The organism is Streptomyces sp. NBC_00076, from assembly GCF_045041235.1.
Taxonomy (GTDB): domain Bacteria; phylum Actinomycetota; class Actinomycetes; order Streptomycetales; family Streptomycetaceae; genus Streptomyces.
Map to the genome: position 1 here is coordinate 6,103,566 of NZ_CP108242.1, position 114,688 is coordinate 6,218,253.

103 protein-coding genes (2 of these 103 only partly in view) are annotated in these 114,688 nt (G+C 69.9%); 72 read left to right on the forward strand and 31 right to left on the reverse strand.

Features of this window, described 5'->3' with window-relative positions; genetic code table 11:
* Together OHA64_RS27870 and OHA64_RS27875 are read left to right on the forward strand one after the other, a co-directional pair.
* Nucleotides 1-223, forward strand: partial view of an SAM-dependent methyltransferase gene (locus OHA64_RS27870; RefSeq protein ID WP_405617509.1) — the final stretch only. Its footprint begins 680 nt before the window's first position; only the last 223 of its 903 coding nucleotides appear in the window; the start codon falls outside the window, past its left edge; its stop codon occupies nt 221-223.
* 99 nt (nt 224-322) lie between these two features.
* Nucleotides 323-1,582 carry a PLP-dependent aminotransferase family protein gene (locus OHA64_RS27875; RefSeq protein WP_405617511.1) on the forward strand — a complete coding sequence of 420 codons (1,260 nt, stop codon included), beginning with the start codon at nt 323-325 and terminating at the stop codon, nt 1,580-1,582.
* On the opposite strand, the gene OHA64_RS27880 is transcribed toward OHA64_RS27875, so the two are convergent.
* The gene (locus tag OHA64_RS27880) at nt 1,552-2,361 is read right to left on the reverse strand and encodes a DUF4253 domain-containing protein (protein ID WP_405617513.1); all 810 of its coding nucleotides are present in this window, start codon (nt 2,359-2,361) and stop codon (nt 1,552-1,554) included. The genes OHA64_RS27875 and OHA64_RS27880 overlap by 31 nt on opposite strands.
* A gap of 148 nt (nt 2,362-2,509) precedes the next feature.
* A complete protein-coding gene (gene argS / locus OHA64_RS27885; RefSeq protein WP_405617515.1) occupies nt 2,510-4,267 on the reverse strand; it encodes an arginine--tRNA ligase in 1,758 nt (585 codons plus the stop codon).
* Between the two features lie 158 nt (nt 4,268-4,425).
* On the opposite strand from argS, the gene lysS reads away from it, so the two are divergent.
* Nucleotides 4,426-6,222 carry a lysine--tRNA ligase gene (lysS, locus tag OHA64_RS27890; protein ID WP_405617518.1) on the forward strand — a complete coding sequence of 599 codons (1,797 nt, stop codon included), beginning with the start codon at nt 4,426-4,428 and terminating at the stop codon, nt 6,220-6,222.
* A 114-nt stretch (nt 6,223-6,336) separates the two neighbouring features.
* Here lysS and OHA64_RS27895 read toward each other — a convergent pair whose 3' ends face one another.
* From OHA64_RS27895 to OHA64_RS27905, 3 genes are all read right to left on the reverse strand, one after another.
* On the reverse strand, nt 6,337-7,740 hold the full coding sequence (locus OHA64_RS27895) for a DUF2637 domain-containing protein (RefSeq protein WP_405617520.1): 1,404 nt from the start codon (nt 7,738-7,740) through the stop codon (nt 6,337-6,339).
* A gap of 183 nt (nt 7,741-7,923) precedes the next feature.
* Nucleotides 7,924-8,865 (reverse strand): DUF3558 family protein, encoded by a 942-nt coding sequence (locus tag OHA64_RS27900; protein WP_405617522.1) that lies wholly within the window; start codon nt 8,863-8,865, stop codon nt 7,924-7,926.
* Between the two features lie 133 nt (nt 8,866-8,998).
* Complete coding sequence (locus OHA64_RS27905) at nt 8,999-9,913, reverse strand: DUF3558 domain-containing protein (RefSeq protein WP_405617524.1); 915 nt, start codon at nt 9,911-9,913, stop codon at nt 8,999-9,001.
* A gap of 215 nt (nt 9,914-10,128) precedes the next feature.
* Between OHA64_RS27905 and OHA64_RS27910 the strand changes: the two genes are divergently transcribed.
* Nucleotides 10,129-11,322: an RtcB family protein gene (locus tag OHA64_RS27910; protein WP_405617526.1), complete on the forward strand. Its 1,194-nt coding sequence runs from the start codon at nt 10,129-10,131 to the stop codon at nt 11,320-11,322.
* Nucleotides 11,323-11,486: 164 nt separating this feature from the next.
* Here the strand turns inward: OHA64_RS27910 and OHA64_RS27915 are convergent, their stop codons facing one another.
* Entirely contained in the window at nt 11,487-12,263 is a 777-nt protein-coding gene (locus OHA64_RS27915) for an SDR family NAD(P)-dependent oxidoreductase (protein WP_405617528.1), read from the reverse strand.
* 152 nt (nt 12,264-12,415) lie between these two features.
* Here OHA64_RS27915 and OHA64_RS27920 point away from each other — a divergent pair, with 152 nt between their 5' ends.
* Together OHA64_RS27920 and OHA64_RS27925 are read left to right on the forward strand one after the other, a co-directional pair.
* Nucleotides 12,416-12,850, forward strand: coding sequence for an ester cyclase (locus OHA64_RS27920; RefSeq protein WP_405617530.1), 435 nt, complete (start codon nt 12,416-12,418; stop codon nt 12,848-12,850).
* A 67-nt stretch (nt 12,851-12,917) separates the two neighbouring features.
* The gene (locus OHA64_RS27925) at nt 12,918-13,406 is read left to right on the forward strand and encodes a MarR family winged helix-turn-helix transcriptional regulator (protein ID WP_405617532.1); all 489 of its coding nucleotides are present in this window, start codon (nt 12,918-12,920) and stop codon (nt 13,404-13,406) included.
* A gap of 30 nt (nt 13,407-13,436) precedes the next feature.
* On the opposite strand, the gene OHA64_RS27930 is transcribed toward OHA64_RS27925, so the two are convergent.
* The 3 genes from OHA64_RS27930 to OHA64_RS27940 form a co-directional block, all read right to left on the reverse strand.
* Nucleotides 13,437-13,784 carry a DoxX family protein gene (locus tag OHA64_RS27930; RefSeq protein ID WP_405624140.1) on the reverse strand — a complete coding sequence of 116 codons (348 nt, stop codon included), beginning with the start codon at nt 13,782-13,784 and terminating at the stop codon, nt 13,437-13,439.
* A 138-nt stretch (nt 13,785-13,922) separates the two neighbouring features.
* Nucleotides 13,923-15,308, reverse strand: coding sequence for an MFS transporter (locus OHA64_RS27935; protein ID WP_405617534.1), 1,386 nt, complete (start codon nt 15,306-15,308; stop codon nt 13,923-13,925).
* 93 nt (nt 15,309-15,401) lie between these two features.
* Complete coding sequence (locus tag OHA64_RS27940) at nt 15,402-16,205, reverse strand: DUF6597 domain-containing transcriptional factor (RefSeq protein WP_405617536.1); 804 nt, start codon at nt 16,203-16,205, stop codon at nt 15,402-15,404.
* A 199-nt stretch (nt 16,206-16,404) separates the two neighbouring features.
* Between OHA64_RS27940 and OHA64_RS27945 the strand changes: the two genes are divergently transcribed.
* The 7 genes from OHA64_RS27945 (at nt 16,405) to OHA64_RS27975 (ending at nt 24,433) form a co-directional block, all read left to right on the forward strand.
* Nucleotides 16,405-17,496 carry an LLM class flavin-dependent oxidoreductase gene (locus OHA64_RS27945; protein WP_405617538.1) on the forward strand — a complete coding sequence of 364 codons (1,092 nt, stop codon included), beginning with the start codon at nt 16,405-16,407 and terminating at the stop codon, nt 17,494-17,496.
* Nucleotides 17,493-18,254 (forward strand): FMN reductase, encoded by a 762-nt coding sequence (locus OHA64_RS27950; RefSeq protein WP_405617540.1) that lies wholly within the window; start codon nt 17,493-17,495, stop codon nt 18,252-18,254. Before OHA64_RS27945 ends, OHA64_RS27950 begins: the two co-directional genes overlap by 4 nt.
* Before the next feature lie 112 nt (nt 18,255-18,366).
* Nucleotides 18,367-19,068, forward strand: a complete 702-nt coding sequence (locus OHA64_RS27955) for a response regulator transcription factor (RefSeq protein WP_405624141.1) — start codon at nt 18,367-18,369, stop codon at nt 19,066-19,068.
* Nucleotides 19,069-20,499, forward strand: coding sequence for an ATP-binding protein (locus OHA64_RS27960; protein WP_405617542.1), 1,431 nt, complete (start codon nt 19,069-19,071; stop codon nt 20,497-20,499). It begins immediately after the preceding gene.
* 202 nt (nt 20,500-20,701) lie between these two features.
* Complete coding sequence (locus OHA64_RS27965) at nt 20,702-22,069, forward strand: MFS transporter (protein WP_405617544.1); 1,368 nt, start codon at nt 20,702-20,704, stop codon at nt 22,067-22,069.
* Nucleotides 22,066-23,475: an alpha/beta hydrolase family protein gene (locus tag OHA64_RS27970; protein ID WP_405617546.1), complete on the forward strand. Its 1,410-nt coding sequence runs from the start codon at nt 22,066-22,068 to the stop codon at nt 23,473-23,475. The genes OHA64_RS27965 and OHA64_RS27970 overlap by 4 nt, the downstream gene beginning before the upstream one ends.
* 52 nt (nt 23,476-23,527) lie before the next feature.
* Complete coding sequence (locus tag OHA64_RS27975; RefSeq protein ID WP_405617548.1) at nt 23,528-24,433, forward strand: PaaX family transcriptional regulator C-terminal domain-containing protein; 906 nt, start codon at nt 23,528-23,530, stop codon at nt 24,431-24,433.
* Nucleotides 24,434-24,482: 49 nt separating this feature from the next.
* Here the strand turns inward: OHA64_RS27975 and OHA64_RS27980 are convergent, their stop codons facing one another.
* The 3 genes from OHA64_RS27980 to OHA64_RS27990 all read right to left on the reverse strand — a co-directional run bounded on the left by OHA64_RS27980 (nt 24,483) and on the right by OHA64_RS27990 (nt 26,314).
* Nucleotides 24,483-25,016, reverse strand: a complete 534-nt coding sequence (locus OHA64_RS27980) for a DUF4396 domain-containing protein (protein ID WP_405617550.1) — start codon at nt 25,014-25,016, stop codon at nt 24,483-24,485.
* A 71-nt stretch (nt 25,017-25,087) separates the two neighbouring features.
* Complete coding sequence (locus OHA64_RS27985) at nt 25,088-25,420, reverse strand: heavy-metal-associated domain-containing protein (protein WP_405617552.1); 333 nt, start codon at nt 25,418-25,420, stop codon at nt 25,088-25,090.
* 183 nt (nt 25,421-25,603) lie between these two features.
* On the reverse strand, nt 25,604-26,314 hold the full coding sequence (locus tag OHA64_RS27990) for a TetR/AcrR family transcriptional regulator (RefSeq protein ID WP_405617554.1): 711 nt from the start codon (nt 26,312-26,314) through the stop codon (nt 25,604-25,606).
* 150 nt (nt 26,315-26,464) lie between these two features.
* Here OHA64_RS27990 and OHA64_RS27995 point away from each other — a divergent pair, with 150 nt between their 5' ends.
* Nucleotides 26,465-27,892: an MFS transporter gene (locus OHA64_RS27995; protein WP_405617556.1), complete on the forward strand. Its 1,428-nt coding sequence runs from the start codon at nt 26,465-26,467 to the stop codon at nt 27,890-27,892.
* Between the two features lie 114 nt (nt 27,893-28,006).
* Here OHA64_RS27995 and OHA64_RS28000 read toward each other — a convergent pair whose 3' ends face one another.
* The 3 genes from OHA64_RS28000 to OHA64_RS28010 all read right to left on the reverse strand — a co-directional run bounded on the left by OHA64_RS28000 (nt 28,007) and on the right by OHA64_RS28010 (nt 30,289).
* Complete coding sequence (locus OHA64_RS28000; protein ID WP_405617558.1) at nt 28,007-28,687, reverse strand: DUF305 domain-containing protein; 681 nt, start codon at nt 28,685-28,687, stop codon at nt 28,007-28,009.
* Between the two features lie 89 nt (nt 28,688-28,776).
* A complete protein-coding gene (locus OHA64_RS28005) occupies nt 28,777-29,172 on the reverse strand; it encodes a DUF6153 family protein (protein ID WP_405617560.1) in 396 nt (131 codons plus the stop codon).
* A gap of 181 nt (nt 29,173-29,353) precedes the next feature.
* Nucleotides 29,354-30,289 carry an aminoglycoside phosphotransferase family protein gene (locus tag OHA64_RS28010; RefSeq protein WP_405617562.1) on the reverse strand — a complete coding sequence of 312 codons (936 nt, stop codon included), beginning with the start codon at nt 30,287-30,289 and terminating at the stop codon, nt 29,354-29,356.
* An 89-nt stretch (nt 30,290-30,378) separates the two neighbouring features.
* On the opposite strand from OHA64_RS28010, the gene OHA64_RS28015 reads away from it, so the two are divergent.
* Complete coding sequence (locus tag OHA64_RS28015) at nt 30,379-30,903, forward strand: hypothetical protein (protein ID WP_405617564.1); 525 nt, start codon at nt 30,379-30,381, stop codon at nt 30,901-30,903.
* Between the two features lie 255 nt (nt 30,904-31,158).
* A complete protein-coding gene (locus tag OHA64_RS28020) occupies nt 31,159-31,965 on the forward strand; it encodes a nucleotidyltransferase (protein ID WP_405617566.1) in 807 nt (268 codons plus the stop codon).
* Between the two features lie 375 nt (nt 31,966-32,340).
* Here OHA64_RS28020 and OHA64_RS28025 read toward each other — a convergent pair whose 3' ends face one another.
* Entirely contained in the window at nt 32,341-34,512 is a 2,172-nt protein-coding gene (locus OHA64_RS28025) for a glycogen debranching N-terminal domain-containing protein (protein WP_405617568.1), read from the reverse strand.
* Nucleotides 34,513-34,723: 211 nt separating this feature from the next.
* Between OHA64_RS28025 and OHA64_RS28030 the strand changes: the two genes are divergently transcribed.
* The 5 genes from OHA64_RS28030 (at nt 34,724) to OHA64_RS28050 (ending at nt 41,244) form a co-directional block, all read left to right on the forward strand.
* Nucleotides 34,724-35,749: a LacI family DNA-binding transcriptional regulator gene (locus OHA64_RS28030; protein ID WP_405617570.1), complete on the forward strand. Its 1,026-nt coding sequence runs from the start codon at nt 34,724-34,726 to the stop codon at nt 35,747-35,749.
* Between the two features lie 157 nt (nt 35,750-35,906).
* Nucleotides 35,907-37,151: an extracellular solute-binding protein gene (locus OHA64_RS28035; protein WP_405617572.1), complete on the forward strand. Its 1,245-nt coding sequence runs from the start codon at nt 35,907-35,909 to the stop codon at nt 37,149-37,151.
* A 51-nt stretch (nt 37,152-37,202) separates the two neighbouring features.
* On the forward strand, nt 37,203-38,468 hold the full coding sequence (locus tag OHA64_RS28040; protein ID WP_405617574.1) for a carbohydrate ABC transporter permease: 1,266 nt from the start codon (nt 37,203-37,205) through the stop codon (nt 38,466-38,468).
* 112 nt (nt 38,469-38,580) lie between these two features.
* Nucleotides 38,581-39,498, forward strand: coding sequence for a carbohydrate ABC transporter permease (locus OHA64_RS28045; protein WP_405617576.1), 918 nt, complete (start codon nt 38,581-38,583; stop codon nt 39,496-39,498).
* A gap of 93 nt (nt 39,499-39,591) precedes the next feature.
* Nucleotides 39,592-41,244 carry a glycoside hydrolase family 13 protein gene (locus OHA64_RS28050; protein ID WP_405617578.1) on the forward strand — a complete coding sequence of 551 codons (1,653 nt, stop codon included), beginning with the start codon at nt 39,592-39,594 and terminating at the stop codon, nt 41,242-41,244.
* A gap of 291 nt (nt 41,245-41,535) precedes the next feature.
* Here OHA64_RS28050 and OHA64_RS28055 read toward each other — a convergent pair whose 3' ends face one another.
* Entirely contained in the window at nt 41,536-42,180 is a 645-nt protein-coding gene (locus OHA64_RS28055; RefSeq protein WP_405617580.1) for a hypothetical protein, read from the reverse strand.
* A 318-nt stretch (nt 42,181-42,498) separates the two neighbouring features.
* On the opposite strand from OHA64_RS28055, the gene hemL reads away from it, so the two are divergent.
* The 7 genes from hemL to ccsB all read left to right on the forward strand — a co-directional run bounded on the left by hemL (nt 42,499) and on the right by ccsB (nt 50,272).
* Complete coding sequence (hemL, locus tag OHA64_RS28060) at nt 42,499-43,815, forward strand: glutamate-1-semialdehyde 2,1-aminomutase (RefSeq protein ID WP_405617582.1); 1,317 nt, start codon at nt 42,499-42,501, stop codon at nt 43,813-43,815.
* Between the two features lie 56 nt (nt 43,816-43,871).
* Nucleotides 43,872-44,537: a histidine phosphatase family protein gene (locus OHA64_RS28065; RefSeq protein ID WP_405624142.1), complete on the forward strand. Its 666-nt coding sequence runs from the start codon at nt 43,872-43,874 to the stop codon at nt 44,535-44,537.
* Between the two features lie 104 nt (nt 44,538-44,641).
* A complete protein-coding gene (locus OHA64_RS28070; RefSeq protein WP_405617584.1) occupies nt 44,642-45,925 on the forward strand; it encodes a hypothetical protein in 1,284 nt (427 codons plus the stop codon).
* 66 nt (nt 45,926-45,991) lie between these two features.
* On the forward strand, nt 45,992-46,642 hold the full coding sequence (locus OHA64_RS28075) for a TlpA family protein disulfide reductase (protein ID WP_405617586.1): 651 nt from the start codon (nt 45,992-45,994) through the stop codon (nt 46,640-46,642).
* 1 nt (nt 46,643) lies between these two features.
* Nucleotides 46,644-47,414, forward strand: coding sequence for a cytochrome c biogenesis CcdA family protein (locus OHA64_RS28080; protein WP_405617588.1), 771 nt, complete (start codon nt 46,644-46,646; stop codon nt 47,412-47,414).
* A gap of 3 nt (nt 47,415-47,417) precedes the next feature.
* A complete protein-coding gene (locus OHA64_RS28085) occupies nt 47,418-49,178 on the forward strand; it encodes a cytochrome c biogenesis protein ResB (protein WP_405617590.1) in 1,761 nt (586 codons plus the stop codon).
* On the forward strand, nt 49,175-50,272 hold the full coding sequence (gene ccsB, locus OHA64_RS28090) for a c-type cytochrome biogenesis protein CcsB (RefSeq protein WP_405617592.1): 1,098 nt from the start codon (nt 49,175-49,177) through the stop codon (nt 50,270-50,272). The genes OHA64_RS28085 and ccsB overlap by 4 nt, the downstream gene beginning before the upstream one ends.
* A gap of 88 nt (nt 50,273-50,360) precedes the next feature.
* Here the strand turns inward: ccsB and OHA64_RS28095 are convergent, their stop codons facing one another.
* Together OHA64_RS28095 and OHA64_RS28100 are read right to left on the reverse strand one after the other, a co-directional pair.
* Complete coding sequence (locus tag OHA64_RS28095) at nt 50,361-51,326, reverse strand: isopenicillin N synthase family dioxygenase (protein ID WP_405617594.1); 966 nt, start codon at nt 51,324-51,326, stop codon at nt 50,361-50,363.
* On the reverse strand, nt 51,319-51,777 hold the full coding sequence (locus tag OHA64_RS28100; RefSeq protein WP_405617596.1) for a nucleoside deaminase: 459 nt from the start codon (nt 51,775-51,777) through the stop codon (nt 51,319-51,321). Before OHA64_RS28100 ends, OHA64_RS28095 begins: the two co-directional genes overlap by 8 nt.
* 100 nt (nt 51,778-51,877) lie before the next feature.
* Here OHA64_RS28100 and OHA64_RS28105 point away from each other — a divergent pair, with 100 nt between their 5' ends.
* Nucleotides 51,878-53,143 (forward strand): PucR family transcriptional regulator, encoded by a 1,266-nt coding sequence (locus OHA64_RS28105; protein WP_405617598.1) that lies wholly within the window; start codon nt 51,878-51,880, stop codon nt 53,141-53,143.
* Between the two features lie 15 nt (nt 53,144-53,158).
* Here the strand turns inward: OHA64_RS28105 and OHA64_RS28110 are convergent, their stop codons facing one another.
* A complete protein-coding gene (locus OHA64_RS28110) occupies nt 53,159-54,079 on the reverse strand; it encodes a transglutaminase-like domain-containing protein (protein WP_405617600.1) in 921 nt (306 codons plus the stop codon).
* Between the two features lie 139 nt (nt 54,080-54,218).
* Between OHA64_RS28110 and OHA64_RS28115 the strand changes: the two genes are divergently transcribed.
* Nucleotides 54,219-54,986 (forward strand): CDP-alcohol phosphatidyltransferase family protein, encoded by a 768-nt coding sequence (locus OHA64_RS28115; RefSeq protein ID WP_405617602.1) that lies wholly within the window; start codon nt 54,219-54,221, stop codon nt 54,984-54,986.
* Here OHA64_RS28115 and OHA64_RS28120 read toward each other — a convergent pair.
* Nucleotides 54,925-55,677, reverse strand: a complete 753-nt coding sequence (locus tag OHA64_RS28120) for a MerR family transcriptional regulator (protein ID WP_405617604.1) — start codon at nt 55,675-55,677, stop codon at nt 54,925-54,927. The two genes, OHA64_RS28115 and OHA64_RS28120, sit on opposite strands and share 62 nt — an antisense overlap.
* A 93-nt stretch (nt 55,678-55,770) precedes the next feature.
* On the opposite strand from OHA64_RS28120, the gene uvrA reads away from it, so the two are divergent.
* A complete protein-coding gene (gene uvrA / locus OHA64_RS28125; protein WP_405617606.1) occupies nt 55,771-58,263 on the forward strand; it encodes an excinuclease ABC subunit UvrA in 2,493 nt (830 codons plus the stop codon).
* 33 nt (nt 58,264-58,296) lie between these two features.
* Here uvrA and OHA64_RS28130 read toward each other — a convergent pair whose 3' ends face one another.
* Nucleotides 58,297-58,917: a hypothetical protein gene (locus OHA64_RS28130; protein ID WP_405617608.1), complete on the reverse strand. Its 621-nt coding sequence runs from the start codon at nt 58,915-58,917 to the stop codon at nt 58,297-58,299.
* A 112-nt stretch (nt 58,918-59,029) separates the two neighbouring features.
* Here OHA64_RS28130 and OHA64_RS28135 point away from each other — a divergent pair, with 112 nt between their 5' ends.
* The 3 genes from OHA64_RS28135 to OHA64_RS28145 all read left to right on the forward strand — a co-directional run bounded on the left by OHA64_RS28135 (nt 59,030) and on the right by OHA64_RS28145 (nt 62,158).
* Entirely contained in the window at nt 59,030-59,980 is a 951-nt protein-coding gene (locus OHA64_RS28135) for a Scr1 family TA system antitoxin-like transcriptional regulator (protein WP_405617610.1), read from the forward strand.
* Nucleotides 59,937-60,056: a DUF397 domain-containing protein gene (locus tag OHA64_RS28140; RefSeq protein ID WP_405624144.1), complete on the forward strand. Its 120-nt coding sequence runs from the start codon at nt 59,937-59,939 to the stop codon at nt 60,054-60,056. Before OHA64_RS28135 ends, OHA64_RS28140 begins: the two co-directional genes overlap by 44 nt.
* 89 nt (nt 60,057-60,145) lie before the next feature.
* Nucleotides 60,146-62,158, forward strand: a complete 2,013-nt coding sequence (locus OHA64_RS28145) for a protein kinase domain-containing protein (protein WP_405617613.1) — start codon at nt 60,146-60,148, stop codon at nt 62,156-62,158.
* Nucleotides 62,159-62,176: 18 nt separating this feature from the next.
* On the opposite strand, the gene OHA64_RS28150 is transcribed toward OHA64_RS28145, so the two are convergent.
* Nucleotides 62,177-63,574, reverse strand: a complete 1,398-nt coding sequence (locus OHA64_RS28150; RefSeq protein ID WP_405617616.1) for a purine-cytosine permease family protein — start codon at nt 63,572-63,574, stop codon at nt 62,177-62,179.
* A 118-nt stretch (nt 63,575-63,692) separates the two neighbouring features.
* A complete protein-coding gene (locus OHA64_RS28155) occupies nt 63,693-64,067 on the reverse strand; it encodes a PLD nuclease N-terminal domain-containing protein (RefSeq protein ID WP_405617618.1) in 375 nt (124 codons plus the stop codon).
* A gap of 87 nt (nt 64,068-64,154) precedes the next feature.
* Here OHA64_RS28155 and OHA64_RS28160 point away from each other — a divergent pair, with 87 nt between their 5' ends.
* From OHA64_RS28160 to OHA64_RS28225, 14 genes are all read left to right on the forward strand, one after another.
* Nucleotides 64,155-65,612, forward strand: a complete 1,458-nt coding sequence (locus tag OHA64_RS28160) for a menaquinone biosynthesis decarboxylase (protein WP_405617620.1) — start codon at nt 64,155-64,157, stop codon at nt 65,610-65,612.
* Nucleotides 65,609-66,511, forward strand: a complete 903-nt coding sequence (gene mqnP, locus OHA64_RS28165) for a menaquinone biosynthesis prenyltransferase MqnP (RefSeq protein ID WP_405617622.1) — start codon at nt 65,609-65,611, stop codon at nt 66,509-66,511. The genes OHA64_RS28160 and mqnP overlap by 4 nt, the downstream gene beginning before the upstream one ends.
* A gap of 333 nt (nt 66,512-66,844) precedes the next feature.
* Nucleotides 66,845-68,152: an enolase C-terminal domain-like protein gene (locus OHA64_RS28170; RefSeq protein WP_405617624.1), complete on the forward strand. Its 1,308-nt coding sequence runs from the start codon at nt 66,845-66,847 to the stop codon at nt 68,150-68,152.
* 512 nt (nt 68,153-68,664) lie between these two features.
* Nucleotides 68,665-69,624, forward strand: a complete 960-nt coding sequence (locus OHA64_RS28175; protein ID WP_405617626.1) for an ABC transporter permease — start codon at nt 68,665-68,667, stop codon at nt 69,622-69,624.
* Complete coding sequence (locus tag OHA64_RS28180; protein WP_405617628.1) at nt 69,621-70,625, forward strand: carbohydrate ABC transporter permease; 1,005 nt, start codon at nt 69,621-69,623, stop codon at nt 70,623-70,625. The genes OHA64_RS28175 and OHA64_RS28180 overlap by 4 nt, the downstream gene beginning before the upstream one ends.
* Before the next feature lie 74 nt (nt 70,626-70,699).
* Nucleotides 70,700-72,364: an ABC transporter substrate-binding protein gene (locus OHA64_RS28185; RefSeq protein ID WP_405617630.1), complete on the forward strand. Its 1,665-nt coding sequence runs from the start codon at nt 70,700-70,702 to the stop codon at nt 72,362-72,364.
* Nucleotides 72,365-72,477: 113 nt separating this feature from the next.
* Nucleotides 72,478-74,931, forward strand: coding sequence for a glycosyl hydrolase family 95 catalytic domain-containing protein (locus tag OHA64_RS28190; protein ID WP_405617632.1), 2,454 nt, complete (start codon nt 72,478-72,480; stop codon nt 74,929-74,931).
* Between the two features lie 140 nt (nt 74,932-75,071).
* Nucleotides 75,072-75,719 carry a UbiX family flavin prenyltransferase gene (locus OHA64_RS28195; RefSeq protein WP_405624145.1) on the forward strand — a complete coding sequence of 216 codons (648 nt, stop codon included), beginning with the start codon at nt 75,072-75,074 and terminating at the stop codon, nt 75,717-75,719.
* 139 nt (nt 75,720-75,858) lie between these two features.
* The gene (locus tag OHA64_RS28200; RefSeq protein WP_405617634.1) at nt 75,859-76,317 is read left to right on the forward strand and encodes an Lrp/AsnC family transcriptional regulator; all 459 of its coding nucleotides are present in this window, start codon (nt 75,859-75,861) and stop codon (nt 76,315-76,317) included.
* Nucleotides 76,318-76,402: 85 nt separating this feature from the next.
* On the forward strand, nt 76,403-77,566 hold the full coding sequence (gene mqnE, locus OHA64_RS28205; protein ID WP_405617636.1) for an aminofutalosine synthase MqnE: 1,164 nt from the start codon (nt 76,403-76,405) through the stop codon (nt 77,564-77,566).
* A gap of 28 nt (nt 77,567-77,594) precedes the next feature.
* On the forward strand, nt 77,595-78,248 hold the full coding sequence (locus OHA64_RS28210; RefSeq protein ID WP_405617638.1) for a UdgX family uracil-DNA binding protein: 654 nt from the start codon (nt 77,595-77,597) through the stop codon (nt 78,246-78,248).
* Nucleotides 78,249-78,368: 120 nt separating this feature from the next.
* Nucleotides 78,369-78,893, forward strand: coding sequence for a GNAT family N-acetyltransferase (locus tag OHA64_RS28215; protein WP_405617640.1), 525 nt, complete (start codon nt 78,369-78,371; stop codon nt 78,891-78,893).
* Nucleotides 78,894-78,999: 106 nt separating this feature from the next.
* Nucleotides 79,000-79,299 (forward strand): DUF4229 domain-containing protein, encoded by a 300-nt coding sequence (locus OHA64_RS28220; protein ID WP_405617642.1) that lies wholly within the window; start codon nt 79,000-79,002, stop codon nt 79,297-79,299.
* Between the two features lie 40 nt (nt 79,300-79,339).
* On the forward strand, nt 79,340-80,002 hold the full coding sequence (locus OHA64_RS28225; protein ID WP_405617644.1) for a TetR/AcrR family transcriptional regulator: 663 nt from the start codon (nt 79,340-79,342) through the stop codon (nt 80,000-80,002).
* Here the strand turns inward: OHA64_RS28225 and OHA64_RS28230 are convergent.
* Together OHA64_RS28230 and OHA64_RS28235 are read right to left on the reverse strand one after the other, a co-directional pair.
* Nucleotides 79,984-80,901, reverse strand: coding sequence for a MaoC family dehydratase (locus tag OHA64_RS28230; RefSeq protein WP_405617647.1), 918 nt, complete (start codon nt 80,899-80,901; stop codon nt 79,984-79,986). The genes OHA64_RS28225 and OHA64_RS28230 overlap by 19 nt on opposite strands.
* Complete coding sequence (locus OHA64_RS28235; RefSeq protein ID WP_405617649.1) at nt 80,901-82,196, reverse strand: 3-oxoacyl-ACP reductase; 1,296 nt, start codon at nt 82,194-82,196, stop codon at nt 80,901-80,903. Before OHA64_RS28235 ends, OHA64_RS28230 begins: the two co-directional genes overlap by 1 nt.
* A 98-nt stretch (nt 82,197-82,294) precedes the next feature.
* Here OHA64_RS28235 and OHA64_RS28240 point away from each other — a divergent pair, with 98 nt between their 5' ends.
* Together OHA64_RS28240 and OHA64_RS28245 are read left to right on the forward strand one after the other, a co-directional pair.
* Complete coding sequence (locus OHA64_RS28240) at nt 82,295-83,581, forward strand: acetyl-CoA C-acetyltransferase (RefSeq protein WP_405617651.1); 1,287 nt, start codon at nt 82,295-82,297, stop codon at nt 83,579-83,581.
* Between the two features lie 254 nt (nt 83,582-83,835).
* Nucleotides 83,836-85,749: an AMP-dependent synthetase/ligase gene (locus OHA64_RS28245; RefSeq protein ID WP_405617653.1), complete on the forward strand. Its 1,914-nt coding sequence runs from the start codon at nt 83,836-83,838 to the stop codon at nt 85,747-85,749.
* 149 nt (nt 85,750-85,898) lie between these two features.
* Here OHA64_RS28245 and OHA64_RS28250 read toward each other — a convergent pair whose 3' ends face one another.
* Nucleotides 85,899-86,102: a cold-shock protein gene (locus OHA64_RS28250; RefSeq protein WP_003992177.1), complete on the reverse strand. Its 204-nt coding sequence runs from the start codon at nt 86,100-86,102 to the stop codon at nt 85,899-85,901.
* A gap of 289 nt (nt 86,103-86,391) precedes the next feature.
* On the opposite strand from OHA64_RS28250, the gene OHA64_RS28255 reads away from it, so the two are divergent.
* The 4 genes from OHA64_RS28255 to OHA64_RS28270 all read left to right on the forward strand — a co-directional run bounded on the left by OHA64_RS28255 (nt 86,392) and on the right by OHA64_RS28270 (nt 89,937).
* Nucleotides 86,392-87,240: a menaquinone biosynthetic enzyme MqnA/MqnD family protein gene (locus tag OHA64_RS28255; protein WP_405617655.1), complete on the forward strand. Its 849-nt coding sequence runs from the start codon at nt 86,392-86,394 to the stop codon at nt 87,238-87,240.
* A 188-nt stretch (nt 87,241-87,428) separates the two neighbouring features.
* Complete coding sequence (locus tag OHA64_RS28260; protein ID WP_405617657.1) at nt 87,429-88,169, forward strand: prepilin peptidase; 741 nt, start codon at nt 87,429-87,431, stop codon at nt 88,167-88,169.
* Between the two features lie 101 nt (nt 88,170-88,270).
* A complete protein-coding gene (gene mqnC, locus OHA64_RS28265) occupies nt 88,271-89,470 on the forward strand; it encodes a cyclic dehypoxanthinyl futalosine synthase (protein WP_405617659.1) in 1,200 nt (399 codons plus the stop codon).
* Nucleotides 89,471-89,487: 17 nt separating this feature from the next.
* Complete coding sequence (locus OHA64_RS28270) at nt 89,488-89,937, forward strand: imidazolonepropionase-like domain-containing protein (protein WP_405617661.1); 450 nt, start codon at nt 89,488-89,490, stop codon at nt 89,935-89,937.
* A gap of 62 nt (nt 89,938-89,999) precedes the next feature.
* On the opposite strand, the gene OHA64_RS28275 is transcribed toward OHA64_RS28270, so the two are convergent.
* Nucleotides 90,000-91,052 carry a hydrolase gene (locus OHA64_RS28275; protein ID WP_405617663.1) on the reverse strand — a complete coding sequence of 351 codons (1,053 nt, stop codon included), beginning with the start codon at nt 91,050-91,052 and terminating at the stop codon, nt 90,000-90,002.
* A 307-nt stretch (nt 91,053-91,359) separates the two neighbouring features.
* Between OHA64_RS28275 and OHA64_RS28280 the strand changes: the two genes are divergently transcribed.
* Genes OHA64_RS28280 through OHA64_RS28295 form a run of 4 tightly spaced genes read left to right on the forward strand, consistent with a single transcriptional unit; the run spans nt 91,360 to nt 96,265 of the window.
* Entirely contained in the window at nt 91,360-91,773 is a 414-nt protein-coding gene (locus OHA64_RS28280; RefSeq protein ID WP_405617665.1) for a hypothetical protein, read from the forward strand.
* Nucleotides 91,774-91,791: 18 nt separating this feature from the next.
* On the forward strand, nt 91,792-94,092 hold the full coding sequence (locus OHA64_RS28285) for a bifunctional polysaccharide deacetylase/glycosyltransferase family 2 protein (RefSeq protein WP_405617667.1): 2,301 nt from the start codon (nt 91,792-91,794) through the stop codon (nt 94,090-94,092).
* The gene (locus OHA64_RS28290; protein WP_405617669.1) at nt 94,092-95,528 is read left to right on the forward strand and encodes an acyltransferase; all 1,437 of its coding nucleotides are present in this window, start codon (nt 94,092-94,094) and stop codon (nt 95,526-95,528) included. The genes OHA64_RS28285 and OHA64_RS28290 overlap by 1 nt, the downstream gene beginning before the upstream one ends.
* Before the next feature lie 35 nt (nt 95,529-95,563).
* Nucleotides 95,564-96,265 (forward strand): demethylmenaquinone methyltransferase, encoded by a 702-nt coding sequence (locus OHA64_RS28295; RefSeq protein ID WP_405617671.1) that lies wholly within the window; start codon nt 95,564-95,566, stop codon nt 96,263-96,265.
* A gap of 85 nt (nt 96,266-96,350) precedes the next feature.
* On the opposite strand, the gene OHA64_RS28300 is transcribed toward OHA64_RS28295, so the two are convergent.
* A complete protein-coding gene (locus OHA64_RS28300; protein WP_405617673.1) occupies nt 96,351-96,680 on the reverse strand; it encodes a PASTA domain-containing protein in 330 nt (109 codons plus the stop codon).
* A 151-nt stretch (nt 96,681-96,831) separates the two neighbouring features.
* On the reverse strand, nt 96,832-97,338 hold the full coding sequence (locus tag OHA64_RS28305) for a GNAT family N-acetyltransferase (protein ID WP_405617675.1): 507 nt from the start codon (nt 97,336-97,338) through the stop codon (nt 96,832-96,834).
* Between the two features lie 97 nt (nt 97,339-97,435).
* Between OHA64_RS28305 and OHA64_RS28310 the strand changes: the two genes are divergently transcribed.
* A complete protein-coding gene (locus tag OHA64_RS28310; RefSeq protein WP_405617677.1) occupies nt 97,436-98,719 on the forward strand; it encodes a geranylgeranyl reductase family protein in 1,284 nt (427 codons plus the stop codon).
* A gap of 499 nt (nt 98,720-99,218) precedes the next feature.
* Here the strand turns inward: OHA64_RS28310 and OHA64_RS28315 are convergent, their stop codons facing one another.
* Nucleotides 99,219-100,040: a C40 family peptidase gene (locus OHA64_RS28315; protein WP_405617679.1), complete on the reverse strand. Its 822-nt coding sequence runs from the start codon at nt 100,038-100,040 to the stop codon at nt 99,219-99,221.
* A 766-nt stretch (nt 100,041-100,806) separates the two neighbouring features.
* Here OHA64_RS28315 and OHA64_RS28320 point away from each other — a divergent pair.
* The 13 genes in view from OHA64_RS28320 to OHA64_RS28380 are tightly spaced (at most 14 nt apart) and all read left to right on the forward strand, a layout consistent with a single transcriptional unit that may run on beyond the window.
* Entirely contained in the window at nt 100,807-101,166 is a 360-nt protein-coding gene (locus OHA64_RS28320) for an NADH-quinone oxidoreductase subunit A (protein WP_007383963.1), read from the forward strand.
* Nucleotides 101,167-101,179: 13 nt separating this feature from the next.
* The gene (locus OHA64_RS28325; RefSeq protein ID WP_301983200.1) at nt 101,180-101,734 is read left to right on the forward strand and encodes an NADH-quinone oxidoreductase subunit B family protein; all 555 of its coding nucleotides are present in this window, start codon (nt 101,180-101,182) and stop codon (nt 101,732-101,734) included.
* Nucleotides 101,731-102,486, forward strand: coding sequence for an NADH-quinone oxidoreductase subunit C (locus tag OHA64_RS28330; protein WP_405617682.1), 756 nt, complete (start codon nt 101,731-101,733; stop codon nt 102,484-102,486). Before OHA64_RS28325 ends, OHA64_RS28330 begins: the two co-directional genes overlap by 4 nt.
* Nucleotides 102,483-103,805: an NADH-quinone oxidoreductase subunit D gene (locus tag OHA64_RS28335; RefSeq protein WP_405617684.1), complete on the forward strand. Its 1,323-nt coding sequence runs from the start codon at nt 102,483-102,485 to the stop codon at nt 103,803-103,805. Before OHA64_RS28330 ends, OHA64_RS28335 begins: the two co-directional genes overlap by 4 nt.
* On the forward strand, nt 103,802-104,674 hold the full coding sequence (gene nuoE, locus OHA64_RS28340) for an NADH-quinone oxidoreductase subunit NuoE (RefSeq protein ID WP_405617686.1): 873 nt from the start codon (nt 103,802-103,804) through the stop codon (nt 104,672-104,674). Before OHA64_RS28335 ends, nuoE begins: the two co-directional genes overlap by 4 nt.
* The gene (nuoF, locus tag OHA64_RS28345; RefSeq protein ID WP_405617688.1) at nt 104,671-106,020 is read left to right on the forward strand and encodes an NADH-quinone oxidoreductase subunit NuoF; all 1,350 of its coding nucleotides are present in this window, start codon (nt 104,671-104,673) and stop codon (nt 106,018-106,020) included. Before nuoE ends, nuoF begins: the two co-directional genes overlap by 4 nt.
* Complete coding sequence (locus tag OHA64_RS28350; RefSeq protein ID WP_405617690.1) at nt 106,017-108,521, forward strand: NADH-quinone oxidoreductase subunit G; 2,505 nt, start codon at nt 106,017-106,019, stop codon at nt 108,519-108,521. The genes nuoF and OHA64_RS28350 overlap by 4 nt, the downstream gene beginning before the upstream one ends.
* On the forward strand, nt 108,518-109,882 hold the full coding sequence (gene nuoH, locus OHA64_RS28355; protein WP_405617692.1) for an NADH-quinone oxidoreductase subunit NuoH: 1,365 nt from the start codon (nt 108,518-108,520) through the stop codon (nt 109,880-109,882). Before OHA64_RS28350 ends, nuoH begins: the two co-directional genes overlap by 4 nt.
* The gene (nuoI, locus tag OHA64_RS28360; protein ID WP_405617695.1) at nt 109,875-110,525 is read left to right on the forward strand and encodes an NADH-quinone oxidoreductase subunit NuoI; all 651 of its coding nucleotides are present in this window, start codon (nt 109,875-109,877) and stop codon (nt 110,523-110,525) included. Before nuoH ends, nuoI begins: the two co-directional genes overlap by 8 nt.
* Complete coding sequence (locus OHA64_RS28365; RefSeq protein ID WP_405617697.1) at nt 110,522-111,364, forward strand: NADH-quinone oxidoreductase subunit J; 843 nt, start codon at nt 110,522-110,524, stop codon at nt 111,362-111,364. Before nuoI ends, OHA64_RS28365 begins: the two co-directional genes overlap by 4 nt.
* Nucleotides 111,361-111,660, forward strand: coding sequence for an NADH-quinone oxidoreductase subunit NuoK (gene nuoK / locus OHA64_RS28370; protein ID WP_004927567.1), 300 nt, complete (start codon nt 111,361-111,363; stop codon nt 111,658-111,660). The genes OHA64_RS28365 and nuoK overlap by 4 nt, the downstream gene beginning before the upstream one ends.
* A gap of 14 nt (nt 111,661-111,674) precedes the next feature.
* Nucleotides 111,675-113,648 carry an NADH-quinone oxidoreductase subunit L gene (gene nuoL / locus OHA64_RS28375; RefSeq protein WP_405617700.1) on the forward strand — a complete coding sequence of 658 codons (1,974 nt, stop codon included), beginning with the start codon at nt 111,675-111,677 and terminating at the stop codon, nt 113,646-113,648.
* 5 nt (nt 113,649-113,653) lie between these two features.
* Nucleotides 113,654-114,688, forward strand: partial view of an NADH-quinone oxidoreductase subunit M gene (locus OHA64_RS28380; protein ID WP_405617702.1) — the 5' portion only. 537 nt of this gene lie beyond the right edge of the window; the window shows 1,035 of its 1,572 coding nt (coding positions 1-1,035); the start codon lies at nt 113,654-113,656; the stop codon falls past the right edge of the window.

Consider the following 114,688-nt stretch of genomic DNA (forward strand, 5'->3'; position numbering starts at 1 on the left):
GGAGGTCGAGCGGTTCTTCACCGCCAACTCCCTGGAACTCGCCGAGCCGGGTGTCGTCCCCGCCCACCACTGGCGGCCGGACAACGCGGCCCCCGTGCCCGAGCAGGCGGAGGCCGCCTACCTGGCCTCACTCGACGCGATCGAAAGGGTCCGCTACGCCGACATCAACGACGTCACGGACGCGGACATCAACGTGTACGCGGCGGTCGCGAAGAAGGCCTGAGGGCCGGGGGCGTCCGTATCGTGGAAAGCTGCTTGTAGGGGGCATGTAGGTCTTTAGGCTCGCGGGCACGAGTCGTCCCGCAGCCGAAGGAGCCGTGTCATGACGGTCACCGATCCCGCGCCCACCTCCGCCCCCGTGCCGTCCCTCGCCGCCCGGGCCCGGACGATCGGTGGTTCGCCGGTACGGGACATCCTTGCCGTCACCGCCCGCCCCGAGGTGATCAACTTCGCGGGTGGGCTGCCGGCGCCGGAGCTGTTCGACCAGGAGGGCATCGCGGCCGCGTTCCGCGACGTGCTCGCCGAGGCGCCCGCGCGGGCCCTGCAGTACTCCACCACGGAGGGCGAGCCGGCACTGCGGACCGCGCTCGCCGCCCGTACGTCGGCGCGCGGGCTGCCCGCCGACGCCGACGACGTGCTGGTCACGACCGGGTCGCAGCAGGCGCTGTCCCTCCTCGCCACCGTCCTCCTGGAACCCGGGGACACCGTCCTCGTCGAAAGCCCCTGCTATCTGGCGGCGCTCCAGGCCTTCGGCTTCGCGGGCGCGCGGATCGTGGCGGTGCCGGGGGACGCGGAGGGGCTCGATCCGGCGGCACTGGAGGAGCTGGTCGTGCGGGAGCGGCCCAAGCTGCTCTACACCGTGCCCACCTTCCAGAACCCGACCGGGCGGACGCTGTCGGCCGAGCGCCGGGCCGCCGTCGCGTCCGTCGCCGCGCGGCGGGGGCTGTGGGTCGTGGAGGACGATCCGTACGGCGAGCTGCGCTTCGAGGGTGAGCGGGTGCCGTGGATCGCCTCGCACGAGGAGGCCCGCGACCGGGTCGTCCTGCTCGGTTCCTTCTCCAAGGTGATGGCGCCGGGACTGCGGCTGGGCTGGCTGCGGGCGCCGGGTGCGCTGCGGCGGGCCTGCGCGGTCGCCAAGCAGGCCGCCGATCTGCACACCCCCACCGTCAACCAGCTCGCCGCGGCACGGTACCTGGCCGACCGAGACCTGGACGCCCACGTCGAACGGGTCGCCGGGGTCTACCGGGAGCGCCGGGACGCGATGCTCGCGGGGCTGGGGGAGGCGCTGCCGGAGGGCTCCCACTGGACCCGCCCCGAGGGCGGCATGTTCCTCTGGGCCCGGCTGCCGGCGTCGTACGACACCACGGCCCTGCTGCCGCGCGTGGTGCGGCACGACGTGGCCTATGTGCCGGGCGCCCCCTTCTACGCCGGTGAGCCCGACCGCTCCACCCTGCGTCTGTGCTTCGTGACGCAGACGCCTCAGGAGATCGGGGAGGGGTTGCGGAGGCTGGGAGAGGGGCTGGGGACAGTCCCCGGTCGGAGCACGGCGGGTCAGTCCCACCAGAAGTGCCAACTCGGCTGATTGAGGATCCGGCGCTCGGCGTACTCGCGCGGGGTCGGGTCGCCGTCCTGCCAGAAGTTGTCCGGGCAGAACGCGAAGTGCTCGGCGGCGAGTGCCTCCGCGTCGGCGACGTTCGAGGGCGGGCCGGCGACGGAGACCAGCAGGTGGTCGAAGCCGAGCGCCACGACCCGTATGCCGAAGCGGTCCTCCCAGGAGCGGAGCACCGCGCACAGGCGGCCGACGTCGCCCTCGTGGTTGGCGGGGCCCATCCAGCCGATCACGGCCGGGATGTCGGCGCTGCGGCGGGCCGGGACCAGGGCGAGCCGGGGATCCTTGAGGGCGCCCTCGCCCGCGAGGAGGGAGTCCGCGACGTCCGCCGCCACGGTGTCCGGATCGGCCTCGGAAGCGGGTACGGAGGTGGGCGCGGAGTGGTCGGCCTCCTGACCGGGCCACTCGTCCGCCTCCGCCGCGCACTCGTTCCACAGGTCGACCAGTACCTCCTCGGGGTCGTGATCCCCCGGGTACGAGGTGTCTCCCGGCGCCAACTCCCACTCCTCCGGGCCGCCGTGGCCGCCGCCGACATCGATGACGAGGGGCAGCAGACCGGTCATCCGTCGCGCCGGCTCCAGCGCGGCCCAACCGCCGGGCACGGCCCGCTCGTCCGCGCACCACAGCAACGGCTCGTGCCACGGGCCCTCGTCGGTCGTGTCGACCAGTCTCCCGGCGGGGAGCTCGAGCCCGAGGGACGCGCCGCGCGGGTCGTCCGCCAGCTTCGGCAAGGGGTTGGGAAGAGTCGCCATGTCGGTGACTTTAGGGGCAGCCACTGACAACGGCGTCGAGGAGATCCTGGGGCCGGGCAGCGCACCTGGCGCGCGGCACCAACACGCTGCGGCCCGCCCTCCCTTCGCGGGAGAGGACGGGCCGCGCGTGTCGCTACCACTGTGTGGCTCAGAGCCGCTCCGGGGTCCTGATGCCCAGCAGCGCCATGCCCTGGTGCAGGGTGCGGGCCGTGAGGTCGCACAGGAACAGACGGTTCTCGACGTGAGCCGGGGTGTCGGCCTTGAGGACCGGGCACTTGTCGTAGAACGACGTGTACAGCGACGCCAGCTGGAACAGGTACGCGGCCAGTTTGTGCGGTGCGTACTCCGCGGCCGCCTCGAAGACCGTGTCCCCGAACGCGTCCAGATGCAGACCCAACGCCCGCTCAGCCGGAGCGAGTTCGAGCTCGGGGCGGGCGGCCGGCTTCGTCTCGCCCGCCTTGCGCAGGATCGACTGGATCCGGGCGTACGCGTACTGCAGGTACACGCTCGTGTCGCCGTTCAGCGACACCATCTGGTCGAGGTCGAACTTGTAGTCCCGGTTCGCCGACGTCGACAGGTCCGCGTACTTCACGGCACCGATGCCGACCTGAGCGGCCCGCTCCTGGATCTCGTCCTCCGTGAGGTCCTGCGCCTTCTCCCGTACGACCTCGGCGGCCCGCTGCACCGCCTCGTCCAGCAGGTCCTCGAGCCGTACGGTCTCGCCCTCACGCGTCTTGAACGGCTTGCCGTCCGCGCCGAGCACCGTGCCGTAGCCCATGTTGTGCGCGGCGACGTCGTCGCTCAGCCAGCCGGCCCGCCGAGCCGTCTCGAAGACCATCTTGAAGTGCAGGGACTGGCGCACGTCCACCACGTAGAGCAGCGTCGACGCGTGCAGGTCGAAGACACGGTTGCGGATCGCGGAGAGGTCGGAGGCCGCGTAGCCGAAGCCGCCGTCCGCCTTCTGCACGATCAGCGGCACCGGCTGGTCGTCCTTGCCGCGGATCTCGTCGAAGAAGACGACGAGCGCGCCCTCGGAGCGCACCGCGACACCGGACTCCTCCAGCAGCCGCGCCGTCTGCGCCATCATGTCGTTGTACGCGGACTCCCCGACGATCTCCTCGTCGCGGATCTCCATGTCGAGCTTCTCGAAGACGGAGTAGAAGTAGACCTTCGACTCGTCCACGAACCGCTGCCACAGGTCCAGCGTCTCCTTGTCACCCGACTGAAGGTCGACGACCCTCTTGCGCGCCCGCTCCTTGAACTCCTCGTCGGAGTCGAAGACCACGCGCGACGCCTTGTACACCCGGTTCAGATTGCTCATCGCCTGATCGCCGTCGACGTCGGCCGCCGGGGCCAGCTCGCCGGGGTTCTCGATCAGGTACTGGATGAGCATGCCGAACTGGGTGCCCCAGTCGCCGATGTGGTGCCGGCCGATCGTCTTCTCGCCGGTGAAGTCGAGCATGCCGCGCAGGGCGTCGCCGATGACCGCCGACCGCAGGTGACCGACGTGCATCTCCTTCGCCACGTTCGGCTGGGCGTAGTCGATGACTGTGGTGCCCGCGTTCTCCTTCAGCGGCACACCGAGGCGCTCGCCGTCCGCGTACCGCGCGGCCAGGATCTCCGTGATCGCCCTGTCCGAGAGCGTGATGTTCAGGAAACCGGGCCCGGAGACCTCGATGTCCTTGATCAGGTCACCGGTGACCACCTCGGAGACGACCTCGGTCGCGAGCTCCCGCGGGTTCGCCTTCGCCTTCTTGGCGAGAGCCAGGATCCCGTTGGCCTGGAAATCAGCCCGGTCGCTTCGGCGCAGCAGCGGGTCGGCGGAACCGGCCTCCGGCAGGGCAGCCGAGAGAGCCGTCGCGAGGTGCTGCTGGACGGAATCGCTGAGGGACGTGACCGGGGCCATAGGAGTGGGTGCCGTTCTCCTCGTGGGAATAGGTGGGCCCGCCCAGTATCCCACGGGGCGTAAAGCGGTTTTCCTGGGCGCGAGGTGGTCTGGGAGAATGGAGCGTCGGCCGTGCGAACGTTCCGGCTGCCCGTGTGAAACCTTCAGAAAAAGAGGACGTGCCGATCGTGGCTCAGAGCACCGAGACCACCGACTGGGTCTCCCGTTTCGCGGATGAGGTCATCGAGGAGTCGGAGCGTCGGGCCTCGGGCAAAGCGGCATCACCCGCTGCCGCTCCGGTGGTCGTCGTCGCCTCCGGGCTGTCCCCGTCCGGGCCCATCCACCTGGGGAACCTGCGCGAGGTCATGACCCCGCATCTCGTCGCCGACGAGATCCGGCGGCGCGGCTACCAGGTGCGCCACCTGATCTCGTGGGACGACTACGACCGGTACCGCAAGGTGCCCGCCGGAGTCACCGGCGTCGACGAGTCCTGGGCCGAGCACATCGGCAAGCCGCTCACCTCCGTCCCGGCCCCCCAAGGCTCCGCCCACCCGAACTGGGCCGAGCACTTCAAGGCCGCGATGGTCGAGTCGCTCGCCGAACTGGGCGTCGAGTTCGACGGGATCAGCCAGACCGCGCAGTACACCTCCGGGGTCTACCGCGAGCAGATCCTGCACGCGATCAAGCACCGCGGCGACATCGACGCGATCCTCGACCAGTACCGCACCAAGAAGGCCCCCGCCAAGAAGCAGCAGCAGAAGCCGGTCGACGAGGCCGAACTCGAGGCCGCCGAGGGCTCCGGCGCGGCCGGAGAGGACGACGGCAGCTCGGGCGCCGCCGGGTACTTCCCGTACAAGCCGTACTGCGGGAACTGCGAGAAGGACCTCACCACGGTCACCTCCTACGACGACGACACCACCGAGCTGACGTACACCTGCGCCGCCTGCGGCTTCTCCGAGACGGTCCGGCTGAACGAGTTCAACCGCGGCAAGCTGGTCTGGAAGGTCGACTGGCCGATGCGATGGGCCTACGAGGGCGTCGTCTTCGAGCCGTCCGGCGTCGACCACTCCTCCCCGGGGTCCTCCTTCCAGGTCGGCGGGCAGATCGTCGGGATCTTCGGCGGCAAGCAGCCGATCGGGCCGATGTACGCCTTCGTGGGCATCTCCGGGATGGCCAAGATGTCGTCCTCCCGCGGCGGCGTGCCCACCCCCGCCGACGCGCTGAAGATCATGGAACCGCAGATCCTGCGCTGGCTGTACGCCCGCCGCCGGCCCAACCAGTCCTTCAAGATCGCCTTCGACCAGGAGATCCAGCGTCTCTACGACGAGTGGGACAAGCTGGACGCCAAGGTCGCTGGGGGCACCTCCCAGGCTCTCGGCTCTGGGGGAGGCTCGGCCCTCCCGGCGGACATCGCCGCGCACTCGCGTGCCGTGCGGACCGCCACCGGCGCGCTGCCGCACACCCCCCGGCCGATGCCGTACCGGACCCTCGCGTCAGTCGCCGACATCACCGCCGGCCACGCGGACCAGGCCCTGCGCATCCTCAGCGAACTCGACCCCGCCAACCCGCTCACCTCCCTCGACGAGGTCCGGCCCCGCCTCGACAAGGCCGAGACGTGGACCAACACGCAGGTGCCCGCGGACCAGCGGACCATCGTGCGCGACGAGCCCGACCACGACCTGCTGAAGTCCCTCGACGAGCCGTCCCAGCAGTCGCTGCGGCTCCTGCTCGACGGGCTGGCCGAACACTGGTCCCTCGACGGGCTCAGCCACCTCGTCTACGGCGTGCCCAAGGTGCAGGCCGGGTTCCCGGCCGACGCCACCCCCAAGGAACTGCCGCCGGAGATCAAGACCGCCCAGCGGTCGTTCTTCGCGCTGCTGTACCACCTGCTGGTCGGCCGGGACACGGGGCCGCGACTGCCCACGCTGCTGCTGGCGGTGGGTCAGGAGCGGGTGCGGGTCCTGCTAGGGCAGTAGGCCGCCTCGTGACGACGTAGGCCGCTTCGTTACGACGATGGGGGCGCCCGGTGTTCGCCGGGCGCCCCCATCGTCGTCCGTACGCGGTGCCGCAACGACTACAGGCGGTGTCACTCAGGCGATGTGGTCGTCCTCCAGCTCCACGGTGTGGCGGTTCTGGAAGCGCAGCACCATGCGCTTGGCCTCGGCGTCCGGGACGGGCGTGCCGAACGTCGCCTCGACGTTGTCGCCGAACTGGCGCGGGGACGGATAACCGCCGTTGATCGACTGTTTGAAGACCTGGTAGAACGACTCCTCGTCCGGCTCGGCGACCGGAGTGCCGCCGCCCTCACCGAGCTCACGGGTGCGATTCGGGCCCACCGGGATCGGGAAGGTGCCGGTCTCCTCCGGGGAGGGCTCCTGGGTCTCAGGCTCCTCCTCGAACTGCTCGCGGTACTCGTCCGCCCGCTGCTGCTCCTCGTACCACCGGGCGTACTGCTCCGAAGGGTCGTAGGTCGGGTCGTAGCCGCCCTGGTAGCGGACTTCGTGCGGGGACTGGAACCAGGGGCTCTGGTCGGACTGGGGGCCGGGCTGCGGGCCGGGCTGCGGCTGGGCCTCTTGTGTGTACTCGGGCTCGGGCGTGGACGCGGACACGGGCTGGTCGCCGGGCCGGTTCGCCTGGGGAGTACCGCCGAGCTCCAACCGCTGCTCGCCGGAAGGCGTGGCCGCTCGCTGCGCATCGGGAGCCGCCCCGGCGGCACGTTGGCCCCCGGCAGCTCCGGCAGCTCCGGCAGCTCCGGCAGCTCCGGCAGCTCCGGCTGCCCCGGTCACCGCGGGGACCTCGGGCTGCCGGGGTGCGGGCGGGAGGAGGGCCGGTTCGATTCCCGCCGCCGCCAGGCCCGCCGGAGCCGTCTCCGCCAGCGGCACGCCGTAGCGCGCCAGCCGCAGCGGCATCAGGCTCTCCACCGGCGCCTTCCTGCGCCACGCCCGGCCGAAACGGGAGCGGAGGCGGGCCCGGTAGACCAGACGCTCCTGCTCCAGCTTGATGACCTGCTCGTACGAACGCAGCTCCCACAGCTTCATCCGGCGCCACAACAGGAACGTGGGGCCCGGGGAGAGCAGCCAGCGAGTGAGGCGGACGCCTTCCATGTGCTTGTCGGCGGTGATGTCGGCTATGCGGCCGATCGCGTGCCGGGCCGCCTCCACGGAGACCACGAACAGGATCGGGATCACCGCGTGCATCCCCACACCCAGCGGATCCGGCCAGGCCGCCGCGCCGTTGAATGCGATCGTCGCCGCCGTCAGCAGCCAGGCGGTCTGGCGCAGCAGCGGGAAGGGGATACGGATCCAGGTCAGAAGCAGATCGAGGGCCAGCAGGACGCAGATGCCCGCGTCGATGCCGATCGGGAACACATAGGAGAAGTTCCCGAAGCCCTTCTGGATGGCCAACTCGCGGACAGCCGCGTACGAACCGGCGAAGCCGATGCCGGCGATGATCACGGCGCCGGACACGACCACACCGATGAGAATGCGGTGCATCCGAGTCAGCTGGACTGGCGCGGCCACCCGTAGTCCCCTCCCATTGCGTGTTGTTGCGCGCAACAGAGTGGCACATGTGTGCGTCGGACGCGTCTTCGGTACGTCAGGAGCCCGGTCCCCGTAGGAGGCCGGGCTCCGTCAGACGGACGCCGTGAGCTGCGCGTTGGCGTCCAGGTGTGACAGTCAGCTCTTCTTCGCCGCTGAATTGGACGGGGAGGCGCTCTTCGAGGGCGACTTCGACGCGGCCTCCGAGGGCGACGACGAGGACTTCGACGCGGCCTGAGACGGGGACGCGCTCTTCGACGCCGACGGCGAGCTGCTCCCCGTGCCCTCGCCACCGTCGTTCGTCTTGCCCGCGCCGTTCGCCTCCGCCACCGCGGCCACCGTCTCCTTGGCCGCCTTCTCGGCGAGCTTCGTCAGGGTGGCGGCGCTCGGCGTCTTCTCACCGGCGAGGCCCGCGCCGTTGTAGTCGACGGTGATGACGACGTTCTCGACGCGCGTGACGACCGTCTGCTGTTTGAAGGAGCCTTCCTTCTTCTTCAGGTCGTACGTCACCGTCGTCGCCTGGTCGCCCGTCCCGGCGAGCGGCTCGGACTTGGCCTTCTTCGCGCCGTCCACCGACTGGGCGTCCTGGATCTGCTTCGCGTAGTACGCCTGCGCCTGCTTGTCGCCGGTGCCGCGCGAGGTGTCCGACTCGAAGCGCAGCATCGAGATGTTCAGCCAGCGGAACTGGGAGCCCTTGACGCCGTTGTTGTCGAGGCTGTTCCAGGAACAGCCGGCCCGGGTCGCCGTGTCACCGGAGGAGCCCTCCTTGCCGGACTTCGTCCCCTTCGGCACGAGGTCGTCCAGGGTCTTCTTCGACACCACCGCACAGGGCTTCGGGAGCGCGCTGTACGCCGCCGCCTGCACCGTCGGTGACGAGCTCGCGGACGCCGTCGCCTCCGGGCCGCCCGAACTGCCGGTCTTGCCGGCGGCGTCGTCGGAGCCGGAGTCCGAGGAGCAGCCGGCGGCGATCAGCATCGCGGGGACCACTGCCGCGCAGACAAGGACGCGGTTGCGGCTCGTCGCCCGCCGCTCGCGCTGGTCTCGCTCGTCCCGCCGGTCTCGCTGTGCTGGTCGCTGCATGGTTCCTTCACTCATGACGCTCGTGGTTCCTGCCGTCTGATCGGGTCCGAGGAGCCACCGTACGCGGTGAGGAACCTGTGTGGCCTTCGTTCGGTTGCTTTGTGCGTGCGGGTGAGAGGTCTGTGAAGGGGCGTCAGTCGGCCAGGGCGTCGGCCAGTTGCGCGGCCAGTTTCTGGGCGTTGTCCTGCATTTCCTTGCTGTCGGGAGCCACCCCGAGAGTCGCCGACTGCTCCTCGTACGCGATCGTCACGATGACGTTCGACGTGCGGAACGCCACAGTCACCGTGCGCTGCTGGGCCGTCGAACCGGAACTGCTCAACGCGTCGTCCAAGAACGCCTCGTCGCCGAGATCGTCGAGGAGACGGGGCTGGACATCGGTCGGCGGGACGGAGGACGAGGAGGTGGGGGACGAGGGCGCCGAGGAGGCAGGGGAAGCAGGGGAGCCGGAGGAACGCGAAGAAGGCGAAGAAGGCGAGGAAGGCGAAGAAGGTGACGAGGGCGCTGAGGCGGAGCCGGTCGGGGTGGCCGTGGGGCTGCCGGTGCTCGCGCCGCTCGGGTCCCCGCTGCCCTCGTCCGACGTGGCACTGGAACTGGCCGGCTCCGGCAGGTCGGCCGCGACCACCATCTTCGCGAACAGCTCCTGCGCCTCGCTGTCGTCGCTCACGGTGTTGTCGTACGACACCACGCGCTCCAGGTCGACGAGCAGATGGTCGGTGGCGTCCCGCTGCTCCACCTTCCAACGGCAGCCCACCTTGCGGTCGGTGTCGAAGGTGAGGGTCGGCTCGCCCGCGTACGCCTTGTCCCGCTGATCCTCGTCGGTGATCTGCCGGATGCCCGGCAGGAGCGAGTCGAGGGTGCTCCGGCCCGCCGCACCGCAGGGTTCGGGGAGGGTGCGGTACCGGCCCGGCTCGGCGGCGGGGGACGCGGTGCCGGCGCTGCCGGGGTTCGCGTCGTCCGTCGTGCCACCGTCGTCCGAGCTTCCGGTGCAGCCGGCCAGCAGGGCCGCGAGGAGTGCGGCGACGCCGGTTACGTACGCCTTCCGCTGCACGGTCAGGCTCCTCTCGACGGTGTCTGTGGGCGGGTGCGCGCACTGGGGAACTCAGTGTCCCCGCTGGTTAATCGCTTGCCGCACGGGGGCGCCCCCTGGAGACAATGTCTATCGCACGCATGGCCGTGGACGCCGGTCCGTTGTCCCTTTCGTTGACCTTGGCGCCGGTTTTGCTGTTCAGGGCTTCTGTTGTTTTCCGGGGGAATGAGGAAGAAATGTCGTACGTGGAAATGCCGGGCGCGAAGGTCCCGATACGCATGTGGACCGACCCGTCGACGGTCGAGGAGGGCGCACTCCAGCAACTGCGCAACGTGGCGACCCTGCCGTGGATCAAGGGCCTGGCGGTCATGCCGGACGTCCACTACGGGAAGGGAGCGACGGTCGGTTCCGTCATCGCGATGCGGGGGGCCGTGTGTCCCGCCGCGGTGGGGGTGGACATCGGGTGCGGAATGTCGGCGGTGAAGACCTCGCTGACGGCCAATGACCTGCCCGGGGATCTGTCCCGGCTGCGGTCGAAGGTCGAGCAGGCGATCCCGGTGGGGCGTGGGATGCACGACACCGCCGTGGAGCCCGGCCGGTTCCACGGGTTGGCCACCGCGGGGTGGGACGACTTCTGGGGGCGGTTCGAGGGGGTGGCGGATGCGGTGAAGTTCCGTGAGGAGCGGGCCACCAAGCAGATGGGAACGCTCGGCGGAGGCAACCACTTTGTCGAAATCTGCACGGATACGACCGATTCTGTCTGGCTGATGCTCCACTCCGGTTCCCGGAACATCGGCAAGGAACTGGCCGAGTTCCACATCGGCGTCGCCCAGAAGCTCCCGCACAACCAGGGCCTGGTCGACCGTGACCTCGCGGTCTTCGTCGCGGACACTCCGCAGATGGCGGCGTACCGTAACGACCTGTTCTGGGCGCAGGAGTACGCGAAGTACAACCGCACGATCATGATGGCGCTTCTGAAGGACGTGGTCCGCAAGGAGTTCAAGAAGGCGAAGCCGACCTTCGAGCCGGAGATCAGCGCGCACCACAACTACGTGGCCGAGGAGCGCTACGACGGGATGGACCTGCTCGTGACCCGCAAGGGTGCGATCCGGGCCGGTTCCGGCGAGTACGGGATCATCCCCGGTTCCATGGGCACCGGTTCGTACATCGTGAAGGGCCTCGGCAACGCGAAGTCCTTCAACTCGGCCTCGCACGGCGCGGGTCGGCGGATGAGCCGCACCGCGGCGAAGCGCCGGTTCTCGACGAAGGACCTGGAGGAGCAGACACGGGGCGTCGAGTGCCGTAAGGACTCCGGCGTCGTGGACGAGATCCCGGGCGCCTACAAGCCGATCGAGCAGGTCATCGACCAGCAGCGGGACCTGGTGGAGGTCGTGGCGAAGCTGAAGCAGGTCGTCTGCGTGAAGGGTTGACGCGCAGGACGTGCGGCAGCGTCACTTCGGGGCGTGTGTCACCGCGTAGATCATGACGAAGGCCACGATGTGGATGCCGAAGAGGAAGTGCGTCAGCTACATCCGCATGTGGCGTTCGTTCTTCTCCTCCCGCAGGCGCTGCTGTTCCCGGTCGGCGTCCGTCATCACAGGTCCCGGTGGACCTTCGTGTTGGATGCCTGGGCGCGGGGGCGGAGGACGAGGAGGTCGACGTTCACGTGGCTGGGGCGGGTGACCGCCCAGGTGATCGTGTCCGCCACGTCGTCCGCCGTGAGCGGTTCGGCGACGCCCTCGTAGACCTTCTCCGCCCTCTCCTGGTCGCCGCCGAAGCGGGTGAGGGCGAACTCGTCCGTCCTGACCATGCCGGGGGCGATCTCGATGACGCGGACCGGGCGGCCGACGATCTCCAGGCGCAGGGTCTCGGCGAGGACGTGGGCGCCGTGCTTGGCGGCGACGTAGCCGGCGCCGCCCTCGTACGTGCCGTGGCCGGCCGTGGAGGAGACGACGACGATCGTGCCGTCGCCGCTCGCGTCCAGCTTGGGGAGCAGGGCCTGGGTGAGGTTGAGGGTGCCGATGACGTTGGTCTCGTACATCGTGCGCCAGTCGGCCGGGTCGCCGGTGGCCACCGGGTCGGCGCCGAGGGCTCCGCCCGCGTTGTTGACCAGCACGCCGATCGTCTGGAACGCGGAGGCGAACTCGTCCACCGCCGCGCGGTCCGTGACGTCCAGCGGGTACGCGGTCGCCTGGTGGCCCGCCGCGAGGATCTCCTTCGCCAGGGCCTCGATACGGTCCTTGCGGCGGGCGGTGAGGACGACGCGGTAGCCGGCCGCGGCCAGCTGTCGGGCCGTGGCGGCGCCGATTCCGCTGCTCGCACCCGTGACGACGGCGATGCGGGAGGCGGCGGACGGGGCGGCGGTGGCCATGGGTGCTCCTCGGGCGGGGTCGGAAACCTGTTCGGCCAGGATAGGCAGGCCCGGCGACCGGGCGGTCCGGCATCTCGTTCTCCGGTCTGCTCGGGCGGGGGCGCGGTGGGAGAATTGATGTGGTGATCCTCTGACTTCGCTGGAGGTGGATCATGGGACAGGCACGTGAAGTGATGGACCGGCTCACGGACGCGTTGACCGCGCAGCAGGACATCAAGGTCGTCGGGGAGCTGTATGCCGAGGACGCGGTCGCCTTCACCCCCGACGAGGGGGAGATCCACGGGCGCGACCACATCGTCGAGTACTGGCGGCAGATGACGGAGGCGGTCCCCGAGGCCACGTTCGAGACGCTGCACTCGTACGAGGTCGGCGACACGGCCATCGACGAGGGATTCTTCGGCGGGAGGAACACCGGGCCGCTGCAGTTGCCCACCGGGGAGACCCTCCCGGCTACCCAGAAGGAGCTCAGGATCCGCGGGGTGGACATCGCCACCGTGAAGGACGGCCGGATCGTGGACTACCGGCTCTACTTCGACGAGATGGAGTTCCTGGGGCAGCTGGGGCTGCTGCCCGACGAGCCGTCCTGAGCCGACTCCGCCTCACGTCCGCATGCGACGTACGATCTCTGCGCGGCGCAGAGGAGAGGCGGACGGGATGGTCGGCGAGGCGACGGCGGGCAAGGCGCGCGAGCGGCTGATGGCGGAGCTGTCCACCGTCTCCCGCCGTTACATGGCGTCGTACGCCCTCTTCAACCAGGCCGTCGCCGATCACCTCGGGCTGCACCCCACCGACCTGCAGTGCCTGAACCTGCTCACCCTCGAGGGCGGGCCGGTCACGACCGGCCGGATCGCCGAGCTGACGGGGCTGACGACCGGCTCGGCGACTCGGCTGGTGGACCGGCTGGAGCGCGCGGGGTACGTCGTGCGGGAGCGGGACGCGGCCGACCGGCGGAAGGTGCTGGTGGTGACCGTGCCGGAGAAGGTCGCCGAGTTCGGGCGGATGTGGGACCGGCTGGGCGGCGGCTGGGTGGAGCTCTTCGACGATCTGGACGACTCTCAACTCGGGCTGCTCGTCGACCACATGAGGCGTACGACGGAGTTCAGCGCGGCTCAGGTGGCCCGGCTGCGGGCGGGCGAGGCGTGAACGCCTGCGGTGACCGGACCCGGAACCGGGTCACGCCAGGGCGCCCAGCGTCATCGCGGCGACCACCGGGGCGGCGTACACCAGCGGGAACGGGATGTGCGAGTACCACCGCGCCCGCGCAACGGTGACGACCGCCCCGGCGAAGTACAGCACCAGGCCGATCCCGGCCGCGATCCCGATGGCCGGCACGAGCAGGCCGACCAGTAGACCCACGGCCCCGGCGACCTTCGCCGCCCCGAGCCGGGGCCACCACGAGCTCGGCACGTGGTAGTCGGTCAGGGCCTTGGTGATCCACTCGGCCCGGGTGAGGACGACGATCCCCGAGTAGCCCGCCATGGCGGCGGCCAGCAGGGTGACGACGGTGTGGGCGACGGACATGGTGTGCTCCTCGTCGGTGGGCTGCGGTGCGTTCACCGGGTTGACGGGGAGCGGGACGGAAGTGTGACGGGGCGGCCGAGCTTCTTCTCGTCGCTCTCGTCGTTCTCGCCGGCGGCCGCACCCGGGGCCCGGCATGCCTCAGTGGTGGTGGTCCGCCTGCGCCTCCCGCGGCAGCAGGCGTACGAGGGGCAGGCACAGGGCCGTGGCCGCGGCGACCACGACGAGGCTCACGGTCATCGCGTGGGCCTGACCGCCGTCGGTCGAGTGGAAGTACACCGTGGTGACGGTGGCCGCGCCGATCGCGTTGGCGACCTGCTGCACCGCGTTGAGGGAGCCGCTCGCGCTCCCCGCCTCCTCGGGGGCGATGTCGCCGATCGTGACGTCGTAGACCGTGCCGAAGCAGGTGCCCATGCCGACGCCGATCAGGAGCACGGGCGGGACGAGGGCCCAACTGCCGACGGCCGTGCCGGAGTCGAGGACCAGAAGGGCCAGGTATCCGCAGCCCGCGAGGACGATCAGTAGTCCGGCGACGACGAGCCGGCGGCCGTAGGAGTGGATGAGGCGGTAGCAGGCGATGGAAGCGATGACGATCCCGAGGGAGAGGGGGATCAGCCCGAGCGCGGTGTCGGCGGGGGAGCGGCCGAGGCCGTGCTGGAAGAAGAGGGAGAGGACGTAGAGGAGACCGGCGGTCGCGGCGAAGGCGACGATGCCGAGGATCAGGCCCGAGGTGAAGCCGCGGTTGCGGAGCAGCGACGGCTGGACGAGCGGGTGGGCGGCGGTGCGCTGGCGGTGGCAGAAGCCGGCGAACAGGGCGAGTCCGAGGAGCAGCAGGGCGAACGCGCGGGGCGTCCAGCCGTGGTCCGAGCCGTCGATGAGGCCGCCGAGCAGGCCGAGCAGTGCGCCGCCGAGCAATGCCGATCCGGGGCCGTCGACCGACACGGACGGATCGCCGGTGTCACGCGGCAGCAGGCGTGCGGCGGCGAGCAGGGCGGCACCGCCCAGGACCAGGTTGATCAGGAACATGGGGCGCCATCCGAGCCCCGCGAGGTCGGCGTCGACGAGGAACCCGGCGAGGATCGGGCCGCCGACGGCCGACAGGCCCATCACCGGCCCGAACAGGCTGAACGCCTTGCCGATCTGGTCGCGCGGCCAGGTGGCGCCCAGGATGCCGAAGCCCTGCGGGATGACGAGCGCGGCGAAGGCGCCCTGGACGAGGCGGGCGACGACCAGCGCCGGCGGGGTCGGGGCGAGCCCGCAGGCCAAAGACGCGGCGACGAAGCCGGTCAGGCCGAACAGGAACATCCGGCGGCGCCCGTATCTGTCGCCGAGCCGTCCGCCGGGCACGAGCAGCACGCCGAGCGCGAGCGCGTAGGAGGCGCCGAGCCACTGGACCAGGCTCGCGCCGCCGCCGAGATCCTCGGTGATGGTCGGGGCGGCGATGTTGGTGATCGTGGCGTCGAGGAGGTCCAGCACGTCGGCGGCGAGGACCACGGCGAGGATCGCCCAGCGGGTGCGGGCGGACATCCACTTTTCATCTTTGTCATGCAGTATCTGCGTCACGCAGATAAATGTCGGACACGGAGGGTTGAGGGTCAAGCGCATTTTGATGCCGGGAGGTCAGTGCACGGCTTGCGCGTACGCCGTCGGCGGTACGCCCACCGTCGTCGTGAAGTCGCGCACCAGGTGGGCCTGGTCGGCGTATCCGAGGTCGGCGGCGAGGGCGGCCCAGTCCACCGCCTTGTCCGTCTCCGCCCGCTCCAGTGCCTCGTGGATGCGGTAGCGCAGGATGACCCACTTGGGGCCGACGCCGACGTACGCGGCGAACAGGCGCTGCAACAGTCGTACGGACACGCCCTCGGCGCGGGCGAAGTCGGCGACGCGGCGGATCGTGCGGTCGGTCCGGATGCGGTCGACGAGGGTCATCGCCAGGTCGGCCTGCGGGTCGGGGTGCGGGCCCAGCGTCAGCAGGAACGCGTCGAGGGCCGCTGCCCGAGCGGCGTCGTCGTCCGGGGCGAGGATCGTGGCCGGGTCGGTGTCGGCGTACACCTCGGGCTGCCGGATCCGCTGGCCCGTCCACTCCGTCACCGCCCGCTCCGGAGCGAAGGGCCGGAAGCCGCCCGGCCTGAACTTGACGCCGCACACCCGGCCCCGTCCCTCCAGCTTCTGCGCGAACAGGCCGTGCTGGACGCCGGAGACCTCGGCGAAGGGCTCCTGGTCCGGGAACCGCTGGAAGACGATGTTGACGGCCGGGTGCGGGACCACATGGGAGACGTACGGCTCGGAGAGGTTCCAGTCGATCAGCCAGTACTGCTCGACGTATCGGCGCAGGGGTTCGGCGGGCTCGACGCGGCGGAAGTCCACGTGCGCGAAGAGTTCCGTGGCGTCGACGATGCCTCGGGTGTCACGGCGTACGGGGGCCATGAGGGGATCGTAGGACGGGGTACTGACATCGGGCACGGGGTCGATGCGCGGGCCCATGGGTGCAGTCCGTCGGGAATCGTCGGAATGAGACGGGGGATACGCCGGGGGGTGCCCGGGGGGTGCGGCGGGGAATACGCGTGGCCGGGGGATCGTTGCAGGGCTATAGTTGAACGGTCAACAACTTGGAGGTTGAGCGACCATGCAGTTCGGGATCTTCAGCGTCGGCGACGTCACGCCGGACCCGACCACGGGCCGTACGCCGAGCGAGCACGAGCGCATCAAGGCCATGGTCGCCATCGCGCTGAAGGCCGAGGAGGTCGGGCTCGACGTCTTCGCGACCGGCGAGCACCACAACCCGCCGTTCGTGCCGTCGTCCCCGACGACCATGCTCGGCTACGTGGCCGCGCGGACGGAGAAGCTGGTCCTGTCCACCTCCACCACCCTCATCACCACCAACGACCCGGTGAAGATCGCCGAGGACTTCGCGATGCTCCAGCACCTGGCGGACGGCCGGGTGGACCTGATGATGGGGCGCGGCAACACCGGGCCGGTGTATCCGTGGTTCGGGCAGGACATCCGGCAGGGCATCAACCTCGCCGTCGAGAACTACGCCCTGCTGCGTCGGCTGTGGCGCGAGGACGTCGTGAACTGGGAGGGGAAGTTCCGTACCCCGTTGCAGGGCTTCACGTCCACGCCCCGCCCGCTGGACGGCGTGCCGCCGTTCGTCTGGCACGGCTCGATCCGCTCGCCGGAGATCGCCGAGCAGGCCGCGTACTACGGCGACGGCTTCTTCCACAACAACATCTTCTGGCCGGCCGACCACACCAAGCGGATGGTCGAGCTCTACCGCAGCCGGTACGCCCACTACGGGCACGGCACGCCCGAGCAGGCGATCGTCGGCCTCGGCGGCCAGGTGTTCATGCGGAGGAACTCCCAGGACGCGGTGCGCGAGTTCCGGCCGTACTTCGACGTCGCCCCCGTCTACGGGCACGGGCCGTCGCTGGAGGAGTTCACCGAGCAGACCCCGCTGACCGTGGGCTCCCCGGAGCAGGTCATCGAGAAGACCCTGGCCTTCCGCGAGTACGCCGGTGACTACCAGCGCCAGCTGTTCCTGCTGGACCACGCCGGACTGCCGCTGAAGACCGTGCTGGAGCAGCTGGACATGCTCGGCGAGGAGGTCGTACCGGTGCTGCGCAAGGAGTTCGCGGTCGGACGTCCGGCCGAGGTGCCCGAGGCGCCCACCCACCAGTCGCTGCTCACCGCCGCCTCGAAGGGAGAGACCACCGAATGAAGCTCGTCGTCGTCTCGGCCGGGCTGAGTGTCCCGTCGTCCACCCGGCTGCTGGCCGACCGGCTGGCCGCCGCCGTGGGGCGCCGGACCCCGGTCGACGGGCAGGTCGTGGACACGGAAGTCGGGGACACGGAAGTCGGGGACACGGAAGTCGTGGACCCGCAGGTCGCGGACACGCAGGTCGTCGAGACGCGGGTCGTCGAGTTGCGCGACCTCGCCGTGGAGATCGCGCACAACTTCACCAACGGGTTCCCGGGGCGGAAGCTCGCCGCCGCGATCGACGCGGTGACCGGGGCGGACGGGCTGATCGTCGTCACTCCGGTGTTCTCGGCGTCGTACAGCGGGCTGTTCAAGTCGTTCTTCGACGTGCTCGGCGTGAGCGACGAGGACGCGCTGGCGGGAAAGCCCGTGCTGATCGCGGCGACCGGCGGCACCGCCCGGCACAGCCTCGTGCTGGACCACGCGCTGCGGCCGCTCTTCGCCCACCTGCGGGCCGTCGTCGTCCCGACCGGGGTGTACGCGGCCTCGGAGGACTGGGGCGCCGAGGGACTGGACGGGCGGATCGAGCGGGCGGCGGGGGAGCTGGCGGGGCTGATGACGGGGTTGTCGGTGGGCACGCGGGGTCAGCGGGCCACGCAGGTCACGCCGCCCGCACAGGTCACGCAGGTCCCCAACGACGGGTCGGGAAACCCCACAAGCGTCTCGGGCGACTTCGCCGTCGTGCCGTTCGAGGAGCGGCTGGCCGCGCTGCGGGTGTGAGCGTGCGCCGGGGCCGTGTGACGGTGAGATCCCAGTAAGAAGGGTGACCGTAAGAACCCTCACACGGCCCGGTCGCCGGAGGCCAGGGCACACTGAGGACGTGTCCCGAACCGTGCTGCTCGCCGAAGACGACCGCGCAATCCGTCACGCCCTGGAGCGGGCCCTGACACTGGAGGGCTATCGGGTCACCGCGGTCGCCGACGGCGTCGAGGCGCTGGCGCAGGCCCACCGGACCCCGCCGGACGTGCTCGTCCTGGACGTGATGATGCCCGGTATCGACGGCCTCCAGGTCTGCCGGGTGCTGCGCGCCGAAGGCGACCGCACGCCGATCCTGATGCTGACGGCACTGGTCGAGACCCAGGACCGGATCGCCGGCCTGGACGCGGGCGCAGACGACTACGTGGTGAAGCCCTTCGACGTCGAGGAGGTCTTCGCCCGGCTGCGTGCCCTGTTGCGCCGCACCAGCCCGGTCGGCGCTCTGACCGGCGTGCCGAAGCCGCCACCGGCCCCTGAGGGGCAGATCGAGGCGGCCGGGCTGCGCATGGACGTACAGGCCCGCCGCGCCTGGCGCCGGACGCGCGAGCTGGAGCTGACCCGCACCGAGTTCGAGCTCCTGGAACTGCTGGTGCGCAACGCGGGCATCGTCCTCGACCACTCCACGATCTACGACCGCATCTGGGGCTACGACTTCGGTCCCGGCTCCAAGAACCTAGCCGTGTACGTCGGCTACCTGCGCCGCAAGCTCGACGAGCCGGGCGCGCCCGCGCTGATCCACACGGTCCGCGGGGTGGGTTACGTGCTGCGGGAGGACTGAGTGCGCCGCCTCGGGCGACTGCTCTCCTCGCGGCGGCCCCGGCTGCTGTCCCTGCGCACCACCTTCGCGCTGTCCTTCGCCACGGTGACCGCCGCCGTCACCGTCCTGGTCGGGGTGCTGTCGTACAGTGCGGCCGCGCGGCTGGTGCGGGTGGACCAGGAGTCCGTGTTCGACCAGGTCGTGCAGGATCTGCGGGACGAGGTGCGCCAGCACAGCATGGCGCCGGAGGACTTCTCCTCGTCGGAGCCGGGTCACGACCTGGTACGGCCGGCCCGGACCGATGTGCAGGTGCTGGGGTCGGACGGTGCGGTCGTCGACCCGGGCCGCCCGGGCCTGCCGGTGACCGGCAGCGACCGTCGGACCGCGGGCGTCATCGTGGCCGGGCGGACGGTCGAGCACAAGGACGTCGGCGTCGGCAGCGACGTCTACCGCATCGCGACCGTCTCCCTCGGCGGCGGCCGGGGCGCGGTGCAGGTCGCGCAGGAGTTCAGCGACACCGAGGACCTGCTGCGGGCGCTCCAGCAGCGGACCCTGATCCTGATGGCCGCGGTCGTGGTCGGGGCGGGGCTGTTCGGCTGGTGGCTGGCCCGGCGCATCACCCGCCGCCTGGTGATCCTCACCTCGGCCGCCGAGGACGTCGCCCGCACCCGCCGCCTCGGCATCCAGGTACCCGTCACCGGCTACGACGAGGTCGGCCGCCTCGGCCGCGCCTTCGACCGCATGCTCGGCCGTCTCGCCCAGTCCGAGGAGGACCAGCGCCGCCTCGTGCAGGACGCCGGGCACGAGCTGCGTACGCCACTGACCTCGCTGCGTACGAACATCTCGCTGCTCCACAGGATCGACGAGCTGCCCCCCGCCACCCGCGAGGAGCTGGTCGCGGACCTCGGCCAGGAGGCGCGTGAGCTCACCGACCTGGTCAACGAGCTGGTGGATCTCGCGGCCGGGCAGTCCGACACCGAACCGCCGCGACGGGTCGACCTCGCCGACATCGCGGAGGACGTCGCCGGGCTCGCCCGCCGCCGCACCGGCCGTCAGATCCTGCTCCGCGCGAGGGGCGACACCACGACCGACGGCCGGCCCGCCATGCTGACCCGCGCCCTGTCCAACCTCGTCGACAACGCGGCGAAGTTCGACCGTGACGGCACCTCGCCCATCGAGATCGACGTCACCGGCCCCGCCGTCCCGGGGACCGTCCGCGTCGAGGTCCTCGACCGCGGCCCCGGTGTCGCCGACACCGACCTCGTCCGCGTCTTCGACCGCTTCTACCGCGCCGCAGACGCCCGCTCCCTGCCCGGCTCCGGCCTCGGCCTGTCCATCGTGCGGGAGGTGGCACTCGCGCACGGGGGAACGCCGTTCGCGATCCGGCGGGACGGGGGCGGCGCGGTGATCGGGTTCACCGTCGGGGGCGGGCTCAGCTCGTTCGGGTCTTAGCAGGCGCGGGCCCCCGGGCCGGTCCATGAGCCGGTGACCTTGCGAAATCGACGATTCAGCTGACGGTCCGCCGTCACGGGGGAGTGCTCTGCCCAAAAGAGGGTGCGGCCCCCTCCCTCGAGCAATGTTGTGCACTTTCTTGACGGAGGTGACTCAAGCGCCTAACTTCACGGTGTCCTTCCCCCGCTCAAGGGAGACCGCGATGCCCCACCCCATCGCATCACCGCCCGCGCCCCCGTCCCCCGAACGCGCCCGCCAACTCCGCAGGGTCGCCCTGTCCGGACTGCTCGGCACCGCCGTCGAGTTCTACGACTTCCTGGTCTACGGAACCGTCGCCGCCCTCGTCTTCGGCGAGCTGTTCTTCCCCGGCGCCGACCCCGCCGTCGGCACGATCGCCGCGTTCGGCACCTTCGCCGCCGGCTATGTCGCCCGCCCCCTCGGCGGCATCCTCTTCGGTCACTTCGGCGACCGGCTCGGCCGCAAGTCGATGCTTTTGCTCACCATGGGCCTGATGGGCGGCGCGAGTTTCCTCGTCGGCCTGCTGCCCACGTACGACACCATCGGTGTCTGGGCGCCGGTCCTGCTGATCGCCCTGCGGGTCGTGCAGGGCATCGCCATCGGCGGTGAGTGGGGTGGCGCCACGCTGATGGTCGTCGAGCACGCGGGCGAGCGGCGGCGCGGACTGTGGTCCAGCTTCACGCAGATGGGAGCCCCGCTCGGCTCCCTGCTGTCCACCGCCGTCGTCGCGCTCGTCGTCGCCCTCCCCAAGGACGAGTTCGCGGCCTGGGGATGGCGCGTGCCGTTCCTGCTGAGCGTGGTGCTGCTCGGCGTGGGCCTCTTCGTCCGGCTCAAGGTCGTCGAGAGTCCGCTCTTCGCCGAGGTGAAGAAGGACCGCGCCGAGTCACGGCTGCCGATCCTCGACGTACTGCGCCGCCCGCGGCCCCTCGTGCTGGCCTGCTGCGTCGGCATCGGCGCCTTCACCGCCCAGTCGCTGCTGACCAGTTACCTCATCGCGTACGCCACCGGCATCGGCTACGCCCGCCCGCAGGTGCTCACCGCGCTCACGGTCTCCGCCTGCGTCGCCCTGGTCGTGCTGCCCTGTGCGTCCGCGCTCTCCGACCGGATCGGCCGCCGCCCGGTCGTCCTCGCCGGAGCCCTCGCCTCGGCGGCGCTCGCCTTCCCCGTCCTCGCGCTGGTCGACTCGAAGTCGCCCGGACTGCTGATCCTCGCCGTCGTCCTCGGCCACGGCATCGCCCAGTCCACGATGTACGGCCCGCTGGGCGCCCTGCTCACCGAGATGTTCGGCACCAAGGTCCGCTACACGGGAGCCTCCCTCGGCTACCAGGGCGCCACCCTCATCGGCGCCGGCTTCTCCCCGATGATCGCCGGCAGCCTGGTGGCGGGGAACGGCGGCTCCAGCACCCCGGTGGCGCTGCTGCTGCTCGGGGGCGCGGCGATCACCGCCGTGACCGTCCTCTTCGTACGCGAGACCAGCCGGTCGTCCCTCATCGACGCCGCCGACACCACCACGGCCTCCGACGCCCCCCACACGCAGGAGATCTCCGCATGACGCCCCGCACCCGCACCCGTACCCGCACCCGCCCCCGTACCCGCACCGCCTGGGTCGCCGCCCTGCTGTTCGCCGCCACCGCCCTCCCCGCCTCGACGGCGGTCGCGGTGGACACGAGCCACATCGAGGGCCGCCTCCCCTCCGGCGCCACGTACCTGATGGATGTGCCCTCGGCCTGGAACGGCACCGTGCTCCTCTTCAGCCACGGGTACAACGAGACCGGCCGGCCCAACCCCGCGCAGGACGCCCCGGACGAGGCCACGAAGGCCCTCCTCCTCCAGCAGGGATACGCGCTCGTCGGTTCCTCGTACGCCACCACGGGCTGGGCGGTGACGGACGCGGTCCCCGACCAGATGGCCGCCCTCTCCGCCTTCACCGACCGCTTCGGCGCGGCCGGCCGCACGATCGCCTGGGGACGGTCGTACGGCGGGCTCGTCACCACCGCGATCGCCGAGCGCCACCCCGACCGGATCGACGGCTCCCTGTCCATGTGCGGCCTCGTCCACGGTGGCATCGCCAACTGGAACAACACCCTCGACCCCGTCTTCGCCATCAAGACACTCCTCGCGCCCGGCTCCGACGTCCCCCTGGTGAACCTCGCGGACCAGACGGCCGCCACCGACGCGGCGAACACCCTGACGGCCGTGGTCGACTCGGCGCAGACGACGCCCGAAGGCCGGGCCCGCACAGCCCTGGCCGCCGCCCTGCACAACATCCCGGTCTGGAACCAGCCGACGCAGACCCGCCCCTCCGCGACCGACTGGGACGCCCAACAGGCCAACCAGTACGAGGCCGTCAAGGGTCTGCTGAAGATCGCCGCCTTCAACCGGCGGCAGGAGTCCGAGTCCCGGGCCGGCGGCAACATGTCCTGGAACACCGGCGTCGACTACGCCGCGATGCTCGGCCGCTCCTCCGTCCGCAAGGAGGTCACCGAGCTGTACAAGAAGGCCGGCCTCTCCCTGCGCGCCGACCTCGCCACCCTCGACCGCGCCCCGCGCATCAGCGCCGACCCGGCCGCCGCCGCGTGGATGAGCCGGACCAGTTCCTTCACCGGCCGGCTGACCAAGCCGCAGTTCGACATCCACACCACCGGCGACGCCCTGGTGCCCGTCCAGACCGAGAGCGCCCTGCGCCGCGCCGTCACCGCCGCCGGTTCGGCACCCCTCCTTCGACAGGCCTACGTCGAGAACGCCGGGCACTGCACCTTCAGCCCCGCCGAGCAACTCGCCGCCCTGCACACCCTGGAGGACCGCGTCAACACCGGCGGCTGGCACGACACCGACCCGGGATCCCTCAACACCGCGGCCGCCGCGGCCGACCCGACCTCCCCCGCCCGTTACGCCGCCTACCGTCCCGCCCCGTACCCGCGGCCGTACGACCTTGCCCATCCGGCCGACCGCCGCTGACGTGCCACGACCGCCCGCGGCATCCGGAGCGGGCGGTCGTACGCTTGCCAGCGTGGAGGACAACGACATCCTGGACACCTCGGGCGGCGACACCTCGGGCGGCGAGGGCAGCGACATCGCGGGCAGCGACCCCAGCGACCCCTCGGGCAGTCCGCAGCTGCGCCCGCAGTCGCTGATGCTGGCCTTCTTCGGCAACCACGTCCTGGACGCGGGCGCCCTGGGTGTCTACTCGGGCAGCATCATCGACGTGCTCGGCCGCGTCGGCGTCGGTGAACAGGCCGTACGGTCCACGCTGACCCGCATGGTCAACCGGGGGCTGCTGCGGCGTCAGCGGGAGGGCCGCCGGATGTACTTCGGCCTGACCGCGCAGGCGACGCGCGTCCTGGAGGACGGCCGGATCCGGATCTGGCAGAAGGGCGCGGTCAACGACGACTGGGACGGCGGCTGGACGCTGCTGGGCTTCTCGTTCCCCGAGTCCTGGCAGCGACAGCGCCATGACCTGCGCTCGCAGCTCGCGTGGTCCGGATTCGGCGCGCTCTACAGCGGGCTGTGGGTCGCCCCCGGGAGGGTCGAGGTCGCCGACATCGTCGCGGAACTCGGCCTCACCGCCCACGTCAAGATCTTCCACGCCCGGGCCGACGAGGCCACCGACATCGGGCTGATGGTCCGCGACACCTGGGACCTGGAGAGCATCGCCGCCCGCTACGTCTCCTTCGACAAGCGCTGGACCGCCCATCTGGACGCCGGGTCCGGGGACGACCCGATCGGGACCCGGCTGCGGCTGGTCAGCGAATGGCTCTGGACCATCCGCACGGACCCCCGGCTCCCGGCTCTCCACCTGCCCGCGGAATGGCCGGCCCGCCCCGCCCAGGAAACCTTCCGCCGCGTCGCCGAACAGACCGAGGTGCCCGCGGAACGGATGGCCGGCGAACTGCTGGACACGGCGCCGCTGCGCTAGGCGACGCCGTGTCCGTGCAGTTCGTCGTCAGCTCGTCGTCAGCTCGTCGTCAGTGGTAGCCGTGGACGACGGCGTGGCCCTTGCCGCGGCCGATCATCCACTTGTTCACGGGGGTGGTGATCAGGAAGGCGATCACGAAGCCGCCGAGGAGGGCCGACCAGAACAGCGCGTCCGACAGCTGGGCCTCCATCGCGCCCGGCACGAGGGCGATGATGCCGTTGTCCACCAGCTCCATCACGGCGATGGAGACGGTGTCGGCAGCCAGGGCCACCTTGACGGCGGACCTGAGGTCCAGGCCGGCGCCGCGTACCGCGAACAGGGTGAACGAGTAGCCGAACAGGAACGCGAGGAGGATCGCGGCGACCATGGTCGGCACATTGCCCCAGCCGAGGGCGGTACCGAGGGCCATGCCGAGGATCTCGCCGATCGCGCACCCGGTCAGGCAGTGCAGTGTCGCCCTCACCGCCGTTTCCCATGAGGCACCCGCGTGCCCCGCGTGAGAGGCGTGATCGTGGTGGTCACCGTGGTCACCGTGGGTGTCCCGGTCGTGCGGGGTGTCGGTGTGGTGATCGCTGTGGTCCATGACGTCAGTCCGTTCTCATCGGGTTGCCTGATCTCGTGCACCCGGGTCCCGGTGGGCCAGGGGAGTGCGGGTCACGCCCTGCCGGTCAGCTGGTACCCGGCCTCGTCGACGACCTCGGCGATCACCGCGTCGTCCGGCTCGGCGTCGCTCGTGACGGTGACCCGACCGGTGTCGAGGTCGACATCGACACCAGTCACGCCGTCCAGGTCGCCGATGACCTTGGTGAGGGTGGCCTTGCAGTGGCCGCAGGTCATACCTGAGACGGCGTACGTGGTGGTGACGCCTTCCGTGGCTGTCGCCGTCGCCGTCGCCGTCGCCGTGGCTGTGCCTGTCGCCGTGGTCGTGGCCTGGTCGGCGGTGCCGGTCGAGCAGTTGCCGTCGGTGGAGCAGCAGGACGAGGACATGGGCTTCCTCCTGGTCGGTTCGATCACAGTGTCGGACGCGGATACGGGGTAGGGGTACCTCGCGCATGACTCCTGTATACCCCAGTGGGGTATATGCGGCAACCAAAAAAGCGCTCGACTTTATACCCCCTGGGGGTAATCTGGGATGCCCGTAGCCCCCTGTAGCCGCATGTGCGCGAGCCGTTACGGCTTGGCGGCTCGCGGCGTGTACCGCCCGAGGAACATGTCGACGCCGCCGGCGATCAGGCGGTCCGTGAGGTCGTCGTCGATGGTCGCGCCATAGGTGCTGAACACCAGGTGCGGGAAGTGGAGGAGGGAGTACAGCTGGAGGGTGGCCACCTCGATGTCGGGGATGTCGAGGCGGCCCTGATCTGTCAGGTGCCGCAGGGTGTTCGCCACGGCGGGGTGATGCCCTTCCGGCCCTGCCTGGTGCCAGGCGGCACCGAGTTCGGGGAAGCGGTGCAGTTCGCGGCTGACGACGTTGCGCAGGGCTACGACGTCGGGGTTGGCGCGGGTTCCGTGAACCCAGGCGCGAGCGGTGCCGGTAAGGGCCTCACGCAGATCGTCGGCTTCGGCCAGGTGGTCGATGGCGCTGACCGGCGCGCCTTCGAGGGGGGCGTCGAGCGAATCCTTGATGACGCCGACGAACAGCGCTTCCTTACTGCCGAAGTGGTTGTAGACCGTCACCTTCGACACGCCTGCCGCCGCGGCGATCGCATCCACGCTCACCTCGAATCCCTCGCGCAGGAACAGCTCGCGGGCCGCCGTCATGATCGCGCGCCGCTTGGCCTCGGCACGTGGTCCGGCGGGTGGCTGCTTGGCGGCGGGCTTGGCCGGTGCGGCTGACACGGCGGGTGCGGCCGGCGTTCCGGATGTGGCGTTCGCGGAGCTCATGGCCTCAGTCTACCCAGTACCTGAACTGAACGGTTGAGTTCATGTGAACTGAGCCGTACAGTTCAGTTAAAGGGCCGCAGAGAGCAGCCGCCCGCCCTGGTGCGAGCCTGCCCGGCCGCAGTCGCCATGGGCCGTTTCGAGGGAGCCGTCATGAGCCACGCCCATCCCGTTCTGCATACCGAGCATGGGTCCGCACCGCCCGTACCCCGCCGCCGACTGATGCTGGCGCTGCTCTGCGTGGCCCAGTTCATGCTCATCCTGGACGTCACGGTCGTGAACGTCGCCCTGCCCGACATGGCCGCCGACCTTCACCTCGGCCGCGAGTCCCTCACCTGGGTCGTCACCACGTACACCCTGTGCTTCGGCGGGCTGATGCTGCTCGGCGGCCGCCTGGCCGACGTGTTCGGCGCCCACCGCACCGCGCTCGCCGGACTCACGGTGTTCACCGCCGCCTCGCTCGTCACCGGCCTCGCCACGGGCGCACCGATGCTGATGAGCGGACGCGCCCTGCAAGGCATCGGCGCCGCACTGCTCTCCCCGGCGGCCCTGTCCATCGTCACCACCACCTTCCACGGCCCCGAGCGCAACAAGGCCCTCGGCGTGTGGGCCGCCCTCGGCGGCACCGGATCAGCCGCCGGCGTCCTGCTCGGCGGTGCCCTGACCGACGGCCCCGGATGGCAGTGGGTGTTCTTCGTCAACGTCCCCGTCGGCGTCGTCGCACTGGCGGTCCTGCCCGTGCTGCTGCCGCGCCGCGCCCCGCAGCCGGCCCGGCTCGACCTGCCCGGCGCCGTGCTGGTCACCGCGGGCACCGCCTCCCTCATCTACGGCCTGGTGCGGGCGGGGGACGTGGGCTGGGCCGGCCCGACCGCTGTCCTGCCGCTGCTCGGCGCCCTCGTCCTCTACGCAGGGTTCGCCGCCATGGAGCGTGCGAACCGGGCCCCGCTGATGGACGTGCGGATGTTCACCCGGCGTCCGGTGCTGGCGGGAGCGTTCCTGATGCTCGTGGCCACCGCGCTGCTCATCGGGTACTTCTTCCTCGGCTCGGTCTACCTCCAGCACCTGCGCGGCTACAGCCCGCTGGAGACCGGCCTCGTCTTCCTGCCGGTCGCGGTGTCCACCGGTATCGGCGCCCACCTGGGATCGCGGTTGGTCGGCCGGATCGGCAGCCGTACCACCGCGGTGGCCGGGCTCGCGCTCGCGGCGGCCGGAACGGTGCCGCTGGCCTGGCTCCCGGCGGACGGAAGCGTGTACGCGGGGCTGCTGCCCGGCCTGGTCATCGCGACGCTCGGCATCGGCGCCGTCTTCGTCACCGCCACCACCACCGCGCTGGCCCTGGTCGTCCCCGAGGAGGCGGGGCTTGCCTCCGGAGTCGTCAACACCTTCCACGAGGTGGGTGGTTCGATCGGTGTCGCCGTGCTCTCCACCGTCGCCGCGTCCGGCATCGAACACGGAACGGCTGACGGCTTCACCAACGCCTTCACGCTCAGCGCCTCCGTCGCCGCGGCGAGCGCGCTGATCGCCCTGGTCCTCGTACCGCACACCAAGCCGCAGACAGCCGGCGGCCCGCACGTGCACTGAAGGCCCGACCGCGACCGCGCGCGAACGGCGGCAGGGGAGGGGGCCGGCGCGGACACCGGCCCCCTCCGCTCGTCAGCTCCTACTCGTCACTTCCTGCTCGTCACTTCCTGCTCGTCAGTTCTTGCCGAGGAGCTTGTTCATCTCGGTGATCTCGGCGGTCTGCGCGGTGACGATGTCGTCGGCCATGGACGTGGCGGGACCGTACTTGCCCTTGCTCTTCTCGGTGTTGGCCATGTCGACGGCGCCCTCGTGGTGGTCGATCATCATGGTCAGGAACATGGTGTCGAAGTCCGCGCCGGACGCCTTGTCCAGCTTGCCCATGTCGGCGGGGTCCATCATCCCGGGCATCGCATCGCCGCCCGAGTGGTCCATGCCGGGCATCGACTCCATGCCGTCGCCGGACTTCGGGGCGTCCTCGCCCCAGGACGTCAGCCAGCCGCTCATGGTCTTGATCTCCGGGTCCTGCGCCTTCTCGATGCGCGAGGCGAGGTCCTTGACCTTGGCGGAGGAGGCTCGGTCGGCGGCGAGCTTCGCCATCGTCAGAGCCTGCTGGTGGTGGGGGATCATGCCCTGCGCGAAGGACACGTCCTGGGGGTTGTGCGCGCCGGCCGCCGCGTCGGCGCCGGCGCTCGCGGACGACGACGCGGAGGTGTCACTGCCCGCGCTACCGCTGCTGTCGCTGTCGCCGCTGTCGCCGCTGTCGCTGCCGCAGGCGGCGAGGACCAGTGCGGCGGTGACGGAGGCGGCCGTGAGGAAGGCGCGGCGGGTCAGGGTACGGGTACGGGTGTTGCGCATGCGGGAACTCCTGTTGTGACGTGCGAATGGATCTGGACATGCCGAGGCGCACCGCGTCGCCGTACGGGTGACGTGGTGCCGCGTGGTGTCTAGATCCGCAGGAGTTGGAGTTCCGCCAGAGACGGTGGCGCACGTGCGCTGTCCGGGGCCTCAGCCGCGTACGGGCAGACGGCGTCGCCGCGTTCGGGGACGGCCACCGGGTCGGGAAGAAGGGCGGGCAGGTCCGGGGCACCGCGTACCGCGGCCGCCGCGCAGGTCGGGTCGGCGTGATGGAGGTGTCCTCCGCCGCAGTCCGCACACTCGTCATGAGCGCTGACCGTCACGGACGTCATGTGCCGCGCCTCGGCGACCCGTTCATGGCCGGCACCGCCCCCGCCAGGGGCCAGCGCGTGCATGCCCAGCAGCCCGGCCAGCACCCCGAGCACGAGCAGCGCACGCCACCGCCGCACGGGCGGTGGAGCGAGGTGCTGCTCGGAGCTCTTCATCGGGATCATCCTAGGCGGAGCCGGTGGAGTGGGCTCATTGGCGGTGTCCGTTGTGGGTACGGGTGCGGCGGCGCCCGCGTTCACCGTGATCGAGCTCGGTGGATGACCAAGGTGCCTAGCATCGACGCTGACCTCGCGCGATCACGCAGAAAACACATCCGTCGTCCGACAACCCGCCCCCTCAGTTCGCGGCCTGGGACCAGGCCGGCAGATCAAGCGAGGCTTCGTCCGCCAGGATGCGTTCCAGGGATCGTCGGCCCAGCCGACTCATGACCCGGTTGCTGTCGACGTAGTACCAGACCAAACCCATCGCTTGAACGAAGGCCCATGCCTTGCCTCGCTCCCATTCGAGGTCGTTGCTACCGAGGTGATCGCGGAGCACCTGCCGCGGCCCGGCCTCCAGCAGATGCCACGCGCTCACGAGATCCAGGGAAGGGTCAGCAGGCCCGAAGCCGCCAACGTCGAGAACCCCCGCAAGACGGCCGTCGGACACGAGCACGTTGCCAGGAATCAGGTCGCAGTGGGCCATGACGTCCTCAGCCGCCCCTCGCGGCAGTTCGCGCAAGGCCGCCCAAATGCGGCGAAGCCGAGGAACGTCCAGGAGTTGCTCACTGCGCGTGAAACAGGTCTCCATCCACGCGTCGTGGGATCGCAGGTCGCCGCCTCGGCCGGAGCCGGCGAAGGTGCGGCCACGCGTGTCGATCGCGCGCAGGTCGCCGATGAGATCGGCCAAGTCGCGGGCGAACGCGACTGATTCGCCGGGGTCCTCGTCGTCGGCCACGACCCCCGGCAACCACGTCTGCACCGACCACGGAAGCGGGTAGCCTGCCCCGGGTTCACCGAGCGCCACCGGCTCGGGCGTGGGGAAACGTGTGCGGCCCGCCAGCTCGCGAGCCGCCTCCGCCTCGGACTCCAGCCAGCGCCGCGTCGGCTCGACCTCGGCGGACTCAAGAGGGAACCGAGCCGCGAACCGATCGCCGATGCGGAAGAGGGCGTTGACCGTACCCTGCGAAGCGACGCTCCTGACGGGCAGGCTCCGCCACTCGGGAAACTGCTGATCCACCAACGCGCGTACCGTCTCAGGCGACACCGTCAGCTGGTTGGGGTGCATCCGCATGGCGGAAGCATCCGCGTCAGGGGCCTTCAACGGCAACCCGTTTACAACCGGTCGACCTGACAGTCGGGACCCTGCCAGGCTGACCAGCCATGACCGCTTACGAACTGTTGCTCATCGGTGGTGGGGCGGGCGTCGGAAAGACGACCGTCGCATGGGAGGTGTCCGCGGTGTTGCAGGGGAGAGGAACGGCGCACTGTCTGATTGAGGGCGACTACATGGACCAGATCCATCCGGCCCCGGAGGACGACCCTCACCGCGCAGCCATCACCGAACGGAACACCGCGGCGGTCTGGTCGAACTACAGCGCTCTCGGCCAGCATCGCCTCATCTACACGAACACGGTGAGCATCCTGGAGGAGCCGATGATCAGCCGGGCCATGGGCGGCGGCGAGGTCCGAGCCACCTGTGTCCTGCTCACGGCCGAGGAAGCGACCGTGCGGGAACGGCTCGCTCAACGCGAGATCGGCTCGCAGCTCACCGCTCACATCGAGCGGAGCCTGCGCGCGGCACGGGAGCTGGACGAGAAGGCTCCGGCGGGCACGGTCCGCATACCGACCGACGGCCGGTCGATCGAGGACATCGCCGTACGAGTGATCCAGGCGGCTGCTTGGTAGCGGGCCGAACACCGTGACCGGGGCACCCCGGGGTCACATGAGCGCCTCGACGATGCGTCGGCATCGCACCGGGTCCTCGGTGAAGCCGACTCTCAGCCCCCACAGCCAGTACTCGACGGCTCGTAGCAGCGCCCACTACGCGCCCGGTCGCGGTCGAGGTCCCCGGCGTCGGCCAGCGCGTCGATGCACCACTCGACACGCGGCGCCGTAAAAATCCGCTCGGCCGCGGGCATCGGCGCAAGGCAGAGTGACCTGATGAGCGAACGAGGACTGGACCACGAGGGAACGATCGCACGCGAGGGCGCCCTGGACCGGGTGCCGGCGGCATTCATCCCCGTCGTCGACGCCGCCCGCGCTCGTATCACCGAGATGTTCGACGGCACGCGGCTGCACAGTGCCTACATCTACGGCAGCATTCCGCGCGGCACCGCCATCCCCGGAGTCTCCGACCTCGACCTCCAGCTGGCTCTCCACCACGAGCCCACCGAAGCCGACCGCGCCGCCGCCGAAGACGTCGAGGCAGCACTCGACGACGCGTTCCCGCAGATCAACGGCGTCGGCATCCTGCTGACGAGTACCCGCGCGCTGCTGAGCGAACTCGAACGCCACGACGCCGGGTTCTTCCTGGCCTGCCTGTGCACCCCGCTGCTCGGCCCCGACCTCGCCGAACAACTGCCGCGATACCGTCCCACGACCCTGCTCGCCCGCGAAACGAACGGCGATCTCGGGCTCGTGCTGGACCGTTGGCGCACCCGAGCCGCCGAAGCCGCCACGGACGCCGACCGCCGGGTCCTCAGCCGCGGCGCCGCCCGCCGTATCGTGCGCACAGGATTCACCTTGGTCATGCCCCGTTGGGGCGGCTGGACCAGCGACCTCGACGAGTCCGCCGCCGTCTTCGGCCGCTACTACCCGCAGCGCGCCGAGCAGATGCGTATCGCAGCGGTCGTCGGCCGCACCCCCTCGGCTGATCCGGCAGTGCTCAGCATGCTCATCGACGACCTGGGCCCCTGGCTCGCCGTCGAGTACACAGCTGTGCATGGCGAGAAGGCGCCGCGTCCCTGAAAAGGCGTGAGGCGCAGGGGGCTGTCAGGCCGGACCAGGGGAGGAGGACCGGGCAGCCGACTCGGCCTCGGTCGGAGTGGGCGGAGCGGTCCCAGCTGGGGTCCTGGAGGGCGGATTCCTGGAGGCCCGTGCATCAGGCCGGCAGGGCGGTCGAAACCATCTCGGTGCTGCCACCGGCGAACGCGGCAAGGTATCGCTCGGGGAGGAACCCCCGGCTGTCCCGGGGAGCAACCCTCAGCTGCTCAGACGTAGTTGCTTGGAACAGTCGGTGCTCAGGCTGAACAACTCGGTCGTTCACTCGGCGGCGGCAGGGCGACAGCCGAGCCGCTGATGCCTTGGCTGACCGGTCGTAGCGCCGGTCAGCCGGGCTGACCCTCAAAACCGCGATGCCGCATGTTCCTCGACGATCAGTCCCGCCGGTGCCGAAACCGATTCGATCCGGCCGTCGGGGCCGACGGTGACGTCGAGCCGTTCTCCGGCGACGGTGAGCCCTGCGACGGTGAGTGCGCCCACGGGCAGTTGGCCTGTCGGCCGGAGGTGGAGACGGCCTGTGGGGACGTCGGGTTCCAGTCCGGTCATAGCCGTCATGAGGGCGATGGCTGATGCCGCCGACCAGGCTTGGGGTCGGCAGGCGGCCGGGTAGGGGACCGGTGCGGGGGTGTCCGCGCGTGCGTCGCCGCCCCACAGTTCCGGCAGCCGGTAGTCGAACGTCGGTGCTGCGGCGAGGATGCCCTCGACAAGCCGGGCGGCGGCCTTGGGGTGGCCGCTGCGGGCGAGGCCGGTGACGGCGATGGCGGTGTCGTGCGGCCAGACGGTGCCGCAGTGGTAGCGCAGCGGGCCGAATCCGCCGGACTGGGACGACATCGTGCGGAGCCCGTAAGCGTCGGACATGTCCGGGGCGGCGAGTCGAGCGGCGATGGCAGCGGTCTCGTCGGCGTTGAGTATGCCGGTGGCCAGGAGGTGACCCATGTTGCTCGCGACGGCGTCGACGGGGCGACCCGAGCCGTCAAGTGCCATGGCGGGGTAGGGGCCTTGCTGATCGGACACCCAGAACCGGGCGCGGAACCGGTCGGCGAGGCTCGCCGCGAAGGTCCGCCAGCGTTCGCCGTCCGGCAGCCCGAAGGCGTCGAGGAGGGCCGCCCCGGCGAGGGCCGCCTCATAGGCGTAGCCCTGGACTTCGGCGAGAGCCAGGGGAGCGTCGGCGAGGCGGCCGTCTGCGAACCGGGCGGCGTCACCGGAGTCCTTCCAGCCCTGGTTGGCCAGACCGGTGCCGCTGCGATCGATGTAGGAAAGGAACCCGTCACCGGCCTGGGCTGCGGTCTCGATCCAGCCGAGCGCGGCCTGGAGCGCGGGCAGCAGCGGTTCGATGTCGGCGGGGGGCAGGCCCCAGCGCCATGCGTCGTGGAGCAGGCAGATCCACAGGGGGGTCGCGTCGACCGTGCCGTAGTAGACCGGCGGGAGGCGAAGGCCCATGCCGTCGTCGAAGACCCCGCGCCGTACCTCGTGGAGGATTTTGCCCGGCTCTTCCTCCGCCGCCGGATCGGTGCGGGTGCCCTGCTGGGCGGCCAGGGTGCGCAAAGTGCCCAGCGCGAGGTCGGTGCCCAGCGGCAGGAGCATCCGTGCCGCCCACAGGCTGTCCCGGCCAAAGAGCGTGAAGAACCACGGGACGCCCGCGGCGAGGAAGGTGTCACCGGGCGATGCGGCCATGGCCATACGCAGCGACTGGAGGTCGTCCAGGCTCTGCGCGACGAGGGCGGGCAGGCGCCGGTCGTCGGCGGTGACCTCCGGACGCTGCCAGGTGGGCCGGGGGTCGGCGGCCGTGACGACCGCGTCGGGCTCCGTGATCTCGACGGCCAGGTGCAGGTCGACGTTCTCGCCGGGCTCGACCGTGAGGGTCCAGGTCAACGTGGAGTGCTCGGCGTTGGGCGTCGCGCCCGGGGCGCTGACGGCGACGGCGACCGTGCCGTCGCCCCAGCGCAACTCGCCGGTGCCGGAAGAGAGTTCGCCCGCGGGCTGAAGAGGAGACCGGGGCGCCAGGCCGGCTTTCGCGTGCTCCAGGGTCACGAGGTCTCCAGCGACCTCTACCCGGACGGCGAGATGCACCGGTGTCGTCGCGGTGGAGCGAACGGTCAGCTGTTCGGTGAGCAGGCCGGGATTGAGGATGCGCCGCCGGTCGACCCGGACGGTCGGGTCGGGAACGCTGTCGCCGAGCGCCTGGGCCAGACCGACGAAACGGCTGCGTCCGGGTCCGTCCGCCGCGGTCATGACCGCGACGACAGGCATCCAGCCTTTGCCATCCCCGCCCACCACGCCCTCGCCGACTGCCGGAGGCGCCTTCCCGGCGTGCCCGCCGGACGGGGCGCCGACAGGGCGCAGTGTCACGCGCAGCAGACTCACCGCGCGTACGTCGGCGTGGAAGAGACCCTGCACGCCCGCCCCGATGCCGGAGGCGTCGAGGTTGCCGTCCGGCTCGGACAGCACGACGGTCGGGGCGGCGAGGGTGACCGCGAGGTCGTGCAGGAGCGGCTGCCGCTGGGGTGAAGTCATGGAAGCTCCGTCCGGTGCCCTCGTGTCTCGTGGGCGGTTTGTGAGGGCAATTCGTGACCGCGCCGACTCTTGACAGGCCGAGCGCCGGTCGCCACAGTAACCGATCAGAACGCTAAATTTAACGTTCAAATCCAGCCGGGACGACGTTACGATGCGGCACCGCGGCGGCGATACGCTGCGGCGCAGTGAACTTTGTGGAGGTGGCTTCGCGATGGCGCGAGTAACACTCGAGAGCGTGGCGCGGCATGCCTCTGTGTCGATGCAGACGGTGTCCAACGTCATCAACGCTCCGCATCGGGTGCGGCCGGAGACCCTGGCCCGCGTGCAGGCCGCCATCAAGGAACTCAACTACCGCCCGAACCAGGCTTCCCGGACTCTGCGGACCCGGCGTTCCCGTCTGATCGGCGCCCGTATAGAGCCGCCGCGCGACGGCGTCAACGGCGCCGTCCTCGCCCACTTCCTCCAGTCGCTCACCGCCCGTACCCAGGAGGCCGGCTACCGGATCGTGGTGTTCACGGCCACCGACGACGACCACGAGTGCGCCCTGTACGAACAGCTCCTCGACGACCACGATCTCGACGCCTTCGTCCTGCACGCCACACATGCCGGTGACCTCCGGACGGCGTGGCTGACCGAGCGCCGGGTGCCGTTCGTGACCTTCGGCCGACCCTGGGGAGCTGAACCGGATGCCCCCGAGTCGCACGGCTGGGTCGATGTCGACGGCGCGCAAGGGACTGTTGCCGCGACCCGGCACCTCGTCGGGGCCGGCCACCGCAAAATCGCCTTCCTGGGCTGGCCGGAAGGTTTAGAGGTCGGTGAGGACCGGCGTAGCGGCTGGGCGGCCGTTATGGCCGTGTCCGGGCTCGACATCCCCGCCGGATACGACATGGGTGTCCCCGACGGGCTCGACACCGGTCGCGAGGCCGCCGCGGCGATGCTCGATCTGACTACTCCGCCGACCGCGATCGTCTGCGCGAGCGACTCGCTGGCCCTCGGGGCCTGGACCGAGATCACCGCGCGTGGACTGCGCCCCGGGGCCGATGTCGCGGTGGTCGGCTTCGACGACTCCCCGACCGCAGGAGTCGTCGGCCTGAGCAGCGTGGCGCAGCCGTACGAGGAGGCCGCCGCCGCCTGTCTTCGGATGCTCCAGGAACTGCTGGCGGCTCCCAAGAAGCCGCCCAGTCCGCCCGCGCCGGTCCTGCTGCCGCCCCGGCTCGTCGTGCGGGCGACCAGCTGAGCCGCTCAGCGGCACCCGCACCCTCTTCACCTCGCCGAGCGGCTCCGTAGTCCGTTCAGCCAACACCCGCGACCCCGCTCATGGCCACAGTGCGCCGACGGGATGCGGTTCCCTCTACCACCGGCTCGTCAGGCCGGCCTGCGCAAGGAGATTTATCATGAGAAATCCGCGTACACGCTGGGCAGTTGGTGGTGTTGCGTTGCTGTCGCTCAACCTGTCGGCCTGCGGTGGCAGCGGGTTCGACAGCGGCACCGACACTCAGCAGTCGGCCGGCCCTGCCTCGATCAAGGTCCTCATCGCCTCCAGCGGCGACGCCGAGACGAAAGCCGTCACGGGCGCCGCCAACGCATGGGGGGCGAAGTCCGGCAACAAGGCGACCGTCACCCAGGCCCAGGACATAGGCCAGCAGCTCGGCCAGGGCTTCGCCTCGAACAACCCGCCGGACGTCTTCTACGTCGACGCCGCCCGCTTCGCGACCTACGCGAGCGCCGGCAGCCTCGAACCGTACGGCGACAGCTTCCCGGGGAAGGACGACTTCTACCCCGCTCTGCGCCAGGCGTTCACCTACAAGAGCAAGCTCTACTGCATCCCCAAGGACTTCTCCACGCTCGGCCTGCAGATCAACACCACGGCGTGGGCGAAGGCGGGCCTCACCGCCGCCGATTACCCCACCAACTGGCAGCAGCTGGCGACCGTGGCCAAGAAGCTGACCACGAGCAAGCAGGTCGGTCTGGCACTCGGCGACACGCGCGACCGGATCGGTGCCTTCATGGTCCAGGCCGGCGGATGGGTGACGAACAAGGACGCCACCAAGGTCACCGCGGACTCTCCCGAGAACCTCAAGGCCCTGAAGTACGTCCAGTCACTTCTCGCCGACGGCTCGGCCAAGTACCCCAAGCAGCTCGACTCCGGCTGGTCGGGTGAAGCCTTCGGCAAGCAGAAGGCCGCCATGACGATCGAGGGCAACTGGATCGCCGGCGCCATGAAGAGCGACTACCCCGGCGTCAAGTACACGACCATCCCGCTGCCGACCGGTCCCACGGGCAAGGAGGGCACGCTCGCCTTCACCCAGTGCTGGGGCATCGCGGCGAAGAGTAAGCACAAGGCCGCTGCCATCGACTTCGTCAAGGCGATGACCGCGAAGGACGCCGAGCTGACCTTCGCCAAGGCGATCGGCGTGATGCCGTCGCGGCAGTCCGCGTCGGCCGACTACGTCGCCCAGTTCCCGCAGGACAAGGCGTTCATCGACGGCGCCGCGACTGCCCAGGCCCCGGTGAACGTCGCCAAGATCGACCAGGTCCTCGCCGACTTCGACACCGGCCTTCAGGGGCTGCCCAACGCCGACCCGAAGCAGATCCTCGCGCGACTGCAGAAGAACGCGCAGGCGGTCGTAGGCCAGTAGCCCGGATATCGCAGACAGTGCGCACACGAACGGAACGAGAGTGAACCTGCGATGAGTGAACCGAATCCCAGGCCCGCCCAGGGCCCGGGCAGCGGCCCGGCACCGGCCCGCCCGGCAGGCGCAGCCAAGGCCGACGCCCCGTCACCCGCGCTGCGCGAACGCCGCAAGGACACCGGCCCGGACGGCACCAAGGCCGGTGGAGGCCGCCCCACCCGAGTCCCCCGCGGCGGTATCCGAGGCCGGGAAGGTCTCGCCGGCTGGCTGTTCGTCTCACCCGTCCTCGTCGTGCTCGGACTCTTTCTGGTCGTGCCGATCGTCATGGCGCTCTGGGTGAGCCTGTCCGACTGGAAGGGCCAGGGCAGCCCCTTCTCGACCGGCGTGCACTTCGTCGGCGGAGAGAACTACGGGCAGCTCGTCACCAAGCCCGGCCTGGCGCAGAGCGACTTCATGACGAGCCTGCGCAACAACGCCTACTACGTGCTCTTCGTCGTCCCCCTGCAGACCGCGCTCGCCCTGGGCCTGGCGCTCCTGGTCAACGGCAGACGGCTGAAGGGCAAAGGGTTCTTCCGCACCGCGTACTACTTCCCGTCGGTGACGAGCTCGGTCGCGATCTCCGTCGTCTTCCTGTTCATTTTCTCCTCCAGCGGCGTCGTCAACTCCCTGCTCGCGAAGATCGGAGTCGACGGACCGGCCTGGTTCGCCGACCCACGCGGCATCATCCATCTCGCCCTCGGCGCCCTTGGCATGAACACCGACGCGCCACCGGCCGCCCTCGCCGACACCACCGTCGGCGGCCTGTCCATGTGGGACTGGATCTCCGGCCCCAGCGTCGCCATGACCGCGATCATTGTGCTGGTCGTGTGGACGACGGCGGGCACGTTCATGCTCATGTTCCTCGCCGCACTGCAGGACATCCCCCTGGAAGTCGAGGAGGCCGCCGAGATCGACGGCACCGGGCGCTGGCAGCGGTTCCGCCACGTCACGCTGCCCATGCTCAAGCCGACTCTCTTCCTTGTCCTGACCCTCGGACTCATCGGCACCTGGCAGGTCTTCGACCAGATCTACGTCATGAGCCAGGGCAGTCCGGGCAAGACGACACTGACCCCCGCGTTCCTCTCCTACCAGACCTCGTTCATCAACAACGAGTGGGGACAGGGCAGCGCCATTGCCTTCATCCTCTTCGCGATCATCGTCGCGATGACACTCCTGCAGCGGTTCGTCCTGCGCGACAAGGACGAGGCCCGCGCCAAGGCCGCCACCCGGCGCGCGGAGAAAGCGTCCCGCTCCGGATCCGGCCCGACCACGGAGGCGGTGTGATGACACGCACCGCCGCAACGGCCCACCCCACACGACCCGGAACCGACGCGACCGCGCCCACCACCGCAGCCGCCCAGGCGACCACAGCCGACGTCCACAACAGAGGCACGCGATGAGCACACCACACGAGCTCGCCGACGCAGACACCGCAGCGAACGCAGACAACAAGCTCGCAACCCGCCGCGCGGACGAACGCACGCGCCGCGGCGGCGGCCTCACCCGCATACTCGGCTACACCGCCCTCGTCGTCGTCGCGCTGCTCTACATCTATCCCTTCCTCATCCAGCTCGCGACGAGCTTCAAGACCGACGCGGACGCCACCAGCCACCCGCTGTCACTGTGGCCCCAGCACTTCACGACAGCGGCGTTCAGCCGGCTCGCCGAAGCGGACTACCCACGCTGGTTCGCGAACTCCGCTGTCGTCGCCCTCTTCGTCACCGCGGGCCGCGTCTTCTTCGACTCCCTCGCCGGATACGCACTGGCCCGGCTGCGCTTCCCCGGCCGGGGCGCACTGTTCGCCGCCGTCATCGCGGTCATGGCCGTACCCCCCGTCGTCCTGCTCATCCCGAAATTCCTCGTCCTCAACCAGATCGGGATGTACGACTCCTACTCGGGCATGATCGTCCCGCTCCTCGCCGACGCCGCGGGGGTGTTCATCATGAAGCAGTTCTTCGAGTCGATCCCCATCAGCGTCGAGGAAGCAGCCCGCATCGACGGCGCGAGCACCTTCCGGACCTTCTGGTCCATAGTGCTGCCCATGGCCCGGCCGGCCCTCATCACCCTGACCATCCTGTCGTTCCAGGCATCGTGGAACGAACTTCCGCACTTCATCGTGTCCCGCCAGAGCCCGGACCTGAACACCCTGACCACCGGGGTCGCCTCACTCGTCTCCGGCCAGCTCGGCCAGGGCAACCAGTACCCGCTCAAGCTCGCGGCGACCCTGCTCATGACGATCCCCGTCGCACTGGTCTTCTTCGCCTTCCAACGGCACTTCACCCGCGGCGGCACGGAGGGCGCGACCAAGGGATAGCCGGGCGAGAGACCCGATGCGACACCTCCCACCCGCCCGCTTCGACCAACGGGCGGTGCGAACCATGCGCCCCCTCCGACAGGACCGAGCCACATGAGCAACCCAACCCCCACGAACGACGCCGCGAACGATTCCTGGTGGCGCTCCGCGGCCATCTACCAGGTCTACATACGCAGCTTCGCCGACGGCGACGGCGACGGAACCGGCGACATCGCCGGCCTCCGCTCCCGCCTCCAGTACCTGGTCCACCTCGGCGTCGACGCGATCTGGATCAACCCCTGGTACCCGTCCCCGCTGGCCGATGGCGGCTACGACGTCTCCGACTTCCGCGACATCCACCCCACCTACGGCACCCTCGACGAGGCCCGAAAGCTGATCAGCGAGGCTCACGGACTGGGTCTGCGGGTGATCCTGGACATCGTCCCGAACCACACCTCCGACCAACACGCCTGGTTCCAGGAGGCATTGGCGGCGGCGCCCGGCTCCCCGGAACGAAAGCGGTTCATCTTCCGCGACGGCAAGGGCGAGAACGGCTCCCTGCCCCCGAACGACTGGTACGCGGCCTTCGGCGGCCCCACCTGGACCCGCACCCCGGACGGCCAGTGGTACCTCCACCTCTTCGCCCCCGAACAGCCCGACCTCAACTGGGACAACGGCGAGGTCCGAGCCGAGTTCGAGTCGATCCTGCGCTTCTGGTTCGACCTGGGCGTCGACGGCTTCCGCATCGACGTCGCCCACGGCATGGCCAAGGACCCAGCCCTCCCGGACCTCGGCCTGACAGAGTTCTCCGCCATTGCCGGCGAGGGCCAGGAGAACCACCCGCACTGGGACCGCGACGGCATCCACGACATCTACCGCAGTTGGCGCGCCATCGCCGACAGCTACCCCGACCCCCGCGTCTTCGTCGCCGAGGCCCACGTCCGCCCCGGCCGCATGCCCGACTACCTCCGCCCCGACGAACTCCACACCGCCTTCAACTTCGACTTCCTCAAGTCCGCCTTCGAGGCGGACAAGTTGAGAGAGGTGATCGACCGCACGATCAGCGATCTGGCGAAGGTCGGCGCCCCCGCCACTTGGGTCCTCTCCAACCATGACGAGACCCGCCACGTCACCCGCTACGGACGCGCCCACACCGGCATCACGACCCCGATGCGTGACCAGGGCCACCCCACCGACCTCACCCTCGGCACCCGCCGAGCCCGAGCGGCGGCCCTGCTGATGCTGGTGCTGCCCGGAGGCGCGTACATCTACCAGGGCGAGGAACTCGGCCTCTACGAGGTCGAAGACCTCCCCGAGTCGGCGCTTCAGGACCCCACCTGGGAACGCTCCGGCCACACGGTCCGAGGCCGCGACGGCTGCCGCGTCCCCATGCCCTGGACCGGCGACACCCCGCCCTTCGGCTTCAGTATCTCCGGAGCCGCTCCCTGGCTCCCTCAGCCGGAGGACTGGAAGGCGTACACCGCCGAGGCCAACCAGGCAGACCCTGCCTCCATGCTCCAGCTGTACCGCTCCGCCCTGCGCCTGCGCCGCACCAACCCCCACCTGCGGGGCGAGGAGTTCCGCTGGCTCGACAGCCCGGCCGGCACACTCCTCTTCGAACGCGGAGACGGCCTGATGTGCGCGGTCAACCTCACCGACCAGCCGACCCCGCTTCCCGAGGCCGGCAGTCCCCTCTTCGCCTCAGGACCGTTGGACCAGGCCGGGCTGCTGCCCCCCGACACGACGGTCCTGCTGCAGATGGACTGAGGACGGCGACGGGGCCACCTGACCTCCCCCCGCGCCAGTGGCGCCCACATCCGCCAGGGCCTGTCCGGTGTTCACTCCCCGCCGATCGGACAGGCCCTGGTCCAACAGTGAGAGGCCGAATGCACCTCCAGGCGCCCTGGGAGCAGGTCGTCCATCTGGTCGGCGTACGCGGCGGTGTTTATACCAGGGGATCGAGTTCGGACTGGCGGTACGGGGCGGCCTGACGACCCCTCCCGCCACATGAAAAGGGCGAGGCCCGAAGACCCCGCCCGCCACCAGTGAAACCCCGACTCAGGGCCACACCAGGCAATAGGGCTGATGCCCCGCCTCATGCAGCCGATTGCTGAAGTCCTGCCACTCGTGCAGCAGTTGGTACACGTTGAACGCGTCCCGTGGTCCGCCCCGGTCCGGGACCGTCGACCAGATGAACGCCGCCGCGCCGACCGCTTCCTCGCCGATGCCACGCAGGGGATCGACGACCGTCATGGGGAGCTTGACCACCGCGTAGTCGGGGTGGAGGACGACGAGTTCCAGTGGGGGCACCTTGCCGAGAGGGACGCCTTCGATGCCCGTGAGGACCATCGCCGCCATCGTCTCCGGCTTGATCTTGGTGAACATGCCGTTCATCCCGAGCTCGTCGCCGCCGAGTTCCTCAGGGCGCATCGAGATCGGGACGCGGGCCGCAGTCGCGCCGTCCGGCGCGCCGAAATACTTGTACGTCACCCCCACCCGACCACCATTCCTGCTCCCCGCCCTGAGCTGTTCGACCCGTCGGTCGGTCAGCTCGGACTCGTTCGGTCCACCCGGTACACCCGGTACAACGTGTCCCTGACGTGGTTCGTTCGATTCCTCCGCCTCGCGTCGGTGCCTTCCCCGCCGGGCACGTCGAGGACCCAGGTCGTCAGTCCCCTCGCCCAGTCCGCCACCGCGATGCATATCTCCACCCGACTGCTTTTCTAGGACGCGCGGCCCCCGCCGCGCAACCCGATCATCGTGTCAGTGACCTCCCCCACGGCCGCCCGACGAAACGTGCGTCGAAACACCTGTCCGCAGGATCTTCGCAGCCCCTGAACAAGCCTCCGTACACCTATACGTACGCCGGGACCGTGTGAGCTCTGTGTATCCAAGGCCAGTTTCGCAGATCGTCGGGGGAGGCGACGGCCCCGCTGTCACCGAGGCCCGCTGGCCTACCCTGAGGAGGTCACTGACAACCGGAGTCCGAAAAGTCGGGGAAGGTCGGAGAAGTCGCAGGTCATGAGCGAATATCCCTATGCATACGACGTGCCTGTCTCGCAGGCCCTGTTCGACCGGGCGGCCGCCGTCACGCCGGGCGGCGTGAACTCCCCGGTGCGTGCCTTCCGTGCGGTGGGCGGAACGCCCCGGTTCATGGTGTCCGGCACGGGCCCGTACCTGACGGACGCGGACGGGCGGGAGTACGTCGACCTCGTCTGCTCCTGGGGGCCCATGATCCTTGGGCACGCGCACCCCGAGGTCATCGCCGCCGTACAGGACGCGGTCTCCCGCGGGACGTCCTTCGGCACCCCCGGTGAGGGCGAGGTCGCGCTCGCCGAGGCGATGGTCGAGCGGATCGATCCCCTGGAGCAGGTGCGGCTGGTGTCCAGCGGCACCGAGGCCACCATGTCGGCCATCCGGCTCGCCCGCGGGTTCACCCGGCGCTCCAAGGTGATCAAGTTCGCCGGGTGTTACCACGGTCACGTCGACTCGTTGCTCGCGGCGGCGGGCAGCGGTGTGGCGACCTTCGCGCTTCCCGACACCCCCGGTGTCACGGGTGCCCAGGCCGGCGACACCATCGTCCTGCCGTACAACGACCTCGACGCCGTGCACGCCGCCTTCCGTGCCCACCCCGGCGAGATCGCCTGCCTGATCACCGAGGCCTCCCCGGGCAACATGGGTGTCGTACCGCCGCTGCCCGGCTTCAACCAGGGGCTGAAGGACGCGTGTGCCGAGAACGGCGCGCTCTACATCTCCGACGAGGTCATGACCGGATTCCGGACCAGCCGGAGCGGGTGGTACGGCATCGACGGGGTGCGGCCCGACCTGATGACCTTCGGCAAGGTCATGGGCGGCGGGTTCCCGGCGGCGGCCTTCGGCGGTCGCACCGATGTCATGGAGCACCTCGCGCCCGCCGGCCCGGTCTACCAGGCCGGCACCCTCTCCGGAAACCCGATCGCCACCGCCGCCGGGCTCGCCCAGCTGCGGCTCCTCGACGACGCGGCGTACGACAAGGTCGGCACCGTGTCGACGCGGATCCAGGCGCTGGTCTCGGACGCGCTCGCCAAGGAAGGCGTCGCGCACACCGTGCAGAACGCCTCCAACATGTTCTCCGTCTTCTTCACGGACCGCCCGGTCCGTGACTACGAGGACGCCAAGGCGCAGGAGTCGTACCGCTTCACCGCCTTCTTCCACTCGATGCTGGCGAACGGCGTCTATCTGCCGCCGTCGTCCTTCGAGTCCTGGTTCGTGTCCACGGCCCACGACGAGCGGGCCATCCAGCGGATCGCCGACGCCCTGCCGGCGGCGGCCCGAGCGGCTGCGGAGGCCACCGCGTGAGCGAGAACAGCAACAGCGGCAACGGCGACGGCGGCGACATCACCGTCGTCCACGTCATGCGGCACGGCGAGGTCGAAAACCCCGACGGCGTCCTCTACGGCCGTCTCGCGGGCTACCACCTCTCCGAGCTCGGCCGGCGGATGGCCGACCGGGTCGCCGAGCACCTCGCCGCCCGCGATGTCACGTATGTCTGCGCCTCCCCGCTGGAGCGGGCGCAGGAGACGGCCACGCCGATCGCCAAGGCGCACGGGCTGGACCTCGCCTCCGACGAACGGCTCATCGAGGCCGAGAACGTCTTCCAGGGCAAGACCTTCGGGGTCGGCGACGGGGCGCTGCGGCGGCCGGAGAACTGGAAGCACCTGTTCAACCCGCTCCGGCCCTCGTGGGGTGAGCCGTACGTCGACCAGGTGGTGCGCATGATGGGCGCGCTGAGCGCGGCGAAGGACCGGGCGCGGGGGCACGAGGCCGTGCTCGTGAGCCACCAGCTGCCGATCTGGATCGTGCGGTCGTACGTCGAGAAGCGGCGGCTGTGGCACGACCCGCGCAAGCGGCAGTGCACGCTGGCCTCGCTGACGTCCTTCACCTACCGGGGCGACAAGATCGTCTCTGTCGGCTACACCGAGCCGGCCCGTGACCTCGTGCCCGCCCATCTCCTCGCGGGCGCCAAGCCGGCCAAGGGCCAGGCCAAGGGGCAGGGCCAGGGCAAGGCTTTCGGGGCGTGAGCCTCGGGGCTCCGTTACGAAAACCGTAAGTTTCCGAGGAACCTCCCCGTTCGTCGCCTCCTCTGACTGGGTGACCACCAGAGAACGCGACGAACGGGGATGTCATGCGCACTCTCACTCGCAGGGGAGCACTCGGACTCGGCGCCTCAGCCGCTGCCGCCGCGGGACTCGCGGGCTGCGGCAGTCTCACGTCCTCGGGCGGAGCGAGCCACTCCGGCGATTCCGGGAGCGACCGTCCCAGCAGCAGCCCCAAGCCCACCGCCCGCCCCATCGGCGACGGCTCCACCTCTTTCACCGGCAAGCAGCCCCACCAGCCGGGGAAACCCGAGCCGCTGGAACCGGGCCAGACCCCGCCGCAGTTCGTCATCTTCTCCTGGGACGGCGCCGGCGAGGTCGGCAACGGTCTCTTCCCCCGCTTCCTGGACCTCGCCAAGGAGCACGGCGCGAGCATGACCTTCTTCCTGTCGGGGCTCTACCTGCTCCCCGAGTCGAAGAAGCGTCTCTACGACCCGCCGAACAACCAGCGCGGCGCCTCCGACATCGGCTACCTGACCGACGACCACGTCAAGGCGACGCTGACGAACGTCCGCCGCGCCTGGCTCGAAGGGCACGAGATAGGCACCCACTTCAACGGCCACTTCTGCTCCGGCTCCGGCACGGTCGGCAACTGGACGCCCCAGCAGTGGCGCAGTGAGATAGACCAGGCGAAGGGCTTCGTCAAGGAGTGGCGGACCAACACCGGCTGGACCGACCTGCCCGCGCTGCCCTTCGACTACGACAAGGAACTGGTCGGCGGCCGCACGCCCTGTCTGCTCGGTCAGGACAACCTGCTGCCCACCGCCCGCGAGCTCGGCTGGCGCTACGACGCCTCCTCGCCGGGCGGGCGTCAGACGTGGCCGGAGAAGCTGAAGGGGATCTGGAACCTGCCGTTGCAGCAGATACCTTTCCCCGGACACAGTTTCGAAGTGCTCTCCATGGACTACAACATGCTGGCGAACCAGTCGATCAACTCGACCAAGGCTCCCGCGTACAACTACCCGGGCTGGCGGCAGCAGTCCTCCCAGGCGTACATCCAGGGATTCAAGCGGGCATACGAGACAAACCGCGCCCCCTTCTTCGTCGGCAACCACTTCGAGCAGTGGAACGGCGGCATCTACATGGACGCCGTCGAGGCCGCGTTCAAGCACATCGCGCGGGAGAAGGAGAAGGGCGAGGACGTACGCCTGGTCTCCTTCAGGCAGTTCGTGGACTGGATGGACGTGCAGAAGCCCGAGGTACTCGCCAAGCTCCGGTCGCTCGATGTCGGCCAGGAGCCCGCCGGTGGCTGGAAGGAGTTCCTCAAAAAGACGCCCGCGACCGGCTCGACGGCCTCGGGACAAGCCGCCTGAAATGCGGGTTTCCGCCCGCAAGGGGGGTGCGCAAGATCCCCAGAACGGGCATGCGAAACTTTTCACATGAGTGCCGCCCACCGCGCCCCCCTGCGCTCGAACGACTCGTCCACCGCGCAGCGCACCAACCGCACCCGTAGCCGCGCCGTCCTGCTCACCGCCGGTGCCGCGGCCGCCGCGCTGACCCTCTCGGCGTGCGGCTCGGGCGGCACCTCGGGCGGGGGTGGCGACACCAACTTCGTCACCGGGGCCAACGGTGTCTCCACGGCCGCGAAGGGCGAGCGGGCCGACCTGCCGGACCTGTCCGGCAAGACCGTCGACGGCGGTCAGCTGGACGTCGCCGACTACAAGGGCAAGGTCGTCGTCCTCAACGTGTGGGGCTCCTGGTGCCCGCCCTGCCGTGCCGAGGCGCCGAACTTCGAGACGGTCTACAAGGACGTCAAGGACCAGGGCGTCCAGTTCGTCGGCATCAACACCCGCGACCCCAAGGTCAGTCTGGCGAAGGCCTTCGAGAAGGAGTTCGACGTCAGCTACCCGAGTCTCTACGACCCGACGGGCAAGCTGATGCTCCGCTTCAAGAGGGGCACCCTCAACCCGCAGGCCATCCCCTCGACGCTGATCATCGACCGGGACGGCAAGATCGCCGCGCGGACCCTGCAGGCGCTCAGCGAGGAGAAGCTCCGGGCCATGCTCAAGCCGGTCCTCGCGGAGAAGTGACGTGACCACAGCGTCGACACTCGCCGCCGACGGCTTCAACGGCACGGTGCTCAACGGCGCCCTGCTGGTGGCCCTGCCCATCGCGCTGCTCGGCGGCCTCGTCTCCTTCTTCTCCCCGTGCGTCCTGCCGCTCGTCCCCGGCTATCTGTCCTACGTCACCGGCGTCACCGGCACCGATCTGGCCGAGGCCCGGCGCGGGCGGATGGTCGCCGGCTCCTCGCTCTTCGTCCTCGGCTTCACCGCCGTGTTCGTCTCCAGCGGCGCCCTGTTCGGCTACTTCGGCGAGACGCTCCAGGAGTACAAGGACGTCACGTCCAAGGTGCTGGGCGTGCTCATGATCCTCATGGGCGTCTTTTTCATGGGGCTGATGCCCTGGATGACCCAGCGGGAGTTCCGCTTCCACCAGCGGCCCTCCACCGGACTGATCGGCGCCCCCGTCGTCGGCGCGCTGTTCGGTATCGGCTGGACGCCGTGCATCGGCCCGACCCTCGCCTCCGTGCTGACCCTGTCCTCCCAGCAGGGCAGCGCGGGCCGCGGGGCCATACTGACCGTCGCGTACTGCCTCGGTCTCGGTATCCCGTTCGTGCTCGCCGCGGTCGCCTTCCGCAAGGCCCTCGGCGCCTTCGGCTGGGTGAAGCGCCACTACGTCTGGGTCATGCGGGTCGGCGGCGGCATGATGATCGTGACCGGGCTGCTGCTGCTGACCGGCGCGTGGGACAGCATCGTGCAGGAGATGCAGACCTGGTCCAACGGCTTCACTGTGGGGATCTGAACGATGAGCGCGACTCCGAACACCGCGTCCGACACCGCCGCCGAGCGGTCGGACGACCAGGACCTGGGAGCGGCCGGCTCCCAGCTGTCCACCGCCCCCCAGGAGGACGCCCCCAACCTGCCCACCATGGGCGTCATCGGCTGGGCCCGCTGGTTCTGGCGACAGCTCACCTCCATGCGGGTCGCGCTGCTGCTGCTCCTGCTGCTGTCGCTCGGCGCGATCCCCGGCTCGCTGATCCCGCAGAGCGGGACCGACGAGACGAAGGTCGCCGACTTCCAGCAGAGGCACTCCGTCCTCGGCCCGGTCTACGACAAGCTCGGCCTCTTCCACGTCTACAGCTCGGTGTGGTTCTCGGCGATCTACATCCTGCTGTTCATCTCCCTCATCGGCTGCATCGTGCCCCGCAGCTGGCAGTTCGTGGGCCAGCTGCGCGGCCGCCCGCCGGGTGCGCCCCGGCGCCTGACCCGGCTGCCCGCCTACACGACCTGGCGCACCGAGGCCGAACCCGAGCAGGTCCGGGAAGCCGCGCTCGCCCTGCTGAAGAAGCGCCGCTTCCGCGCCCACACCGCCGGTGACGCGGTCGCCGCCGAGAAGGGCTACCTGCGGGAGTTCGGCAACCTCGCCTTCCACATCGCGCTGGTCGTGATGCTCGTCGCCTTCGCCTGGGGCCAGCTCTTCAAGTCCGAGGGCAACAAGCTGATCGTCGAGGGCGGCGGCTTCTCCAACACCCTCACGCAGTACGACGACTTCAAGTCCGGGACCCTCTTCACCCAGGACGACCTGGACCCCTTCAGCTTCAACCTGGACAAGTTCACCGGCACCTACGAGACGTCCGGACCGAACCGGGGCACCCCGCGCACCTACCAGGCGGCCGTCGATTACAGCATCGGCGCCTACGGCAAGGCCAAGAAGACCACCGTCAAGGTCAACGAGCCGCTCGTGATCGGCGACTCGAAGGTCTACCTCACCGCGCACGGCTACGCCCCCGTCATCACCGTCCGCGACGGCAAGGGCAACGTCGTCTTCGATGACGCCGTACCGCTGCTGCCGCTCGACTCCAACGTCACCTCCACCGGCGCGATCAAGGTCATGGACGGCTACCGCGACGCCAAGGGAAAGAAGGAACAGCTCGGCTTCCAGGCCGCGTTCCTGCCGACCTACGGCGGCGGCACCTCGGTGGTCTCGCAGTTCCCGGCGCTGACGAACCCCGTGCTCAACCTGGCGGCCTACCACGGCGACCTCGGGGTCGACGCGGGCATCCCGCAGAGCGTGTACCAGCTCGACAGGACCAATATGAAGGGGTTCAAGGACTCCAAGGGCAAGCAACTGCGGGAGAACCTGCGGCCCGGCGAGACCATGCAACTCCCGAACGGCGCCGGCTCGGTCACCTTCGGCAAGGGGATCAAGGAGTGGGCGAACTTCCAGGTCACCCGGCAGCCCGGGGCCGGCTGGGCGCTCGGCGGTGCCGTGGTCGCCATCTTCGGTCTCGCCGCCTCCCTGTTCATCCAGCGCCGCCGAGTGTGGGTGCGGGCGGCCCGGGGCGCCGACGGCGTCACCGTCGTCGAGATGGCGGGCCTCGGGCGCAGCGAGTCCGCCAAGGTGCCCCAGGAACTCGGCAGCCTCGCCGACATCCTGTACGACCAGGCGCCGGGCGCCCCCGCCCAAGAAGACCCGTCCGAAGCCTCCGACGCCTCCGACGACACCCCCACCCCCGACATCCCCGACTCCGACGTCGTACCTGCCGAAGGGGCTGAGACGAAATGACTCTCGCCGCCGCAACCGACCTGGCCGCCGCAACCAACGAAAACCTCGCGCACCTCAGCAACACGCTGATCTACTCCGCGATGGCCGTCTACACCCTCGCCTTCTTCGCGTACATCACCGAATGGATCTTCGGCAGCCGCAGCAAGATCGGCCGCACCGCGGCGGCGCTCACCGGGACCGGAGGCGGGGCGAAGGCACCGGCGGTGACCGCGAACAACGCCGGCGGCACCGCGGTACTGGAGCGGCCCAAGGTCGTCGTACGAGCCGCGGCCGGGGCGCGGGACGTGCCGGACGGGCCCGGGGCGCACGGCGGGAACGAGCAGGGCGACCTCTACGGGCGTATCGCCATCTCGCTCACCGTGCTCGCGTTCCTCATCGAGTTCAGCGGGGTGCTCGCACGAGCCCTGTCGGTGCAGCGGGCGCCGTGGGGCAACATGTACGAGTTCAACATCACCTTCTCCACGGTGGCCGTGGGCGTGTACTTGGCGCTGCTCGCGCTGCGGAAGAACGTGCGCTGGCTCGGACTGTTCCTGATCACGACGGTCCTCCTCGATCTCGGCATCGCCGTCACTGTCTTGTACACCGCCAGCGACCAGTTGGTTCCCGCCCTCCACTCGTACTGGCTGTACATCCACGTCTCGACCGCGATCCTGTGCGGCGCGGTCTTCTACATGGCGGCCGTCAGCACGGTCCTCTACCTGTTCAAGGACTCGTACGAGAACAAGCTCGCGAACGGCGGCAAGCCCGGCACCTTCGCCACGTCCTTCCTGGAGCGGCTGCCGTCCTCCGCGTCCCTGGACAAGTTCTCCTACCGCGTCAACGCGGCCGTCTTCCCGCTGTGGACGTTCACGATCATCGCGGGCGCGATCTGGGCGGGCGACGCCTGGGGCCGCTACTGGGGCTGGGACCCCAAGGAGACCTGGGCGTTCATCACCTGGGTCGCCTACGCCTGCTACCTCCACGCCCGCGCCACGGCAGGCTGGAAGGGCCGCAAGGCCGCCTACCTGGCCCTGATCGCCTTCGCCTGCTGGCTGTTCAACTACTACGGCGTGAACATCTTCGTGGGCGGCATGCACTCGTACGCGGGGGTGTAGCTCCGGCAACCCGCCTGCCATGAAGGCCGGTTCCCTGTGACCTGGGTCACGGGAGCCGGCCTTCGTCGTCCGGACAGGCGGGCGGCTGTCAGTCCACCGTGATCGAGTCCAGCTTCGCCCGCAGATACGCGTGCGAGTCCACCGCTTCGTACGCCACCCGCCCCACCGGCGCCGGGACGGACTCCACGCGGGTGCCCGGTGTGCACTCGCCGAAGTAGACGAGGGACATCAGCTCCTCGGCGGGCGCGTCGGACGGCGGGGGGAGTACCCGGTGGCGTCCCGACCGCCAGCGGTCGCCGGTCCAGCGGGCCAGCAGGTCACCGACGTTGATCGTGAAAGCGTCCGGGTCGTGGGGGGCGTCCTCCCAGCCGCCCTCGTCCGTGTACACCTGGAGGCCCCCCTTGCCGGCCTGCCGGTCGAGGATCGTCACCGTCCCGAAGTCGGTGTGCGGGCCGATGCGGAACTGGCCCGGCTGCGGGTCGCCGACGACCTCGGTGCCCGGGTACCAGTTGATGTTGAAGCCGTAGGTCGGATGGTCCATGTGCCGGGAGAAGAAGTCGGGTTCCAGGCCCAGGGCCTCGCCCAGCAAGGACAGCAGTTCCTTCTCCAGGTCCGCCATCCGTGCCAGGTACTCCTCGCACAGCACTCGCAGCTGAGGCACCTGGGCGGGCCACACGTTCGGCGCGTACCACTCGGCGTTGACGTCCGGGTCGTCGAACGGCTCGTGCGTCGCGAAGGTCAGCGACTCCTTCAGGTCGGGTGGCGTCTCCGTGCCCTCCGAGTACCCGTTGGCCTCCGCGCCGGGACCCAGCCAGCCGCGCCCGCCGACCTTCGCGGTGTACGGCTGCTTGGCCGCGGCGGGCAGCCGGAAGAACGTCCGCGCGGCCTCCCGGATCCCGGAGCGCAGGGCGGGGTCCACCCCGTGCCCGGTGACCAGCAGGAACCCGGCGGTCTGCAGGGCCTCGTCGACGGTGCGGGCGATGTCGGCGCGGACGTCCGGGTCACCGGCGAGCCAGGGCCTCAGGTCGATCGTGGGAATGCGGGGCTTACTCACCGATGTCCTCGTTCCACAGAGCCGGGTGGTCCTTGATGAAGTCGCGCATCATCTCGAGGCACTCGGAATCGTCCAGGAGCACGATCTCGACGCCGTGCTCCGCCAGCCAGTCGTGCCCGCCCTGGAAGGTGGCCGCCTCGCCGACCACCACCCGCGAGATCCCGAACTGACGGACCAGCCCGGAGCAGTACCAGCACGGAGAGAGGGTCGTCACCATCGTCGTACCGCGGTACGACCGCTGCCGTCCCGCCGCCCGGAAGGCGGCCGTCTCCGCGTGCATGGAGGGGTCGTCGTCCTGGACGCGCCGGTTGTGGCCGCGGCCGAGGAGGGTGCCGTCGGGGGAGTAGAGGGCGGCGCCGATCGGGATGCCGCCCTCGGCGAGCCCGGCGCGGGCCTCCTCGACGGCGGTGGCGAGCCAGATACGTGCCGTCGCCTGATCCATGGGGTCCATACGCTCACTCTCCTGTGGCGGAAACACGAGGGCAACGTGCGGAAAGTACTCTCCGGGCATCCCGCAGCCGGACGAACTGTCAGCGCCCCTGGAGGTGCCCGTGCCCGCACTCACCCTCCGTGAAGTCCTGGCCCTCGACCCGGTGCGGGCCGCCGAGCCCCAGCTCCTGGCCGGGGAGGCCGCCCTGGACCGCCCCGTGCGCTGGGTCCACTCCAGCGAGGTCTACGAGGGCGCCAACTTCCTGGACGGCGGCGAACTGCTGCTGACCAACGGCTTCGGGCTGACGGACGCCGACGACGAGGTCCGCCGCCGCTATGTGCGCGAACTGGCGGCCCGGGGCGCGGCGGGGCTCGCGGTGGAGGTGGGCCGTGCCCTGCCGGACATGCCGGCCGAGGTGACCGACGAGGCCCGACGGCTGGGCCTGCCGCTGCTGTCCCTGCACCGGGTCGTGCCCTTCGTGCGGATCGCGGAGGCCGCGAACCGGGCGATCGTGGCGCGTGGCCTGTCGGGCCGTTCCGCGGTCCGCCCCTGGGGCGACGACCACACGGCCGCCCTGCTGGCGGACCTGGCGGACCGCGCGGCCCTGAACCAGCCCGAGGTCGAGGCCCGGTCCGCCCTCGCGGGCTTCCACCCCGGCCCGGGCGCCCGCCTGCTCGGCGTGTCCCTGCACGGCACGCGGGACGTGAGCACGGTGGATCGCGCGGTACGGCTGCTGGGCGGGGCGGGGGTACTGCGGGCGGCGTTTCCGGGCGACGTGCTGGCGTTGCTGTCGCTGCCGGACCACGGCACCCGCCCCGGCGACCCCGTCCGCGCCGTCCAGGACGCCTTCCGTGCCGTCGCCGCGCCCGGACTCACCGTCGCCGTGGGCCATGCCGTCACCGCCGACGGTGGCTGGCTGCGCTGGAGCGACACGCTCCGTGCCGCCCGTACGACGGTGGAGCTGGCGCTGACCGTCCCGGCCGCCGAACCCGGCGTACCGGACGGCCCGTTGGTGACCTCGTCCCGGGCCCTGGCGCTGGAGCGGGAGCTGACCCGGGGCGGGGTGGACGCCAACCGCGAGCGGCTGGCGAGGCTGGTCCAGCACGCCCTGGGCCCGCTGCTGGCCTGGGAGGCGACCCGCCCCAGCGACCTCGTCCGCACCCTCGAGGTCCACCTCCGCAACGGCTGCTCCCCCACCCGCACGGCCGCGCTCCTGCACATCGGCCGCCAGTCCCTCTACCAGCGCCTGGAACGCATCGAGTCCCTCCTGGGCCTGGAGATCGACGACCCGGACCTGCTGGGGGAGCTGCTGGCGGCGGCCTGTGCGCATCGAGTGGTGCGGGGGACGGGCGCGACGGGCCGGGGCGGACTGCGGACCGTCGCCTGACACACGCGCACACGCTCAGCGCAGAGTGACCCGGCTGGTCCCGTTGTAAGGCGCCATGCACAGCACCGTCCTCGGGGTGCGCAGGACGTCGTCCTCGGTGAACAGCTCGCGCGCCGCGTCGAAGGACACGTCGTCGCCCGCGACCAGGGACACACGGTCGTAGAGCTCGCGGGACGCTTCGGGCAGCGGCTCGCCGAACTCGCCGTCCTCTCCCCACACGTCCCACAGCAGGGTCTCCACCTTGTTCAGGGCGGCCAGGTCGAGCCGGACGTTGCCGACGACGAACCGCTCCCCGAACATGGGCCCCTGCTCCGGCGGATGGAGCCCGAAGGTCCTCGGGTCCGCCCCGCCCTCGCGGATGGCCCGCCACGCCTGGCCCGCGACGAGGAAGCGGTCGCGCGGAACGTCCATCGGGTCGAAGTCCGCGTTCCAGTGCTTGGCGATGTCCGGGTCGGCGAGCTCCGCGTCGGCGAGCAGCCAGCCGCGTTCCGTGTCCCAGTACTCGGTGACCACATGGTCACCGTGGAAGCCGTCCGTGCCGAAGTAGTCGGCGAAGCCGGACCGCAGCCGGGCCGGGACGCCCACATGGCGCAGGAACGAGCAGTGCAGCAGCGTGAAGTCGCGGCACACCCCGACGAACCGGTCCCCGACCGCCCGCCGCCGGGTCAGCGGGGCGTCGTCGCGGGCCACGAGGATCCGCAGGATGTCGTCGGTGTAGCGGGTCTCGGCGTCGTTGTGGAGGCGGTCGACGGGGATGGCGTACCCGAAGAGCTCGCCTTCCAGGCGGTGGATGAGCAGGTCGCGGACCACGCGGGCGAGTTGGGCGGGGTCGCGGGGCAGGTCGGTGTACAGGTGGGCCAGTTCGCCCGGGTCCGAGAACGGGCTCTGGGCGGCGTAGAAGTCGAGCGACACGGCAGGCCTCCACGAAGGCGTCATCGACCACATGTTCGAATATGGGCCGGTGCCCCTCACCGTGTCAAAATCCCCCCGAAAATGTCCAGCAACCGGTCGAGTAACCTGACCGATCACCGCCGCGCCTGCGGCAGTTGGGCCCCGGGTGCGTGGAGGAACGGTCATGGGTGGTGCTCCGGTTCTGGAGGAGCTGCGGGAGGTCTGCCAGCCGCAGGCCAAGTTGGCGAGCCGGAACGGTGAGCACTGGGCGGGGAGGCTGTACATGCGGCGCCTCTCGCTGCGGTTCACCCGGCAGTTGGTGCGTACGCCCGTCACTCCGGACCAGCTGACCTGGACGATGGTCGTGTGCGGAGTGGCCTCCGGGGCCGCGCTGATGATCCCCGGGCTGACCGGTGCCGTCCTGGCCGTGATCCTGATGCAGCTGTTCCTGCTCTTCGACTGTGTGGACGGCGAGGTCGCCCGCTGGAAGGGGCAGAACAGCGCGTCCGGCATATACGTGGACCGGCTCGGCGCCTACCTCGCGGACGCGGCCCTGCTGGCGGGCGCGGGCTACCGGGCCGCCGAGTCGGGCGTCGGCGGCTGGCTGTCCGTGGGCATCGCGACCGCCCTCGGTGTGGTGCTGCTCAAGGCCTCCACCGACCTGGTGGACGTGGCGCGGGCCCGGCGCGGGCTGGGGGTCGTCGACGACGAGTCGACCCGGCCGCGCTCGCAGGGCGTGGCGACGGTACGGCGGCTCGCGGCCGCCTTCAAGATCCACCGGGTCACGAACGGCATCGAGGCCTCCCTGGTCCTCCTGGTCGCGGCGATCGCCGACCAGGCCACCGGCGGTATCGAGCCGACCCGCTGGGCGTTGGGCGCCCTCGCAGTGATCACGTGGGTGATGGTCCCGGCCCATCTGCTGTCGATCCTGTCGTCGTCCCGGCTGCGCTGAGGTAGTCGTACAGCGCGCCCGCCCCTTCGAGCATCGCGCGGGTGCGGGCCGTCAACGCCGCCCCGCGCGCGCTGACGGCCGCCCGCAGCGCCTCGCTGCTGCCCTCCTGGCGGAGCCCCTCCAGTACCGGCCGGATGTGGTCGAGGGGATAGTGGCTGCGGCGCAGGGTGTGGATCAGCCGGGCGTCGCGGACGTCGGTCGGGTGGTACACGCGGTACTTCGTCCCCCGTTCCCGCGCCGGGGTGAGCAGCCCGGCCGCCTCCCACACCCTGAGCGCCGACGTCCGTACGCCCAGCAGCGCCGCCGCCTCCCCGATGCGCAGCCCGGCCGCGGGCAGCGGGGCGGGCCGTTCCCGGGCCAGGGTCTCCAACGCCTCGCCCGCCGCCCGCAGCGACTCCCGCTCCTGGTGCAGCGCGGCGTGCGCGGCGTCCACGAGGGCGAGCGCGGCGGGCGGGTCGCCGTCGTGCAGGGTCCGCATGATCCGGGTCGCGTGGACCGGCCCGTATCCCTTGGCGAGCGTCCGGTAGGTGAGCAGCGCCCGCCGGTGCACGTCCGTGAAGCTGCGGTAGCCGGACTCGGTGCGCGCGGCCGGGGGAAGGACGCCCGCTTCCTCGTAGTTGCGGATCTGCTGCGTGGAGACCCCGGCGAGCCGGGCGAGGTCGACGGGTCGTAGACGTCGGTCGTTCATCATCGATTTGAAGGTTACGCGGCCCAACTCCCGGCACCACCAAGGAGAAGCCTCGGACAAAGCCTCAACAGGAACTTCAATGAAAAACTTGAAGGCATGGACGACTGCATCCGAGTCAACGGCGCCCGTCTGCACAATCTCAAGAACGTCAACCTCGCGATACCCAAGAACAAGCTGGTCGTGCTGACCGGTCTGTCCGGTTCCGGCAAGTCCACGCTCGCTCTCGACACCCTGCACCAGGAGGGGCAGCGCCAGTACATGGAGTCGCTGGGCATGGTCACCGCCTTCGTGAGCCGGCCCTCGGTGGACTCCATCACCGGCCTCTCCCCGTCGATCAGCGTCGACCAGCACCCCGCCAACCGCAGCCCGCGCTCCACGGTCGGCACGGTCACCGAGGTGTTCACCTACCTGCGACTGCTGTGGTCGCGGATCGGGGTGAGCCCGTGTCCGGGATGCGGGGAGAGCGTCCCGCCCTCGCACTCCTCCGCGTCCGGCACCGAGTTCGACGAGGACGAGGAGGGCGAGCGGTTCCCCTGTCCGCACTGCGCCACCCCGGTGCCCGAACTGGTGATGGGCTCCTTCTCCTTCAACAAGCCCGCCGGTGCCTGCCCGGCCTGCACCGGTCTCGGCGAGGTGTTCCGGGCCGACGTACGACGGCTGGTCGACGGCACCCGCCCGGTCGCCGCAGGCGGGGTCCTCGGCTGGCACCCGAAGGCCGCCGAACGCAACATCGAGGTGCTGAAGGCGGCGGCCGCCCACTACGGGCTCGCCTTCGACGCGCAGGCCCCCTACGACGAACTCGACGCCACCCAACGGGACCTGCTCCTGTACGGCGTCGAGAGCCCCGAGTTCCGCGAGCGGTTCCCCGGCGTCGAGCCGCCCGCCACCGTGCTCGCGGGCCGGTTCGAGGGTGTGGTGACGGCGTTGATGCGGCGGTACGCCGACCGCATCGAGGACGCCGAGTACCGGGAACGGACCGAGAAACAGGCGCTGGTGAAGGGGGGCTGCGGGGCGTGCGGGGGCAGCCGGCTGCGGCCTGAGAGCCGCGCGGTCACCGTGCACGGCCTGACGATCGTCGAGGCGGCGCGTCTTCCGCTCGACGAACTCGCGCTCTGGCTGGGCGGGTTGAAGGAGCGCGTCACCCCCGACGAGTGGCTGTTCGTGGAGCCCGTCGTCGCCGACCTCACCGAGCGGGTACGGCGCCTGGTCGACGTCGGCGTCGGATACCTCACCCTCGACCAGGCGACGCCGAGCCTGTCCGCGGGCGAGACCCAGCGACTGCGGCTGGCCGCCCTGCTGGGCTCCGGTCTCACGGGCGTGCTGTACGTCCTGGACGAACCGACCATCGGCCTGCACCCGGCGGACACCGCCCGCCTCGTCCACGTCCTGCGCGGGCTGCGCGACCTGGGCAACACGGTCCTGGTGATCGAGCACGACCTGGACGTGCTGCGGGCGGCGGACCACGTGGTCGACGTCGGCCCGGGAGCGGGCCGGGACGGCGGCCGGATCGTCGCCGAGGGCACTCCGAAGGAGGTGGCGGCGTCGGAGGGTTCACCGACCGGGGCGTATCTGTCGGGACGGCTGCCCGCGCCGGTGTCGCGCGGACGCGGACGCGGTGACACGGCGTTGGTGATCCGGGGTGCCCGGGCCCACAACCTCAAGGACGTCACCGTCGGGATCCCGCTCGGCCGGCTGGTCACGGTCACCGGGCCGTCCGGTTCCGGCAAGTCCACGCTGCTGCTCGACATCCTCGACCGGGCCGCCCGCCGGCGCTTCAACGGGGCCGGGGACCGGCCGGGCGAGCACGACGGCATCGACGGCTGGGAGCACCTGGACAAGATCGTCACGGTCGACCAGGAACCCGTCAGCCGCCTCCCGCGCTCCAACGCGGCCACCTACTCGGAGGCGTTCACCCCGATCCGGGAGGCGTTCGCGGCGCGGGCGGGGGGAGCGCTCACGCCCGGCCACTTCTCCTTCAACACCGCCGGCGGGCGGTGCGAGCGCTGCGAGGGCGCCGGGGTGCTGTCCGTGCACATGCACTTCCTGCCCGCCGTGTCGGTGCGCTGCCCCGCCTGCCGGGGCCGCCGCTTCCGGCCCGAGGTGCTGGCGGTCCGCTACGACGGCCACGACATCGCCGAGGTGCTGGAGGCCACCGTCGACGAGGCGCTGACCCTGTTCAAGGACGTGCCCCCGGTCGCCACCCGGCTGGGCCGCATGGCGGACGTCGGACTCGGCTACCTCCCGCTCGGGCAGCCCGCCCCCACCCTCTCCGGCGGTGAGGCCCAACGCCTCAAGCTGGCCAAGGAGTTGGGCCGCAAGCCCGGCGCCCGCACCCTCTACCTCCTCGACGAACCGACCACCGGCCTGCACGCCGCCGACACCGCCCGCCTCCTCGACGTACTCCAACGCCTCGTCGACGCGGGCCACTCCGTCGTCACCATCGAACACAACCTGGACGTGATGCGCGCCTCCGACTGGCTGATCGACCTGGGCCCCGGCGGCGGCAACAGCGGCGGCACGGTGGTCGCGGAGGGGGCACCCGGGGAGGTGGCGGTCAACGGGGCGTCGCGGACGGGAGGATTCCTGTAGGGAGCCCGGCCCGCTGCCTCCGGGGGGCGGTTCTCATTGGCGTTCCAGCACCGCGTAGTCCGCGAAGCTACGGCGGTAGCGCAGGTGGCGGGTCTCCTGGGTGTGCCGACGCTGCCACTCCTCGACCTCGTCCGGGGCCTGGCGGGGGCCCGAACCCGCCCCGCAGTCCGCCTCGTCGCCCGAGACGCAGTACGCCTCGTACTCCGGCTGCGCCGACGCGTCCTGCACGATCGAGTACGGCACGTACCGGAAGATCCGCCGTCCGGCGGCCGGCGTCCCGCCGTGCTCCCGGCCCTGGTGCTGGCGCAGCAGCACGTTCGCGTCCGTCTCCGCGCTCCCGTCGAAGGCGGCCCGCGCCTCGTTCCGGCGGGTCGCCAGCTCCTCGCACGTCACGCATCCGGTGACCGGTACGGGCGGGGCGGGTGGAGACGGCGTCAGCAACCCGTCTCTCGAACGGTCGTTGACCGCCCGTAAGCCAGCACTCAGCCGTTCTCCCAGAGTCGCCGTCCGGACCCGCGCCGGGTCCGCCTGCCACTCCCGGCCGCCGCCGACGGGGCGCAGCATCACGTACGGGCCCGCCCTGTCCTGGTACTCGCCCACCTTGCGCGTCTGCGCGTCATAGACGAGCGTTCCCGGTTCCAACCGCTCAGGCATGTGCAACTCCCGGCACCTTTCGTAACTCTGGGTGTACTGAGCGTCGCTCACGGGAACGGGGGGTTTCAATGCCTGGCGCGTGCCAGTGGGGCACTGTCACGGAGGGGGAGTCGTGAGCCGACGCAACGCCGACGCGGGGTCGGGGAGCGGTACGAGTTCGGCCGCCGTGTTCGGCGAGGTGTTGAAGCATTTCCGCGAGGCAGCCCTGCTCACGCAGGAGGGGCTGGCCCAGGAGATCCCGTGCGACCGCTCGCACGTCGCCCGCGTGGAGTCCGGCACGCGGGTCCCGCAGGACACCTTCGCCAAGAAGTGCGACGAAGTGCTGGGTACGGGTGGGGTGTTGGCGCGGCTGTGGGGGAGGATTGACTGGTATCCGCAGGTGGAGCATCCGGACTGGTTCCGGCGGCGTGCGGAGATGGACGCGGTCGCCGTGGGCCTGTCGGAGTACCAGGAGCGGCTGATCCCGGGCCTGTTGCAGACGGAGGACTATGCCAGGGCGCTGTTCTCGCGCGTCGCGAGCGGCGAGGAGGTTGAAGAACGCGTCCGTGCTCGCCTCAGCCGCCAGCAGCGCTTCCTCGCCGAGGACGGTCCCTTCTACTTCGTCGTCCTGGACGAGAGTTGTCTCCGCAACGTGGTGGGATCACCGCAGGTCATGAGGATGCAGTGCGCGCACTTGCTGAGCGTCGGACGGCGTCCCAACATCCGCGTCCAGGTGGCTCCGGCGAGCGTGTCCGAACTCCTGCGCCCCAACGTCTCCATGTCGCTCATCGAGCTGCCGGACGGGCGTCGATGGGTGTACTCGGAATCGTTGGACCGTGGCCATTTCAATGACGATCCGGCAACCTTCGCGCAGCACAGCCACGCCTATGCTGTGCTCAGGGCAGACGCTCTGTCAGCCCGCGAGTCCGTCGCAGTGATCAGCGACGCGATGGAAGGGTACGGGCAGCATGAACAGGCGCGAACTCAGCACAGTGACCTGGATCAAGAGCAGCTACAGCGGCGAAAACGGCGGCAACTGCATCGAAGTCGCCCCCGGATTCCCCACCGTCGTCCCCGTCCGTGACAGCAAGGCCCCCGGCGGCCCGGTGCTCCTCGTCTCCCGTGCTGCCTGGGCCGCGTTCACCTCCGCCCTGCACTGACCTTGGCCGAACCGGCGTAGCTCGTACGAGATTTCGACAACCCTCTATGCTGGGCCTGCCCGCACCGCAGAGCTCGCCGGGAGGTACGTGTGTCAGCGCTGGAGCCGGACGACCCGCGCTCCGTCGGGGACTACCGGATAGTGAGCCGGCTCGGCGCGGGCGGCATGGGCCGGGTCTACCTGGGGCGTTCGCCGGGTGGGCGGCTCGTCGCCGTGAAGGTCGTACACGCCGAGCTGCTGCGCCGGCCCGAGTTCCGCTCCCGCTTCCGCCGCGAGGTCCAGGCGGCCCGGCTGGTCAGCGGGGCCTTCACCGCCCCGGTCATCGACGCCGACCCGGACGCGCCCCTGCCGTGGCTGGTCACCAGCTACATCGCCGGGCCCTCGCTGGAACAGGCGGTCGCCGAACAAGGGCCGCTCGGCGCGAGAGCGGTACTGGCACTGGCGGCCGGGCTGGCCGAGGCGTTGGTGTCGATCCACTCCGTGAGCCTCGTCCACCGCGACCTCAAGCCCTCCAACGTGCTGCTCGCCGAGGACGGCCCGCGTGTCATCGACTTCGGGATCGTCCGCAGTGTCGAGGCCGACTCGATCACCCGGACCGGGCACATGGCCGGCTCGCCCGGGTTCATGGCCCCGGAGCAGGTCAGCGGCGACGAGATCACCCCGGCCAGCGACGTCTTCTGCCTGGGCGCGGTCCTGGCGTTCGCGGCGACCGGCGGCAACCCCTTCGGCGGCGGGCCGACCCCCGCGCTCCTCTACCGCGTCGTGCACAACGAACCCGACGTGGGCGCCGTCGCCGACCCGACCCTGCGCGCCCTGATCTCCGCCTGCCTGGCCAAGGACCCGGCCCGCCGCCCCAGCCCGCGCGAGATCCTCACCCGGGTCGGCCCGACGAACGGCGAGAGCACGACGGCCCTGCGGCGCGTCGGCCAGTGGCCTCCCGCTGTCGCCCCCGACCCCGCCGGTTCGTTCGGCACCGACCCCGCCGCCCACACCGACATGCTGCCGCGCAACGGCCACGCCGATCCGTCGGTGGACCCTTCACCGGGTCCGTTGCCCGACGCGGTCGATCCCCGGGCCGCCTCGATCCCGCACCAGGCCACGGTCCGCGGGCAGATGGCCCACGGGCAGACGGCCCACCCGGAGCCGGTGCACCCGGAGCCGGCGCATCCGCAGCCGTCGTACGGGCAGCCGCCCCCTTCGCAGCCCGCGCACCCGCAAGCGGCGTACCCACCCACCCGCGTCCACCCCACGCGCCCAACCCCGTATCCGACCCCGCACCAGGACCCCACCCAGCCGCCACCGCCCGGCACACCGGGTGGCCCGTCGTCCGGGCGCGGTGACCGTGAGGGCCGTAGCCGTCGGGCCTTCCTGCTCTCCGGCGTCGGGGCGGTCGCCGCGGTCGGGGTGGGGGCCGGGATCTGGCTCACCCGGCCCGCCGAGGACAAGAGCGGCGACGCGGAACGGACCGGCGCCTCACCCTCGCCCTCCGCCCGCCTCGCGGAACCCGTCGCCGCCTGGCCCCTGAACGAGACCTCCGGGGTGCTCGCACGGGACACCGCCGGCGGCAACGACGGCACCGCCACCGGGGTCCGATGGCTGACCGGTGACGGCGGCGGGGCAGAGTTCGACGGCACCGGCAGCCAGATCATCACGGACGGCCCGGTGCTGAAGACCGGCGCCGGCCGCAGCTTCACGGTCGCGGCCTGGGTCCGCCTCTCCGCCGTGCCGGGCTTCTTCGCGACCGCCGTCAGCCAGGACACCACCAAGGCCAGCGGTTTCTACCTGCAGTACTCCAGCGCCGAGAAGCGCTGGGCCTTTGCTCGCCCCGGCACCCGCGCCGTCGGCTACACCGCGCCGGCCGCCGACGTCTGGACCCACCTGGTCGGCGTCTGCGACGGCCCGGCCGGCAAGCTGCGGTTGTACGTCGACGGCGTCCAGGAAGCGGCCGTCGAGGACACCGAACCGATCCCCGCCCCCGGCGCCCTCGTGATCGGGCGGGCCACCCACGACGGACAGCCCAGCGACTTCTTCCCCGGCGCCATCAGAAACGTGCGCGTCTTCGACCGGGCCCTCACCTCCGCCCGCGTCAAAACCCTCAAGTGACTGGCGGGGCCTGCGGATTCACACCCGTGACCCCAGCCGCCCCCGCAGCGCCGCGTACAGTCCCGCGCTCACCGCGAACCCGACCAGCGGGGTGCTGTCCCCGAAGGACGGCCAGTGCTCGGGTACCCAGCCGACGTACTTCTCCTGGTTGGAGAAGAGCGGGACCGACACCGCCACGCCGATCAACAGGGCGGCGAGGCCGGGCCAGTTGGTGAAGGCGCGGTCGCCGAGGCGGGCGGCCAGCACCTCGTCCGTGGTCGTACGGCCCTGGAGCCACCGCTCGACCAGGACGACCCCGAGCCACGGGCCCACCCAGTAGGCGATGACGAGCAGGAACGCCTCGTACGCCGAGCCCGCGTCCGACAGGGACGCCCACGCGGCGGCCGTACCGGCGACTCCGGACAGCACGACCAGCGCACCGCGGCCCAGCCAGGACGGGAGCTTCAGACCGAGGGAGGTGATCGAGATGGCGGAGGAGTAGACGTTCAGGGCGTTCGCGGAGACCGCGCCGAGGATGATGGCGAGCAGCACCAGGTCGCCCAGCCAGCCGGGGAGATGACCGGTGAAGGCCGCCGTGGGGGTGGCGTTCTTCGGGGCCACGATCGTCGCGGAGGCAGCTCCGATGACGGCAACCACGGCGACCGACACGAACAGGCCGACCGCCGGGTAGAGGACCGTCCTGAACTTGCTTGCCGTACGCGGCAGATAGCGCGAGTAGTCCGTGGCGTAAGGGTTCCAGCCCGCCGTGTACCCCCAGGCCGCGCTGAACGCCAGCAGGAAGCCGCCGATGCCGCCGCCCGCGCCGCTCCCGCCAAGGTTGGCGTCCTTGAAGGTCCACACCCCGGCCAGCAGGAAGATCACCGCGAGCGCCGGGAACGCGTACTTCTCGAAGACGTGGACGAAATTGTGGCCGATGAAGCCGATCAGGATCTCCGCCGCCACCACGAGCAGCAGCGAGGGCAGCGGACGCAGGCCCGTCAGCGTGTTCAGCGCGAAGGCCGCGCTGACACTGTTGACCGCGAACCAACCCACGCCCGCGACCACCGCGTTGACGCCGGACGGCAGCACGTTGCCCTGGTGACCGAAGGAGAACCGGCCGATCACCATCTGCGGTACCCCGAACCGGGGCCCGTCCAGGGAGAGCACGCCCTGGGTGATCGCCCCGACCGCGGTGCCGAGGAGGATGGCGGCGGTCGCCTGCCAGAAGCTCAGACCGAAGAAGAGGACCGAGATCACGCCGATGTAGAGGGTCGCGAACTCGATGTTGGGGGACGCCCAGGTCCACAGGAGCTGGAGCGGGGAGCCATGGCGTTCGGCGTCGGGGATCGGGTCCGAGCCTGCCGTCTCGACTGCGATGACCTTGTCACCGTAGGCGGGAGCGAGGGTGCCGGCGGAGTCCGCGGGAGCAGTCGTCATGCGTGGTAAGTGTCCGCTCGGGACGGGTTCCGGCCCAGGGGCGCATTGTCCGCTTCGGGAGGCTCGTCGGCGTACAACCTGTAGGGACGGCCTGTAGGTAGGGACGGACCTGGTGACCTCAGTCGCTCTTCGGGTCGTCGCCGGGTCGCTTCTTGTCGTCGCCCCCGTCGTCCCCGTTGTCTCCGGACTCGTCCTTCAGGGACTTGAGGAACTCGGGATTGTCGTCCGGCGCCACCCACTGCCGCCCGCCGCCCCGGCTCCACGGCGATCCGGCGGAGCCCGTGAGGCCACCCGTGCCGCCCGCCCCGGCGGGTTGCCGCTTCTTGCCCGCGATCAGCCAGGAGATCGAGCCGGCCAGCGGGAACACCAGCACGAGGATCGCCCACAGCGGCTTGGGCATGTGGCGGACGTCCTCGTCCTTCGTGCTGATGCAGTCGATGAACGCGTACACGCTCAACGCCAGTGGCACGAGGAACATCAGTACCCGGAGCATGGGGCCTCTCATTGGAACGGTCGTCGGGGCCTCGAGCACGGACCCCAGGTACCCGGCCAGCGTAGCCGCTCGGGGATACTGGACCGCATGGCTTACGACGATCTTCGTTCCCTGCTCAGGGCCCTGGAGCGCGAGGGCGACCTCAAGCGGATCAAGGCCGAGGTGGACCCGTACCTGGAGATCGGGGAGATCGTCGACCGGGTGCAGAAGTCCGGCGGCCCCGCGCTGCTCTTCGAGAACGTGAAGGGCTCCGACATGCCCCTCGCGATGAACGTCTTCGGGACCGACCGGCGGCTGCTGAAGGCGCTCGGCCTGAAGTCGTACGGCGAGATCTCGGAGAAGATCGGCGGGTTGCTGCGGCCCGAACTGCCGCAGGGGTTCATCGGCGTGCGCGAGGCCTTCGGGAAGCTCGGCGCGATGACGCACGTCCCGCCGAAGAAGGTGAAGTCAGGGGACGCGCCGGTGCAGGAGGTCGTGCTCCAGGGCGACGACGTCGACCTCGACCGGCTGCCCGCGCTCTTCACCTGGCCGAAGGACGGCGGCTCCTTCTTCAACCTGGGGCTCACCCACACCAAGGACCCGGAGAGCGGGATCCGCAACCTCGGGCTCTACCGCCTCCAGCGGCACGACAAGCGCACCATCGGCATGCACTGGCAGATCCACAAGGACAGCCGCAACCACTACCAGGTGGCGGCGAGGAGGGGCGAGCGCCTGCCGGTCGCGATCGCCTTCGGGTGCCCGCCGGCCGTGACGTACGCGTCCACCGCCCCGCTGCCCGGGGACATCGACGAGTACCTCTTCGCCGGGTTCCTCGCCGGCAAGCGGATCGAGATGGTCGACTGCAAGACGGTCCCGCTCCAGGTGCCGGCGCAGGCGGAGGTCGTGATCGAGGGCTGGCTGGAGCCCGGCGAGATGCTGCCCGAGGGCCCCTTCGGCGACCACACCGGTTTCTACACCCCGCAGGAGCCCTTCCCCGCGCTGAAGATCGACTGCGTGACGATGCGGAAGCGGCCGCTGCTCCAGTCGATCGTCGTGGGCCGCCCTCCGACGGAGGACGGACCGCTGGGCCGCGCCACGGAACGGTTCTTCCTGCCGCTCCTCAAGATCATTATCCCGGACATCGTGGACTACCACCTGCCCGAGGCCGGTGGCTTCCACAACTGCGCGATCGTCTCGATCGACAAGAAGTACCCGAAGCACGCGCAGAAGGTGATGCACGCGGTCTGGGGGGCCCACATGATGTCCCTGACCAAGCTGATCGTGGTCGTCGACGCGGACTGCGACGTCCACGATCTGCACGAGGTCGCCTGGCGGGCGCTCGGCAACACCGACTACGCCCGTGACCTGTCCCTCGTCGAAGGCCCCGTCGACCATCTCGACCACGCCTCCTACCAGCAGTTCTGGGGCGGCAAGGCGGGCATCGACGCGACGAGGAAGTGGCCCGAGGAGGGCTACACCCGCGACGGCGGCTGGCCCGACATGGTGGAGTCCGATCCCGAGACGGCGGCGAAGGTCGACCGCCGCTGGAAGGAGTACGGCCTGTGAGCAGCGCGTCAGCCGCTCTTCCCCAACCGGGGCGCGCCAAGGCGTTCCTGCGCCTGGTGATGATCGAGCACTCGGTCTTCGCCCTGCCCTTCGCGTACATCGCCGCACTGACGGCCATGTTCCAGTGGGACAAGGACATCCACTGGGGCCGGCTGCTGCTGGTCACCATCTGCATGGTGGGCCTGCGCACCTTCGCGATGGCGGTCAACCGGATCATCGACCGCGAGATCGACGCGAGGAATCCGCGTACGGCGCATCGCGAACTCGTGACGGGCGCGATGTCGGTCCGCCACGCCTGGACGGGCGCGCTGATCGCGCTGGTGGTCTTCATCGTCTCGGCGGCCCTGCTGAACCCGCTGTGCCTGGCCCTCGCTCCCGTCGCGGTGATCCCGATGGTGGTCTATCCGTACGGCAAGCGGTTCACCAACTTCCCGCAGGCCATCCTCGGTCTCGCGCAGGCGATCGGTCCGATCGGCGGCTGGCTCGCCATCACCGGCGAGTGGTCCTGGGACGCGGTGATCCTGGGTCTGGCCGTCGGCATCTGGATCGGCGGCTTCGACCTGATCTACGCCTGCCAGGACGTGGAGACCGACCGGGAGGTCGGCGTGCTGTCGGTCCCGGCCCGCTTCGGCATCCCGGCGGCGGTCTGGGGGGCGCGGGTCTGCCACGCGCTCACCACGGCGTTGTTCGTCTGGTACGCGGTGGTGACGGACGCGGGCACCTTCTTCTGGCTGGGCCTGATGATCGTGGCCGGCGCCTTCGTCTACGAGCACTCGATCGTGCGCCCGCACGACCTGTCCCGCTTGAACAGGGCGTTCTTCAGCGTCAACGGCTTCATCGGCATCGCCTTGTTCGGGTGCGCGCTGCTGGATCTGCTGGTGCGTGGTCTGACGGTGTGAGCGGCGGCGGGGGCGGCGGCCGCGACGGCCGCCGCCGTAGGACACCGTCTTAGTACGGGTGCAGCGGCACCCTAGCAATACATCCCATGTCCTCGGTGGCCGGGGGAGGGGTGTCCGGGGCCGCCACCGTCCGTGAAGCGGATAACCGCAGGACTCGCGGTCACATACATAATTTCCTGCCCCAGGTATGGACATGGGCATTCGTTGGCCTGTAGATACATCCCATGTCCGATACCTGTTGTTCTACAGGGACCGCCAGCGACGCTTGACGGCAGGTGGTTGCCATGATTCCGAACCGACACCACGGCCCGCGGGCCGGGACGGCCACGCACCATGACTGAACTGATCAGCGCCCTCGAAGCGGTGGATGTACGGTTCCCGACCTCGCGCGAACTCGACGGCTCCGACGCCTTGAACCCCGAACCCGACTACTCGGCCGCCTATGTGACGCTCCGTACGAGCGGTGGTGACGAGGGACACGGGCTGGCCTTCACGGTGGGGCGCGGCAACGACGTCGAGGTCGCCGCCGTACGGGCCCTGGCCCCCTTGGTGGTCGGGCTGCCGGTGGAGGAGGTCCTGGCCGATCTCGGCGGCTTCTCCCGGCGGTTGACCGGAGACAGCCAACTGCGCTGGCTGGGACCGGAGAAGGGCGCCATCCACATGGCCGCCGCGGCGATCGTCAACGCCGTGTGGGACCTGTACGGGCGCCGCACGGGAAAGCCGGTCTGGCTGCTGCTGTCCGAGCTGTCGCCGGAGCAGCTCGTCGACCTGGTCGACTTCCGCTACCTGGAGGACGCGCTGACCCGCGACGAGGCGCTGGAGATCCTGCGCCGCGCGGAGCCGGGCCGTGCCGGGCGCACCGCCCACCTGCTGGAGCACGGCTATCCGGCGTACACGACGACACCGGGCTGGCTCGGCTACGACGACGAGAAGCTGGTGCGGCTGTCCAAGGAGGCGGTCGCCGACGGTTTCTCCCAGATCAAGCTGAAGGTGGGCGCCGACCTCGACGCAGACGTCCACCGGCTGCGGCTGGCCCGCGAGGCGGTCGGTCCGGACATCCGGATCGCCGTGGACGCCAACCAGGCCTGGGGAGTTCAGCAGGCGATCGACTGGATGGGCTCGCTCGCCCCCTTCGACCCGTACTGGATCGAGGAACCCACCTCACCCGACGACATCCTCGGACACGCCACGGTCCGCAGGGCGCTGGCGCCCGTGAAGGTGGCCACCGGCGAGCACACCCACAACCAGGTCATGTTCAAACAGTTTCTCCAGGCGGGAGCGCTGGACATCCTGCAGATGGACGCCAGCCGCACCGCCGGGGTCACGGAGAACGTCGCCGTCCTGCTGCTGGCCGCCAAGTTCGGGGTCCCGGTCTGCCCGCACGCCGGCGGTGTCGGACTCTGCGAGATGGTGCAGCACCTGGCGATGTTCGACTACGTCGCCGTCAGCGCCGGCACCGAGAACCGTGTGATCGAGTACGTCGACCATCTGCACGAGCACTTCACCGACCCCGTGCGCATCCGCGACGGCCACTACCTCGCACCGACCGCTCCCGGCATCAGCGCTCAACTGCACCCGGCCTCCGTGGCAGCCCACCGCTACCCGGACGGTCCCGTATGGCAGGAGGAGGCCGGCACATGAGCGACGATCCCCCCGAGGTCGCGGGCCTGCCCGAGCGGGCGCCGTACTCGGCGACCGAGGGCGCCGTCCTCTCCCTTCCCCGGGCGATCGCGGCCGACCTCTTATTACCCTGAGGAATCCGCGGTGACCGTCATCCCCCCGGCGCCGCTGACGCTTCGTGGACCGGGCGCCTGCTGGAGCGCGCCCCCGCCGACGAGGCAGAACGCGCCGCACTCACGCCCGCCCTCCCCAGGGGACGCCGGGCCACCGCCGACGAGGCGCCGCGACCATCGCCTGCCTCGCGAGCCCACTGTCCGGTTCCCTCACCGGCACCGACCTCGCCGTGGACGCACGCACGCACGGATCACGGCTCCGCCCGTGGGGCCGGCCTTCGTCAGTGCCCCCCAGGTCCCATCCCCGCACGGCCAGCAAGGAGACACAGCAATGGGCAGTTGGACCCACCGGCCGGCCGGGCTGCCGCGGCGCGCCCGTCGCCCGGTCCGCACGCGCCGCTTGGCCTCGGGAGCCTAGAGATGTCCCAGTACAGCGTGGCGAAGCCGCTCCGCCTGCCGAAGGTGAGCGTGCGGCGCAGGGCCCGGCGCAGTTTCAGTCGTCACTGGACGCTCTACCTGCTGATGCTCGTGCCGCTCGTCCATCTGGCGATCTTCAAGTACGTCCCCATGACCAACGCGGTCATCGCCTTCAAGGACTACAACATCATCAGGGGCGTCTGGGGAAGCGACTGGGTGGGCCTGCGCAACTTCCAGCTGATATTCCGCAACCCGGTCTTCTGGCAGCTGGTGCAGAACACCTTCCTGCTGTCCTTCTACGCGGTGATCGCCAGCTTCCCGGTGCCGATCATCCTGGCGCTCGCGCTGAACGAGATCCGGCAGGGGATCTTCAAGCGGACCGTGCAGATGGTGACGTACGCGCCGTACTTCATCTCCACCGTTGTCGTCGTCTCGATGACGATCATGATCCTGTCTCCCCAAACAGGTCTCATCAGCCATGTCACGGGCTTCTTCGGCGTCGACAGGACGGACCTGCTGGCGGACGCGGACTACTTCCGCCACATCTACGTCTGGTCGGACATCTGGCAGACGGCGGGCTATTCGGCCGTGATCTATCTGGCCGCACTCGCCGGTGTCGACCAGTCGCTGTACGAGGCGGCACGTGTCGACGGTGCCTCGCGGCTGCAGAAGATCTGGCACGTCGACCTGCCGAGCATCATGCCGACCGCCGTGATCATCCTCGTCCTCGCCGTCGGCAACATCATGTCCATCGGCTTCGAGAAGGCCTTCCTGCTGCAGAACCCGATGAACCTCAGCTCCTCGGAGATCATCGCCACCTACGTCTACAAGACCGGCCTGCTCAACGCCGACTTCAGCCAGGCGACCGCCATCGGACTGCTCAACTCGGTGGTCAATCTGGTCCTGCTGGTCTTCGTGAACTTCGCCGCCAAACGGCTCACCGGAAGCGGGGTGTGGTCATGAGCCCGTCACAGATCACCGCGGTCGCCGGCCCGGAGGGCCATGACAGCCCGGCAACTCCCGGCGCACGCCGGGGTTCTGGCTCTCCGCGTCCGCTCCCGCTCCGACGGCGTGGCAGCCGGAGGATTCAGGAGAGCCGGGTCGACCGGATGTTCCTGTTCTGCACCTACCTGCTGCTGTGCACGTTCCTGGCGGTCGTTCTGCTTCCGCTGCTGAACATCGTCGCCAGTTCCTTCAGCAACCCGATCGCCGTCTCGTCCGGCCGGGTGCTGTTCTGGCCGGTCGAATTCTCCCTGCGCGGCTACGAAGTCGCCCTGAGCAGCCCGCAGATCATCACCGGGTTCCTCAACTCGCTCTTCTACACGGTGTTCGGCACGCTCATCAGCGTCACCTTCACCATCGCCCTCGCCTATCCCCTGTCACGCAAGAGCCTGTTCGGGCGGGGCCCGCTGATAGGCGTCGTGATCTTCACCATGCTGTTCTCCGGCGGCCTGATCCCCACCTATCTGGTGGTCCAGGAACTCGGGATGATCAACACCCGCTGGGCGCTGATCATCCCGCAGGCCATCGGCGTCTGGCAGGTCGTCATCGCCAGCACCTACTTCCGCACCATGATCCCCGACGAGTTGTACGAGGCCGCGCAACTCGACGGCTGCGGGGATCTGCGCTTCCTGTGGAAGGTCGCCCTGCCCCTGGCCAAACCGATGGTCGCCGTCATAGCGCTGATGTACGCCATCGCCCAGTGGAACTCCTACTTCGACGCCCTGCTCTACCTCAAGGACGCCGATCTCTACCCGATCCAGCTGGTGCTGCGGAACATCCTCATCCTCAACACCAGCCCCGGCGGCATGACGGACACCGCCCAGATGCTGGAACGCCAGCAGCTCGCGGACCTGCTCAAGTACTCCCTGATCGTCATCGCGAGCGTGCCCGTCCTGCTCATCTACCCCTTCGTCGCCCGCTACTTCACCAAGGGAATCATGATCGGCGCGATCAAGGGCTGAGCAGACCCGGCCTTCCCCGCGCTCGCCCCTCACCTCCCCCTTGCCATCCCCCTGTCACCAGAAGGGACTTCCCCATGCCTCGTTCACCCCTGCTCACGAGAGCAGCGGTCGCCGGGACGCTGCTCGCGACCCTGGCGGCCTGCACCAGCGGTTCGTCCGGCGACAACGACACGTCCAAGCCGCTCCCCAAGATCACCGGGAACCCGCCGGTCACCCTCGACGTCTTCGCTCCCCAGGCCGCGGACCAGAACCTCAAGACCAATGCGTTCACCAAGCTGATCAAGCAGAAGTTCAACATCACCATCAACTGGCAGACGACCACCCAGGACGGCGGCCCGGCCAAGGAGAAGCGCCAGATCTCGCTGGCCAGCGGCGACCTGCCCGACCTGTACCTGCTGATTCCCTGGGTCGACCAGTTCAGCCAGACGGAGCTCCTCAAGCTGTCCACCCAGGGCGTCATCCAGCCGCTGAACCAGTTGATCGACCAGTACGGCCCCAACATCAAGAAGGCGTTCGCCGACGTCCCCGCGTACAAGCGGATGGCCACCGCGCCCGACGGCAAGATCTATGGAATGCCCCAGTGGGTCGACTGCTTCCACTGCTCGTATCCGGCCAAGCTGTGGATGAACAGTGAGTGGCTGAAGAAGCTGGGGCTGAAGCAGCCGACCACCACCGACGAGTTCCGCGACGTGCTCCGCGCCTTCAAGACGAAGGACCCCAACGGCAACGGCAAGGCCGACGAGGTTCCGCTGAGCGGGGACACCGGGGACACGATCATCCCGTACCTGATGAACGCCTTCATCGACACCCCGACCGGCAACGTCTCCCCCGACACCAACCCCACCCTGGTCCTGAACGACGGCAAGGCCGACATCCAGGCGAACAAGGCGGGCTGGCGCGAGGGCCTGAAGTACATCAAGTCGCTCTACGACGAAGATCTGATCGACAGCAGCGTCTTCACCCAGAACGCGGAGGCCCTGATGAAGCTGGGCGACCACGCGGGTGGAGTGATCCTGGGCTCGGCGACGGTGATGCACCCGCAGATAGCCGTCACTGGGGGCCAGAAGGACGGCCGCGACCTGCAGTACGACGCGCTGCCTCCGCTGACCGGCCCGGAGGGCAAGAGCTCCGCGACGTATGCCTCGTCGTCGGTGCCCGGAGCGACCTTCGTCCTCACGACCAAGGCCTCGCAGACCGAGCAGATCCAGGCGATCAAGATGCTGAACTACATCTTCAGCGAGGAGGGTGAGCTCAACGGCATGTTCGGCCCGGAGGGCCCAGGGTGGGCCACGCCCGGCCCGAAGGACATCGCACTCGACGACAGCGTGAAGGCGAGGTACAAGCGCGGGACCGCACCCGCCAACGGCAACTGGGGGGCGCTGACGCAGTACAACAACACCAAGCAGTTCCGCAACACGCAGGCCGTGGCCAAGGACCCCAAGACGGTGGACGGATGGGAGCGCCGGCTCTTCGACGCCACGAAGCTCTACGAGGGACACGAGTCCAAGTCATCGATCCCGTTCCCCTACGGGGAGGCATGGATCGCCCCTGCACAGGCGGGCGAACTCGCCACGCTCCAGACGAACATCGGCACCTTCGTACAGCAGAGCGCCGTGCAGTTCATCACCGGCAAGAAGTCCCTCGACTCCGACTGGGACTCGTACCTCAAGAACCTCGACCAGCTCGGGCTGAAGCGCTTCCTGGAGATCTACCAGGAGGCCTACGACAAGACACACTGATCCGGAATGGCCGGTGCCGCCGAGCGCGGCAGACGGTACCGGCCGCCCACGGTGAACCGCCCCTGCCGACCTGTGACCCTCGACCACATTCACCAAGGACAAGGCAACAAGCGATGCACTCCGCACGCCCCCCGGCGGACGACACGACCACGCCCTCGCGGGCCCTGATCCCGCTCCCCGACCGCGGGATCCACGACACCGCTCCCGCCGATGCGTGGACCGACGGCTTCCTGACCGGTAACGGCGAGTACGGGGCCGTGGTGTACGGGGACCCGGCGCTGGAGAAGGTCGTCCTCAACGACCACCGCCTCGTCCTGCCGAACGGCACCCGCGACGTCACCCCGCCGGTGCTCGCCGACCGGCTGGAAGCGGTGCGGGACAAGGCGCTGGCCGGGGACTACGCCGGAGCGAACCGGGACTTCGCCGCCGGGTGGGAGCTGCGCTGGACCCAGACGTACCATCCCGCCTACGAGCTGCGGATCACCACCGCGGACGGCCCCGCCGCCGACCGGTACGACCGGGACGACCGGTACACGCGGGTCACCGACTTCCGCACGGGTGAGGTCACCTCCGCCTGGACGGACGCGCACGGCACCTGGTCCCGGCGGATCTTCGTATCCCGCGCCGACCGGGTCGTCGTCCACGAACTGGCGCCCGCCCCGGGCCGCACCGTCGACGTCACCCTGGGCGTGCACACCGCGCTCGACGACACCGCGACCGACCACGGCGGGGGCGACACCCTGCACACCCGCATGACGTTCACCACCCTGGCCGACGTCGGGGAGGGCTCAGGGTGGCTGAACCTGCGCGCCACCTACCCCGAGGGCCTGGGCGCCTACGGCTACGAGGGCGTCACCCGCGTCGTGCCGACCGGCGGCACGGTCGCCGTCAGCGGCTCGACCGTCGTCGTCACAGGGGCGGCCAGGCTCACCCTCCTGACCCGACTGGACAGGTACGAGACGCCCACCGACTGGGACACCCGGCCCCTGCACGCCGGGCTGGCCGCCCTGGACTCCGACTACGAGGTACTGCTCGCCCGCCATACGGAGATCCACTCGGAACTGTACGACCGCTCCCGCCTCGACCTGAACGTCCCCGAGGCCGACCGCCGACGGTCGACCACCGAGCTCATCGCCCGTCAGAACGCCGACCGCGGCGTCATCGATCCCGCCCTGCTGGAGCGGCTCTACGACTCCGGCCGCTACCTCTTCCTCAGCTCCAGCGGCATCCTGCCACCCCGCCTGACCGGCATCTGGACGGGTGCGTGGACCGCCGCCTGGGCCGGTGACTTCACCACCGACGCCAACGTCAACCTCCAGGTCGCGGGCGGCAACATCCTCGACCTCACCGAGGCCATGGAGGGCTACTTCGACCTGATCCTCGGTCAGCTGAACCACTGGCGCACCAACGCCGGCCACCTTTACGGCGCCCGTGGCTTCCTCGCCCCCTCCCGTACCGACGGCGAGTACGGCCACATGCTGCACTTCGACGGCGGCGACTTCCCCGGCCACTGCTGGACAGGCGGCGCCGACTGGCTGCTCCACCCGCTCCTGGAGTACTACGAGATCACCGGCGACCAGGCGTTCCTGCGGAGCAGGCTCGGCCCCGCGTTGATCGAACTGGCCCTGTTCTACCAGGACTTCCTCACCCGCACGGACACGAACGGCAACGCGGTCTTCGTGCCGTCCTTCTCCATGGAGAACGCCCCGGGCAGCACGGGCGAGTACCTGTCCGTCAACGCCACCGGCGACATCATGGCCGGCCGACACGCCCTCCGCGCCGCCATCGACGCCGCGGACGCCCTCGGCGTCGAACAGGGCAGCGGCGAGGGCGTCGAACGCTGGACGGCACTGCTCGACAGGATCCCCGACTACCGGATCAACGAGGACGGCGCGCTCGCCGAATGGTCCTGGCCCGGCCTGACCGACCACTACGACCACCGCCACATCCAGCACCTGTACGCCGTCTGGCCCCTGCACGAGATCAACCCGGAGGAACGGCCCGACCTGGTGGCCCCGGCACTCAGGGCGCTCGAACTGCGTGGAGACCAGAACCTCTCCGCACACGGCAGCCTGCACCGCGCCCTGGCGGCGGCCCGGCTCAAGGACGGCGCCCAGGTGTACGACAACCTCCGGAAGGTCATCGGCGGTGACATGCTCTTCCGGTCGCTGATGACCTCCCACAATCCCGGGCGGCACATCTACAACGCCGACGCGGCGAACGCCCTGCCCGCCGTACTGGCCGAGGCGCTGCTCTACACGAGGCCCGGCGTTCTCGAACTCCTTCCCGCACTGCCCGAGCAGTGGGACAAGGGCACGATCACCGGCATCCGGGGCCGGGGCGGAATCCGTGTGCACGCTGTGGACTGGGATCTGTCCGACGGCACCGCGACGGTGACCGTCACCTCGGACCGGACCCAGGACGTCACGCTGATCAGCCGCCGCGGCATCACGGCCGTCAGCACTTCCGCACAGGTCGGTGCCTCCATGCTCGGCCCGCATGCCCGGAACATCTCCCTCACCGCCGGGCACCGCACACGGATCACGGTCTCCCTCCCGACGGCCTGACACCCACGCACAGCTGACCGGCTGACACTCGCCGCCGACGCCGTTCCTCTGCCCCGACTGTGACGACCTGACCGGCCGGTCCTGAGTACGTCCTCGCGCGCCGGTACGCTCGGGGTGTGAACGCAGGAGAATCGCAGCGCGTGCCTTGGATCGTGGGGGTCTCTGGGGCGTCCGGTACGCCGTATGCCGCCGCCGTCCTGCGGGCGTTGCTGGACGCGGGGGAGTGTGTCGACCTGATCGTCAGCCGGGCCTCGCGGCTCACCCTGCTCGACGAGACCGGGATCTCCTTCCGGGACGCTCACTGGCGGGACGACCTGCGGGAATGGCTGGCCAGGGGGGCCGACGGAAAGCCCGACAGCTTCCCGGTGGAGATCGACCGGGTGCGGTACTGGGGCGCCGGGGACCTGGCGGCCGGGCCGTCCTCGGGGTCGTACCCCTCGAAGGGGATGCTGATCGTGCCCGCGTCGACCGCGTGTGTCGCGGGTGTCGCGCTGGGGCTGTCGAAGGACCTGCTCCAGCGCGCCGCGAGCGTGACCCTGAAAGAGCGCCGTCCCCTGGTCGTGGCGGTACGGGAGGCACCCCTGGGCGGCCAGACACTGCGGCACCTGGTCGCCCTGGACGACGCCGGCGCGAGCGTGGTGCCCGCCTCGCCGGGCTTCTACTCGGGCGCCACCCACATCCAGGACCTGGTGGACTTCGTCGCCGGCCGGGTCCTCGACGCGGCGGGCGTGGCTCACGGGCTCTACCGCCGCTGGAAGGGCGAGCTGGGCGGCTCCAGGCCCCGGTGAGCGGCGTGCCGGCCGGCGTACCCCTCAACTCCGGGAACTCTCGGACCTCCTCGGACCATCTCCTCACCTCCTCAGACATCCCAGATCTCTTCAGACCTTCAGACCTCTTCAGACCTCTTCAGCGGAAGGCTTCGATCGCATGGACGCGGTGGACAGGCAGCTCATCCAGGCCCTGAGGGAGAACGGCCGGGCCTCCTACGCGGAGCTGGGGCGCCTCGTCGGTCTGTCGGGACCCAGCGTCACCGACCGCATCAACCGGCTGGAGGCGGCCGGTGTCATCACCGGTTACCGCGCCACCGTCGACTCCGCCTCGCTCGGTCTCGGCGTCATCGCCCTCATCGGCATCTCACTCTCCGACGCCGCCGACCACGAGGACGTGGCCGCCCGGCTGAAGGACCTCAGCGAGATCGAGGACTGCTGGTTCATCGCGGGCGACGACTCGTTCATGCTCAAGGTGCGGGCGACGGACGTGGACGGCCTGGAGAAGATCATCCGGCGGTTGTCGGGAACCAAGGGCGTGTCCCGGACCCGTACCACGATCGTGCTCTCCACGAAGTGGGAGAACCGGGTCGGGGAGCTGCCCGAAGAGGTGGCGTAGGCGCGTTGAGCGCCGTTCGGGGGCGCCTCCCGCCCGAAGAGCGGGGGCGTACGGTTGTCGGATTCGTCGGAGAAAGGTTGTGGGCATGGATCTCGGGCTCAAGCGCGAGCTGGAGGAGAAGGTCAGGGCCGGTGAACGGCTGACCCGTGAGGACGGCATCGCGCTGTACGAGTCGGACGACCTGGCCTGGCTCGGCGGACTCGCGCACGAGGTGCGGACGCGCAAGAACGGTGACGTCGTCCACTTCAACGTCAACCGTCACCTCAACATGACCAACGTGTGCACGGCGTCCTGCGCCTACTGCTCGTTCCAGCGCAAGCCGGGCGAGAAGGACGCGTACACGATGCGTATCGAGGAGGCGGTGAAGCTCGCCAAGGCGATGGAGGGCGACAACCTCACCGAGCTGCACATCGTCAACGGGCTGCACCCGAACCTGCCGTGGCGCTACTACCCGCGCTCGCTGAGCGAGCTGAAGAAGGCGCTGCCGAACGTCTCCCTCAAGGCCTTCACGGCCACCGAGATCCACCACTTCGAGACCATCTCCGGGCTCGGCGCGAGTGAGATCCTCGACGAGCTGATCGACTCCGGTCTGGAGTCGCTGACCGGTGGCGGCGCGGAGATCTTCGACTGGGAGGTCCGTCAGCACATCGTCGACCACCGCACCCACTGGGAGGACTGGTCGCGCATCCACCGGCTGGCGCACGAGAAGGGTCTGAAGACCCCGTGCACCATGCTCTACGGCCACATCGAGGAGCCCCGCCACCGGGTGGACCACGTGCTGCGGCTGCGTGAGCTCCAGGACGAGACCGGCGGCTTCCAGGTCTTCATCCCGCTGCGCTACCAGCACGACTTCGTGGACATGAAGGACGGCAAGGTCCGCAACCGTCTCCAGGCGCGCACGCAGATGGCGACGGGCGCGGAGGCGCTGAAGACCTTCGCGGTCTCCCGGCTGCTGTTCGACAACGTCCCGCACGTCAAGGTCTTCTGGGTCATGCACGGCGTCCAGACGGCCCAGCTGGCCCTCCAGCACGGCGCCGACGACATGGACGGCTCGGTCGTCGAGTACAAGATCACCCACGACGCCGACAACTACGGCACCCCGAACAAGCTCACCCGCGAGGACCTCCTCGACCTCATCCGCGACGCCGGCTTCCGCCCCGTCGAGCGCAACACGCGCTACGAGATCCTCCGCGAGTACGACGGCCCCGACCCGGCCCGCCGGGAGTCGCCGCAGCCGATGCGCGTGTGAGGCGCCGCGGGCGCGGTACCCGGCGGACGTGAGTCCCCGTACGGCCGCGCCCGAAGACGCGCACACCGCGGAACCCTTCGTCCCCTCCCGGGGCGGGCTCCCCGCCCTGCGCCGCGCCGCCGCCGACTGCCGGGGCTGCCCCCTGCACCGGGACGCCACGCAGACCGTGTTCGGGACGGGCGCGGCCGACGCCCGCGTGATGCTCGTCGGGGAGCAGCCCGGCGACCAGGAGGACCGGCAGGGCGAACCGTTCGTCGGCCCGACCGGGCGGCTGCTGGACCGGGCGCTCGCGGAGGCGGGCATCGACCCCGACGACGCGTACGTCACCAACGCCGTCAAGCACTTCAAGTTCACGCGGCCCGAGCCGGGCAAGCGCCGGATCCACAAGCCGCCGACGCTGCGGGAGATGACGGCATGCGCGCCGTGGCTCGCCGCCGAGTTGGCGATCGTCGAACCGGAGCTGATCGTGGTGCTGGGCGCCACCGCCGGCAAGGCCCTGCTCGGGTCGTCGTTCCGGGTCACGCAGGTGCGCGGGACGGTTCTGGAGGAGGAGATCCACGGGCGCCCGGAACGGCTGGTGCCGACCGTGCACCCGTCGTCGGTGCTGCGTGCGGACGACCGGGAGAGCGCGTACCAGGGGCTGGTCGCCGACCTGAAGGTGGCGGCGCGGGCCTTGGGGTGACGTGTGTGACCTGCCTGAGCGCGCGACGTGCGTGATGTACGTGACGCACGTCATGCACGTGACGCACGTGACGTCGAAACGCCCTTGAGGCGAGCCTGGCGTAATAACTAATCTTCGCTCATGCCCCTTACCTTCACTCTCGATCCGGCCGTCACCCCCGAACTGCGCGACGGCCTCCTCGACCTGTGGACGGACGTCTCCAACGCGGGCGGCGCCGTCGGTTTCGTGGCACCCGTGAGCCGGGAGGCGATCCGGCCGGAGCTGGTGAAGCACTTCGCGGGGATGGCCGAGGGGCGCGCCCGGCTCCTCGTCGGGCACGACGAGGAAGGGCAGGTCGCCGCGGCCTCCTTCCTCACCTTCAACACGCACCGGCTGATGAGGCACTGGCTGTGGCTCTACACGGTGATGGTCCATCCCCGGCACCAGGGCAAGGGGTACGGCCGGGACCTGCTGGCCGCCGCCGCGGACACGGCCCGCACCCTCGACGGCATCGAGGCGATCCGGCTCACCTGCCGCGGCGGCCTCGGCCTGGAGCGGTTCTACGGCTCCTGCGGCTACAAGGAGGTCGGCCGGATACCCGACGCGATACGCGTCGCCCCCGGCGACGACCGCGACGACGTGGTCATGCTGCTGCCGCTGCACTGACCAGGCGTACACCCCCTGACGCCCCCTGACACCCCCTTCCAAGATCGGATGTCCGGCGTGCTTCACTGGACAGTGCCCCTTTTTGGAATCGGAAGAGTGGATTGAGATGCTCCGCTACACGCTGATGCGCCTCGGGATCTTCGTGGGCTGCCTCGTGGTCGTCTGGGGCCTCGTCTACTCCGGCGTCGCCCCGCGTGGCCTCGGCGCCTCCAACGGCATGTGGGTCGTCCTGCTGGCCCTGGTGATCTCCGCCCCGATCAGCTTCGTGGTGCTCCGCAAGGAACGCGACCGCGCCTCGATCCAGGTCGTGCGGAAGGTGGACCGTGTGAAGGCCAACCTGGAGGCGAACCGCAACCAGGAGGACACCGCCGACGACACGGCACGGGCCCAGGGCCAGGCTTCCTGACCTGACTCCGAGTGGTCGGCACCCAACTACTCTGTGTCTCATGGGTGCCGTGAAGAGCAAGCGGATGCCGCGGGCGGTCCGGGAGCAGCAGATGCTGGACGCCGCCGTACGGACCTTCGGCCAGCGCGGGTACATGGCCGCGTCGATGGACGAGATCGCCGAACTGGCGGGCGTGTCCAAGCCGTTGGTGTATCTGTACCTGAACTCGAAGGAAGACCTCTTCACCGCCTGCATCCGGCGGGAGGCGCGGGCGCTCACCGAGTCGGTCCGGGCCGCGGTGGGGTCCGGTCTGCCGGCCGACCGTCAACTCTGGGACGGGCTGCGGGCGTTCTTCGGACACACCGCGCAGAACCCGGACGGCTGGTCGGTCCTGCACCTCCAGGCCCGCACCCACGGTGAGCCGTTCGCCGCCGAGGTCACCGCGATGCGTGCGGAGTTGGTCGCGTTCGTGACCCAGCTGATCGTCGTCGCGGCCCGGGCCGCGCACCGGGACCCCGATCTGCCGGAGCGGGAGGTCGCCGGTCTGGCCGAGTCCCTGGTCGGCGCCGCCGAGTCGCTGGCCGCGTGGGCCAACGCGACTGACGGTGTCACCGCCCGGCAGGCGGCGGCGACCCTGATGAACTTCGCGTGGGCGGGCCTGGGGAACCTGATGGAAGGGCACCCCTGGTCACCGCCCGACTCCGTTCATGAGACGAGCGGGTAGACGCCCCCGGTCACATGGGTCCGGCCGTCCGCGGCGCGCAGTTCGAAGAGCCCGTCCTCGGCCGCGTACGTGACCGTCCCCGGCAGTGACACCGGCGCCCGGAAGTCGGCCCGCATCACGGCGGCGGCCGGGGTGCCGTGCGCGGCCAGACAGCGGGCCACCGTCCACATGCCGTGCGCGATGGCCCGGCGGAAGCCGAACAGCCGGGCAGTCAGGGCGTACAGGTGGATCGGGTTGCGGTCCCCGGAGGCCGCGCCGTACCGCCGCCCCACGTCCCCGGCGAGCCGCCACTCGGTGACGGCGGGCAGGGGGTCCCGCCGGTCGGTCACGGAGGCCGCGGAGGTCACGGGGGCCGCGGAGTCCGGCGGCCGGTCAGTGCGGTGCCGGGCCAGATACGTGCTCCTCGACTCCCACACCACCTCGTCCCCTTCCGGTCCGCCGTCCTCCGTCCGCCCCGCGTCCGCCGTCCGCACCTCGGTGACCACCGCGGCCTCGGTGCCGCGCCGATGTGGCGCCAACTCGTCGACATAGACCGTGAATTGGTACTCCCCGGTCGCGGTCATCGCCCGCCGCTGGGTGATCTCGATTGACGTGTGGACCAGCCCGAGCAGCGGCAGCGGGAAGTCCCGTCCGCTCATCAGCCGCATGGCCAGCGGGAAGCCGAGGACGTGCGGATACGTCGGCGGCAGCGCGTCGTCCCCGGTCGCGAACCCGCACACCCGCTCGTAGGCGGCCAGTCGCGCCAGGTCGACGCGCAGGCCGGGCAGCACCAGCCGGGTGCGGGGGAAGTCCGCGTCCGGGCGGGGCCGTTTGAACGGGGACAGCAGGGCGCCCCGGGTGAGCAGGGGCGCGAGCGAGGGGGAGCCGGTCAGGGTCGTGGTCGTCGGCGCGGTCGTCACTACGCCCCCAACAGGCTCTGGCCGCACACCCGCACGACCTGCCCGTTGACCGCCCCGGAGGCCGGGTGGGCGAACCAGGCGGTGGTCTCGGCGACGTCGACGGGCAGACCGCCCTGCGCGAGGGAGTTCATACGGCGGCCCGCCTCCCTGATGAACAGGGGGACCGCGGCCGTCATCCTCGTCTCGATGAACCCGGGCGCGACCGCGTTGACCGTCACCCCGTGTTCGGCGAGGGCACGCGGCGCGAGGGCGCGCACCAGCCCGGCGACGCCCGCCTTGCTCGCGCCGTAGTTCGTCTGGCCCGCGTTGCCGGCCAGACCCGCGATGGAGGCGGTCGCGACGATCCGGCCGCCCCGCCTGAGCGTTCCGGCCGCGAGCAGCGCGTCCGTCGTGCGCAGCACGCTCGCCAGGTTCACCTCCAGCACCGGACTCCAGCGCTCGAAGGGCATGTTGACGAGCCGCCGGTCGCGGGTGATGCCCGCGTTGTGGATCAGGACGTCCAGGCCGTCGGGCAGGGCGGCGGCGATCCGCTCGCCCGCGTCCGCCGCCGTGATGTCGAGGGCGAGCGCGGTGCCGCCGAGCCGTTCGGCGACCCGCCGCGCGTCCGTCGCCGCCTGCGGTACGTCCAGGACGACGACCCGCGCCCCGTCCCGCGCCAGCGTCTCGGCGACCGCCTCCCCGATCCCGCGCGCGCCGCCGGTGACCAGCGCGGTCCGGCCGGCCAGGGGGAGGTCCCAGTCGTCGGGCGCGGTGACCTGCCGGCCGCCCACCTCGATCACCTGGCCGCTGACGTAGGCGGACTTGGGGGAGAGCAGGAAGCGCAGGGTCGACTCGGCGGCGAGCGCGTAGGCCGACCGGACGAGGTTCACGGTCCTGCCCCGGCCGATCTCCTTGCCGAGCGAGCGCACGAACCCTTCGAGAGCCTGCTGGGCGGCGGCCTGGTGGTGGTCGACGGCATCGAGTGGGGCGCCGAGCACCACCACCCGGCCGCTCGCGGCGACCGACCGCACGACGGGGTGCAGCGCCGTGTGGACGTCGGCGAGGCCCTCGACGTCCCGGACGCCGGTGGCGTCGAGGAGGACGGCGGCGGGACGCTCGGAGGAACGGGTCAGAGCGAGGCCCGTGGCGGTGAGGTCCAGGTCGGACCCGCCCGCGGTGAGGTGCAGCAGATCGCCGCCGAGGGTGGGGTGCTCGGGCGACCAGCGTTTCAGCGGGGCGGGCTGGGGGAGGCCGAGGCGCCGGGTCAGGAAGCGGCCGGGCGTGGTGCCGGTGAAGCTCAGATAGCGGTCGACCATGTCATCTCCCAGCTGCGGTCACTGTCCTTACCCGCTTCCTTACTCTGAAGTAAGGTTACCGAAGGTAAGCCTACGTCAAAGGTGAGGAGCGGGTCGACATGAGCCCCTTGAAACCGCCGGTGGCACGGCGTGTGGCGGTCGTCGCCGGCGCCCGCGTCCCCTTCGCCCGCTCCGACGGGCCGTACGCCACCGCATCGAACCGGCAGATGCTGACCGCCGTACTGGACGGCCTGGTCGAGCGGTGCGGCCTCGAAGGGCCGGGCGCGGTGGGTGAGTTCGTCGCCGGAGCCGTCCTCAAGCACAGCCGTGACTTCAGCCTGGCCCGCGAGACCGTCCTCGGCTCGAAGCTGGACGCCCGCACACCGGCGTACGACATCCAGCAGGCCTGCGGGACCGGACTGCAGGCCGTGATCGCCGCCGCCAACAAGATCGCCCTCGGGCAGACCGAGTCAGCGATCGCGGGCGGCGCCGACACCGCGAGCGACGCACCGCTGGGCGTCAACGACCACCTGCGGCGGATCCTGCTGGAGGCACGGCGGGCGAAGTCACCGCTCGGCCGGGTCAAGGCGCTCACCCGCGTGCGCCCGTCCCACCTCGTCCCCGACATCCCGCGCAACGCCGAGCCGCGCACCGGACTGTCGATGGGTGAACACGCGGCCGTGACCGCCCGGCTGTGGGGGATCACCCGCGAGGCCCAGGACGAGCTGGCCGCGCTCAGTCACCGGCGACTGGCGGCGGCGTACGAACGCGGCTTCTTCCAGGACCTGGTGGTGCCTTTCCGCGGGCTGGCCCGCGACCAGAACCTGCGCCCCGGTTCGACGGCGGAGAAACTGGCCACGCTGAAGCCGGTGTTCGGGCTGGACGCGCCCGACCCGACCATGACCGCGGGCAATTCGACCCCGCTGACGGACGGGGCCGCGGTCGTCCTGCTGGCGTCGGAGGAGTGGGCCGAGGCGCGCGGCCTCGAACCGCTGGCGTACCTCACCACGTACGAGACGGCGGCCGTGGACTTCGTGGGCGGTGATGTGGTCGGCGGCGAGGACGGGCTGCTGATGGCACCGGCCCACGCGGTCCCGCGCATGCTGGAGCGGGCCGGCCTCGGGCTGGCGGACTTCGACCTCCTGGAAGTCCACGAGGCGTTCGCCTCCCAGGTGCTGGCGACGCTCGCCGCCTGGGAGAAGCGGGGGCTGGGCACGGTGGACCGGGCCCGTCTGAACGTCGCCGGCTCCTCCCTCGCGACCGGGCACCCGTTCGCGGCGACCGGCGCGCGGATCGTGGCGACGCTCGCCAAACTGCTCGCCGAACGAGGCTCCACCGGGCGGGGGTTGATCTCCGTGTGCGCGGCGGGCGGCCAGGGAGTCACGGCGGTCCTGGAGCGGCACTGACAGCCGTCCTGACCATGGCCAGCCGTACTGATCGGGGGCAACGTGAATCTTCCTCACGTAACCTCCGAGGTTGCACATCCCCGGCTCCGAAACGCCCCCGAACCCGCACCAACCTTCCACGAGGGCCCCGTACGATCACCGTCCTAACCCCCGGTAACCCGGTAATTCGCAACAGTCGGTGAACGTACCGGTACGTTCCGCACGTACCACTTGCAGCAGAGTGGAACCGAGCTGCACGCCTCAGGAGCTGCCCCATGTCCCTCTCCTACCTGTCCGGCCACGACTACGACGGCGCGCCCGTTCTGGTCGCGCCGGAGATCCGGCGACTGGACGGCGAGGTCCGGGAGGTGTCCGTGCCGCCGATCGCCCCGCCGGTCACCCACGGCTCCCTGGCGGACCTGCCCTTCGACAACGCCGACGCGGCTCCCGAGCACCAGGTGCTCAGCCGCCGCACGGAGGACGGGCACTGGGAGCATGTGACGGCCGTCCAGTTCGCCGAGCAGGTACTGGCGTTGGCGAAGGGCATGATCGCGGAGGGGCTGGCGCCCGGGGACCGGATCGCCGTCATGGCCCGCACGATCTACGAGTGGACGCTCCTCGACTTCGCCGCGTGGGCCGCCGGCCTGGTCACCGTGCCGATCTACCCCACCTCCTCCGTCTTCCAGACCCGCTGGATCCTCCAGGACTCCGGGGCGGTGGCCCTGGTGACGGAGCACGCGTCCCAGGCGGCGGCGCTCGGCCCGGAGCTCAGCCGGCTGCCCGATCTGAGCCACGTGTGGATCATCGAGAAGGGCCATCTGGAGCGGCTGGCGGAACTCGGCCAACCGGTCCCCGACCAGGAAGTCGACGTACGCCGGGGGATGCTGGGCCCGGGCGCCCTCGCCACCGTCGTCTACACCTCGGGCACGACGGGCCGCCCCAAGGGCTGTGTGCTGACGCACGGGAACTTCCTCGCCGAGGTCGACAACGCGATCGAACTCCTCCACCCCGTCTTCCGGTCGAAGTCCTCCGACGAGCTCGCCACCCTCCTCTTCCTCCCCATGTCCCACGTCTTCGGCCGCATGGTGGCGATCGCGTGCGTCCGCGCCCGGGTTCGGCTGGGCCATGTGCCGAGCCTTCAGGCGGAGAGTCTGGTGGCCGAGCTCGGTGCCTTCAGACCGACGTTCCTGCTGTGTATCCCGTACATGCTCGAGAAGGTCTTCAACAGCGCCCGCGCCAAGGCGGAGAGCGGCGGCCGGGCGACCGCCTTCGACCGCGCGGTGAACGTGGCCGTCCGCTACGGAGAGGCCATGGAGGCCCGCCTGGCCGGCACCGGCTCCGGACCGGGCACCACTCTGAAGGCCGCCCGCTCCTTCTACGACTCCCTCATCTACCGCCGGATCCGCAACGCCATGGGCGGCCGGGTCCGCCACATCATCAGCGGCGGCTCACCCCTCGGCCGCCGGCTCGCCGCGTTCTACGCGGGCGCGGGCATGGAGATCTACGAGGGCTACGGCCTGACCGAGTCGACCGGCGCGGCCACGGTCACCCCGCCGCTCAAGCCGCGTCTGGACACGGTCGGCTGGCCGCTGCCCGGCACCAAGGTGCGGATCGCGGCGGACGGCGAGATCCTGCTCAGCGGGGAGCATGTGTTCCGTGGCTACTGGGACCCGCACGGCGGCGGGGTGAGCCCCGCGTCCGCCGACGGCTGGTTCCCCACCGGCGACATCGGCCGCCTCGACGACGAGGGGTACCTCACGATCACCGGCCGCAAGAAGGAGATCCTCATCACCGCGGGCGGCAAGAACGTGGCCCCCGCCCCGCTGGAGAACTGGCTGCGCTCCCACCCCCTGATCTCCCAGTGCATCGTCCTGGGCGACCGCCGCCCCTACATCTCCGCCCTGATCACCCTGGACATGGGGGGCGTCTCCCACTGGCGCCGGATGAACGGCAAGCACCCCGTCCCCGCCGAACTGCTCGTCGACGACGATGAGTTGCGCGGCATCCTCCAGCGCGCGGTCGACGAGGCCAACAAGCTCGTCTCCCGCCCCGAGTCCATCCGCCGCTTCACCGTCCTGCCGACCGACTTCTCGGAGGAGACCGGCCATCTGACGCCGTCGATGAAGCTGCGACGGGAGACGGTGCTGAAGGATTTCGCGCAGGAGGTGGAGGGACTGTACGAGCGGTGAGCCGAGGCTCGCTCACACCCTCCGCCTGCCCGCACATGTCCCGCGGTGGGGCCTGGGAAAAGGCAGGAGCCCCGTCGCCTTGCGGCGCGGGGCTCCTTGGGTACTGCTATCGGTTCCGGATCAGAGCTTTGGGCTCGTGAACTCTGAACTCAGACAGGGGTGACATTCTCCGCCTGCGGACCCTTCGGGCCCTGCGTGACGTCGAAGGAAACCTGCTGGTTCTCCTCCAGCGAGCGGAAGCCGCTCGCGTTGATCGCGGAGTAGTGGACGAAGACGTCGGGGCCGCCGCCTTCCTGGGCGATGAATCCAAAGCCCTTTTCGGCGTTGAACCACTTCACGGTTCCGGTAGCCATAAGCCCTCCTTGGGCCCAAAGGGTTGCCCTGCTCCAGAACCCTGCAAGTGTGAAAACAAAAATGCCGCACAACTGCATACGTCTGAAAACGACTAGAGCCCGCGGTCACATGCTCCGCAGGCTCTGTACTGCAAGGGAAACCAAACTGCAACTTGCGGCGAGCCTAGCACGCAGGCAGCCGAAAGCAATAGAGGCCAAGATCACGTCACCCGAATGTTTGAAGATCGTTTGAGGGTTGACCCTCGGGGGCGGAGGCCGGAGCGTACCCCAGTGGGGCTAGTCTCGCGATGTGGACATTTCTCGCACCCGGCCGCGTGTCGGCCACATCCAGTTCCTCAACTGCCTGCCCCTGTACTGGGGGCTCGCGAGAACCGGCACGCTGCTCGACTTCGAGCTGACCAAGGACACCCCGGAGAAGCTCAGCGAGCAGCTGGTGCGGGGGGACCTCGACATCGGTCCCATCACCCTCGTCGAGTTCCTCAGGAACGCGGACGACCTGGTCGCCTTCCCGGACATCGCCGTGGGGTGCGACGGCCCCGTGATGTCCTGCGTGATCGTCTCGCAGGTGCCGCTGGACGAGCTGGACGGCGCCCGTGTCGCCCTCGGCTCGACCTCGCGCACCTCCGTCCGGCTCGCCCAGCTGCTGCTGGCCGACCGTTACGGCGTGGAGCCCGAGTACTACACGTGCCCGCCCGACCTCAGCCTGATGATGCAGGAGGCCGAGGCCGCCGTACTCATCGGCGACGCGGCGCTGCGGGCCAACCTGCTCGACGGGCCGAAATTCGGGCTGGAGGTCCACGACCTGGGCGCGCTGTGGAAGGAGTGGACCGGGCTGCCGTTCGTCTTCGCCGTGTGGGCGGCCCGCCGCGACTACCTGGAGCGCGAGCCCGTCATCACCCGCAAGGTCCACGAGGCCTTCCTCGCCTCCCGCAACCTCTCCCTGGAGGAGGTCGGCAAGGTCGCCGAACAGGCGGCCCGCTGGGAGGCCTTCAACGAGCAGATCCTGGAGCGGTACTTCACCACCCTCGACTTCCGCTTCGGTGGCCCCCAGCTGGAGGCGGTCGCGGAGTTCGCCCGCCGCGTCGGCCCGACCACCGGCTTCCCGGCGGACGTGAAGGTCGACCTGCTGAAGCCGTGATCCCGGGCCCGTCGGGCGGTGCTCGCCGAGGAGGTGAGGACGCGCGGTGGGTGTGTGGCGGTGGGTGGGGCTGACGCGGTGGGTGCGTGGCGATGCGGCAGCGTGGGCTGACGTGGTGGGTGCGTGGCTGTGCGACGGGTGTGGGCTGACGCGGTGGGTGCGTGCCGTCGCGGTGGGATGATCGGCCGATGACCGGCTTGCTGATCGCCGTCGCGGCACTGTGGGGCGCGGCCACCGGAGTGCTGGTGCCGCGTGCCGCCCACCGCTTCTCCGTACCGGAGGAGGAGAACTGGCGGGAGGAGTGCCCCGGCGGGCATCCGTTCGGCGGGCCCGCCCGCGGGTGGCTCGGCCGGGCGCGGTGCGGGCACTGCACACCGACACGCGCGTACGGTCCCAGCACCCCCCTCGTCTGTCTCGTCACCGCACTCCTGTGTGCCGGTCTCGCCGGCGCCACCGACACCCGGCCCGAGGTCGTCGTCTGGCTGCTGTCGGTGCCCGTGTGGGTGCTGTTGGCCGCCGTCGACCTGCGGGTGCGCAGGCTCCCCGACGTGCTGACCCTGCCGCTCGCCGCCGCGACACTCGTCCTCCTCGGGGTGGCCGCCGCGGTGCCCGAGCACACCGGGCACTGGCCGACCGCCGCGCTGGGCGCCCTCGCGCTCGGCGCCGGTTACCTCGTGCTGTGGCTCGTCAACCCCGGCGGCATGGGCTTCGGAGATGTGAAGCTGGCGCTCGGGATCGGCGCCGCGCTGGGCTGGTACGGCTGGGGGACCGTGCTGCTCGGCACCTTCGCCGGGTTCCTGCTCGGGGCGCTGTACGGCGGTGCCCTCGTCGTCGCGAGGCGCGCGGGGCGCAAGACGGCGATCCCGTTCGGGCCGTTCCTGATCGCGGGGGCGTACCTCGGGCTGCTGATCGGCGCGTACGCGGTCTGAGGTTGGTTGATCGGCGCGTACGCGGCCTGAGGTCCGTCGCGTGAAACGCCTGGCGTAGGCTGGTTCGGTCCGTCCACAACCCTTGACGAAAGGGACGCCCGGTGACCGAGAAGGCCGACCTTCAGTCCGTCCTCGACCGTGCCGCCGAGGGTGGGCGGATCACCCCGGAGGAGGCGCTCGACCTCTACCGCGACGCCCCGCTGCACGCGCTCGGCGCCGCCGCCGACGCCGTACGCCGCCGCAGGTACGCGGGCACCGAGCACATCGCCACGTACATCATCGAACGCAACATCAACTACACCAACGTGTGCGTCACGGCGTGCAAGTTCTGTGCCTTCTACGCTGCCCCGAAGGACACCGCCAAGGGCTGGACCCGCGACCTGGACGACATCCTGCGCCGGTGCGAGGAGACCGTCGAACTCGGCGGGACGCAGATCATGTTCCAGGGCGGCCACCACCCGGACTTCGGCGTCGAGTACTACGAGAAGCACTTCTCCGCCATCAAGCAGGCCTTCCCGCAGCTGGTCATCCACAGCCTGGGGGCCAGCGAGGTCGAGCACATGGCCCGGATCTCCGGGGTGTCGGTCGAGGAGGCCATCACCCGGATCCACGAGGCCGGTCTCGACTCCTTCGCCGGTGCCGGCGCGGAACTCCTCCCGGAGCGGCCCCGCAAGGCCATCGCCCCGCTCAAGGAGTCCGGCGAGCGCTGGCTGGAGATCATGGAGGCCGCGCACGGGCTGGGTGTGGAGTCCACCTCCACCATGCTCATGGGCACGGGCGAGACCAACGCGGAGCGCATCGAGCACCTGCGGATGATCCGTGACGTGCAGGACCGCACGGGCGGCTTCCGCGCGTTCATCCCGTACACCTACCAGCCCGAGAACAACCACCTGAAGGGCCGCACGCAGGCCACGCTCTTCGAGTACCTGCGGATGATCGCCATCGCGCGGCTGTTCATGGACAACATCGCCCACATCCAGGGCTCCTGGCTGACCACCGGCAAGGAGGTCGGCCAACTGTCGCTGCACTACGGCGCGGACGACCTCGGCTCGATCATGCTGGAGGAGAACGTCGTCTCCTCCGCCGGCGCCAAGCACCGCTCCAACCGGATGGAGATCATCGACCTCATCCGCAAGGCGGGACGCGTCCCGGCCCAGCGGGCGACGACGTACGAGCACCTCGTCGTCCACGACGACCCGGCGAACGACCCCGTCGACGAGCGGGTGATGTCCCACATCTCGTCCACGGCGATCGAGGGCGGTACGGCTCATCCCGAGCTGAAGCTGCTCGCGTCCAACTGAGCTGATCCGAGCCCGAGTTGGAGACCATTCACGCGGCTGACGAGGTCCGGTGGACCTGGCACGGCACGGAGCCGGTCAAGGACGGTGCCGTGGCCGTCGAGGGCATCCGGGTCGCCGCCGTGGGAACACTGGCGGAGGTGCGGGCGCTGTTTCCGGGTGCTCGGGTGCGGCGCTGGCCCGGGGTGCTCGGGCCGGCCCGCGTTCATGAGGGGCCGCTCCCCGAGGCCCCGTCGCCACGCGAACGCGTCCACGCCGTGCTGAAGGCCGGTGCGGTGACGGTCCTGGAGGAGTACGTCGACTCGCCCGAACTCCGCGTCGCGGCCGACCGGAACGACGTCGTCGTACTCCCGCGCACTCAGCCGACGGCGATCAGGGAGAGCGGCCGCGCCGACCTGGCGGTCTTCGACGAGACCGGCGTCTGTATCGCGACGGTGTGCGCGGGGCGCCTGGTCCACAGGCGACGTTGACAGCCGGTCGGGCACACAGCCGGTCGGGCATGCACAGGTGACGCCTCGTCAGAGCGTGGCGGCTAGCCGGCGAACGCCTTCGCGAACGCGCCCGAACCCTGTTCCACCCCGCTGCAGTTGGTCCGGGCGTCGTCGTCCCCGGTTTTCCCCTCCTCGCACTGCTGGTCGCGGAACGTCGACCACATGGACACCCACGCGATCTCGTTCTTCGCGGCGAACGTCCGTACCTGGGCCGCGTCGGAGAGGGTGAACGTCTCGCCGTCGACGTCGTTGACGCCGATCATCGAGGTGAGTGCCATGCCCCGCCAGGCGGCCGCGGACGCCAGCCCGAACACCTTCATCAGCTGGGTGTGGGAGGCCTTGGCGGAAGTGAGCGCGTAGTCGCCCATGTCGTCGGCGTACGACTCGCCGTAGTTCATCGTCATGAGATTGACGGTGGAGACCTGTACGTCATGCTCGTTGGCCGACTCCAGCAGCGCCAGGCTGTCCGCGTCGAGGCCGGACGGCATCACCGGGAGCGTGAAGGAGACGCTGAGGTCGGCGCGGTCCTTCTGCAGGAGGGCGATCGCCTCGGAGCGCAGGTCCACCGAGTCGGAGTCGGCCAGTTCGTCGCCCTCGATGTCGAAGTCGGCCTGGGTGGAACCGGCCGCGTCCAGGGCCTTGCCGTACGCCTCGGCCAGTTCTGACGCGCTGTCGCAGGTCGCCGCGAGTTCCTCGCCGGAGGCCCCGCCGAAGGAGACCCGCACGGTGGCGCCGTCCTCCTTCAGGCGCGCGATCCGGGACTTCACCCCGGAGGCGCCGACGGCGTCGTTGTCGTTCCACTTCGGCGTGCAGCCACCGCCGTCGGCGATCACGAAGGCCAGGTTGTACGTCTCGGGGGAGCCCGTGGAGTCGAGGCCGGATGCGTCCGTCGCGCTGACGTAGGGGGCGTAGGCGGTGGCCGCCGACGCCTCCTCGCTCGGGGGAGGGTCAGGGGTAGCGCTCGGGGTGGTGCTCGTGTGTTTGGAGGCTTCGGGTGCCGTGTCCGATGTGCCATCTGTTTCCGCGGAGCATCCCGCGGTGGTCAGCGCGAACAGGCAGGTGAGCCCGGCCGCCGGCTTCAGGAGACTCCGCATTGCGTATCCACCCGCTCTCATGGTTTCTGCCTCAGGACGGAAACAAAGAGCGTTTCCAGAGTGGAAATGTCTCACACGTGGTCGGGCTTCGCACGGACCGCAAGCACACGGGCACTTCACGGGCAGACATGGTCAAAAGGTGCATCGTGGACGCGCGATTCGGGCATTCGACTCCTTTCCCTCCGCGCGGAGTTGTGCAGGCTTTCTGGGAAACTCTCAGGAAGCGGACAGGTTGACGACTTTCTCATGGGCGGCTCACAAGAGAGTCAGAGTTAAGACCGAATAAAGGGTCCCTAATATCCGGGGAATGCATTCCGAGCCTGCCATCGAAAACCGCGCCGCCGCCCCTGGGCGCGGGCGCCGTCGTAAACGCGGCAACGAGTCCGCCGAGGGACCCGTGTTCGTCGACAACTCCGGGCGCCGCTCCAAGCTGCTGCGCCGGGTCGGCCTCCTGGTCGGCGTCGTCTGCCTCGGGTACGCGGTCGTGCTCAGCATGGCGTTCATGGGCATCGGCACCTCGATCAACCCGTCCTCGCTGGTGCCGTTCGGTGGTGGTCGGGCCGGCCCCCAGAACTCCGGCCCCGGCGGCGCCGAGCCGCAGGGCGGTATCGGTGCCCCGCCCGCGAGGCCCACCGGCACCCCGCCCACGGGCATCGCCACCGGCGCCCCGCCCAGCTCCGCCCCGACCGTGTCGGCGTCCGCCGCCGCGGCCGACGACTGACGGGAACGCAGGCACCCCATGACGACGACACCCTCACGCGGCCGTCGGCGCGCCCCCACCCGGATGAAACGGGCGGCGGGCAAGGCCGCGGCACTGCAGAAACCGCGGATCATCCTCGCGCTGCTGCTCCTGCTCGCCCTCACCAGCGTCATGCTGCTCGACGGCTATCTGCGCGCCGAGGTCGGCGGTGACCAGCGTGTGCGCGACGGAGCCAGCTCCGACGAGGTCCCCGACAAGATCCTCAACGGCGGGCCGATCGTCTCCTTCCGGAACGGCCAGGCCACCACCGTCTCCGTCCCGAAGAAGACCATCGCGCTCACCTTCGACGACGGCCCCAACCCCACGTACACGCCCGATGTCCTGAAGATCCTCGAGAAGTACGACGTCCCCGCCACGTTCTTCCTGGTCGGGTCGATGGTCTCGCGCTACCCCGGCATCGTGGACGACATGGTCGAGCAGGGCAACGAGGTGGGCATCCACACCTTCACCCACGTCGACCTCTCCTACCAGAGCGACGCCCGCGTCCGGCGCGAGATGGAGCAGACGCAGCTCGCGCTGGCGGGCGCGGCCGGCATCACGACCACGTTGTTCCGGGCGCCGTACTCCTCGGAGACGGACGCCATCGACAACTACAGCTGGCCCGTCTACAAGGAGCTCGGCGCCGACGGCTACACCAGCGTCTTCGTCGACACCGACAGCGACGACTGGAAGAAGCCGGGCGTCTCGAAGATCGTCCAGTGGGCCACGCCGAAGGGGACCGCCGGCGCGTCGGTCCTGATGCACGACGCGGGCGGCGACCGTGAGCAGACGATCGAGGCGCTGCCGAAGTACATCGCGAAGATGAAGGCGAAGGGGTACACCTTCACCACCATCAGCGGTGTCATCGAGGAGCAACGCGCGAGCGAGCGGGAGACGGCCGGGGTTCCCGGGGCCACAGGGGTGCCCGGTGGCGTGCAGACCGTGGGCGGGCCGAACGGTCCAACGGGCAACCAGGGTTCGACCGTGTCCCGTCTCCAGGCCGCACACCGCGAGGCCACCGGCGCGACCCTCTACGAGGGCAAGGCCCTCGTTCTGGCCGTCGCCGTCGCCGAGTTGACCGTTCCGACGCTCTCGGTCGGACTGATCGTCGTGGGCGTGGCCGTCATGGGCCGGTTCGGCATGATGCTGATCCTCGCCCGTCGGCACTACAGACAGCGCAACAAACGCCGCTTCACCTGGGGAGCACCGGTCACCCGACCGGTGAGCGTGATCGTCCCGGCGTACAACGAGAAGGAGTGCATCGCCAACACCCTCAAGTCGCTGGCGCAGAGCACCCACCCGATCGAGGTCATCGTCGTGGACGACGGCTCGACCGACGGCACCTCCGAGATCGCGCGCGATGCGGCCGAGGCACTCGGCATGACGAACGTCCGGGTCATCCGTCAGGAGAACGCGGGCAAGCCGGCCGCACTCAACAACGGGGTACGCAGCGCCAGTTACGACATCGTCGTGATGATGGACGGCGACACGGTCTTCGAGGCGGACACCGTGGGACAGCTGGTGCAGCCGTTCGCCGATCCCGAGGTCGGCGCGGTCGCCGGAAACGCCAAGGTCGGCAACCGCGACACCGTCATCGGCGCCTGGCAGCACATCGAGTACGTGATGGGCTTCAACCTCGACCGCCGTATGTACGACCTGCTGCGCTGCATGCCGACCATCCCCGGCGCGATCGGCGCGTTCCGCCGCGAGGCGGTCCTCCAGGTCGGCGGGATGAGCGAGGACACCCTCGCCGAGGACACCGACATCACCATCGCCATGCACCGCGAGGGCTGGCGGGTCGTCTACCAGGAGCACGCCCGCGCCTGGACGGAGGCCCCGGGTTCCCTGAAGCAGCTGTGGTCGCAGCGCTACCGCTGGTCCTACGGCACCATGCAGGCGCTCTGGAAACACCGCAAGTCCCTCACGGACAAGGGCCCTTCGGGACGCTTCGGCCGGGTCGGCATGCCGCTGGTGGTCATTTTCCAGATCGTCACGCCGGTCTTCGCCCCGCTCATCGACGTGTTCACCGTCTACTCGATGATCTTCATCGACTTCCAGGCGGCGCTACTGGCGTGGTTCGCGGTGCTGGCGGTCCAACTGGTGTGCGCGGCGTACGCCTTCCGCCTCGACCGTGAGAAGTACCGCTACCTGCTGATGATGCCCCTGCAACAACTGGCCTACCGCCAGATGATGTACCTCGTCCTCATCCACTCCTGCATCACCGCCCTCACCGGCGGCCGCCTGCGCTGGCAGAAACTGAAGCGGACCGGCGAGGTCGGCACTCCGGCGGGGGCGAGCTGATGAGCTGGGGGCCCGAACAGCAGGAACAGCAGGAACAGCAGGGATATCCGCAGGGATATCCGCAGGGGCATCCGCAAGGGCTGCAGGGGCAGCAGGGGTACCCGCAGGGGTACGGATTTGGGTACGGGCAGCACCCCGGCCAACCTGGCCGGCCCGGCTACGGTTACGAGGGCTACGGCGGCTACGAGGGTTACGCCCAGCAGCCGTATCCCCAACAGCCATATCCCCAACAGCCGTATCCGCAGCCGCACGTGGACTACGGGCAGGGGGAGCCGACGCCCGACGCGACGGCGACGCTGCCCGTGCTGGATGAGCCGAGGCCGGAACCGGGGCCGGGGGTGGCGCCGGAGGCCGAGGCTGCCGTCGGGGCGGAGGAGGAGAAGCCTCCGCCACCGGCGAAGCCCGCAGGCCGCGACCGCTACTTCGACACCCTCAGGGCCGTCGCCCTCATCCGTGTCGTCACCTACCACACCTTCGGCTGGGCCTGGGCCGGACTGGTCTTCCCCTCCATGGGGGTCATGTTCGGCCTGGCCGGCACCCTGATGGCGAAGTCCCTGGAGCGGCCCGCGCGCACGGTGGTGAGGAGCCGGCTGCGCCGCCTCCTGCCCCCGTTCTGGTTCTGGGGCCTCTTCGTGGTCGTGGCGATGCTGGTCCATGACTGGATGCCGGGCTGGCAGATCGTGTACTGGGTCGTCCCGCTCGGTGACCCCCCGGGCAACGCGTGGGGCGAGGAGGCCTGGGAGATCCTCTGGTACCTGCGGACGTACCTCTGGTTCGTCCTCCTGTCCCCCCTCCTGCTGAAGGTGTTCCGACTCGCCCCCGTTCCCGTGCTGTTCCTGTCCCTCGCACCGATCCTGGTCCTGAACTTCGTCTGGTCGGGTCCGGACAACCGGGTGGGCAGCGCGATGTGGGACCTGTCGACGTACCTGTTCTGCTGGATCCTCGGCTTCGCCCACCGCGACGGCGTGCTGCAGCGGCTGAAGCCGGCCGCGGTGGTCCTGCTGTCACTGGCCGCGCTCGGGTACGGCGGCTGGTACGCCTACTCCCACCAGGCCGAGTTCGGCACCTACGACCTGGACGAGAACCCGCTCGCGCAGGCTTTCTGGTCGGCCGGTTTCGTCATGCTCCTGATGTGGGCCAAGGCCCGGTTCCGGATCGACTTCGCCGGACTGACGGGCTTCCGCCGCCTGGACCGGATCGTGACGATCTTCAACGCCCGGGCCGTGACGATCTACCTCTGGCACGAGATCGCGCTGATCCTGGCGGTCCCACTGATCGACCAGTTCTGGAAGGTGCCCGCGTTCGAGACGTATCTGCCGCTGGACAGCCAGTGGTTCGTGTTCGGCGTCGGCTGGGTCCTGATCGCCGGTTTCGTCCTGCTGTGCGGGTGGGTGGAGGACGTGGCCGCGAAGAAGAGGCCACGGCTCCTCCCCTGAGCGGGCGCGGGGTGACGTACTGCAACAATGGCCCCGTGACCCGCGCCTCCCTGAACAAGCAGCCGCACGAAGTCGCCTCGATGTTCGACGACGTGGCGGAACGGTACGACCTGACCAACGACGTGCTGTCGCTCGGCCAGGACCGGGTGTGGCGCAAGGAGGTCGCCAAGGCCGTCGACGCCCGCCCCGCGCAGAAGGTCCTGGACCTGGCTGCCGGTACGGCCACGTCCTCCCTGCCCTTCGCCCGCACCGGCGCGTACGTCGTCCCCTGCGACTTCTCCCTCGGCATGCTCCAGGTCGGCAAGCGCAAGCACACCTGGCTGCCGTTCACCGCGGGCGACGCGACGAAGCTGCCCTTCAAGGACGACACCTTCGACGCCGTCACCATCTCCTTCGGGCTGCGCAACGTGCAGGACACGGACTCCGCGCTGCGTGAGATGTACCGCGTGACCAGGCCCGGCGGCCGGGTCGTGATCTGCGAGTTCTCCCATCCGACCTGGGCGCCGTTCCGCACGGTGTACACCGAGTACCTGATGCGTGCCCTGCCCCCGGTGGCCCGTGCCGTCTCCTCGAACCCCGACGCGTACGTCTACCTCGCCGAGTCCATCCGCGCCTGGCCCGACCAGCCCGCACTGGCCGAACGGCTGCGCAAGGCCGGCTGGTCGAAGGTGGCCTGGCGCAACCTGACCGGCGGGATCGTGGCCCTGCACCGGGGGTTCAAGACCGAGGGCCGGTAGGCCAGTAGGTCAGTAGGCCGGTAGACCGGTTGGGCAGTAGGGGAAGTAGGGCTGGGTCAGTGGGGCTGGGCTTCGAGTCCGGTGCTCAGTAACGCGAGCCGAATCCGGCCACGGTGGCGAACGGACCGCCCGGTTCATCGAGCTCGCGCAGCATCCCGCCGCCGCCCGGCCGGGGCAGGCGCGGCTCGTGGACGCCCGCGCCTCCGCCGCCCTCACCCTCGCCGAACTCGAACCAGACCGTGACCACGGCCCCGCGCGGCACCTCGACACCGGGTGGCGGATATTGCCGTACGACGTAGTCGACGACGGTGCGAGAGAAGTCGGGGCGGTCGGGCGCGGAGAGCAGCACACCGCCTGTCGTGGCTGCCTCACGTGCGTCCATGGCCATCAGACCGACCAGCTTCGGCACGGGCACTTCAGGTGGTTTGGGTGTTATTCGCACGGATGTCACCCCCAGCGGTACTGGCAGGGTAACCCCGGCCCCGCACCGCTCGGAAGCGTCAAGTGTCTTTCCGTAGCAGTCGATTACTCTCGGTGACGTGAGGTGACGTGCCGGGACGGCGCAGCTAGAGCGCCAGCCGGTAGCAGTGCCCCTCCTGGCGCGTGGTCGGCGTCATGAAGACCTCGGCGAGGCTCATGCCCAGGCGCCGGGTCACCGCGATGGAGCGCGCGTTGGCGGCGTTCACCATCGCCACCACGGTCGGCACACCCGCCGCCCGCACCCGTTCCACCGTCATCCGCGCCGCGGCGGTGGCGTACCCCTGGCCCCAGTGCTCCCGTCCGAGGCGCCAGCCGATCTCGATCTCGCCTGTGGGGCCCCACTCCCGCTCCCACGGCTGGGCGCCCGTGAAGCCGATGACCTTCCCGGACTCGTCGAGCATGGTCCACAGGCAGTAGCCCCGCTCGGCGTCGTGCCGGCGCTGGCGCGCGGTGAGCTCCTCATAGACCGAGAGCTCCGCGATCCTGCCGCCGTGGAACTCCATGACGTCCGGGTGGGCGAAGGTCCGGTGCCAGGCCACGGCGTCCTCGTCGGTGGGGACACGCAGCCGTACTACGGGGAGAGCTCGGTTCACTGGGCAGCCCTTCAGCCGGGTGATCAATTCTGCTGAATAGACTGCCCATGTCCAGTGCCGGTCGGCACGCAGATTCCGAACTTGGGGAGATCCCGCCGTGACCGAGCCCCTCTCCGAAAACACCGCCGATGTGATCGTCGTCGGCGCGGGGCCAGCCGGCTCCACCACCGCGTACCACCTCGCCAAGGCCGGACTCGACGTGCTCCTGCTGGAGAAGACCGAGTTCCCGCGCGAGAAGGTCTGCGGCGACGGCCTCACCCCGCGTGCCACCAAGCAGCTCGTGGCCATGGGCATCGACATCTCCGAGGAGGCCGGCTGGCTGCGCAACAAGGGCCTCAGGATCATCGGCGGGGGTGTGCGGTTGCAGCTCGACTGGCCGGAACTCGCCTCCTTCCCGGACTACGGCCTCGTCCGCAAGCGCGACGACTTCGACGAGCAGCTCGCGCGACAGGCACAGAAGGCGGGTGCGCGGCTGTACGAGCGCTGCAACGTCGGCGCGCCGATCGTCGAGGACCGCACGGGCCGTATCACCGGCGTGCACGCCAAGCTCGGCGAAGAGAAGCGCGAGGTCACCTTCCGAGCCCCGCTGGTCGTCGCCGCCGACGGCAACTCCACCCGGCTGTCCCTCGCGATGGGCCTGCACCGGCGCGAGGACCGTCCGATGGGTGTCGCGGTCCGTACGTACTTCACGTCGCCCCGCCACGAGGACGACTACCTTGAGTCCTGGCTGGAGTTGTGGGACCGCCGGGGCGCCGAGGACCGCCTCCTGCCCGGCTACGGCTGGATCTTCGGCATGGGCGACGGCACGTCGAACGTCGGTCTGGGCGTCCTGAACACCTCCGACTCCTTCAAGGAGCTGGACTGGCGCGAGGTCCTGAAGGCCTGGTGCGCGTCGATGCCGGAGGACTGGGGGTACACCCCGGACAACATGACCGGGCCCATTCGCGGGGCCGCGCTCCCCATGGCCTTCAACCGCCAGCCCCACTACACCAAGGGTCTGCTGCTGGTCGGCGACGCCGGTGGTCTGGTGAACCCCTTCAACGGCGAGGGCATCGCCTACGCCATGGAGTCCGGCCAGATCGCCGCCGACGTCATCGTCCAGGCGCACGCGCGCCCCACGCCCGCGAGCCGCGAACTCGCCCTCCAGCGCTACCCGCGCGTCCTCAAGGACACCTACGGCGGCTACTACACGCTGGGCCGCGCCTTCGTGAAGCTCATCGGCAACCCGAAGGTCATGAAGATCGCGGCCCAGCGCGGCCTGACCCACCCCCTGCTGATGAAGTTCACCCTCAAGATGCTCGCCAACCTCACCGACCCCACGGGCGGTGACGCGATGGACCGCATCATCAACGGGCTGAGCAAGGTGGCGCCGAAGGCGTGATCAGCCGCCCCGGTGCGATCAGCCGCCGACGTGACCGGTCGCCCAGGCGTGATCGGTCGCTGAGGGTGCGATTGCGTCACTGAGGGGGCGATCGGTCGCTGAGGGTGCGATTCAGCCACTGAGGGTGCGAGCAGTCGCTGAGAGCGGCTGTGTTGGCGGCCCGGCGCGCGGAAGCTCTCCTCCCGCCGGTCCGCCCGCACCGAGGTGCCGAGCTGCTTCCCGCCGGGCGACCCTGTGCGCACCGACGTGGGCCCGGCCACGATGGAGGGCGCCGACGAGTCCGCCCGGCCGCCGGTCAACGCGCGTCTTGGCGCGGACAATTCGGACGCCGAGCAGTGTGAGATCCAGGAGTTCTACCGGCCCCCGGAGAGGGAAACCCGGAAGCCCGTCGACGAGGCGCGCCACAGGCTCGGTCCGCCTGAGGCACGCAACGGGACGGAGGGAGCCGCTGCCCCCGAGCGGCAGTGGCCCCCTCCGTACGTCTGTGCGTGCCCGTGTGTCAGAGCACCCGCACCGCGCCGGTCGGCGGGTCGTACGACAGCGGCTTCTCAGCGACCCCCGTGGACGAGTTCTGCGCGCCGACGAACATTCCGTCACCGACGTACACCGCTACGTGGTACGCGCTGCCGGCGCTGCCCCAGTACAGGATGTCGCCCGGCTGCAGGTTGCTCAGCCCGACCTGGGTGCCGGCGGTCGACTGGTCCTGCGAGACGCGCGGCAGGCTGATGCCGACCTGCTTGAAGGCGGCCTGGACGAGCCCGGAGCAGTCGTACGCGGACGAGCCGGTCGCACCGGACACATAGGCCTTGCCGACCTGAGCCTTCACGAAGGAGACGACCGCGGCGGCCGAACCGGTGGCCGTGGACGTGGACGTGGACGTGCTGACGGACGTGTCAGCGCTCGCATCGGCGGACAGGGTGGTCCGCTCGCTGGTGCGGGACGCGCGCTCGGCAGCGGCCTTGCGAGCGGCCTCCTCGGCCGCCTTCTTCTTGGCCTCGGCCTTCTGCTTCGCCTCAGCGAGGTCCGCCTTGGCCTGCTTCGCCGCCTTTGTGGCGGCCGCGTCACGCTCGGCCTGCAGCTGGTAGTTCGCTGCGGCCTGCTGTGTGGCGTCGGCGGACTGAGCGACCTGCGTGGCCATGTCGGCCGTCAGCGTGGGCAGTTCAAGGGTCTGCGTCACCGGCTCGGCGGCGCTGGCCGAGCCGGCCGCCCCGGCGACGGCCAGGGTGCTGAGAACGCCACCGGCCACTCCGGCCCGCATCGCGATTTTCGACGCGCTGCGGCGGGGTTTCCGGTGGCTGCGTATGTGAGCGGTGTGGGACATGAGAACAACCGGTATCAAAGGCTTCTCCATACCTTCAAGAAACGTGTGCTGCGCCACAGTTGTTCACCCGGGCCCCTGAACGTCGGGCGTGTCGCTCTTTATTGACGCCGTAACGGACATTGTGGACGCGGGTGATCAAGCCTGTGATCATGGCCTTTCGTCGTTTCGTCCGGATTGCCCTCCGCCTACCACCTGTTGCAGTGAGTGGCCAAGCCTGCTTCTTGTGTGGCTCTTGTGGATGTGGCGGAGGTCACGCAACGATTACGAGAAGGGCCGCGTCTCGCGGGGGGATCACGGGTCGGTTGCGAGGGGGTCACGAGCGGGCTCCGCTCGTGAACGCGTGCACACGTCCACACCCATGCACCCCCTCGCTCCGATGTGTGAACGTGGCCCTCTATCAAGGCCTCGCGGTGAGCACCAATTTGCATGCAAGGGAAGTCTCTTGATATGGAGACGCCCCGCTCACGCTGCACTGACTAGCGGAAATGTCACCTCTCGTGATCACTCGGACGCTTCACGTGCGAAGATCACCGCTCATCCGACTTCATGATCCTTCGTCAGGTGGTGGAGATCACAAAGCTTGTGCAATACCCCGTGTCGCAGATCACAGAGGCGCAGGCATAGGATGCGAGGCAGTTGGGCTTGTGACCTGCTTCACATGTTCTCGATCTTCGCCGGGACCGGCGGGGTTCGTGGGACAGGTGAGGCGGATGTAGGTCCGACGCCATCGCCAGCAGTCAGTGCCGACTGAGAGGAGCGAGGAGCGGTGAACGCGTATGCGCCCATCCTCGTACTGGGAGCCCTCGGGGCAGGCTTTGCGATCTTCTCCGTGGTCATGGCCACGCTGATCGGTCCGAAGCGGTACAACCGCGCCAAGCTCGAGGCCTACGAGTGCGGGATCGAGCCGACCCCCACGCCGGCCGGCGGCGGGCGTTTCCCCATCAAGTACTACCTGACGGCGATGCTCTTCATCGTCTTCGACATCGAGATCGTCTTCCTCTACCCCTGGGCCGTCACCTTCGACGCCCTGGGTGTTTTCGGGCTCGTGGAGATGCTGCTCTTCGTGCTCACCGTCTTCGTCGCGTACGCGTACGTATGGCGGCGCGGCGGCCTGGAATGGGACTGAGGGGCCTTTAGTCATGGGACTCGAAGAAAAGCTGCCGAGCGGCTTTCTGCTGACCACCGTCGAGCAGGCCGCGGGCTGGGTGCGCAAGTCGTCCGTCTTCCCCGCCACCTTCGGCCTCGCGTGCTGTGCCATCGAGATGATGACCACCGGCGCCGGCCGCTACGACCTGGCGCGCTTCGGCATGGAGGTCTTCCGCGGATCCCCGCGGCAGGCGGACCTGATGATCGTCGCCGGCCGGGTCAGCCAGAAGATGGCGCCGGTGCTCAGGCAGGTCTACGACCAGATGCCGAACCCCAAGTGGGTGATCTCCATGGGGGTCTGCGCCTCCTCGGGCGGCATGTTCAACAACTACGCCATCGTCCAGGGCGTCGACCACATCGTCCCGGTCGACATCTATCTCCCCGGCTGCCCGCCACGGCCGGAGATGCTGATTGACGCCATCCTCAAGCTCCACCAGAAGATCCAGACCTCCAAGCTCGGCGTGAACGCCGAGGAGGCGGCCCGGGAGGCGGAGGAAGCGGCGCTCAAGGCCCTGCCGACGATCGAGATGAAGGGGCTGCTGCGGTGAGCGACGCGAACGGCACCACGGGCGGGTCGAACGGGGTGAACCCCGAAAAGGACCTCGGCACCGACAACCTCCCCGGCCAGCGCGGCGAGGGTGGTGAGGAGATCCGCGTCCAGCGCGGCATGTTCGGAGCCAACAACGGCGGCGACACCTCCGGCTACGGCGGCCTGGTCCGCTCGGTCCGGCTCCCGGGAGCGGCGAGCCGTCCCTACGGCGGCTGGTTCGACGAGGTCGCCGACGAGCTGGAAGGCGCACTGGAGGAACAGGGGCTCCTGCCCGACAATGCGATCGAGAAGACGGTCGTCGACCGTGACGAGATCACCTTCCACATCGAACGCGAGCACCTGCTCCGCGTCGCCCGCACCCTGCGCGACGACCCCGCCCTGCGCTTCGAGCTCTGCACCGGCGTGAGCGGCGTCCACTACCCGCACGACAAGGGCCGCGAGCTGCACGCCGTCTACCACCTGCGCTCGATCACCCACAACCGGCTGATCCGTCTCGAAGTCAGCGCGCCGGACACCGACCGGCACATCCCGTCGCTGGTCTCCGTCTATCCGACCAACGACTGGCACGAGCGCGAGACCTATGACTTCTTCGGCATCGTCTTCGACGGTCACCCGGCCCTGACGCGGATCATGATGCCGGACGACTGGCAGGGCCACCCGCAGCGCAAGGACTACCCCCTCGGCGGCATCCCCGTCGAGTACAAGGGCGCCCAGATCCCGGCTCCGGACCAGCGGAGGTCGTACTCGTGAGCACTTCACACGCCTCCCCCAGGGAGACCACCGAAGGCACCGTCTACACAGTCACCGGCGGTGACTGGGACGAGGTCGTCCAGTCCGCGGCCCGCGCGGACGACGAGCGCATCGTCGTCAACATGGGGCCGCAGCACCCGTCCACCCACGGAGTGCTCCGGCTCATCCTGGAGATCGACGGCGAGACGGTCACCGAGGCCCGCTGCGGCATCGGCTACCTCCACACCGGCATCGAGAAGAACACCGAGTTCCGCACGTGGACGCAGGGCACCACGTTCGTGACGCGCATGGACTACCTGACGTCCTTCTTCAACGAGACCGCCTACTGTCTCGCCGTCGAGAAGCTCCTCGGCATCGAGGACCAGATCCCGGACCGCGCCACCCTCATCCGGGTGCTGCTGATGGAGCTGAACCGGCTCTCCTCGCACCTGGTGTGCATCGCCACCGGCGGCATGGAACTCGGCGCCACCACGATCATGATCTACGGTTTCCGTGATCGTGAAATGATTCTCGACATCTACGAGCTCATCACGGGCCTTCGGATGAACCACGCGTACATCCGCCCCGGCGGTCTCGCGCAGGACCTGCCGCCCGGCGCGGTGGACCACATCCGCGAGTTCGTGAAGAAGATGAAGAAGAACCTCCCGGAGTACGACAAGCTCGCCACCGGGAACCCCATCTTCAAGGCCCGTATGCAGGACGTCGGCTATCTCGACCTGGCCGGCTGCATGGCCCTCGGCGCCACCGGCCCGATCCTGCGCTCCACCGGCCTGCCGCACGACCTGCGCAAGACACAGCCGTACTGCGGCTACGAGACGTTCGACTTCGACGTCCCCACCGCGGACTCCTGCGACTCCTACGGCCGCTTCCTGATCCGGCTGGAGGAGATGCGCCAGTCCCTCAGGATCGTCGAGCAGTGCCTGGACCGACTGCAGCCCGGCCCGGTCATGGTCGCCGACAAGAAGATCGCCTGGCCCGCCCAGCTCGCCCTGGGCCCGGACGGCCTCGGCAACTCCCTCGACCACATCAAGAAGATCATGGGCACGTCCATGGAGGCCCTGATCCACCACTTCAAGCTGGTCACCGAGGGTTTCCGCGTGCCGCCGGGACAGGCGTACGCGGCGGTCGAGTCGCCCAAGGGCGAGCTCGGGGTGCACGCCGTCTCCGACGGAGGCACCCGCCCCTACCGGGTCCACTTCCGGGACCCGTCCTTCACCAACCTGCAGGCCATGGCGGCGATGTGCGAGGGCGGCCAGGTCGCCGACGTCATCGTCGCTGTCGCGTCCATCGACCCCGTGATGGGAGGCGTCGACCGGTGACCACCTCTTCTTCGGAGCGGGGCGTCAGCCTGGGCATGCCCGAACTGCCCGCACCCGCTTACCCGGACGACGTCCGAGCGAGGCTGGAGACGGATGCGCGGGAGATCATCGCCCGCTACCCGGACTCCCGCTCGGCGCTCCTGCCGTTGCTGCATCTCGTGCAGTCGGAGGAGGGCCACGTCACGCGCACCGGGATGCGGTTCTGCGCGGACGTGCTGAACCTGACCACGGCCGAGGTGACCGCGGTCGCCACCTTCTACTCCATGTACCGGCGCCGGCCCAGCGGCGACTACCAGGTGGGCGTGTGCACCAACACGCTGTGCGCGGTGATGGGCGGCGACGCGATCTTCGAGACCCTCCAGGAGCACCTGGGCGTCGGCAACGGCGAGACCACGGACGACGGCAAGGTCACCCTGGAGCACATCGAGTGCAACGCGGCCTGCGACTTCGCGCCGGTGGTGATGGTCAACTGGGAGTTCTTCGACAACCAGACCCCCGCCACCGCGAAGCGCCTCGTCGACGACCTGCGTGCCGACCGGCCCGTCGAGCCCACGCGCGGGGCGCCGCTGTGCACCTTCAAGGAGACCGCCCGGATCCTGGCCGGCTTCCCCGACGAGCGGCCCGGGGCCGTCGAGGCGAGCGGCGGAGCGGGACCCGCTTCGCTGGTGGGCCTTCGCCTGGCAAGGGGAGAGGCCGCACCCGCGCGCGTGGTCCATCCGCGTGACGGCGGTCCGCACGACGAGCCGCGGGACAGGGCCGTCCACGAACCGTCACCGACCGAGCACCTGAGCTCACACGACGCGCCACAGGACACGTCGGCCTCCGACCCCGCCCACCCGGCAGGGCCTGCCGCCGAGGAGGGGGAGTGATGACCGTGGCAGCCGAACTCAAAGACACCAGCCCCGAGAAGCTGCTCGCACCCGTGCTGTCGGCCTTCTGGGACGCGGACAAGTCCTGGACTCTGGACGTCTACCGAAGGCACGAAGGGTACGAGGGGCTCCGCAAGGCGCTCGCGATGTCGCCGGACGACCTGATCGCGTACGTCAAGGACTCCGGTCTGCGCGGCCGCGGTGGCGCGGGATTCCCGACGGGAATGAAATGGCAGTTCATTCCGCAGGGAGATGGAAAGCCGCACTATCTAGTTGTCAACGCCGACGAGTCGGAGCCAGGGACCTGCAAGGACATCCCGCTCCTCTTCGCGAACCCGCACAGCCTCATCGAGGGCATTGTCATCGCGTGTTATGCCATCAGGTCTTCGCATGCCTTCATCTATCTGCGTGGTGAAGTCGTTCCCGTGTTGCGGCGGTTGCACGAGGCCGTGCGTGAGGCCTACGCGGCGGGCTACCTCGGCGAGAACGTCCTGGGCAGCGGACTCGACCTCCAACTCACCGTGCACGCGGGCGCGGGCGCGTACATCTGCGGTGAGGAGACCGCACTGCTCGACTCGCTCGAAGGCCGCCGGGGTCAACCGCGGCTCCGTCCCCCCTTCCCTGCCGTCGCGGGCCTCTATGCGTGCCCGACTGTGGTGAATAACGTCGAATCGATCGCGTCAGTTCCCGCGATCCTGCACAAGGGCAAAGAATGGTTCAGGTCGATGGGCAGCGAGAAGTCCCCGGGCTTCACGCTCTACTCGCTCAGCGGCCATGTCACCAATCCCGGTCAGTACGAGGCCCCGCTCGGCATCACGCTCCGCCAACTCCTCGACATGAGCGGCGGTATGCGAGCCGGACATCGCCTCAAGTTCTGGACGCCGGGCGGCTCCTCGACTCCGATGTTCACCGACGAGCATCTCGACGTCCCTCTTGATTACGAAGGAGTGGGCGCCGCGGGTTCCATGCTGGGCACAAAAGCTCTGCAATGTTTCGACGAGACGACCTGCGTGGTCCGTGCCGTCACCCGCTGGACCGAGTTCTACGCCCACGAGTCCTGCGGCAAGTGCACACCGTGCCGCGAAGGGACCTACTGGCTCGTGCAGTTGCTGCGTGACATCGAGGCCGGCAAGGGCGTCATGTCCGACCTCGACAAGCTGAACGACATCGCCGACAACATCAACGGCAAGTCGTTCTGCGCCCTCGGCGACGGCGCCGCCTCGCCGATCTTCTCCTCGCTCAAGTACTTCCGTGAGGAGTACGAGCAGCACATCACGGGCCGCGGCTGCCCCTTCGACCCGGCCAAGTCGACGGCCTGGGCCGACCGCACGGAGGTGAACGCATGACTGTGACCACCAGCGCTCCCTCGGGCGGGGGAGAGGCGGAGGTCCCGCCGGAGGACCTCGTCACGCTGACGATCGACGGCGCCGAGATCAGCGTGCCCAAGGGCACCCTGGTCATCCGGGCTGCCGAAGAGCTCGGCATCGAGATCCCCCGGTTCTGCGACCACCCCCTCCTCGACCCGGCCGGCGCCTGCCGCCAGTGCATCGTCGAGGTCGAGGGCCAGCGCAAACCGATGGCCTCCTGCACCATCACCTGCACCGACGGGATGGTGGTGAAGACCCACCTCACCTCGCCGGTCGCCGAGAAGGCCCAGCACGGGGTGATGGAGCTCCTCCTCATCAACCACCCGCTGGACTGCCCGGTCTGCGACAAGGGCGGCGAGTGCCCCCTGCAGAACCAGGCGATGTCCCACGGCCAGGCCGAGTCTCGCTTCGAGGGCAAGAAGCGGACGTACGAGAAGCCCGTGCCGATCTCCACGCAGGTGCTGCTCGACCGTGAGCGGTGCGTGCTGTGCGCCCGCTGCACCCGGTTCTCCAACCAGGTCGCGGGCGACCCGATGATCGAGCTGATCGAGCGGGGCGCGCTCCAGCAGGTCGGCACCGGCGAGGGCGACCCCTTCGAGTCGTACTTCTCCGGCAACACCATCCAGATCTGCCCCGTCGGCGCGCTGACCTCGGCGGCGTACCGATTCCGCTCCCGTCCCTTCGACCTGGTCTCCTCGCCCTCCGTGTGCGAGCACTGTGCCGGCGGCTGCGCCACCCGCACCGACCACCGGCGCGGCAAGGTCATGCGGCGGCTCGCGGCCAACGACCCCGAGGTGAACGAGGAATGGATCTGCGACAAGGGACGGTTCGGGTTCCGGTACGCGCAGCAGCGGGACAGGCTCCAGACGCCCCTGGTGCGCAACCCGGAGGGTGACCTGGTGCCGGCCTCCTGGCCGGAGGCGCTGCAGATCGCGGCCCAGGGACTGCTCGCCTCGCGCGGGCGGGCCGGGGTCCTGACCGGCGGCCGCCTCACCATCGAGGACGCCTACGCGTACAGCAAGTTCGCGCGCGTGGCGCTCGACACCAACGACATCGACTTCCGCGCGCGCGTGCACAGTGGAGAGGAAGCCGACTTCCTGGCCGCCCAGGTCGCCGGACGCGGCCGCGACCTCGACGGTACGGGCGTCACGTACACCGCCCTGGAGAAGGCACCCGCCGTTCTGCTGGTCGGGTTCGAGGCCGAGGAGGAGGCGCCCGGCGTCTTCCTGAGGCTGCGCAAGGCCTGGCGCAAGCACGGACAGAAGGTCTTCTCCCTCGCCACGCACGCCACACGCGGCCTGGAGAAGGCGGGCGGCACGCTGCTGCCGGCCGCCCCAGGCACCGAGACCGAGTGGCTCGAGGCGCTCGCGAGCGGGGTCGGGCTGGAGGACGGCGGCGCGACGGCCGCCGAGGCGCTGCGGGCCGAGGGCTCGGTGATCGTCGTAGGAGAGCGGCTCGCCTCCGTGACGGGCGGCCTGGCCGCCGCCGTACGGGCCTCGTCCGCGATCGGCGCGCGGCTGGTGTGGATCCCCCGCCGGGCCGGGGAGCGCGGTGCCGTCGAGGCGGGCGCGCTGCCCTCGCTGCTGCCGGGCGGGCGCCCGGCGACCGACCCGCGTGCGCGGGACGAGGTCGCCGCGGTATGGGGCCTGGCCGAACTGCCGCACCGCTACGGGCGCGACACCGGCCAGATGGTCGAGGCCGCCATCAGTGGCGAACTCCAGGCGCTGGTGGTCGCCGGCGTCGAGGTCGACGACCTGCCGGACCCGGCACGCGCGCGTGAAGCACTCCAGGAGGCCGGCTTCCTGGTGTCGCTCGAGCTGCGGCCCAGCGAGGTCACCGAACTCGCGGACGTCGTCCTTCCGGTCGCCGCGGTGGCCGAGAAGGCGGGCACCTTCCTCAACTGGGAAGGCCGGGTGCGCTTCTTCGAGGCCGCTCTCAAACCCGATCAGATGACCCGCAGTCTCGCGCCCACGGACGCGCGCGTACTGCAGATGCTGGCCGACGCCATGGACGTACACCTGGGGCTGCCGGATCTGCGCACCGCGCGCGCGGAGCTGGACCGGCTGGGCCCCTGGGACGGCCCACGCGCCACCGAACCCCTGGAGACCACGGCCCCCTTGCCGAGGCCGGCCGCCGGAGAGGCCGTACTGGCCGGCCACCGGCTGCTGCTCGACCAGGGCGTCCTACAGCAGGGCGACGAGGCGCTCGCCGGGACACGGCACGCGGCCCACGCGCGCGTGTCGCCCGCCACGGCCGCCGAGGCGGGCGTGAAGGACGGCGACGTGCTCGCCGTGACCGCGACCACCGGCACGGTCGAACTCCCCCTCCGGATCACCGAGATGCCCGACCGGGTGGTCTGGCTCCCGCTGAACTCCGTGGGCGGGGGCGTCGCCTCCGACACCGGGGCGCGACCCGGTTCACTCGTCCGCATCGGACCGGCGACGCTCGCCGCCGAAGTCACCGAGGAGGTGGAGGCATGAGTCCGTACCTCGCCGCTGAAGACCTCTCGATGTTCGGCACCGACCCCTGGTGGCTGGTCGTCATCAAGGCGGTGTTCTGCTTCGCCTTCCTGATGCTGACCGTGCTGTTCTCCATCGTGTGGGAGCGCAAGGTCGTCGCCTGGATGCAGCTGCGCATCGGCCCCAACCGGCACGGCCCCTGGGGCATGCTCCAGTCGCTCGCCGACGGCATGAAGCTGATGCTCAAGGAAGACGTCATCGTCAAGCGCGCGGACAAGGTGGTGTACGTCCTCGCGCCGATCGTCGCGGCCATCCCGGCCTTCATGGCGATCGCGGTGATCCCCTTCGGCCCGGCCGGCAACGAGATCTCGATCTTCGGGCACCGCACCGCGATGCAGCTCACCGACCTGCCGATCGCGATGCTCTACATCCTCGCGGTCGCGTCGGTGGGCATCTACGGCATCGTGCTCGCCGGTTGGAGCTCCGGATCCACCTATCCGCTGCTGGGCGGTCTGCGCTCCTGCGCGCAGATGATCTCGTACGAGATCGCCATGGGCGCCGCGTTCGCGTCGGTGTTCCTCTACTCGGGGTCGATGTCGACCTCGACGATCGTCGAACAGCAGCAGGACCGCTGGTACATCCTGCTGCTGCCGGTCTCCTTCCTGATCTACATCGTGACGATGGTCGGCGAGACCAACCGCGCCCCCTTCGACATGCCGGAGTCCGAGGGCGACCTGGTCGGCGGTTTCAACACCGAGTACTCGTCGATCAAGTTCGCGATGTTCATGCTCGCCGAGTACGTGAACATGGTGACGGTCTCGGCCGTGTCGACGACGCTCTTCCTGGGCGGCTGGCGGGCCCCGTGGCCGATCAGCACCTTCTGGGAGGGTGCCAACCACGGCTGGTGGCCGCTGCTCTGGTTCGTGATCAAGGTGCAGCTGCTGCTGTTCGGCTTCATCTGGTTGCGCGGCACCCTCCCGCGTGTCCGCTACGACCAGCTGATGAAGCTCGGCTGGAAGGTCCTCATCCCGATCTCCCTGGTCTGGCTGATGCTCGTCGCCACCGTGCGGACCCTCAGGAACGAGAACTACGACTTCGCCGACATCGCCCTCTACGTCGTCGGCGGCGTCCTCGCCCTGCTGCTGCTCTCCTTCGTCGTCGACATGTTCCGCGAGAAGGCGAAGACGGCCGAACAGGCCGCCGAGGAACCGGCCGGGTTCGACCCGATGGCCGGCGGATTCCCCGTACCGCCGCTGCCCGGACAGGAGCTTCCACCGGTGCCACGGCGCCGCTCGCGCCGCGAGCGGGAGCTGATTGTCAGTGGTGGGCCCGATACTCAGAGTGACGGAACTCTGGATGGAAAGGAGGCGTCCGATGGCTGAGGAGCCCAAGGAGGCCGGGCAGCCGAAGCCCGGCTTCCAGAACCCCGTGGCCGGCTTCGGCGTGACCTTCAAGGCCATGTTCAAGAAGCGGCTGACCGAGCAGTACCCGGAGCAGCAGAAGACCACCGCTCCCCGCTTCCACGGACGGCACCAGCTCAACCGCCATCCGGACGGCCTGGAGAAGTGCGTCGGCTGCGAGCTGTGCGCCTGGGCCTGCCCCGCCGACGCCATCTACGTGGAGGGCGCCGACAACACCGACGAGGAGCGCTACTCGCCGGGCGAGCGGTACGGCCGCGTCTACCAGATCAACTACGCCCGCTGCATCCTGTGCGGCCTGTGCATCGAGGCCTGCCCCACGCGCGCGCTCACGATGACCAACGAGTTCGAACTGGCCGACTCCAGCCGCGCCAACCTCATCTACACCAAGGAACAACTGCTCGCGGGCCTCGAAGAGGGCATGGTCGACTCCCCGCACTCCATCTTCCCGGGGACGGACGAGCAGGACTACTACCAGGGTCTGGTGACCGAGGCCGCGCCCGGCACGGTGCGGCAGGTCGCTCTCTCCAAGGGCGAGGTTCCGCAGGAGGCCGCGTCCACCTTCGGCGAGGACGAGCCGACGTCGGAGAAGGTGATCGGCCGATGACCGCGCAACTCGCCGCCTACGCCACCTCCACCGGCGAGGCCTTCCAGTTCTGGCTGCTCGGCACCGTCGCCGTGATCGGCGCCCTGTGCACCGTCTTCATGAAGAAGGCCGTGCACAGCGCGCTCTGTCTCGCCGGCACCATGATCATCCTTGCGGTGTTCTACCTCGCCAACGGCGCCTACTTCCTGGGCGTCGTCCAGATCGTCGTCTACACCGGCGCGATCATGATGCTGTTCCTGTTCGTGGTGATGCTCGTCGGCGTCACCGCGGCGGACTCCCTCAAGGAGACCATCAAGGGCCAGCGCTGGCTGGCCCTGCTGTGCGGAGTCGGTTTCGCCGTCCTGCTGTTCGCGGGCATCGGCAACGCCTCCCTCACCGAGTTCAACGGTCTCGGCCAGGCCAACGCGAACGGCAACGTGGAGGGCCTCGCCGCCCTCATCTTCACGAAGTACGTGTTCGCCTTCGAGATCACCGGTGCCCTGCTGATCACCGCGGCCGTCGGCGCCATGGTGCTCACCCACCGCGAGCGCACCGAGCGCCCCAAGTCCCAGCGCCAGCTGGCCGAGGAGCGGGTGCGCGAGAACAAGCACGTACCGCCGCTGCCGGCGCCCGGCGTGTACGCCCGGCACAACGCCGTGGACATCGCGGGCCTGCTGCCCGACGGCACCCCGTCCGACCTCACCGTCAGCAAGACGCTGCGGGAGCGCGGACAGATCCGTGACGTGTCGCAGGAAGCGCTCAACGACCTGCGGGTCCTGGAGCAGCGCGCCACGGAGCGCCTGGAGCGGACCGAGATCGAAGCGGCGAACCTCAAGCGGGCCGAGGAGGCGTCGAAGTGAACCCCGTCAACTATCTGTATCTCGCAGCCCTGTTGTTCACCATCGGCGCCACCGGAGTGCTGATCAGGCGCAACGCGATCGTGGTGTTCATGTGCGTCGAGCTGATGCTCAACGCCTGCAACCTCGCCTTCGTCGCCTTCTCCCGGATGCACGGCAATCTCGACGGCCAGATCATCGCCTTCTTCACGATGGTCGTCGCCGCCGCGGAGGTCGTGGTCGGGCTCGCGATCATCGTGTCGCTGTTCCGTTCCCGCCACTCGGCCTCGGTCGACGACGCCAGCCTGATGAAGCTGTAAGGGGTCGCTGAACCGTGTCTAACGCTGACAACCTGATTGCGCTGCTCGTCGCGGCGCCTCTGCTCGGAGCGGCGGTCCTGCTGTGCGGCGGCCGGCGGCTGGACGCCGTCGGCCACTGGATCGGCACGGCCCTGGCCGCCGCGTCCTTCGTGATCGGCGTGATCCTCTTCGCCGACCTGCTCGGCAGGAGCGCCGAAGACCGCACGCTCACCCAGCACCTGTTCAGCTGGATCCCGGTCGAGGGCTTCCAGGCGGACGTGGGATTCCAACTCGATCAGCTGTCGATGACCTTCGTGCTGCTGATCACCGGCGTCGGCTCGCTGATCCACCTGTACTCGGTCGGGTACATGGAGCACGACGAGCGTCGGCGTCGCTTCTTCGGCTACCTGAACCTGTTCCTCGCGGCGATGCTGCTGCTCGTCCTCGCCGACAACTACCTGCTGCTGTACGTCGGCTGGGAGGGCGTCGGTCTGGCGTCCTACCTGCTGATCGGGTTCTGGCAGCACAAGCCCAGCGCGGCCACCGCCGCGAAGAAGGCCTTCCTGGTCAACCGCGTCGGCGACATGGGCCTGTCAATCGCGATCATGCTGATGTTCACGACCTTCGGGACCTTCGCCTTCGGTCCGCTGCTCGGCACCCTCGAGGAGCCGGGACTGGCCGGCGACGCCACCGAGGGCAAGCTCACCGCGATCGCCCTGATGCTGCTGCTCGCGGCCTGCGGCAAGTCCGCCCAGGTGCCGCTGCAGTCCTGGCTCGGCGACGCGATGGAGGGCCCGACTCCGGTCTCGGCCCTCATCCACGCCGCCACCATGGTGACCGCGGGCGTGTACCTGATCGTCCGCTCCGCGGCCATCTTCAACGCGGCCCCCGACGCCCAACTCGTCGTCACGGTCGTCGGTGCCGTCACGCTCCTGTTCGGTGCGATCGTCGGTTGCGCGAAGGACGACATCAAGAAGGCGCTGGCCGGTTCGACCATGTCGCAGATCGGCTACATGGTCCTCGCCGCGGGCCTCGGCCCCATCGGCTACGTCTTCGCGATCATGCACCTGGTGACGCACGGCTTCTTCAAGGCCGGGCTGTTCCTCGGCGCCGGTTCGGTCATGCACGGCATGAACGACGAGGTCGACATGAGGAAGTACGGCGGCCTCAGGAAGTACATGCCGATCACCTTCATCACCTTCGGCCTCGGCTACCTCGCCATCATCGGCTTCCCCGGACTGTCCGGCTTCTTCTCCAAGGACAAGATCATCGAGGCGGCCTTCGCCAAGGGCGGTACCGAGGGCTGGATCCTCGGCGCGTGCGCCCTGCTGGGCGCGGCCATCACGGCGTACTACATGACGCGCGTGATGCTGATGACGTTCTTCGGTGAGGAGCGCTGGCGCAACGCTCCGACGTCCTCTCCGGCCGAGCCGAGCGTGGAGCCCGCCGCCGAGCACCACGGCGAGCACGCCGAACCGCACCCGCACGAGTCGCCCAAGTCCATGACGATCCCGATGATCGTGCTGGCGTTCGGATCGGTCTTCGCGGGGGGATTCTTCAGCATCGGCGACCGCTTCCTGCACTGGCTGGAGCCGGTCACCGGCCACAACCACGGGAACTCCCCGGTCAGCGCGCTGACGGTCACCCTCGCCACGATGGTGGTGCTCGTCGTCGGTGTCGCCGTCGCGTACGCCCAGTACGGCCGCCGTCCGGTCCCGGTCCTCGCCCCGCGCGGGTCGCTGCTCACTCGGGCCGCCCGCCGCGATCTGCTCCAGGACGACTTCAACCACGTGGTCCTGGTCCGAGGCGGAGAGCACCTCACGCGCTCCCTGGTGTACGTCGACCACACACTGGTCGACGGTGTCGTCAACGGCACGGCGGCCTCGATGGGCGGCCTCTCCGGGCGGATGCGCAGGCTGCAGAACGGCTTCGCGCGGTCGTACGCGGTCTCGATGTTCGGCGGTGCGGCGGTCCTCGTCGCCGCGACCCTGCTGATGAGGGCGGTCTGATACCGATGTCCTTTCCCCTGCTGACAGCGACGGCGGCGCTCCCGGCCGTCGGCGCGATCGCCACGGCCGCCGTACCGGCCGCCCGGCGCACCGCCGCCAAGTGGCTCGCGCTGCTCGTCTCGCTGGCCACACTCGTGCTCGCCGCCGTCGTCCTGGTGCGTTTCGACCCGGACGGCGACCGCTACCAGCTCACCGAATCCCACTCCTGGATCAAGGACTTCGGGGTCCGGTACGAGCTCGGCGTGGACGGTATCGGCGTGGCGCTCGTCGCGCTGACCGCGCTGCTGATCCCGTTCATCATCCTCGCGGGCTGGCACGACGCCGACCCGCTGGAGACCGGCAACAAGCGCTGGCGGCCGACTCAGGGGTTCTTCGCCCTGATCCTGGCCGTCGAGGCGATGGTGATCCTCTCCTTCGAGGCCACCGACGTCTTCCTCTTCTACATCTTCTTCGAAGCCATGCTGATCCCGATGTACTTCCTCATCGGCGGCTTCGGGGACCGTGCCCACGCCGGCTCCGACGAGAACGCGGCGACCCAACGCTCGTACGCGGCCGTGAAGTTCCTGCTCTACAACCTGGTCGGCGGCCTGATCATGTTGGCCGCGGTGATCGGTCTGTACGTGGTCGCCGGGAACTTCTCGCTCCAGGAGATCGCCGAGGCACGGGCCAACGGCTCGCTCGACATGGCGACCAACACCGAACGCTGGCTGTTCCTGGGCTTCTTCTTCGCGTTCGCGGTGAAGGCGCCCCTGTGGCCACTGCACACCTGGCTGCCCAACGCGATGGGGGAGGCCACCGCCCCGGTCGCCGTCCTCATCACGGCGGTCGTCGACAAGGTGGGCACCTTCGCGATGCTCCGCTTCTGCCTCCAGTTGTTCCCGGAGGCCTCGAAGTGGGCGACGCCCGTCATCCTCGTACTGGCGCTGATCAGCATCATCTACGGGGCGCTGCTCGCCGTCGGCCAGCGGGACATCAAGCGGCTGGTGGCGTACGCGTCGATCTCGCACTTCGGCTTCATCATCCTGGGCATCTTCGCGATG

Excerpts from the sequence above, each read along its gene's own strand:
- OHA64_RS28110 (WP_405617600.1), bottom strand. The coding sequence starts at position 54,079 with ATGACGCCTTCGTGGAGGCCTGCCGTGTCGCTCGACTTCTACGCCGCC.
- OHA64_RS27980 (WP_405617550.1), bottom strand. The coding sequence starts at position 25,016 with ATGGACCACAGCGATCACCACACCGACACCCCGCACGACCGGGACACC.
- OHA64_RS28315 (WP_405617679.1), bottom strand. The coding sequence starts at position 100,040 with ATGTCCCACACCGCTCACATACGCAGCCACCGGAAACCCCGCCGCAGC.
- mqnE (WP_405617636.1), top strand. The coding sequence starts at position 76,403 with ATGGATCTCGGGCTCAAGCGCGAGCTGGAGGAGAAGGTCAGGGCCGGT.
- OHA64_RS27945 (WP_405617538.1), top strand. The coding sequence starts at position 16,405 with ATGCAGTTCGGGATCTTCAGCGTCGGCGACGTCACGCCGGACCCGACC.
- OHA64_RS28045 (WP_405617576.1), top strand. The coding sequence starts at position 38,581 with ATGAGCACACCACACGAGCTCGCCGACGCAGACACCGCAGCGAACGCA.
- OHA64_RS28040 (WP_405617574.1), top strand. The coding sequence starts at position 37,203 with ATGAGTGAACCGAATCCCAGGCCCGCCCAGGGCCCGGGCAGCGGCCCG.
- OHA64_RS27925 (WP_405617532.1), top strand. The coding sequence starts at position 12,918 with ATGGTCGGCGAGGCGACGGCGGGCAAGGCGCGCGAGCGGCTGATGGCG.
- OHA64_RS28250 (WP_003992177.1), bottom strand. The coding sequence starts at position 86,102 with ATGGCTACCGGAACCGTGAAGTGGTTCAACGCCGAAAAGGGCTTTGGA.
- OHA64_RS27985 (WP_405617552.1), bottom strand. The coding sequence starts at position 25,420 with ATGTCCTCGTCCTGCTGCTCCACCGACGGCAACTGCTCGACCGGCACC.
- OHA64_RS28115 (WP_405617602.1), top strand. The coding sequence starts at position 54,219 with ATGGGTGGTGCTCCGGTTCTGGAGGAGCTGCGGGAGGTCTGCCAGCCG.
- nuoH (WP_405617692.1), top strand. The coding sequence starts at position 108,518 with ATGAGTCCGTACCTCGCCGCTGAAGACCTCTCGATGTTCGGCACCGAC.
- OHA64_RS28290 (WP_405617669.1), top strand. The coding sequence starts at position 94,092 with ATGAGCTGGGGGCCCGAACAGCAGGAACAGCAGGAACAGCAGGGATAT.
- OHA64_RS28175 (WP_405617626.1), top strand. The coding sequence starts at position 68,665 with ATGTCCCAGTACAGCGTGGCGAAGCCGCTCCGCCTGCCGAAGGTGAGC.
- OHA64_RS28000 (WP_405617558.1), bottom strand. The coding sequence starts at position 28,687 with ATGCGCAACACCCGTACCCGTACCCTGACCCGCCGCGCCTTCCTCACG.
- OHA64_RS27930 (WP_405624140.1), bottom strand. The coding sequence starts at position 13,784 with ATGTCCGTCGCCCACACCGTCGTCACCCTGCTGGCCGCCGCCATGGCG.
- OHA64_RS28160 (WP_405617620.1), top strand. The coding sequence starts at position 64,155 with ATGGCTTACGACGATCTTCGTTCCCTGCTCAGGGCCCTGGAGCGCGAG.
- OHA64_RS27915 (WP_405617528.1), bottom strand. The coding sequence starts at position 12,263 with ATGGCCACCGCCGCCCCGTCCGCCGCCTCCCGCATCGCCGTCGTCACG.
- OHA64_RS28285 (WP_405617667.1), top strand. The coding sequence starts at position 91,792 with ATGACGACGACACCCTCACGCGGCCGTCGGCGCGCCCCCACCCGGATG.
- OHA64_RS28025 (WP_405617568.1), bottom strand. The coding sequence starts at position 34,512 with ATGACTTCACCCCAGCGGCAGCCGCTCCTGCACGACCTCGCGGTCACC.
- OHA64_RS28075 (WP_405617586.1), top strand. The coding sequence starts at position 45,992 with ATGAGTGCCGCCCACCGCGCCCCCCTGCGCTCGAACGACTCGTCCACC.
- OHA64_RS28365 (WP_405617697.1), top strand. The coding sequence starts at position 110,522 with ATGACCGCGCAACTCGCCGCCTACGCCACCTCCACCGGCGAGGCCTTC.
- OHA64_RS28240 (WP_405617651.1), top strand. The coding sequence starts at position 82,295 with ATGAGCCCCTTGAAACCGCCGGTGGCACGGCGTGTGGCGGTCGTCGCC.
- OHA64_RS28050 (WP_405617578.1), top strand. The coding sequence starts at position 39,592 with ATGAGCAACCCAACCCCCACGAACGACGCCGCGAACGATTCCTGGTGG.
- OHA64_RS27920 (WP_405617530.1), top strand. The coding sequence starts at position 12,416 with ATGGGACAGGCACGTGAAGTGATGGACCGGCTCACGGACGCGTTGACC.
- OHA64_RS28215 (WP_405617640.1), top strand. The coding sequence starts at position 78,369 with ATGCCCCTTACCTTCACTCTCGATCCGGCCGTCACCCCCGAACTGCGC.
- OHA64_RS28100 (WP_405617596.1), bottom strand. The coding sequence starts at position 51,777 with ATGGACCCCATGGATCAGGCGACGGCACGTATCTGGCTCGCCACCGCC.
- OHA64_RS27910 (WP_405617526.1), top strand. The coding sequence starts at position 10,129 with ATGTCGTACGTGGAAATGCCGGGCGCGAAGGTCCCGATACGCATGTGG.
- OHA64_RS27970 (WP_405617546.1), top strand. The coding sequence starts at position 22,066 with ATGACGCCCCGCACCCGCACCCGTACCCGCACCCGCCCCCGTACCCGC.
- OHA64_RS28155 (WP_405617618.1), bottom strand. The coding sequence starts at position 64,067 with ATGCTCCGGGTACTGATGTTCCTCGTGCCACTGGCGTTGAGCGTGTAC.
- nuoI (WP_405617695.1), top strand. The coding sequence starts at position 109,875 with ATGGCTGAGGAGCCCAAGGAGGCCGGGCAGCCGAAGCCCGGCTTCCAG.
- OHA64_RS27900 (WP_405617522.1), bottom strand. The coding sequence starts at position 8,865 with ATGCAGCGACCAGCACAGCGAGACCGGCGGGACGAGCGAGACCAGCGC.
- OHA64_RS28245 (WP_405617653.1), top strand. The coding sequence starts at position 83,836 with ATGTCCCTCTCCTACCTGTCCGGCCACGACTACGACGGCGCGCCCGTT.
- OHA64_RS28180 (WP_405617628.1), top strand. The coding sequence starts at position 69,621 with ATGAGCCCGTCACAGATCACCGCGGTCGCCGGCCCGGAGGGCCATGAC.
- OHA64_RS28200 (WP_405617634.1), top strand. The coding sequence starts at position 75,859 with ATGGACGCGGTGGACAGGCAGCTCATCCAGGCCCTGAGGGAGAACGGC.
- OHA64_RS27880 (WP_405617513.1), bottom strand. The coding sequence starts at position 2,361 with ATGGCGACTCTTCCCAACCCCTTGCCGAAGCTGGCGGACGACCCGCGC.
- hemL (WP_405617582.1), top strand. The coding sequence starts at position 42,499 with ATGAGCGAATATCCCTATGCATACGACGTGCCTGTCTCGCAGGCCCTG.
- OHA64_RS28280 (WP_405617665.1), top strand. The coding sequence starts at position 91,360 with ATGCATTCCGAGCCTGCCATCGAAAACCGCGCCGCCGCCCCTGGGCGC.
- OHA64_RS28185 (WP_405617630.1), top strand. The coding sequence starts at position 70,700 with ATGCCTCGTTCACCCCTGCTCACGAGAGCAGCGGTCGCCGGGACGCTG.
- OHA64_RS27895 (WP_405617520.1), bottom strand. The coding sequence starts at position 7,740 with ATGCACCGCATTCTCATCGGTGTGGTCGTGTCCGGCGCCGTGATCATC.
- OHA64_RS28055 (WP_405617580.1), bottom strand. The coding sequence starts at position 42,180 with ATGCATCGCGGTGGCGGACTGGGCGAGGGGACTGACGACCTGGGTCCT.
- OHA64_RS28070 (WP_405617584.1), top strand. The coding sequence starts at position 44,642 with ATGCGCACTCTCACTCGCAGGGGAGCACTCGGACTCGGCGCCTCAGCC.
- OHA64_RS27935 (WP_405617534.1), bottom strand. The coding sequence starts at position 15,308 with ATGTCCGCCCGCACCCGCTGGGCGATCCTCGCCGTGGTCCTCGCCGCC.
- OHA64_RS27965 (WP_405617544.1), top strand. The coding sequence starts at position 20,702 with ATGCCCCACCCCATCGCATCACCGCCCGCGCCCCCGTCCCCCGAACGC.
- OHA64_RS28225 (WP_405617644.1), top strand. The coding sequence starts at position 79,340 with ATGGGTGCCGTGAAGAGCAAGCGGATGCCGCGGGCGGTCCGGGAGCAG.
- uvrA (WP_405617606.1), top strand. The coding sequence starts at position 55,771 with ATGGACGACTGCATCCGAGTCAACGGCGCCCGTCTGCACAATCTCAAG.
- OHA64_RS28220 (WP_405617642.1), top strand. The coding sequence starts at position 79,000 with ATGCTCCGCTACACGCTGATGCGCCTCGGGATCTTCGTGGGCTGCCTC.
- OHA64_RS28235 (WP_405617649.1), bottom strand. The coding sequence starts at position 82,196 with ATGGTCGACCGCTATCTGAGCTTCACCGGCACCACGCCCGGCCGCTTC.
- OHA64_RS28260 (WP_405617657.1), top strand. The coding sequence starts at position 87,429 with ATGACCGGCTTGCTGATCGCCGTCGCGGCACTGTGGGGCGCGGCCACC.
- OHA64_RS27940 (WP_405617536.1), bottom strand. The coding sequence starts at position 16,205 with ATGGCCCCCGTACGCCGTGACACCCGAGGCATCGTCGACGCCACGGAA.
- OHA64_RS28020 (WP_405617566.1), top strand. The coding sequence starts at position 31,159 with ATGAGCGAACGAGGACTGGACCACGAGGGAACGATCGCACGCGAGGGC.
- OHA64_RS28150 (WP_405617616.1), bottom strand. The coding sequence starts at position 63,574 with ATGACGACTGCTCCCGCGGACTCCGCCGGCACCCTCGCTCCCGCCTAC.
- OHA64_RS28085 (WP_405617590.1), top strand. The coding sequence starts at position 47,418 with ATGAGCGCGACTCCGAACACCGCGTCCGACACCGCCGCCGAGCGGTCG.
- argS (WP_405617515.1), bottom strand. The coding sequence starts at position 4,267 with ATGGCCCCGGTCACGTCCCTCAGCGATTCCGTCCAGCAGCACCTCGCG.
- OHA64_RS28130 (WP_405617608.1), bottom strand. The coding sequence starts at position 58,917 with ATGCCTGAGCGGTTGGAACCGGGAACGCTCGTCTATGACGCGCAGACG.
- OHA64_RS28325 (WP_301983200.1), top strand. The coding sequence starts at position 101,180 with ATGGGACTCGAAGAAAAGCTGCCGAGCGGCTTTCTGCTGACCACCGTC.
- OHA64_RS28170 (WP_405617624.1), top strand. The coding sequence starts at position 66,845 with ATGACTGAACTGATCAGCGCCCTCGAAGCGGTGGATGTACGGTTCCCG.
- OHA64_RS27950 (WP_405617540.1), top strand. The coding sequence starts at position 17,493 with ATGAAGCTCGTCGTCGTCTCGGCCGGGCTGAGTGTCCCGTCGTCCACC.
- OHA64_RS28120 (WP_405617604.1), bottom strand. The coding sequence starts at position 55,677 with ATGATGAACGACCGACGTCTACGACCCGTCGACCTCGCCCGGCTCGCC.
- OHA64_RS28015 (WP_405617564.1), top strand. The coding sequence starts at position 30,379 with ATGACCGCTTACGAACTGTTGCTCATCGGTGGTGGGGCGGGCGTCGGA.
- OHA64_RS28030 (WP_405617570.1), top strand. The coding sequence starts at position 34,724 with ATGGCGCGAGTAACACTCGAGAGCGTGGCGCGGCATGCCTCTGTGTCG.
- ccsB (WP_405617592.1), top strand. The coding sequence starts at position 49,175 with ATGACTCTCGCCGCCGCAACCGACCTGGCCGCCGCAACCAACGAAAAC.
- OHA64_RS28275 (WP_405617663.1), bottom strand. The coding sequence starts at position 91,052 with ATGCGGAGTCTCCTGAAGCCGGCGGCCGGGCTCACCTGCCTGTTCGCG.
- OHA64_RS28190 (WP_405617632.1), top strand. The coding sequence starts at position 72,478 with ATGCACTCCGCACGCCCCCCGGCGGACGACACGACCACGCCCTCGCGG.
- OHA64_RS28010 (WP_405617562.1), bottom strand. The coding sequence starts at position 30,289 with ATGCGGATGCACCCCAACCAGCTGACGGTGTCGCCTGAGACGGTACGC.
- OHA64_RS27995 (WP_405617556.1), top strand. The coding sequence starts at position 26,465 with ATGAGCCACGCCCATCCCGTTCTGCATACCGAGCATGGGTCCGCACCG.
- OHA64_RS27875 (WP_405617511.1), top strand. The coding sequence starts at position 323 with ATGACGGTCACCGATCCCGCGCCCACCTCCGCCCCCGTGCCGTCCCTC.
- OHA64_RS28350 (WP_405617690.1), top strand. The coding sequence starts at position 106,017 with ATGACTGTGACCACCAGCGCTCCCTCGGGCGGGGGAGAGGCGGAGGTC.
- OHA64_RS27990 (WP_405617554.1), bottom strand. The coding sequence starts at position 26,314 with ATGAGCTCCGCGAACGCCACATCCGGAACGCCGGCCGCACCCGCCGTG.
- OHA64_RS28065 (WP_405624142.1), top strand. The coding sequence starts at position 43,872 with ATGCGGCACGGCGAGGTCGAAAACCCCGACGGCGTCCTCTACGGCCGT.
- OHA64_RS28035 (WP_405617572.1), top strand. The coding sequence starts at position 35,907 with ATGAGAAATCCGCGTACACGCTGGGCAGTTGGTGGTGTTGCGTTGCTG.
- OHA64_RS28005 (WP_405617560.1), bottom strand. The coding sequence starts at position 29,172 with ATGAAGAGCTCCGAGCAGCACCTCGCTCCACCGCCCGTGCGGCGGTGG.